Annotated in this window: 105 protein-coding genes (2 of these 105 running past the window's edge); 58 read left to right on the top strand and 47 right to left on the bottom strand. The window is 62.5% G+C overall.

Annotated elements, in window-relative coordinates:
- From ACSSVH_RS14590 to ACSSVH_RS14580, 3 genes are all read right to left on the bottom strand, one after another.
- Positions 1-1,973 carry the 5' portion of a TonB-dependent siderophore receptor gene (locus tag ACSSVH_RS14590; protein WP_169952963.1) on the bottom strand. 439 nt of this gene lie to the left of the window's left edge, so only the first 1,973 of its 2,412 coding nucleotides appear in the window; the start codon lies at positions 1,971-1,973; its stop codon lies beyond the left edge, outside the window.
- Positions 1,974-2,038: 65 nt separating this feature from the next.
- Positions 2,039-2,977 carry a FecR family protein gene (locus tag ACSSVH_RS14585; RefSeq protein WP_172311643.1) on the bottom strand — a complete coding sequence of 313 codons (939 nt, stop codon included), beginning with the start codon at positions 2,975-2,977 and terminating at the stop codon, positions 2,039-2,041.
- Positions 2,974-3,489 carry a sigma-70 family RNA polymerase sigma factor gene (locus ACSSVH_RS14580; RefSeq protein ID WP_492633372.1) on the bottom strand — a complete coding sequence of 172 codons (516 nt, stop codon included), beginning with the start codon at positions 3,487-3,489 and terminating at the stop codon, positions 2,974-2,976. Before ACSSVH_RS14580 ends, ACSSVH_RS14585 begins: the two co-directional genes overlap by 4 nt.
- 591 nt (positions 3,490-4,080) lie before the next feature.
- On the opposite strand from ACSSVH_RS14580, the gene ACSSVH_RS14575 reads away from it, so the two are divergent.
- The 3 genes from ACSSVH_RS14575 to ACSSVH_RS14565 are packed head-to-tail and all read left to right on the top strand — an operon-like array spanning position 4,081 to position 8,156.
- On the top strand, positions 4,081-5,490 hold the full coding sequence (locus tag ACSSVH_RS14575) for an NAD(P)/FAD-dependent oxidoreductase (protein ID WP_170057185.1): 1,410 nt from the start codon (positions 4,081-4,083) through the stop codon (positions 5,488-5,490).
- Positions 5,477-6,715 (top strand): NAD(P)/FAD-dependent oxidoreductase, encoded by a 1,239-nt coding sequence (locus ACSSVH_RS14570; RefSeq protein WP_169952971.1) that lies wholly within the window; start codon positions 5,477-5,479, stop codon positions 6,713-6,715. Before ACSSVH_RS14575 ends, ACSSVH_RS14570 begins: the two co-directional genes overlap by 14 nt.
- A gap of 25 nt (positions 6,716-6,740) precedes the next feature.
- A complete protein-coding gene (locus ACSSVH_RS14565) occupies positions 6,741-8,156 on the top strand; it encodes an FGGY family carbohydrate kinase (RefSeq protein WP_169952974.1) in 1,416 nt (471 codons plus the stop codon).
- A 4-nt stretch (positions 8,157-8,160) separates the two neighbouring features.
- Here the strand turns inward: ACSSVH_RS14565 and ACSSVH_RS14560 are convergent, their stop codons facing one another.
- The gene (locus tag ACSSVH_RS14560; RefSeq protein ID WP_169952976.1) at positions 8,161-8,940 is read right to left on the bottom strand and encodes a DeoR/GlpR family DNA-binding transcription regulator; all 780 of its coding nucleotides are present in this window, start codon (positions 8,938-8,940) and stop codon (positions 8,161-8,163) included.
- Between the two features lie 387 nt (positions 8,941-9,327).
- On the opposite strand from ACSSVH_RS14560, the gene eutH reads away from it, so the two are divergent.
- The 5 genes from eutH to ACSSVH_RS14535 all read left to right on the top strand — a co-directional run bounded on the left by eutH (position 9,328) and on the right by ACSSVH_RS14535 (position 16,234).
- Entirely contained in the window at positions 9,328-10,572 is a 1,245-nt protein-coding gene (gene eutH / locus ACSSVH_RS14555; RefSeq protein ID WP_169952978.1) for an ethanolamine utilization protein EutH, read from the top strand.
- A 57-nt stretch (positions 10,573-10,629) separates the two neighbouring features.
- Positions 10,630-10,986 carry a DUF1937 family protein gene (locus tag ACSSVH_RS14550; protein WP_172311637.1) on the top strand — a complete coding sequence of 119 codons (357 nt, stop codon included), beginning with the start codon at positions 10,630-10,632 and terminating at the stop codon, positions 10,984-10,986.
- 844 nt (positions 10,987-11,830) lie between these two features.
- Positions 11,831-12,337 carry a sigma-70 family RNA polymerase sigma factor gene (locus ACSSVH_RS14545; protein ID WP_169952982.1) on the top strand — a complete coding sequence of 169 codons (507 nt, stop codon included), beginning with the start codon at positions 11,831-11,833 and terminating at the stop codon, positions 12,335-12,337.
- The gene (locus ACSSVH_RS14540) at positions 12,334-13,299 is read left to right on the top strand and encodes a DUF4880 domain-containing protein (protein ID WP_169952983.1); all 966 of its coding nucleotides are present in this window, start codon (positions 12,334-12,336) and stop codon (positions 13,297-13,299) included. Before ACSSVH_RS14545 ends, ACSSVH_RS14540 begins: the two co-directional genes overlap by 4 nt.
- Before the next feature lie 97 nt (positions 13,300-13,396).
- Positions 13,397-16,234 (top strand): TonB-dependent receptor, encoded by a 2,838-nt coding sequence (locus ACSSVH_RS14535; RefSeq protein WP_492633371.1) that lies wholly within the window; start codon positions 13,397-13,399, stop codon positions 16,232-16,234.
- A gap of 10 nt (positions 16,235-16,244) precedes the next feature.
- Here ACSSVH_RS14535 and ACSSVH_RS14530 read toward each other — a convergent pair whose 3' ends face one another.
- Entirely contained in the window at positions 16,245-17,054 is an 810-nt protein-coding gene (locus ACSSVH_RS14530) for a helix-turn-helix domain-containing protein (protein ID WP_492633370.1), read from the bottom strand.
- 113 nt (positions 17,055-17,167) lie between these two features.
- On the opposite strand from ACSSVH_RS14530, the gene ACSSVH_RS14525 reads away from it, so the two are divergent.
- Both ACSSVH_RS14525 and ACSSVH_RS14520 read left to right on the top strand, forming a co-directional pair.
- Positions 17,168-17,479 carry a DUF2834 domain-containing protein gene (locus tag ACSSVH_RS14525; RefSeq protein ID WP_169952989.1) on the top strand — a complete coding sequence of 104 codons (312 nt, stop codon included), beginning with the start codon at positions 17,168-17,170 and terminating at the stop codon, positions 17,477-17,479.
- Positions 17,476-17,907, top strand: a complete 432-nt coding sequence (locus ACSSVH_RS14520; RefSeq protein WP_492633369.1) for an MAPEG family protein — start codon at positions 17,476-17,478, stop codon at positions 17,905-17,907. The genes ACSSVH_RS14525 and ACSSVH_RS14520 overlap by 4 nt, the downstream gene beginning before the upstream one ends.
- Positions 17,908-17,957: 50 nt before the next feature.
- Here the strand turns inward: ACSSVH_RS14520 and ACSSVH_RS14515 are convergent, their stop codons facing one another.
- A complete protein-coding gene (locus tag ACSSVH_RS14515) occupies positions 17,958-18,242 on the bottom strand; it encodes a hypothetical protein (protein WP_170057188.1) in 285 nt (94 codons plus the stop codon).
- 295 nt (positions 18,243-18,537) lie between these two features.
- Between ACSSVH_RS14515 and ACSSVH_RS14510 the strand changes: the two genes are divergently transcribed.
- A complete protein-coding gene (locus tag ACSSVH_RS14510) occupies positions 18,538-19,272 on the top strand; it encodes a tellurite resistance TerB family protein (protein WP_492633368.1) in 735 nt (244 codons plus the stop codon).
- A gap of 47 nt (positions 19,273-19,319) precedes the next feature.
- Here the strand turns inward: ACSSVH_RS14510 and ACSSVH_RS14505 are convergent, their stop codons facing one another.
- Positions 19,320-21,350: a PhoX family protein gene (locus ACSSVH_RS14505; protein ID WP_169952994.1), complete on the bottom strand. Its 2,031-nt coding sequence runs from the start codon at positions 21,348-21,350 to the stop codon at positions 19,320-19,322.
- 232 nt (positions 21,351-21,582) lie between these two features.
- Here ACSSVH_RS14505 and ACSSVH_RS14500 point away from each other — a divergent pair, with 232 nt between their 5' ends.
- Genes ACSSVH_RS14500 through gspN form a run of 12 tightly spaced genes read left to right on the top strand, consistent with a single transcriptional unit; the run spans position 21,583 to position 32,373 of the window.
- Entirely contained in the window at positions 21,583-23,235 is a 1,653-nt protein-coding gene (locus ACSSVH_RS14500) for a bifunctional UDP-sugar hydrolase/5'-nucleotidase (RefSeq protein WP_432754252.1), read from the top strand.
- Positions 23,208-23,651, top strand: coding sequence for a pilus assembly protein PilZ (locus ACSSVH_RS14495; RefSeq protein WP_169952996.1), 444 nt, complete (start codon positions 23,208-23,210; stop codon positions 23,649-23,651). The genes ACSSVH_RS14500 and ACSSVH_RS14495 overlap by 28 nt, the downstream gene beginning before the upstream one ends.
- 7 nt (positions 23,652-23,658) lie before the next feature.
- Positions 23,659-25,608 carry a type II secretion system secretin GspD gene (gene gspD / locus ACSSVH_RS14490; RefSeq protein WP_492633367.1) on the top strand — a complete coding sequence of 650 codons (1,950 nt, stop codon included), beginning with the start codon at positions 23,659-23,661 and terminating at the stop codon, positions 25,606-25,608.
- Positions 25,609-25,613: 5 nt separating this feature from the next.
- Positions 25,614-27,062: a GspE/PulE family protein gene (locus ACSSVH_RS14485; protein WP_169953306.1), complete on the top strand. Its 1,449-nt coding sequence runs from the start codon at positions 25,614-25,616 to the stop codon at positions 27,060-27,062.
- Complete coding sequence (gene gspF / locus ACSSVH_RS14480; RefSeq protein ID WP_169952997.1) at positions 27,062-28,264, top strand: type II secretion system inner membrane protein GspF; 1,203 nt, start codon at positions 27,062-27,064, stop codon at positions 28,262-28,264. The genes ACSSVH_RS14485 and gspF overlap by 1 nt, the downstream gene beginning before the upstream one ends.
- Before the next feature lie 29 nt (positions 28,265-28,293).
- Positions 28,294-28,752, top strand: coding sequence for a type II secretion system major pseudopilin GspG (gene gspG, locus ACSSVH_RS14475; RefSeq protein WP_371128903.1), 459 nt, complete (start codon positions 28,294-28,296; stop codon positions 28,750-28,752).
- 2 nt (positions 28,753-28,754) lie between these two features.
- A complete protein-coding gene (gene gspH / locus ACSSVH_RS14470) occupies positions 28,755-29,204 on the top strand; it encodes a type II secretion system minor pseudopilin GspH (protein WP_169952998.1) in 450 nt (149 codons plus the stop codon).
- On the top strand, positions 29,201-29,566 hold the full coding sequence (locus ACSSVH_RS14465) for a type II secretion system protein (protein WP_169953000.1): 366 nt from the start codon (positions 29,201-29,203) through the stop codon (positions 29,564-29,566). The genes gspH and ACSSVH_RS14465 overlap by 4 nt, the downstream gene beginning before the upstream one ends.
- Positions 29,563-30,153 carry a prepilin-type N-terminal cleavage/methylation domain-containing protein gene (locus ACSSVH_RS14460; protein ID WP_169953002.1) on the top strand — a complete coding sequence of 197 codons (591 nt, stop codon included), beginning with the start codon at positions 29,563-29,565 and terminating at the stop codon, positions 30,151-30,153. Before ACSSVH_RS14465 ends, ACSSVH_RS14460 begins: the two co-directional genes overlap by 4 nt.
- A gap of 14 nt (positions 30,154-30,167) precedes the next feature.
- Entirely contained in the window at positions 30,168-31,277 is a 1,110-nt protein-coding gene (locus tag ACSSVH_RS14455) for a type II secretion system protein GspL (protein ID WP_492633366.1), read from the top strand.
- Positions 31,274-31,705 carry a type II secretion system protein GspM gene (gene gspM, locus ACSSVH_RS14450; RefSeq protein ID WP_172311623.1) on the top strand — a complete coding sequence of 144 codons (432 nt, stop codon included), beginning with the start codon at positions 31,274-31,276 and terminating at the stop codon, positions 31,703-31,705. Before ACSSVH_RS14455 ends, gspM begins: the two co-directional genes overlap by 4 nt.
- Positions 31,702-32,373 (top strand): type II secretion system protein N, encoded by a 672-nt coding sequence (gspN, locus tag ACSSVH_RS14445; RefSeq protein WP_492633365.1) that lies wholly within the window; start codon positions 31,702-31,704, stop codon positions 32,371-32,373. The genes gspM and gspN overlap by 4 nt, the downstream gene beginning before the upstream one ends.
- Before the next feature lie 34 nt (positions 32,374-32,407).
- Here the strand turns inward: gspN and ACSSVH_RS14440 are convergent, their stop codons facing one another.
- A complete protein-coding gene (locus tag ACSSVH_RS14440; protein ID WP_492633364.1) occupies positions 32,408-32,644 on the bottom strand; it encodes a hypothetical protein in 237 nt (78 codons plus the stop codon).
- On the opposite strand from ACSSVH_RS14440, the gene ACSSVH_RS14435 reads away from it, so the two are divergent.
- From ACSSVH_RS14435 to ACSSVH_RS14415, 5 genes are all read left to right on the top strand, one after another.
- Positions 32,643-34,544 carry an acyl-CoA synthetase gene (locus ACSSVH_RS14435; protein WP_492633363.1) on the top strand — a complete coding sequence of 634 codons (1,902 nt, stop codon included), beginning with the start codon at positions 32,643-32,645 and terminating at the stop codon, positions 34,542-34,544. The two genes, ACSSVH_RS14440 and ACSSVH_RS14435, sit on opposite strands and share 2 nt — an antisense overlap.
- A 126-nt stretch (positions 34,545-34,670) precedes the next feature.
- Complete coding sequence (locus ACSSVH_RS14430) at positions 34,671-37,235, top strand: bifunctional diguanylate cyclase/phosphodiesterase (protein WP_492633362.1); 2,565 nt, start codon at positions 34,671-34,673, stop codon at positions 37,233-37,235.
- A gap of 80 nt (positions 37,236-37,315) precedes the next feature.
- Positions 37,316-38,257: a transcriptional regulator FeaR gene (gene feaR, locus ACSSVH_RS14425; protein ID WP_169953010.1), complete on the top strand. Its 942-nt coding sequence runs from the start codon at positions 37,316-37,318 to the stop codon at positions 38,255-38,257.
- A gap of 113 nt (positions 38,258-38,370) precedes the next feature.
- Positions 38,371-40,470, top strand: a complete 2,100-nt coding sequence (locus tag ACSSVH_RS14420) for a PQQ-dependent dehydrogenase, methanol/ethanol family (protein ID WP_492633361.1) — start codon at positions 38,371-38,373, stop codon at positions 40,468-40,470.
- A gap of 73 nt (positions 40,471-40,543) precedes the next feature.
- Positions 40,544-41,389 (top strand): transporter, encoded by an 846-nt coding sequence (locus ACSSVH_RS14415; RefSeq protein WP_492633360.1) that lies wholly within the window; start codon positions 40,544-40,546, stop codon positions 41,387-41,389.
- A gap of 10 nt (positions 41,390-41,399) precedes the next feature.
- Here ACSSVH_RS14415 and ACSSVH_RS14410 read toward each other — a convergent pair whose 3' ends face one another.
- The gene (locus ACSSVH_RS14410; RefSeq protein WP_169953015.1) at positions 41,400-41,735 is read right to left on the bottom strand and encodes an ArsR/SmtB family transcription factor; all 336 of its coding nucleotides are present in this window, start codon (positions 41,733-41,735) and stop codon (positions 41,400-41,402) included.
- A 57-nt stretch (positions 41,736-41,792) separates the two neighbouring features.
- Between ACSSVH_RS14410 and ACSSVH_RS14405 the strand changes: the two genes are divergently transcribed.
- The gene (locus ACSSVH_RS14405) at positions 41,793-42,884 is read left to right on the top strand and encodes an NADH:flavin oxidoreductase/NADH oxidase (protein WP_492633359.1); all 1,092 of its coding nucleotides are present in this window, start codon (positions 41,793-41,795) and stop codon (positions 42,882-42,884) included.
- 105 nt (positions 42,885-42,989) lie between these two features.
- Here ACSSVH_RS14405 and ACSSVH_RS14400 read toward each other — a convergent pair whose 3' ends face one another.
- Positions 42,990-43,535 (bottom strand): hypothetical protein, encoded by a 546-nt coding sequence (locus tag ACSSVH_RS14400; protein ID WP_492633358.1) that lies wholly within the window; start codon positions 43,533-43,535, stop codon positions 42,990-42,992.
- 281 nt (positions 43,536-43,816) lie between these two features.
- Between ACSSVH_RS14400 and ACSSVH_RS14395 the strand changes: the two genes are divergently transcribed.
- Complete coding sequence (locus ACSSVH_RS14395; RefSeq protein WP_492633357.1) at positions 43,817-44,986, top strand: p-hydroxyphenylacetate 3-hydroxylase oxygenase component; 1,170 nt, start codon at positions 43,817-43,819, stop codon at positions 44,984-44,986.
- A gap of 63 nt (positions 44,987-45,049) precedes the next feature.
- A complete protein-coding gene (locus ACSSVH_RS14390; protein WP_492633356.1) occupies positions 45,050-45,991 on the top strand; it encodes a p-hydroxyphenylacetate 3-hydroxylase reductase component in 942 nt (313 codons plus the stop codon).
- Between the two features lie 4 nt (positions 45,992-45,995).
- Here ACSSVH_RS14390 and ACSSVH_RS14385 read toward each other — a convergent pair whose 3' ends face one another.
- On the bottom strand, positions 45,996-46,889 hold the full coding sequence (locus ACSSVH_RS14385; protein ID WP_169953029.1) for a LysR family transcriptional regulator: 894 nt from the start codon (positions 46,887-46,889) through the stop codon (positions 45,996-45,998).
- Positions 46,890-47,020: 131 nt separating this feature from the next.
- Between ACSSVH_RS14385 and ACSSVH_RS14380 the strand changes: the two genes are divergently transcribed.
- A complete protein-coding gene (locus ACSSVH_RS14380; RefSeq protein WP_169953031.1) occupies positions 47,021-47,446 on the top strand; it encodes an ester cyclase in 426 nt (141 codons plus the stop codon).
- A gap of 53 nt (positions 47,447-47,499) precedes the next feature.
- On the opposite strand, the gene nfsB is transcribed toward ACSSVH_RS14380, so the two are convergent.
- The 4 genes from nfsB to ACSSVH_RS14360 form a co-directional block, all read right to left on the bottom strand.
- Positions 47,500-48,153 carry an oxygen-insensitive NAD(P)H nitroreductase gene (gene nfsB / locus ACSSVH_RS14375; RefSeq protein ID WP_492633355.1) on the bottom strand — a complete coding sequence of 218 codons (654 nt, stop codon included), beginning with the start codon at positions 48,151-48,153 and terminating at the stop codon, positions 47,500-47,502.
- An 86-nt stretch (positions 48,154-48,239) separates the two neighbouring features.
- Positions 48,240-48,551 carry a putative quinol monooxygenase gene (locus ACSSVH_RS14370; protein WP_169953036.1) on the bottom strand — a complete coding sequence of 104 codons (312 nt, stop codon included), beginning with the start codon at positions 48,549-48,551 and terminating at the stop codon, positions 48,240-48,242.
- A gap of 127 nt (positions 48,552-48,678) precedes the next feature.
- Positions 48,679-49,572 carry a glycine betaine ABC transporter substrate-binding protein gene (locus ACSSVH_RS14365; protein WP_492633354.1) on the bottom strand — a complete coding sequence of 298 codons (894 nt, stop codon included), beginning with the start codon at positions 49,570-49,572 and terminating at the stop codon, positions 48,679-48,681.
- A gap of 47 nt (positions 49,573-49,619) precedes the next feature.
- Positions 49,620-50,783 (bottom strand): L-dopachrome tautomerase-related protein, encoded by a 1,164-nt coding sequence (locus ACSSVH_RS14360; protein WP_492633353.1) that lies wholly within the window; start codon positions 50,781-50,783, stop codon positions 49,620-49,622.
- A gap of 316 nt (positions 50,784-51,099) precedes the next feature.
- Between ACSSVH_RS14360 and ACSSVH_RS14355 the strand changes: the two genes are divergently transcribed.
- Positions 51,100-52,059: an AMP-binding protein gene (locus ACSSVH_RS14355; protein WP_170057203.1), complete on the top strand. Its 960-nt coding sequence runs from the start codon at positions 51,100-51,102 to the stop codon at positions 52,057-52,059.
- A 92-nt stretch (positions 52,060-52,151) separates the two neighbouring features.
- Complete coding sequence (locus ACSSVH_RS14350; protein WP_492633352.1) at positions 52,152-53,585, top strand: FAD/NAD(P)-binding protein; 1,434 nt, start codon at positions 52,152-52,154, stop codon at positions 53,583-53,585.
- Here ACSSVH_RS14350 and ACSSVH_RS14345 read toward each other — a convergent pair.
- The 9 genes from ACSSVH_RS14345 to ACSSVH_RS14305 all read right to left on the bottom strand — a co-directional run bounded on the left by ACSSVH_RS14345 (position 53,559) and on the right by ACSSVH_RS14305 (position 63,061).
- Positions 53,559-54,491 (bottom strand): ornithine cyclodeaminase family protein, encoded by a 933-nt coding sequence (locus ACSSVH_RS14345; protein ID WP_432754239.1) that lies wholly within the window; start codon positions 54,489-54,491, stop codon positions 53,559-53,561. The two genes, ACSSVH_RS14350 and ACSSVH_RS14345, sit on opposite strands and share 27 nt — an antisense overlap.
- A 7-nt stretch (positions 54,492-54,498) precedes the next feature.
- Positions 54,499-55,035 (bottom strand): MaoC family dehydratase, encoded by a 537-nt coding sequence (locus ACSSVH_RS14340; protein ID WP_492633351.1) that lies wholly within the window; start codon positions 55,033-55,035, stop codon positions 54,499-54,501.
- Complete coding sequence (locus ACSSVH_RS14335) at positions 55,032-55,895, bottom strand: HpcH/HpaI aldolase/citrate lyase family protein (protein WP_492633350.1); 864 nt, start codon at positions 55,893-55,895, stop codon at positions 55,032-55,034. Before ACSSVH_RS14335 ends, ACSSVH_RS14340 begins: the two co-directional genes overlap by 4 nt.
- A gap of 1 nt (position 55,896) precedes the next feature.
- Positions 55,897-57,063, bottom strand: coding sequence for an MFS transporter (locus ACSSVH_RS14330; RefSeq protein ID WP_492633349.1), 1,167 nt, complete (start codon positions 57,061-57,063; stop codon positions 55,897-55,899).
- A gap of 43 nt (positions 57,064-57,106) precedes the next feature.
- Entirely contained in the window at positions 57,107-58,291 is a 1,185-nt protein-coding gene (locus ACSSVH_RS14325; protein ID WP_492633348.1) for an aminotransferase class I/II-fold pyridoxal phosphate-dependent enzyme, read from the bottom strand.
- A gap of 143 nt (positions 58,292-58,434) precedes the next feature.
- Complete coding sequence (locus ACSSVH_RS14320; RefSeq protein ID WP_492633347.1) at positions 58,435-59,694, bottom strand: efflux RND transporter periplasmic adaptor subunit; 1,260 nt, start codon at positions 59,692-59,694, stop codon at positions 58,435-58,437.
- Positions 59,684-61,165, bottom strand: coding sequence for a TolC family protein (locus tag ACSSVH_RS14315; protein WP_169953059.1), 1,482 nt, complete (start codon positions 61,163-61,165; stop codon positions 59,684-59,686). Before ACSSVH_RS14315 ends, ACSSVH_RS14320 begins: the two co-directional genes overlap by 11 nt.
- Entirely contained in the window at positions 61,158-62,357 is a 1,200-nt protein-coding gene (locus ACSSVH_RS14310; protein WP_169953309.1) for an ABC transporter permease, read from the bottom strand. The genes ACSSVH_RS14315 and ACSSVH_RS14310 overlap by 8 nt, the downstream gene beginning before the upstream one ends.
- Positions 62,354-63,061, bottom strand: coding sequence for an ABC transporter ATP-binding protein (locus ACSSVH_RS14305; protein WP_169953061.1), 708 nt, complete (start codon positions 63,059-63,061; stop codon positions 62,354-62,356). The genes ACSSVH_RS14310 and ACSSVH_RS14305 overlap by 4 nt, the downstream gene beginning before the upstream one ends.
- A gap of 354 nt (positions 63,062-63,415) precedes the next feature.
- Between ACSSVH_RS14305 and ACSSVH_RS14300 the strand changes: the two genes are divergently transcribed.
- Positions 63,416-64,171 carry a TetR/AcrR family transcriptional regulator gene (locus ACSSVH_RS14300; RefSeq protein ID WP_057445041.1) on the top strand — a complete coding sequence of 252 codons (756 nt, stop codon included), beginning with the start codon at positions 63,416-63,418 and terminating at the stop codon, positions 64,169-64,171.
- A gap of 142 nt (positions 64,172-64,313) precedes the next feature.
- On the opposite strand, the gene ACSSVH_RS14295 is transcribed toward ACSSVH_RS14300, so the two are convergent.
- Together ACSSVH_RS14295 and ACSSVH_RS14290 are read right to left on the bottom strand one after the other, a co-directional pair.
- Positions 64,314-65,378 (bottom strand): FUSC family protein, encoded by a 1,065-nt coding sequence (locus ACSSVH_RS14295; protein ID WP_492633346.1) that lies wholly within the window; start codon positions 65,376-65,378, stop codon positions 64,314-64,316.
- 139 nt (positions 65,379-65,517) lie between these two features.
- Positions 65,518-67,143, bottom strand: a complete 1,626-nt coding sequence (locus tag ACSSVH_RS14290) for an NADP-dependent glyceraldehyde-3-phosphate dehydrogenase (RefSeq protein WP_492633345.1) — start codon at positions 67,141-67,143, stop codon at positions 65,518-65,520.
- A gap of 140 nt (positions 67,144-67,283) precedes the next feature.
- On the opposite strand from ACSSVH_RS14290, the gene ACSSVH_RS14285 reads away from it, so the two are divergent.
- Positions 67,284-68,147, top strand: coding sequence for a Dyp-type peroxidase (locus ACSSVH_RS14285; protein ID WP_169953067.1), 864 nt, complete (start codon positions 67,284-67,286; stop codon positions 68,145-68,147).
- Positions 68,148-68,175: 28 nt separating this feature from the next.
- On the opposite strand, the gene ACSSVH_RS14280 is transcribed toward ACSSVH_RS14285, so the two are convergent.
- Complete coding sequence (locus tag ACSSVH_RS14280) at positions 68,176-68,697, bottom strand: DUF3087 family protein (RefSeq protein ID WP_170041256.1); 522 nt, start codon at positions 68,695-68,697, stop codon at positions 68,176-68,178.
- A 150-nt stretch (positions 68,698-68,847) separates the two neighbouring features.
- Between ACSSVH_RS14280 and ACSSVH_RS14275 the strand changes: the two genes are divergently transcribed.
- The gene (locus ACSSVH_RS14275) at positions 68,848-69,054 is read left to right on the top strand and encodes a DUF6021 family protein (protein ID WP_492633344.1); all 207 of its coding nucleotides are present in this window, start codon (positions 68,848-68,850) and stop codon (positions 69,052-69,054) included.
- 74 nt (positions 69,055-69,128) lie between these two features.
- Here the strand turns inward: ACSSVH_RS14275 and ACSSVH_RS14270 are convergent, their stop codons facing one another.
- Entirely contained in the window at positions 69,129-69,371 is a 243-nt protein-coding gene (locus ACSSVH_RS14270; protein ID WP_169953073.1) for a DUF6555 family protein, read from the bottom strand.
- A gap of 160 nt (positions 69,372-69,531) precedes the next feature.
- Between ACSSVH_RS14270 and ACSSVH_RS14265 the strand changes: the two genes are divergently transcribed.
- The 5 genes from ACSSVH_RS14265 to ACSSVH_RS14245 all read left to right on the top strand — a co-directional run bounded on the left by ACSSVH_RS14265 (position 69,532) and on the right by ACSSVH_RS14245 (position 74,469).
- Positions 69,532-70,365 (top strand): arylamine N-acetyltransferase family protein, encoded by an 834-nt coding sequence (locus tag ACSSVH_RS14265; RefSeq protein ID WP_169953075.1) that lies wholly within the window; start codon positions 69,532-69,534, stop codon positions 70,363-70,365.
- A 148-nt stretch (positions 70,366-70,513) separates the two neighbouring features.
- Entirely contained in the window at positions 70,514-71,266 is a 753-nt protein-coding gene (locus tag ACSSVH_RS14260; RefSeq protein WP_492633343.1) for an outer membrane beta-barrel protein, read from the top strand.
- Between the two features lie 154 nt (positions 71,267-71,420).
- Positions 71,421-71,786: a c-type cytochrome gene (locus ACSSVH_RS14255; protein ID WP_432754235.1), complete on the top strand. Its 366-nt coding sequence runs from the start codon at positions 71,421-71,423 to the stop codon at positions 71,784-71,786.
- A 74-nt stretch (positions 71,787-71,860) separates the two neighbouring features.
- Positions 71,861-73,189 (top strand): D-arabinono-1,4-lactone oxidase, encoded by a 1,329-nt coding sequence (locus ACSSVH_RS14250; protein ID WP_492634716.1) that lies wholly within the window; start codon positions 71,861-71,863, stop codon positions 73,187-73,189.
- A 68-nt stretch (positions 73,190-73,257) separates the two neighbouring features.
- The gene (locus ACSSVH_RS14245; protein WP_492634715.1) at positions 73,258-74,469 is read left to right on the top strand and encodes a DSD1 family PLP-dependent enzyme; all 1,212 of its coding nucleotides are present in this window, start codon (positions 73,258-73,260) and stop codon (positions 74,467-74,469) included.
- A gap of 56 nt (positions 74,470-74,525) precedes the next feature.
- Here the strand turns inward: ACSSVH_RS14245 and ACSSVH_RS14240 are convergent, their stop codons facing one another.
- Entirely contained in the window at positions 74,526-75,464 is a 939-nt protein-coding gene (locus ACSSVH_RS14240) for a SphA family protein (RefSeq protein ID WP_492633342.1), read from the bottom strand.
- Positions 75,465-75,689: 225 nt separating this feature from the next.
- On the opposite strand from ACSSVH_RS14240, the gene ACSSVH_RS14235 reads away from it, so the two are divergent.
- Both ACSSVH_RS14235 and ACSSVH_RS14230 read left to right on the top strand, forming a co-directional pair.
- Positions 75,690-76,727 carry an AraC family transcriptional regulator gene (locus tag ACSSVH_RS14235; protein ID WP_432754233.1) on the top strand — a complete coding sequence of 346 codons (1,038 nt, stop codon included), beginning with the start codon at positions 75,690-75,692 and terminating at the stop codon, positions 76,725-76,727.
- Positions 76,728-76,784: 57 nt separating this feature from the next.
- On the top strand, positions 76,785-77,606 hold the full coding sequence (locus ACSSVH_RS14230) for an aldo/keto reductase (RefSeq protein ID WP_169953085.1): 822 nt from the start codon (positions 76,785-76,787) through the stop codon (positions 77,604-77,606).
- Positions 77,607-77,643: 37 nt separating this feature from the next.
- Here the strand turns inward: ACSSVH_RS14230 and ACSSVH_RS14225 are convergent, their stop codons facing one another.
- Both ACSSVH_RS14225 and ACSSVH_RS14220 read right to left on the bottom strand, forming a co-directional pair.
- Entirely contained in the window at positions 77,644-77,982 is a 339-nt protein-coding gene (locus tag ACSSVH_RS14225; RefSeq protein WP_169953087.1) for a DUF6388 family protein, read from the bottom strand.
- Between the two features lie 32 nt (positions 77,983-78,014).
- Complete coding sequence (locus ACSSVH_RS14220; protein WP_346266482.1) at positions 78,015-78,227, bottom strand: hypothetical protein; 213 nt, start codon at positions 78,225-78,227, stop codon at positions 78,015-78,017.
- A gap of 432 nt (positions 78,228-78,659) precedes the next feature.
- Here ACSSVH_RS14220 and ACSSVH_RS14215 point away from each other — a divergent pair, with 432 nt between their 5' ends.
- The 3 genes from ACSSVH_RS14215 (at position 78,660) to ACSSVH_RS14205 (ending at position 83,291) form a co-directional block, all read left to right on the top strand.
- On the top strand, positions 78,660-80,762 hold the full coding sequence (locus ACSSVH_RS14215) for an EAL domain-containing protein (RefSeq protein WP_432754232.1): 2,103 nt from the start codon (positions 78,660-78,662) through the stop codon (positions 80,760-80,762).
- 478 nt (positions 80,763-81,240) lie between these two features.
- A complete protein-coding gene (gene praB / locus ACSSVH_RS14210; protein ID WP_169953093.1) occupies positions 81,241-81,750 on the top strand; it encodes an alkane oxidation protein activator PraB in 510 nt (169 codons plus the stop codon).
- Between the two features lie 98 nt (positions 81,751-81,848).
- Positions 81,849-83,291, top strand: a complete 1,443-nt coding sequence (locus ACSSVH_RS14205) for an outer membrane protein transport protein (RefSeq protein ID WP_170057215.1) — start codon at positions 81,849-81,851, stop codon at positions 83,289-83,291.
- Positions 83,292-83,465: 174 nt separating this feature from the next.
- Here the strand turns inward: ACSSVH_RS14205 and ACSSVH_RS14200 are convergent, their stop codons facing one another.
- The 11 genes from ACSSVH_RS14200 to ACSSVH_RS14150 form a co-directional block, all read right to left on the bottom strand.
- On the bottom strand, positions 83,466-84,926 hold the full coding sequence (locus ACSSVH_RS14200; RefSeq protein ID WP_492633341.1) for a cytochrome D1 domain-containing protein: 1,461 nt from the start codon (positions 84,924-84,926) through the stop codon (positions 83,466-83,468).
- The gene (gene cobA / locus ACSSVH_RS14195; protein ID WP_432754229.1) at positions 84,923-85,756 is read right to left on the bottom strand and encodes a uroporphyrinogen-III C-methyltransferase; all 834 of its coding nucleotides are present in this window, start codon (positions 85,754-85,756) and stop codon (positions 84,923-84,925) included. Before cobA ends, ACSSVH_RS14200 begins: the two co-directional genes overlap by 4 nt.
- A 67-nt stretch (positions 85,757-85,823) precedes the next feature.
- Entirely contained in the window at positions 85,824-87,002 is a 1,179-nt protein-coding gene (gene nirJ, locus ACSSVH_RS14190) for a heme d1 biosynthesis radical SAM protein NirJ (protein WP_169953103.1), read from the bottom strand.
- Between the two features lie 14 nt (positions 87,003-87,016).
- A complete protein-coding gene (gene ahbB, locus ACSSVH_RS14185; protein ID WP_492633340.1) occupies positions 87,017-87,535 on the bottom strand; it encodes a siroheme decarboxylase subunit beta in 519 nt (172 codons plus the stop codon).
- Complete coding sequence (locus ACSSVH_RS14180) at positions 87,510-87,953, bottom strand: Lrp/AsnC family transcriptional regulator (protein WP_169953107.1); 444 nt, start codon at positions 87,951-87,953, stop codon at positions 87,510-87,512. The genes ahbB (ACSSVH_RS14185) and ACSSVH_RS14180 overlap by 26 nt, the downstream gene beginning before the upstream one ends.
- Positions 87,946-88,461: a siroheme decarboxylase subunit beta gene (gene ahbB, locus ACSSVH_RS14175; RefSeq protein WP_169953109.1), complete on the bottom strand. Its 516-nt coding sequence runs from the start codon at positions 88,459-88,461 to the stop codon at positions 87,946-87,948. Before ahbB (ACSSVH_RS14175) ends, ACSSVH_RS14180 begins: the two co-directional genes overlap by 8 nt.
- The gene (locus ACSSVH_RS14170; RefSeq protein ID WP_169864180.1) at positions 88,458-88,916 is read right to left on the bottom strand and encodes an Lrp/AsnC family transcriptional regulator; all 459 of its coding nucleotides are present in this window, start codon (positions 88,914-88,916) and stop codon (positions 88,458-88,460) included. Before ACSSVH_RS14170 ends, ahbB (ACSSVH_RS14175) begins: the two co-directional genes overlap by 4 nt.
- 1 nt (position 88,917) lies before the next feature.
- Positions 88,918-90,090 carry a cytochrome D1 domain-containing protein gene (locus tag ACSSVH_RS14165; RefSeq protein ID WP_170041266.1) on the bottom strand — a complete coding sequence of 391 codons (1,173 nt, stop codon included), beginning with the start codon at positions 90,088-90,090 and terminating at the stop codon, positions 88,918-88,920.
- Positions 90,087-90,413 (bottom strand): c-type cytochrome, encoded by a 327-nt coding sequence (locus ACSSVH_RS14160; RefSeq protein WP_432754228.1) that lies wholly within the window; start codon positions 90,411-90,413, stop codon positions 90,087-90,089. The genes ACSSVH_RS14165 and ACSSVH_RS14160 overlap by 4 nt, the downstream gene beginning before the upstream one ends.
- A 16-nt stretch (positions 90,414-90,429) precedes the next feature.
- Positions 90,430-90,744 carry a c-type cytochrome gene (locus ACSSVH_RS14155; RefSeq protein WP_169953116.1) on the bottom strand — a complete coding sequence of 105 codons (315 nt, stop codon included), beginning with the start codon at positions 90,742-90,744 and terminating at the stop codon, positions 90,430-90,432.
- 24 nt (positions 90,745-90,768) lie between these two features.
- Positions 90,769-92,451 (bottom strand): cytochrome D1 domain-containing protein, encoded by a 1,683-nt coding sequence (locus ACSSVH_RS14150; RefSeq protein WP_169953118.1) that lies wholly within the window; start codon positions 92,449-92,451, stop codon positions 90,769-90,771.
- A gap of 188 nt (positions 92,452-92,639) precedes the next feature.
- Here ACSSVH_RS14150 and ACSSVH_RS14145 point away from each other — a divergent pair, with 188 nt between their 5' ends.
- From ACSSVH_RS14145 to ACSSVH_RS14135, 3 genes are read left to right on the top strand one after another with little or no spacing between them, the layout of a single operon-like run.
- Complete coding sequence (locus tag ACSSVH_RS14145) at positions 92,640-93,416, top strand: CbbQ/NirQ/NorQ/GpvN family protein (RefSeq protein WP_169953120.1); 777 nt, start codon at positions 92,640-92,642, stop codon at positions 93,414-93,416.
- Complete coding sequence (locus ACSSVH_RS14140; protein WP_492633339.1) at positions 93,400-93,966, top strand: cytochrome c oxidase subunit 3; 567 nt, start codon at positions 93,400-93,402, stop codon at positions 93,964-93,966. The genes ACSSVH_RS14145 and ACSSVH_RS14140 overlap by 17 nt, the downstream gene beginning before the upstream one ends.
- Positions 93,963-94,184, top strand: coding sequence for a cytochrome C oxidase subunit IV family protein (locus tag ACSSVH_RS14135; RefSeq protein WP_407073414.1), 222 nt, complete (start codon positions 93,963-93,965; stop codon positions 94,182-94,184). Before ACSSVH_RS14140 ends, ACSSVH_RS14135 begins: the two co-directional genes overlap by 4 nt.
- 325 nt (positions 94,185-94,509) lie before the next feature.
- On the opposite strand, the gene ACSSVH_RS14130 is transcribed toward ACSSVH_RS14135, so the two are convergent.
- The 3 genes from ACSSVH_RS14130 to ACSSVH_RS14120 all read right to left on the bottom strand — a co-directional run bounded on the left by ACSSVH_RS14130 (position 94,510) and on the right by ACSSVH_RS14120 (position 99,472).
- Complete coding sequence (locus ACSSVH_RS14130) at positions 94,510-96,366, bottom strand: ABC transporter ATP-binding protein (RefSeq protein WP_492633338.1); 1,857 nt, start codon at positions 96,364-96,366, stop codon at positions 94,510-94,512.
- The gene (locus ACSSVH_RS14125) at positions 96,359-98,125 is read right to left on the bottom strand and encodes an ABC transporter ATP-binding protein (RefSeq protein WP_432754225.1); all 1,767 of its coding nucleotides are present in this window, start codon (positions 98,123-98,125) and stop codon (positions 96,359-96,361) included. The genes ACSSVH_RS14130 and ACSSVH_RS14125 overlap by 8 nt, the downstream gene beginning before the upstream one ends.
- A 114-nt stretch (positions 98,126-98,239) precedes the next feature.
- Entirely contained in the window at positions 98,240-99,472 is a 1,233-nt protein-coding gene (locus ACSSVH_RS14120; protein WP_169953132.1) for an acyl-CoA dehydrogenase family protein, read from the bottom strand.
- A 351-nt stretch (positions 99,473-99,823) separates the two neighbouring features.
- Between ACSSVH_RS14120 and ACSSVH_RS14115 the strand changes: the two genes are divergently transcribed.
- From ACSSVH_RS14115 to ACSSVH_RS14080, 8 genes are all read left to right on the top strand, one after another.
- The gene (locus ACSSVH_RS14115) at positions 99,824-100,867 is read left to right on the top strand and encodes an ABC transporter substrate-binding protein (RefSeq protein WP_169953135.1); all 1,044 of its coding nucleotides are present in this window, start codon (positions 99,824-99,826) and stop codon (positions 100,865-100,867) included.
- A gap of 15 nt (positions 100,868-100,882) precedes the next feature.
- Entirely contained in the window at positions 100,883-101,614 is a 732-nt protein-coding gene (locus ACSSVH_RS14110) for a class II aldolase/adducin family protein (protein WP_492633337.1), read from the top strand.
- A gap of 160 nt (positions 101,615-101,774) precedes the next feature.
- The gene (locus tag ACSSVH_RS14105) at positions 101,775-102,962 is read left to right on the top strand and encodes an LLM class flavin-dependent oxidoreductase (protein ID WP_169953139.1); all 1,188 of its coding nucleotides are present in this window, start codon (positions 101,775-101,777) and stop codon (positions 102,960-102,962) included.
- A 2-nt stretch (positions 102,963-102,964) separates the two neighbouring features.
- On the top strand, positions 102,965-104,521 hold the full coding sequence (locus tag ACSSVH_RS14100; RefSeq protein WP_432754222.1) for an ABC transporter substrate-binding protein: 1,557 nt from the start codon (positions 102,965-102,967) through the stop codon (positions 104,519-104,521).
- Entirely contained in the window at positions 104,514-105,584 is a 1,071-nt protein-coding gene (locus ACSSVH_RS14095) for an ABC transporter permease (RefSeq protein ID WP_432754221.1), read from the top strand. Before ACSSVH_RS14100 ends, ACSSVH_RS14095 begins: the two co-directional genes overlap by 8 nt.
- Entirely contained in the window at positions 105,581-106,417 is an 837-nt protein-coding gene (locus ACSSVH_RS14090) for an ABC transporter permease (RefSeq protein WP_169953145.1), read from the top strand. Before ACSSVH_RS14095 ends, ACSSVH_RS14090 begins: the two co-directional genes overlap by 4 nt.
- The gene (locus ACSSVH_RS14085; RefSeq protein ID WP_170041273.1) at positions 106,414-108,192 is read left to right on the top strand and encodes a dipeptide ABC transporter ATP-binding protein; all 1,779 of its coding nucleotides are present in this window, start codon (positions 106,414-106,416) and stop codon (positions 108,190-108,192) included. Before ACSSVH_RS14090 ends, ACSSVH_RS14085 begins: the two co-directional genes overlap by 4 nt.
- Positions 108,193-108,375: 183 nt before the next feature.
- Positions 108,376-108,834 (top strand): REP-associated tyrosine transposase, encoded by a 459-nt coding sequence (locus tag ACSSVH_RS14080; RefSeq protein WP_172311567.1) that lies wholly within the window; start codon positions 108,376-108,378, stop codon positions 108,832-108,834.
- 32 nt (positions 108,835-108,866) lie between these two features.
- On the opposite strand, the gene ACSSVH_RS14075 is transcribed toward ACSSVH_RS14080, so the two are convergent.
- On the bottom strand, positions 108,867-109,955 hold the full coding sequence (locus ACSSVH_RS14075) for an LLM class flavin-dependent oxidoreductase (protein WP_492633336.1): 1,089 nt from the start codon (positions 109,953-109,955) through the stop codon (positions 108,867-108,869).
- A 12-nt stretch (positions 109,956-109,967) separates the two neighbouring features.
- Positions 109,968-110,731, bottom strand: partial view of a TonB-dependent receptor plug domain-containing protein gene (locus ACSSVH_RS14070; RefSeq protein ID WP_492633335.1) — the final stretch only. The gene runs 1,798 nt beyond the window's last position; only the last 764 of its 2,562 coding nucleotides appear in the window; its start codon lies beyond the right edge, outside the window; its stop codon occupies positions 109,968-109,970.

Here is a 110,731-nt window from a genome sequence, read left to right as displayed (position 1 = left end):
GTCTTGGCTTCGATGCCCTTGGTGGCATAGCCCAATGACGGGTTGGTCGGCGCGGCGTTGTATTCGGCGTCGGCTTCTGCGCGGTTGCTCTGGTGCACTTCAAAGTAGGCCAGGCTGGTGTTGAGCCGGCCGCCGAAGAATTCACCCTTGATGCCGCCTTCGTAGTTCTTGCCTTCGGAGGGTTCCAGCAGCTTGTTGTTGCGGTCGCGGTTGTAGCTTTCCGGCATGAAGATGTCGGTGTAGCTGGCGTAGGCGGTGAAGTTTTCGTTCAGGTCGTAAGTCACGCCGGCGTAGGGCACCAGGCGCCCGGTTTCGGTGGAGTCGTCGGTGCCGCGCAGCTTGTAGTTGGCGACGCGGGCGCCGAGGAACAGGTTCAGCGGGTCGGCCAGATTGAAGCGCGAGGTCATGTAGCCAGCGCTTTGGCGGGTGGTCAGGTCGTTGACGTAGGTGGGGGCGCCCCAGTCGGGTTCGGCAAAGTTGCCATCGAAGTTCCAGAAGTCCACCACATTGCCGTTGGCGTGTTTGGGGCTGCCGTAGTCCTTGCCTTTCCAGTGGGAGTTGGAGGCCGAACCACCCACTACCAGTTCATGCTCGCGCCCCAGCAGGCTGAAGGGGCCGCTGAGGTACACATCGGCGGCATTGGCACGGGTCTGGCCGGTGAATTTATTGGCGTAGACCGTGGACAGGCCGGTGTCGGGATTTGGCGCGCTCTGTATCGAGCCCAGGGGCGCGTGGTAGCCGCTGAGTTGGTGGGTCACTTGCGCCTTGGCTACCCAGCCATTGGCGAAGCTGCGCTCCAGGGTGGCGAAGGCGCCCCGGTTGTATTGCTCCCAGCGGCTCCACTTGGCGCCGTTGTTGTAGGAGCGCTTGACGTCGATGCGATCGCCCTTGGTGTTGAACAGCGGGCGGCTGCCGGACCAGCCGGAGCCCATGGGGTCGTTGTCCTGATAGTCAAAACCCACGGTCAGCAAGGTGTCGTCGTCAAGATCCGCTTCCAGTGAGCCGAAGTAGACGCTGGTCTTGCGCTGGTAGCGCTCCATGAACGAATGCTTGTCCTGATAGGCCGCCACGGCGCGCCCGCGGATATTGCCGCTGTCGGTCAGCGGCCCGCTGACATCGACCTGGGAGCGGTAGTTGTCCCAGCTGCCGGCACCCAGTTCGATGCTGGCCTTGAAGTCACGGGTGGGCTTTTTACGGATCAGGTTCAAGGTCGCCCCCGGCGCGCCTGCACCGGTCAGCAGGCCGGTGGCACCTTTCAGGATCTCCACTCGGTCGTAGATCGCCATGTCGGTCAGGGTCTGGCCGGACGAGTAGGCCGAGTTGCGCAGGGTGGGGATGCCGTCGTACTGGAAGTTTTCGATGGAAAACCCACGGGCGAAGTAGTTGGTGCGCTCGCTGTCGTAGGTCGACACGGTGATGCCGGGGGTGTGGCGCATCACATCGTCAATGGCGTTGAGGCCGAAGTCGTCCATGTGTTGGCGGGTGATCACGGTGATCGACTGCGGGGTCTCCCTGGGCGTCAAGACCAGGCGTGTGGCGGTGGCAATGGTGCCCGGAGTGTAGGAGCCGGTGCCCTCGGTGACGGTGCCCAACTGGTTGGAGGTGACCTGGGTGGCAGCCAGTGCCAGGGTGCCGCTGGCCTCGGTCAAGGCCTGCAACTGGTAGCCATCGGCGCTGGCTTGCGCCGCAAAGCCGGTGCCTTCCAACACCTTGGCAAAGCCATCCACTACGTTGTAACTGCCGCGCACGCCTGCACTGCTCAGGCCGGCCACTTGTTGCGACTGGAAGGCTATCGGCGTGCCTGCGGCCTGGGCATAGCGGCTGAGCACTTCGCCGAGGGGGCCTGGGGCGATATCGAAGGCCTGGACCTGTTGCTGCGCGTAGGCAATGGCCGGTAATGCCAGCGGCAGGCAGCCAAACAGCAGGCGGCTGGCCAGCAGCAGGCTGCCACGGGAGGATGGGTTGGAAGACATGTAATCGGTGCTCCTTTGGATGTTGGCCAAGGAAAGGACGCGGCAAAACCGAAAACACGCAGACTTTATTGAGAATTATTCGCGCTGTTTTTCAAGGACACACGGGTGACCCACGGTGTGTAGTTGCTGACTTCGATCGGCAGCGTGCGCTGGAGCAGGCGCAAGGCCCGCGCCGGGTCGTCGACCGGCAGCATGACCGTGACCCGCAAGCCTTGCAGGGCCTGGCGATCGAACAGCAACAGGCCGCTGCGATGCCGTCCCAGGCGCTCCAGCACATCCGCCAGGGGCTCGTCGTTGGCCAGCAACTGGTGGGTGTTCCAGGCGGCCTCGTGGGCGCGGGCATCGAATTTTTCCACCGGCCCTGGGCCGCTTGCCTCCAGGCGCACCTGCTGGCCGGGGTTGAGGGTCAATTGTTGGGTGCCGCTGTCGATGCGAGTGGACGATTCGAGCATCCTGACCACCGTCGCATCGCCGCTGCGCTCGACGATAAAACGCGTGCCCAGGGCGCGAATGCTGCCTTGCGGGGTGTCGACATAGAACGGGCGCTGGGCATCCTTGGCCACGTCCACCAGCAACTCACCGCGCAGCAGGCGTATGCGCCGTTGGTGGGCGTCGAAGTGCAGGTCCACCGCCGAACCACCATCCAGTTGCAGGGCACTGCCATCGGCCAGGCGTTGTTGCTGCCATTGGCCGCTGGCGCTGCTGAGGTCGGCGAACAGGTAGCCGCGCTGGCTGTACTGATAGGCCGGCAGGGCAAAAAGGCCGATTAACAGGGTGAGGGCCAGGCCCTTGATCGCCTTCGGCTGTTGGCGCGCCCGGCGCAACGCGGCCCGGGCCGGCGCCTGCTTGAGTGGCGACAGGTGGCCTTGCAAGCGCGCAACCGCCAATGGATGTTGCGGGTCGGCGGCCAGCCAGGCGTGGAAAGCCTGTTGGCTGGCGGCGTCGGGCTGATGGTCGAGGCGCACCAGCCACTCGGCAGCCTGGCGCAGGATGGCCGGGGTCATGCCTGGGCGCACGCGTCGCAGGCCAGCAGGGCTTCCACCAGGTCCTGTTGCACGGTGCGCACCGAAACCCCGAGGCGCTCGGCGATCTGGGCCTGATCCAGGCCATCGAGGTGGCGCAGGATAAAGGTCTCGCGGATCCGTGGCTTCATCCGCGCCAGGGCCCGGTCAATCGCTTCGAGCACCTGTACCGCCTGCAGGATCTGCTCGGGCGAGGACGCTTGCTCAAGGTACTGGGCGCAGCGTTCCAGTTCTTCCTGATAGGCCCGCTCCAGGCGGCGCCGGCGATTGCTGTCCATCAACAGGCGGCGGGCCACCGTGGCGAGATAGGCCTGGGGCTCGCGGGGCGCCACGTAGGGGCTGGCCGACAGCAGGCGGATGAACGTGTCATGTGCCACGTCTGCCGCGTGCTGGGAGCAATTCACGCGCCGGCGCAGCCAGCTCAGCAACCAGCCGTGGTAGCCGCGGTACAGGGCTTCAAGCGTCGCGGCTTCGGCGGGCTGGGCTGGTTTCATGCGAAAAATTCGTAAGTGGGAATTAATCTTATTCTAGTTGTTTCTGACTGGCGGCTGCAATGGGCGAGGGGGCCTCGGTCTCAGAACCGGCCCGTTCAACGTCTTTTATAGAAGGACTCGAGAAAAGACGGCCTTACGTCGTCGGTCGGCGAATTTAATGTGGTCAATTTTGTATATCGGTCAATATTTGTTGGTTTTTTTGACTGAGTATCGCGCTCTGAGCGCGATATGGCCGTGGAATAGCGGTCGGGGTCATGCCTAAAAAGTGTTGAAAAGTAACTTCGCTCCAAGTGGTTGTGTATTTATGTAGCGTTTTTCGCGTATTGAGCGAATCGACAGTAACGTCTTTTTGACAGAATCAGCTCTGTGTGCACCGAACCGGTCAGCCTTTTCCACGTTGTGTTTAAAGCCCGGGTACCCATAAACATTAGGCGCTGGCATGGCGGCGGCTGCATGCCTTGGCGCGCAGTCCTTGGGCAGTGAGGGAACCGTGATGGCCAATCGGTCATTCCAACCCCGTTTCGGTCAGTGGCATATGCCCTGCACCCAGTCACGGCAACCTCTGCGCTTACTTCACCCATAGGCTTGATAATGACGAAACCCTTCCCGAACCAGAGCGGCATCTACGACGTCATCGTTGTCGGCGGTGGCGTTGTGGGATGCGCGATGGTCCGGCGCTTTACCCTGGAGGGCGCGCGGGTGCTGTTGCTGGAAAAAAGCCCGGACATCCTCTCTGGTGCGAGCAAAGGCAACAGCGCGATCCTGCACACCGGCTTCGATGCGCCAACCGGCAGCCTGGAGCTGCAATGCATGCAGGACGGCTACCAGGAATACCTGGACATCCACCAGAACATGTCGCTGCCGCTGCTCAAGACCGGCGCGCTGGTGGTGGCCTGGAACGAGGATGACCTGGACAAGCTGCACGGCATCGTCGAACAGGCACACGCCAATGGGATTGCCGATGTCAGCCTGATCGGCCGCGAGCGGGTGCGCAGCCTTGAACCGCACCTGGCCCAAAGCGCCCTAGGGGCGGTCCAGGTGCCTGGTGAATTTCTTATCGATCCGTGGTCGGCGCCGCTTGGGTATCTGCTCCAGGCCATGACGCATGGGGCACAGGTGCGCTTCAATACCGAGGTCAACGGCGGTTATTTCGATGGCGAACTGTGGGCCCTGGAGACCACCAACGGGTTTATCCGGGGACGCACGATCATCAACTGCGCCGGCTTGTTCGGCGATGTACTGGAGCAGCAGTTGCTGGGCGCGTCGAGCTTCTCCATCCACCCGCGCAAAGGCCAGTTCGTGGTGTTCGACAAGGCGGCCACGCGCTACCTGGGCAACATCATCCTGCCGGTGCCCAACGAGCGCACCAAGGGCATCGTCCTGACCCGCACCGTCTACGGCAATTTGTTGGTGGGGCCTACCGCCGAAGAACAGGAAGACCGCCTGCACGCAGGCCTGGACAGCGACGTGCTGCGCCAGTTGGTGGACGCGGCCGTCGAGCGGATTCCTGCGCTCGACGGCATGCCGGTCACCGCCACCTATGCCGCGCTGCGCCCGGCCACGGAAAAGAAAGAGTATCGGGTGCAGCGGGTCGAAGGTAAGAACTGGATCAGCGTCGGCGGCATCCGCTCCACCGGCCTGACGGCGGCGCTGGGCATTGCCCGGCACGTGTTCAGCCTGTATCAGCGCGAGCACACGCCAGTCCCCGCCTCAATCCTGCAATGGCCGGTGCTGCCCAATCTCGCCGAACATTTGCCCCGCGATTACCACCGGCCGGGCTACGGCGAAATCGTCTGCCACTGTGAAATGGTGACCCAGCGGGAAATCCAGAATGCCTTGGCCAGCGCGCTGCCGCCCGGTGACCTGGGCGGCCTGAAACGCCGCACGCGGGCCTGCATGGGGCGCTGCCAGGGCTTTTATTGTGGGGCGCGGGTGGCCGAGCTGAGCGCTGGCCACCTGGCCATTCCCCTTGCCACAGGTGTTTGTCATGAAGCCCATTGAAGTCGAAAACATTGATGTCGCGATTATCGGTGGCGGGCCGTCGGGGCTGTCGGCGGCGATGACCCTGCGCAAGCTGGGCGTTGGCACGGTGGTGGTGTTTGAGCGTGAGCCCGAGGCGGGTGGTATCCCACGTCATTGTGGGCACCCGCCCTTTGGTTTGCGCGAATACGGCCGCGTCTATACAGGGCCTGGCTATGCGCGCAAAAACGTCGCGCAGGCGTTGAAGGCCGGGGTGCAGATTCGCGTCAAGCACTCGGTGACGCAGATGGGCCTGGGCGGGCGGCTGGAACTGGTGAGCCCGGAGGGCGCCAGGGTGATCCAGGCGCGACGCGTGCTGATTGCCACCGGGGCCCGGGAAACACCACGCTCGGCGCGCCTGCTGGGCGGCGATCGCCCGCTGGGGGTGATCAATACCGGCGCGTTCCAGTCCTACCTGTACCTGGAGCATCTCAAGCCCTTTGAGCGTCCGCTGATCGTCGGCACCGAGCTGGTCAGCCTGTCGGCGGTCATGAGTTGCCGGCGTGCCGGAATCCAACCGGTGGCGATGATCGAGGCCAACCTGCGGGCCACGGCGCGCTGGCCGCTGTCGCTGTTTCCGCGGTTGTGCGGGGTGCCGATGCATTTCGGTGCACAACTTCTGGCAATCCACGGCACCGGGCGGGTAGAGGGCGCAACGGTGCGCCTGGCCGATGGGCAGACCCAGACCTTCGATTGTGACGGCGTGCTGCTTACCGGCCAGTTCACTCCCGAGTCGAGCCTGGTGCGCCTGAGCGAGCTGCGGCTGGACCCGAAAAGCGGCGGCCCGCATGTCGATCAATACGGGCGCTGTTCCGATCCGGCCTACTTTGCCGCGGGGAATCTGCTGCGCCCCGTCGAGACGGCAGGTTGGTCGTTTCGCGAAGGCCATAAGATCGCTACGATGATCGCCCGCGATCTGCAGGGGCAACTGCCGCCTGCTGCGCCGAGCATCGAGATCGCCTGCAAGGGCGCCTTGAAGCTCTGCGTGCCGCAACGCCTGAGCCCGTCCACAGTGGCCGGTATGCAGCACCTGCAACTGCGGGTCAACCGTGGGGTGAAAGGGCGCCTGGTGGTACGGGCCGATGGCCAGGAAATCTGGGCCCGCGCCGGCAGTTCGCTGCCCGAGCGGCGGATATTGATACCCATCGCCAGCCTCAAGCTGCCCCAGGGCGTACAGCAACTCGAAGTCGACTTTGTCGGCCAATAACAAGACCTGCCGAGGAGTCTTAAACATGCGGATTGCCGCGCTCGATCAAGGCACCACCAGCACCCGCGTGTTGGTGGTGAGTGACAATGGGTCAGCTGATATCCAGCTCTCGTTGCGCCATCAGCAACACCATCCCCATCCTGGTTGGGTGGAGCACGATCCACTGGAGCTGCTCAGTAACCTGCAGCGTTGCCTGGAGGCCACCGGCCAGGTGGACGCCATCGGCCTTGCCAACCAGGGCGAGAGTTGCCTGGCGTGGGACGCCCAGACCGGCGAGCCGTTATCCCCGGTGATCGTCTGGCAAGACAATCGCACCTGGGCCGAAATCGCCCAGTTGCGCGGCGACGGCGGCGAGGCCCTGACCCTGGAGCGTGCGGGTTTGCCCCTGGACCCGTATTTCTCGGCGAGCAAGCTGGCCTGGATCGTGCGCAACCTGCCAGCCGCGCAGAGCGCATTGCGCGCCGGGCGGCTGCGCCTGGGCACCACCGATGCGTACTTTCTCGACCGCCTGACCGGGGTCTTCGCCACGGACGTCACCACCGCTTCGCGCACCTCGCTGATGAACCTGGCGACCGGGCAGTGGGACAGCCAGCTCTGCGAGCTGTTTGGCGTGCCCATGGAAACCCTGCCGCAGATCCGCGACACCGTCGGGCACTTTGGCGAGATCGGCGCCACGCCGGTCACCGCCTCGATTGTCGACCAGCAAGCCTCGCTCTACGGCCATGGTTGCCGCAATGAGGGCGACGCCAAGATCACCTATGGGACCGGGGCGTTTGCCCTGACCGTGACCGGCGAGCAGATCATCCGCGCCCCGGAAAAAGGCCTGCTGGCGACCATCGCCTGGCAGATCGACGGCAAGCCCACTTACGCCATGGACGGTGGTGTCTACGATGCCAGCGCAGCCGTGGAATGGGCCGGGCGGCTTGGCTTGTTCAGCGATTTTTCGGAGCTGGCGGCATTCGACGAAGCACCGGCCATTGGCCGCCAACTGGCGTTTGTGCCGGCGTTGTCCGGCCTCGCTTGCCCGCACTGGGACCGCAGCGCGGCAGCCCTGTGGGTCGGCATGAATGGCAGCACCACGCGCCAGGATATGTGCCAGGCGGTGCTTGAGGGCGTGGCATTGCGCAGTGTGGAAGTGATCAGCGCAATGGACGGGTTTCTCAGCGTCACCGATCACCTGTCCATCGATGGCGGCCTGGCGCGCAGCCCCTATTTTGCGCAGTTTCTCGCCGATGCCTTGCAGCGCTGCATCGTCACCCAGCGCTTCGATGAGCTGACCGCATTCGGCTGCGCAGCGCTGGCAGCCAAAGGCCTCGGCGTGGCGCTCAAGCCGCCGCGCAATACCAGCACCAGCTATCACCCCAAAGTCAGTGCCGCCCAGGCCCAGCAGTGGCGGGCCACGTTCAGCGATGCGGTGACGCGCTGCCGCGACTGGCGCTGAGCGTTTACCACTCCGGCCGGGTCAGGGCAGGGGCTTCCAGGACTTCAACCTGGGCTTCGGCCAGGGCCTTGGCCAGTTCGCCCAAGGGTTTGCGGTCGATGATCAGGCGGTCGATGCGCTCCAGGGGGAATACCTGGAACAGCGCACGCTTGCCCATTTTCGAGGAGTCGGCAATCACCGTGAGGTAGCGCGTGCGGGCGATCATGGCGCGGGTGATCTCCGCTTCCTCGATGGAAAAGTCAAAGGCGCCGTCGGTGTTCAAGGCGCCAATGGTGACCACCGCATGCTCAGCGTTGAACCGGGCGATCTGCTCCATGGCTAGGGCGCCGATGTTCTGTTCCGATTCGGGGCGGTATTCGCCGCCGATCATGAACACGCGATTACCGCTGGCGCCAATGGCGGCGGCGATCAACAAGGAGTTGGTGATCACGGTGATGCGGTTGAGCCTTGCCAGTTCACGGGCAAAGAACAGGGTGGTGGTACCGGTATCGATCAGCAGGCTGTCGCCCGGCGCATAGAGCCCGGCGGCGAAGCGCGCCACTGCACGTTTCTCCTGGGAGAATTCATTCATCCGGGTCTGGAAGGCGTTCTCGTGCTCGCCGCTGGGCGGCAGCGAGGCGCCGCCATGGAACTTGGTGACCTGGCCATCTTCGGCCAGGGCCGTGAGGTCGCGGCGAATGGTCTCTTGCGAAGTGCCGAGGGTGCGCGCCAACTCGTCGACCGAGATGCGTTCACGCTGGCGTAGCAGTTCAAGGATATGTTGGCGTCTTTCATTGGGGCGCATGGGCAACCATCCTCTTGATGCTACGTGAATGCGCCACGGCGGCGCAGTGCTGTTACCGAGGCACTCAAATGATGCCCCGCCAGTAAGCGGCGGGGCGCGTGGGCGCCAGTGGAGGTGGTGTGAACTTGGTATTGGCGTTTGCCGTTCACGGCCGTAGAGTCCGCTGCCTTGAAAGGTGTGATCAGAGATTACGCAATAGAGTTGACCGATTCCAGTGTGTTTAACCCGCAAAACCACAAAAAACACACGATTGGCATGGGAAGTGGTTAGTAATAGGGTGTGAAAGCGCCACAAATGGGGCTGTAAAACGCGTTTGGCCAATGGAGCGACCGAACTGGGGCGTACTCCTACAACAACAATTGATTCAGTACAGATGGAGCGAAAGCAATGGCGGAATTCGGCAATTACGTTATTTACCTGATCATGATCGGCGCGGTGGTTGGCGCGTTTGCATCTGTGATCAAGCCGGACAGCGGCCTGGGCAAGGAGTTTGTCAACGGCATCCACTCCATTGGCCCGGTGTTCCTGGCGCAGGCGGGCATCATGGTGGCGATCCCGTACCTGTCCAAATTCATCGAGGTCGCACTGGGGCCGTACTTCGGCGCGATGGGTTCCGACGTGTCGATTGCGGCGCTGTCGATCATCGCCGTGGACATGGGCGGCTACCAGTTGGCCGATGCCCTGGCAGCGAACCGCGACATGTGGATCACCGCCATGATCGTTGGCTATACCTCCGGCGCGACCATCGTCTACCTGATCCCGGTCGGCCTGATGATGCTCGAACGCAAGGACCACAAGTACCTGGCGCTGGGGGCCATGGCCGGTTTGATCAGCATCCCGTTTGCGGTGCTTGCGTCGTTGATGATGATCACCGCCTTCAACCTGCCGGTGCGGGATATCGTTTCCACCACCTCGCCGGCCCTGCATTACCTGAGCCTGGGGTTTGTCGACTGCGTGCGCTTGCTCGCGCCATTGTTTGTGTTCTGCTTCCTGCTGGCCGCCGGCCTGCGCTACCGGGCGGCGTGGATGGTGGCCGGGTTCCTGGTGTTCGGTAAGTTGATGGATGCCTTTATCAAGATCGTCCTGGCGCTGGCCATCGTCGAGCACTTCACCGGGTTCTTCATGAAGAACTTCGGTGTGTGGGGCTTCGACCCGATGTTCGCCGACGAGAAGGAGCTGTTCCGTGCCATCGAGATTGCCGGCTACATCGGCATCATGCTCGCCGGTACGTTCCCGATCTGCTACCTGTTCAACCGCTACTGCAAGAAACCCATGGAAGTGCTGGGCAAGCACATCGGGTTGTCAGCCGATGGCGCAGCGGCGTTTGTCATGGTGTTTGCCAACATCATCGCGGTCTACCACCTGTTCAAGAAGATGAATGCCCGGGACAAGGTCTTGTGTGTGGCCCTGGGTGTCTGTGCGCAGGCCACCATTGGCGACCACCTGGCCTTTACCGCGAACTTCCAGCCGACGCTGATCATGCCGATCCTGCTGGCCAAGTTGTTTGGCGGCCTGCTCGCAGTGGCGATCGCGATCAAGATCTCGGTGCCCGCCGCCCAGCGTTACGAAGCGCAGGAACGCGAGCGCGAAGAGGCCGATGAGGCCGGCGTGCCGGCTGCGCAGGCGGTGTGACCCTGACTCTTTAATCCACGGCAAGGGCGCGTGCCCTTGCATTGCCTTGAGGTAACAATGAGAAAGATTTTTCTGGCCTGCCCCTACAGCCATGCCGATGCGTCAGTGACCCACGAGCGTTTTATCCAGTGCAACAAGGTGGCGGCCATCATCATCGAGTCGGGTCATGGGGTGTTCAGCCAGGTGTCCATGTCGCACCCGATCAACCTCGCGTTCGAAGGCAAGGACAGCGCCACCATCGGCAAGCTGTGGGCGCCGGTGGATGCGCTGTTCATGGACATGATGGAAGAACTGATCATCCTTGACCTGCCGGGCTGGGACCTGAGTTCCGGGATCAAGCGCGAGATCGAATTCTTCAAGAGCCGTGGGCAGAAGGTCAGCTTGTGGTCCGAGGTCCACGCCGAGTTCAACTAATTCCCCCGGCAACGCAAAACCCTTGTGGGAGCGGGCTTGCCCGCGATAGCGGTGTGTCAGTCAAGTATTTCTAACCTGATCCACCACCATCGCGGGCAAGCCCGCTCCTACATTTGATCTGCGATGTAGCGCAAATGTTGTGCCCAGCCGAGATCCCCTTGTGGGAGCGGGCTTGCCCGCGATAGCGGTGTGTCAGTCAAATATTTCTAACCTGACCCACCGCCATCGCGGGCAAGCCCGCTCCTACATTTGATTTGCGATGTAGCGCAAATGTTGTGCCCAGCCGAGATCCCCTTGTGGGAGCGGGCTTGCCCGCGATAGCGGTGTGTCAGTCAAGTATTTCTAACCTGACCCACCGCCATCGCGAGCAAGCCCGCTCCTACATTTGATTTGCGATGTAGCGCAAATGTTGTGCCCAGCCGAGAGCCCCCTGTGGGAGCGGGCTTGCCCGCGATAGCGGTGTGTCAGTCAAGTATTTCTAACCTGACCCACCACCATCGCGGGCAAGCCCGTTCCTACATTTGATTTGCGATGTAGCGCAAATGTTGTGCCCAGCCGAGATCCCCCTGTGGGAGCGGGCTTGCCCGCGATAGCGGTGTGTCAGTCAAGTATTTCTAACCTGACCCACCGCCATCGCGGGCAAGCCCGCTCCTACATTTGATTTGCGATTTAGCGCAAATGTTGTGCCCAGCCGAGCCCCCCCTGTGGGAGCGGGCTTGCCCGCGATGGCGGTGGTTCAGGAATGGCTCCCACAGATAACAGTGTTAGCAGTCGAGACTGTACAAGCGTCAGGTCAGGATATTAAAATGAGAAGTATTATCATTAACTGCTCATTGGACCTGACATGTACGACGACAGTCTCGTCTCGCCCGTCGAACAACTCTACACCCGTCACCATCTCTGGCTGCGCGGCTGGTTGCGGCGTCGCCTGGGGCACAGTGCCGATGCCGAGGACCTGGCGCACGACACGTTCATCCGGGTGTTGCGCACGCAGCAGGACGTGCGGGAGCTGCGCCAGCCCATGGCATTTCTGGCCGCGATCGCCAATGGCTTGCTGATTAACCGCTGGCGGCGCCAGGCGATTGAGCGGGCTTACCTGGAGGCGCTCGCCGCCCGTCCGGAAGGTGAGGAGCCGTCGCCCGAAACCCGTTACTTGATGATCGAGACCTTGCTACAGCTGGACTCGCTGCTGGTGGGGCTGTCGATGCAGGTGCGCAAGATCTTCTTTTTGTCCCAGCTCGACGGCCTGACGTACCCGCAGATCGCCACGCAGTTGAACTTGAGCGTGGCCCAGGTGCAGCGGGCGATGGGCAAGGCTTTCAGTGTGTGCTACGCGAGCCGTTTCGAATGAATGGCAAGCCGGTTGCACCGAAAGTCCGCGAGACGGCCATCGACTGGATCGTCCGGTTGCAGTCCGGGATGATGAGCCCGGACGAGCAACAGGCGTTGCAGCATTGGCGCCAGGCAAGTGCCGAGCACGAATACGCTTGGCAACGCGTCGCCAGCTTGCCGCTGATGCTTCAGCCGGGGGCCAGCCTGTTGGCGGATGTCACCGCACGACGCGCGCTGGAGGCAGCCGGGGCTGATCCGGCGCGGCGCCGGCAGGTGCTCAAGTGCTTGCTGGGGTTGGGCTTGCTCGGTGGTTTGTCCTGGCAGGGCGCGGAATCGACCCTGCTGCGCGCAGCCTTTGCCACCTACCGCACGGCTACCGGCGAGCGCCGCCGCTGGACCCTGGCCGATGGCAGTTCTCTGTGGTTGAACACTGCCAGCGCTGTCAGCCTGGACTTTAGCGCGCAGCTGCGCCGCGTGCAGTTGATCGAGGGCGAGGTGGCGCTGGATGCGCGCGTTGAGTCGCGCCCACTGCAACTGCTCACAGCGGATGCGCTGCTGCGCAGCCACGATGCCAATCTGCTGGTGCGCCATGATCAGCAGGGCACGTGGATTACCGTATTGCGCGGGCTGGTGGAGGTGAGTTCGCCGCGCCACCCGGCACCGGTATCAGTAGCGGCAGGCTGGCAGACCCAGGTCGATCGCCAGGGTGTGGGTACGCCACGGCAAACCGATGGATTTCTGGCCCAGGCCTGGCTGCGCGGGATTCTGCCTGCCGAGCGCATGCGCCTGGATGTGCTGCTGGCCGAGTTGTCCCGTTACCGGCCGGGCGTCTTGCGATGCAGCGAGCAGGTCGCGGGGTTGCGCGTGACTGGCAGCTTCCAGCTCGACGACACCGATGCCGCGCTGGCGTTGGTGGCCCATGCACTGCCGGTGCGTATCGAGCGGCGTACCCGCTATTGGGTGACTGTGGTGCCGGCCTGAACATTTATTTACGTTCTCTGCGCAGTTTTTCACAACTCGCTTGGCCTAGAGGGATAACCCACCGAAACAGGTGGGCCTTCACCTCTAGGAGCCCTGCATGATTTCTCCCGCAAGTGTCTTGCGCACCCGCACATTGGGTCTGCTGTTACTCAGCCTGCAACCGCTGTACAGCACGGCAGTTTTCGCCCAGGCCGAGCGCCAACCCTACAGCATCGAAGCCGGCCCGCTGGACCAGGCACTCTCGCGTTTCGGCGTGCAGGCGGGTATCAGCATGGCGGGCAGTTCGACGCTGACGGCGGGCAAACGCAGCAACGGCCTGCACGGAGATTTCAGCACCGAGGCCGGCCTGGCGCAGTTGCTGGCCGGCACCGGCTTGAGTTTTCAGCGCCAGGCCGATGGCAGCTTCGAACTGCATCCAGCGACCAGTGCGTTGGTGCTGCCGTCGCAGAAAGTCACTGGCGATGACCTCGAGAAAAAAGCGGTGTACACCGCCCCACGTTCGTCGGTGTATATCTCCAACGAAGAAGTGCGCCGCTTTGGCGTGATCTCCGTCGGCGACCTGCTCAAGGGCCAACCGGGGGTGCAGGTGGGTGACAGCCGCAATGGCGGTGGCCTGGATGTGAATATCCGCGGGATCCAGGGGCAAAGCCGGGTGGCGGTCACGGTCGACGGTTCGCAACAGGCGCTGGATGTCTATCGCGGCTATGCGGGCACGCAACAGCGCAGCTACATCGACCCCGACCTGATCAGCGATGTCGCCATCGACAAAGGCCCCAGCCTGACGTCCAGCGCCATCGGCGGCACGGTGGCGATCCGCACCCTGGGGGTCGATGACATCCTGCGTGACGGCAAGAACGTGGGCCTGCGCCTGAAGGGCGATCTGTGGAACAACGGCGTCGAGCCGGCCTCGCGCAACGGCCATTCGACCACCGAGAACCTGTACTCCGAGCCGCACCAGAACCGTGGCGGCCTGTTCGGTTCCGACTCGGAATCGGGCAGCGCGGCGTTTGCCTATACCCACGATCTGTTCGATGTGGTGGCCGCCTACGCCCATCGCAACCAGGGCAACTATTTCTCCGGCAAGCATGGCCAGGACCGCTACCGCACCTTTGACCGCTATGGCCGCGAAAACATGACGGTGGCCACCACCTACAACGCCGGCGAAGAGGTGCTCAACTCCTCGGCAGAGACCGAGTCGATCCTGCTCAAGACCACCCTGCGCCCGGCCGACGACCACACTTTCGACTTCGGCTACAGTCGTTACGATGGACGCATAGGCGAGATCATGCCCTCGGACATCTTCCGTTTCGGCACCGGCGGTATCTACCAGTACCCGCGCGGCAGCACCAAGATCGACACCTACACCGCCCGCTATCACTACCTGCCCACGGGCAATATGCTGGTGGACCTGACGACCGGCCTGTGGATGACCGATGCCAAGACCAGCCAGTTGACCTCGGTGCTGGCGCCCAAATCCCAGGCCTATCGTTCGGACCGCAACTGGACGCGCCAGCACGACCGGCGCATCGGTGGCGAGCTGGCCAATACCTCGCGTTTTGACACGCACTATGGCGATTTCAAACTGGACCTGGGCGGCTCGTTCCAGCTCGAGGAGCTGCAGCCGCAAAAGAGCGTGGTCACCACACAGAACGATATCAACGCCAACCGCAGCCTGCGTGATGGTTCGCGCAAGGAGTTCAGCCTCAACGGCAAGCTGGAGTACAAGCCGGTTGACGAGCTGACGGTGTGGGGTGGCGGGCGCTACACCTACTACCGCACCAAGGATCATGTGCCGCACGCCACCGCCCAGCGCGAGGAACGGGAGTTGCGCTACGTGAACGTGATCAAGCCGGGCAGCTACGGCAATATGCTGTGGTTCCCCGACGCCAACGGCCAATACACCGATGCCACCGACCCGCGCCTGAACAACGGGATTGTGTTCAGCGATACCAACAACCCGTTCGATGGCCCGCGCTACAACGACTACGGGGGCGTTGGCACACGGGTCTATCCGTCGCAGGTGGGCGAAGTGGTCACCGGCTACACCTATTCGGGCAAGCAGCGCGACAGCAAGGGCGCCTTTTCGCCGGCCATCGGCATCAACTACGAGATCGCGCCCGATACCTTCATCTACGCCTCGTACACCCAGGGCCTGCGCATGCCCTCGTTGTTCGAAACCAGCCAGGGCACCTTGCAGACCATGCCTGGCAAGGGCCTGAAACCGGAGCGTTCGAGCAACTGGGAAATCGGCGCAAGCACCCTGCAAAAAGGCCTGCTGGCGGACAACGACACGGCGGCGATCAAGCTGGCGTACTTCAACAACACCATCAAGAACTACGTGACCCGTTACTACGACCCAAGCCCCGGCCTGATGGGCCTGATGAACTTCAGCAATACCGACAGCTTCAAGACCAGCGGCCTGGAACTGCAATCGAAATACGATGCCGGCTGGGTCTTTGCCGACCTGTCGTCGACCTATTACCTCAAGACCGAAACCTGCGACTCGGCCTTCGCCGCGCGCCTGCGGGCCAGTTCCACTCGCTGGCAGAAGCTTGACAACACCCCCAACTGCACCCCAGGCAGCTTCATGGGCTCGTACACCAATACCCAGAACCCGCCGCGGGTCGCCGGCAACCTGACCACGGGCCTGCGCTTCTTTGACCAGGCCCTGACCGTGGGCGGGCGCCTGACCTACACCTCGGGCCCGACCGTCACCGCCGACAAATCCTGGCAGACCGGCGCCACCACGCCGCAACTGGTCTACCGCGAAGTGGCGCTGGTGGACCTGTTCCTCGACTACAAATGGCAAGACCACACCCAGTTCAACGTGTCGCTGGATAACCTGACCAATCGTTACTACCTGGACCCGCTGGCCCAGAGCTTCATGCCGGCACCGGGGCGTACGTTGCGCATGGGGGTGGTGACCAAGTTCTGATCAGCGGCGCCTAGCGGCTCAGGGAGTGTTCGTAGGCCGCGGTCATCACCTGCCAAGTGTGGGGATTGGCCGGGATCAGGTGCTCGATGCGCAATGAGGTGACGGTGATGTCCTGGGGCATGCCGAAGGTGGTGAAGGTGGACATGAAGTCCAGCTCGCCATGGCGCGAATTGACGCGGGTCAGCACCAGTGGCGGCAGTTCATTGGCCAGGGGGGTCGAGCCTTGCGGCACCGGCAGGCTTTCCAGCAGCGTGGCCAGGGTCGGGTTGCCCAATGCTTCACGGGCAGCCCGTTGCCAGGCAAGGTTGCGGATTTCATCCGCATTGAGCAGGTAGTCGCCCAGGCCACCCGGTTGCAGCAGGGTGGTCAGCAGGTTCAGGCCTTGTGCCGCGTCTGGCGCCAAACCCACCAGGTCGAACAGCACCTGGGTGCTGGCGTTGGCGGCGAGCACTTGCCAGTGGCTCCCGAGCACGATGGCCGGCGCCGGGTTGTTGGCCTTCAGCACATGGCTGATGGCACCCCGAATGGCATCCATTGCCGGCGAGGCGAGCGGCGTGGCTTCGTAGCGCGGGGCGTAGCCGGCTGCGAGGAACAGGCTGTTGCACTTCTCCAGGGGCACCTCGAGGGCGCTGAGCAGGTTATGCAAGGTGCCAGGGCTGGCCTTGGCGCGGCCGGTTTCGATGCAACTCAGGTGGCGCTGGGAAATACCGCTGATCAGCGCCAGCTGCAATTGGCTCAACTTCGCCTGGCGGCGCAACAGCCGCAGTTGCGTGCCGGCGTCGGTCTCGGGGTTGGCGCGGGGGAACGGTGGGCGGTTCATGGATGGACTCTGGCAGGGCGGGGCGGGGGGGCGTCCATGACCTCGCAGGTCATTGAGATGGCGGCGACGTTATCACTAATCTGCGGCTTGCCCAATCCTACGTGGTGGACCCTATGCACAGACCCTACATCGCCCTTGCCAGCCTGTTGGCGTTTTCCCTGTACACCCTGGGCACCTTGCTCTGGGCCGAGCAGTCGCTGTTGGCGTTTGGCCTTGAGCTGCTATCCAGGCCCGACACCGCCCAGGTGGTGATCGACCTGTACCTGATGGCGGCCCTGGCGTGTGTGTGGATGTACCGCGACGCCCGCGCCAAGGGCCGGTCGCTGGCCAGTGTGCTGCCGTATTGGCTGCTGACGGCGATCTTTGTCTCGGTGGGGCCGCTGCTGTATATCGTGGTCCACGGCTTTGCCAGGGACCGGCGATGACCAGCCTCGTGCATCTGTTTGCCCTGTGTGTGCTGGTGTTGTTCATCAAGATGTTGGCGATCTCCTGTTACCAGGGTTTTTTCCGCCTCCGGCACCGTGCGTTCAGCAATCCTGAGGATGCCGGTTTCTTCCAGCGCCCGGCCATTGCGCAGGAGCTTGCGCCGGTCAGCCGGGCGGCGAAAGCCTGTGCCAATGACCTGGAAAACATTCCGCTGTTTTTCGTCCTCGGTGGGTTATGCCTGGCGCTGGATACCAACGCCGCCGCGACGGCCTGGCTGTTCGGCCTGTTCACCGTGGCGCGGGTACTGCATACCTTGCTGTACCTGGGCCGCCGCCAACCCTGGCGCACCCTGGCCTATGGCGTTGGCCTGGCGTGCCTCTTAGGGTTGGCGGGGTTGATCGGTGCGGCGCTGTTGCCTATTCGATAGGGTATCGACCGGATACGCCGCGATCGCCGGCAAGCCGGCTCCTATAGGGGCTAGACGAAGGCCTGGCGGCTGAAACCGCGTGGCAGGCGTTGCAGGCCGGGCAGGGCGGTCAGGCGTTGGGTCCAGGCGCTGCGCCAATCATTGCTGGTGGTGTTGGACTTGGCTTTGCGCGATGCACGGCGGGACGCGTTGCGCTGGTTGCGGCGGGCTTCCTTATAGGCATCGGTGTTGCGGCAGGTGCGGCATTTGACCCGGTTCAGTTCCACCGTGGACGTGAGGTTATTGCCGTGATGGCCGCAAGCGAGGTGCCCTGCGACCTTGAAGTGAGTGACCATGTCAGCGTCTCCTTCTGTGAGGGTTCGCGGCACCGCAAATCTGTGGATGCTCGCGCTCAAGGCCAGGCCGATTGAGGCCGTGCCCTTATATTTCCGACCCCACGGGCGGGCTGACGTTCACCGCAAGCCGTGGTGCGCTGAATCTGAACAATTCTCACAGTTGTGATAGGCCTGCGCCGGGTTTGCGGGGGGGCAGTCAGCTCGGCAAACCAGCGCCTGCTGGGCGGTCTTGGCGTTATAGGCGCCAGGGACTATTGTTGGTTGTCTGGCGCACAGCCCATAGGAGGGCGATACCATGAACACCAGTGCTCTACTGGAACAACTGCTACGTGCAGGTCAAGCCTCGATGTCCCAGCAAGGCGGTTCGGCGGCACCCCAGGGCGGCGCGGGAGGGCTCGGTGGGTTGGGCGGCCTGCTCGGTGGTTTGCTCCGGGGCGGCGGCTCCGCTCCTTCTGCGTCGGGCGGTGGCGGCCTGGGCGATCTGCTCGGTGGCCTGGGCGGTATGTTGGGCGGGACCCAGGCGGGCGGTTCGACCCAGACCCGTAGCGGCGGCACCAACTATGCGGCCCTGGCGTCGTTGGGGATGATGGCGTTCCAGGCGTATCAAGCCTGGCAACGCCAGCAGGCCTCTGCGCCGCAGCAGGCCTTGCAGACGGTTGATCAACTCTCTGGCGCCGAGGTCGAGGCCCATAGCCATGCGGTACTGCGCGCATTGATCGCGGCGGCCAAGGCGGATGGGCGGATTGATGAGAAGGAAAACGCGTTGATCTCCCAGGAGATCGGGCGCCACACCGACGATCCGGACTTGCAACAATGGCTCGACGATCAAGTCGCCAAGCCCTTGGATGCAACCGACTTTGCCGAATATGCCAATGACCCGGCGGTGGCCGCCGAGGTCTACCTGGCCAGTGTGATGCTGGTGGATGACCAGCAGGTCACCGAGCGCAACTACCTCAATGAATTGGCCGATGCCCTGGGTATCAAGCCTGAATTGCAACTGCACCTTGAACAGCAAGCCAAACAGGCCTGATCCACAAAGACAGCGAAGCAGGAGCCTGGCCGGCTCCTGCATGTTGGTCAGATCGCCAATTCCCCCCCATCTGCCCGCTGGATCACCACCGTGGACGCCCGCGCCCGTACCTTGCCGACGGTGACGTCGGTTGCCACGTTAGTGGATGGCCAGTTGCTTGGATGCTGGATGTTGATAAACACCGTCTTGTTGTCCGGCGTGAAGGTCACCCCGGTCACTTCCGAACCATTGGGCCCAACGAAGAAGCGCCGCAGGTCTGCCTGGTTCTGTGCGTTGACCGGCACTTGCTTGCCCTGGGCGTCGACCATATTGGTGGGAATCACCACCAGCATCTGGTCGTTGGTGTAGTCGGTCAGGGTTTTTTCGCCGTTGTCGGTCTGGATCCACATCACGCCACGGCTGTCGAAGGTCATGCCGTCGGGGCTGGCGAACTGGTTCAGTGCGGTCAGGCCCGAGCGGTTGAGGTCCGGAGTGCCGGCAGCGTTGGCGCCAAATACAAAGATGTCCCAGGTGAAGGCCACTTGGTTGTCGGCGTCATGCCAGCGGATGATGTGCCCGTGCTTGTTGTTCACCCGCGGGTTGGCGGCGTTGGCCACAGTACGGCTGGTGTTGTTGGTGAGCGTCAGGTACACGTCGCCATTGAGCGGGTTGACCGAGGTCCATTCCGGACGGTCCATCGGCGTGGCGCCCAGGGCGTCGGCCGCGCCACGGGTGTTGAGGATGATCCCCGGCAGGTCGGTGAACTTCGCGCCCAGGGTACTGCCATCGAGCGTCGGGCTGGCCACGTCGAGCAGCAACCAGTTGCCGCTGCCGTCGGCATTGAAGCGCGCCACGTAGAGTTTGCCGCTGTCCATGTACTTGGCGCCGGTGGCCAGGCGGTCGCTGGGGTTGGCGTCTGCCGGGTCCCACAATGCGGTGGAGACGAATTTGTACAGGTATTCGTTCTGCGAGTCATCGCCGCTATAGAACACCACTGGTTTGCCGGCGGTGGTCAGGCCCGGCCAGCAACCTTCATGGCGGAAACGGCCGAGCGCGGTGCGTTTCACCGCACGGGTTGCGGCGTTGTACGGGTCGATCTCGACGATGTAGCCATAGGTGCTGGCTTCGTTGCGGTAGTCGTCGGTGGCCGTGGCGCCGCTTGGGGTGACGTTGAAACGGCTGAACTCGCCGTTCACTTCGCTCGGGTCACCCGCGACACTTTCCCAGCGATAGTTGCCGTTGCTGGTGCCCACGCCGATGCGCACCTGGTCGGCCGGGCGGTTGCCGCTGCGGTTGACGAAAATCCCTGGCCAGTTTTCTTCGCAAGTCAGGTAGGTGCCCCACGGCGTGTAGCCATTGCCGCAGTTGTTGTTGGTGCCGCGGGTCTGGGTGCCGGTCGGCGAGAACTTGGTCTTGACGTGCTCGGTGCCTTTCATCGGGCCCGCCAGGTCCATCAGCGTGGCCGAGGTGAAGCGACGGTTCAGCGGGTCGTTTTCCATCACCTGCCAGCGGCCGTTGACTTTAGTCACGCGCATCACGCCCGCGCCGTGGGCGTTGATTTCCTTGCGCACTTCTTCCACCGGGCGTACGCCGCCGATCAGGGTCGCGCCGTTGGGGTGCAGTTCGGACTGTTCGATGTATTCGTGGTTGATCGCGATCAGGCCGTCAGTGGAGCTGCCATTGATCGGGAAGAAACGCATGCCATCGTGGTTCATGCCGACCGAGTTGGCCTGGTCGGTCGAGGTATTGGTGCCATCGCTTTTCCACGGTGCCGCATTGCTGTTGAGCGGCGTGCCCCATGGCGCGAGGATGTGCGCGGTGTAGCCGGCGGCCACGGTGCAGCCGTCGGTGCGCGAGCCGGGGATCGAGTTGAAACCCAGCTTCAGCGCAGGTTTGGTGGGCTCGGTCGGGGTGTCGTGGTCAGAGCCACCGCCGCTGTCAAAGCAGCCCGTCAGGCCGGTGCCGGCAATCATGGCGATCGCGGCGCCGAGTCCGCCCCGTACCACACTGCGGCGGCTCAGGTAGGCAGTGAGTACCGATTCCATCGGCTCATTGAGGCTCAGGTTGCGATTCTGGTTGTCGCCAGTCTCTCGACTCATTTCATCAGGTCCTTTGTAGATCACGATTTTTGAAAGGAGCCCGAACTCTAAGAGTCGAATGTGATGATTCGCGGTCGGTTTTGTTAAAAATGTATTTAAGTGTATTTCTTTTATTTCCTTTTGTTACAAGGGTGCATATTTCACTCCTGTTAAAAAACTGACATTAAACCGTCATTAATTGACCCCCACTATGCCGCCCTTAAAGCAGAGTTAGCCCTAGGGTGAGAGAACAATGGCTTCAATGGTGCGGCGCGATGTATTGGGATGGATGACGCTGGGGGCCTGTGCGCCGTGGCTGGCCGGCTGCTCTAGCCGGGGGGCTGCGGCGGGGCCTGCGGACAGCCAGCCGGTCGACCTGCTGTATATCGCCGACACCCTCGATGCACGCCTGCCGGGTCGCCCGGTGGTGCCCGCCACACGCCTGGGGCCGGCAACACGGATCGGCCAGGCGCCGTGGATCACCGGGGCCAATGCGCGTTTTCGCCAGGCTGACGGTAGCCAGTTGGATGGCCTGCTGGATGCCTCCTTAAGTGACGGTGTGCAAACCGGTGGCTACGCGGTACTCGGTGCCGTGTTGCAACGCCTGCGTGATGAGGCAGGGCCTGAGAATAGCCTGACCCTGGAAAACGGCCAGTGCTGGAACGGCAGCGGCCTGGCGTACCTGACCCGTGGCCTGTCCGGGGTCCAGGGTAGCCAATTGCTCGGCAGTGAAGTGCGGGTGAGCAGCGATGAACGCGTGCTGTGGCCCGAACAATGCCAGGGCCTGTACCAGCAATTCGGCCACCCGGTACTCGGCGCCGGGCTGGCCAGCGCCAGTGCGCAACGCCTGGCCACCCCAGGCATGCAGGTGTTCCGCCGGGGCGGCGTGCGTATCGCCGTAGTCGGCATCACCGACCCTTATGCGCGGGACCAGCAAGCCTCCTTGAAACAGTGGTTGCACAGCCTGCAACCGGTGCTTGCCCAGGCCCGTGAAGAAGCCGACCTGGTGGTGGCCCTGGCCGATGTCGGCACCGGGCCGGGGTTCTGGCTGGCCGAGCGCCTGGGCCAGGTGGACTTGATGTTGTGCGCCCGTGGCCAGGACCTGTGGCCGCAGCCGGTAGAAATCCTGCAAAGCTCCGGCAAGCGCGTACCGGTGGTGCTGGGCGGGACCCGGGCCAGCGGCGCCTTCCGCATCCGCTGCCAGGCGCAGGCGGGGCAATGGCGCTTCGATGCGCGCTTCTTTCCCGCCCAGGCCAGCGCGTTGGACGCTACCGCCCAGGCCCACGCCCAGCGCCTGCAACCACGCTTGCAACAACAGCGCGCCGCCCACGCCGCCTGGCTCGACCAACCCCTGGCCAAGGCCCCGGAAAACCTCTGGCGCCGCGATGTGCGCGCCGGCAGTTGGGATCGCCTGTTGCACCAGGCCCTGGCCCGCGAGCCCAAGAGCGCGGTGCTGCTGCCAGGCCTGCGCTACGACAGCCCCCTGGCCCGCGGCCAGATGATTACCCGCGAACACCTGATCAGCCTGAGTGCCAGTTATCCAGCGCCGGTCGTAGATGTCCCGGCGCAGCAGGTGCGCCAGGTCCTGGAAAACGGCGCCGAGCAACTGTTTGGCGAGCCACTGCTGCTGGATAACAGCCAGGACCTGCCGCGCTGGCTCGGCCAGCCCTGGCAGGTCACCTATAGCCCTGGCGGCAAGCGGGTCAGTGAGTTTGCCGAACCGCTCGGCACCTGCCGCACCTTTGGCCTGGGCTTTGCCGCCGATGCCGGGCAACCGCTGTGGCAACACCTCGAAGGCTGGTTGCGCGAGCAGCCGGCGGACTGGCAACTGGCGCCGTTGCAACTGCCAGATGTGCGCTACGTGCAGGGGCATCCGGGATGGCATCCACGGAGCCTGGTCAGTTGAGCCGTGGGGGCAACCTGTTGCTGGCAACACTGCTGGCCTGGCTCGCAGCGCAATGTGTGTTGCAACTGTGGCACGGCATCGCCCAGCCGGTCGTGTCTTACGCGCCAGCGGCGCCGGTTGCCGACTTGTTGAGCAGCCACTGGACACCGCGCCAGGCACCCAGCGACGACCTGCCGTTGACCACGCTCAAGGTCGATTACCTGGGCAGCCTCAAGGCCACGCCGTTGCGCGCCACGGTCCTGGTGCTGCGCTATCAGCAACAAGAACGCACGCTGACCCTGGGTCAGCGCCTGGCCCCGGGCATCGTCTTGCAGGACATCGATGAACGCGGGCTGATTTTCGACAATCAAGGGCAGCGCGAGCGCTTGCCATGGCCGACTGAGCGACCGGTGATCGGCCTCAAGCGCAAGGAATGAACCGACGATGCACATGATCAATAAATGCCTGGGCCTGAGCGCACTGTGCCTGGCCTTGAGCGTGACCCCGGCCCACGCCGAAGAAGCGCCGGCCTTGTATGAAGTGAACTTCATCGACACCGAACTCACCGACTTCATCGACAGCGTATCGCGCATCACCAACACCACCTTCATCATCGACCCACGGGTCAAGGGCAAGGTCACGGTGCGCAGCCTGGATATGCTCGGCAGCGAGGCCATCTACGACATCTTCCTCGCCCAGTTGCGCGCCCAGGGTTTTGCTGCGGTCAACCTGCCCAATGGCAGCGTGAAGATCGTGCCGGACCAGGCCGCGCGCCTGGAGCCGGTACCGGTGGAGTCTGCGCGCCAGGCCGTGCAAGCCAACGATGGCATGGCCACCCGGGTATTCAGCGTGCGCAACGCCGCCAGTGAACAGATGCTCAATATCCTCAAGCCGCTGATTGACCCTCGGGTGGGAGTGATCAGCCCGTACCCGTCGGCCAACTTGTTGGTGATCACCGACTGGCGCAGCAACCTTGACCGTATCGACGCCCTGTTGCAGCAACTCGACCAGGTCAGCCAGGAACCCCTGGAAGTGCTGCCCCTGGTCAACGCCAGCGCCAACGACACCGCGCAATTGATGACCCGCCTGCTGGCCCGCGAGCAGGGCGCCGATGGCGCGCAGGTGGTTGCCGACCCGCGCAGCAATGCGTTGCTGGTGCGCGGCAGTGCCGACAGCCGCCAACGGGTGCGTGCGCTGCTCAAGCAATTGGATCAGCCGCAGACTGCCTTGCGTCCATCGAACACCGTGGTGATGTACCTGCGTCATGCCAATGCCGCCGAAGTGGTCAAGGTGTTGCGCGGCTTGAGCCAGGACACCCCTGGTGCCGGAGGCGAGGGGGTGCCCACGGAAGGCGCGCCCAAGCAGATGGCGGTCAGCGCCTCGGGGATTCGCATGGAGTCTGAGGAGGGCACCAACGCCGTGGTGATGGTCGGCCCGGACAGCGAAATCGCCGCCTACCGCACCATCGTCGAACAACTGGATATCCGCCGCGCCCAAGTGGTGGTGGAAGCAATCATCGCCGAAGTCTCCGACACCCGCGCCCAGGAGCTGGGCGTGCAATGGCTGTTTTTGGGCGACTCCTTTGGCGGCGGCGCGGTGAACTTCACCAACGGCGGGACGAGCATCGCCGGCCTGGCGGGCGCCGCTGCCAGCGGCGACACCGCAGGCCTGGGCAAGCTGTTGGCCAATGTGCCCGGCGCCACCGCAGGCTTTGGCAAGCTCAACGGCGGCGGGCTGAACTTCCTCGCACTGCTCAATGCGCTGAAGAGCGAAAGTGGCTTCAACCTGCTCTCGACCCCGACCCTGCTGACTCTGGACAACGCCGAAGCATCGATCCTGGTCGGCCAGGAAGTACCGTTTGTGACGGGCTCGGTAACGCAGAACAACACCAACCCCTACCAGACCATCGAGCGCAAGGAAGTGGGGATCAAGCTGCGGATCAAGCCGCAGATCAATATCGACAACACCGTGCGCCTGGACATTGTGCAAGAGGTCTCGTCGATTGCCGACAGCACCGGCGCCAGCGATGTGATCACCAACAAGCGCGAGATCAAGACCAAGGTCATGGTCGAAGACAACGGCCTGGTGGTGCTCGGCGGGCTGATCGGCGACGAAGCCAAGAACAGTGACCAGCGTGTGCCGTGGCTCGGCGATATCCCTGGGGTCGGGCGGCTGTTTCGCTCCAACGCCAGCCAGCGCACCAAGCAGAACCTGATGGTGTTCATCCGCCCGCGGATCATGCGCGACGGCGAGACCCTGGCCCAATTGAGCAGCGAGAAATACCGCAACCTCAAGGTCAACTCGAACCTGGCATTGCCCGCGATCTCCGATAACAACGCCTTGCTGCGCCTGTTCCCGGCCAGCCGCGAGCGCCTCGACGAGGGCGTGTGGTGAGTACGTTGTTGCCCTATCGACTGGCGCGCCAGGCGGGCCTGGCACGGGCACCGGGCGCGCAGGGTTGGACCCTGTGCCTGCGCGAGGATGTCGACACCGACGCCTTGCAGGAAGTATTGCGCGTGCATGGCCTGCCGACGCTGGTCGAGCACCTCGACCCGGCGCAATACGAACTGCGCCTGGGGGCCTTGTACCAGGCCGGCGAGTCGGCCACGGCGGCGTTGATCGAGGGCATCGGCGAGCAGGTCGATCTCGACAGCCTGATCAACGAACTGCCACGGATCGAAGACCTGTTGGAGAGTGACAACGAAGCGCCGGTGATCCGCCTGATCAACGGCCTGTTCGCCGAAGGCCTGCGCTTGCGCGCCTCGGATATCCATATCGAGACCTTCGAGCAGAGCCTGGTGGTGCGCCTGCGGGTGGACGGCCATCTGCGCGAAATCCTGCGCCCGCCACGGGCCTTGTCGGCCATGTTGGTGTCGCGGATCAAGGTCATGGCGCGCCTGGATATCGCTGAGAAGCGCCAGCCCCAGGACGGGCGCATCACCTTGCGCTCCGGCGGGCGCGAGGTGGATATCCGGGTCTCGACCTTGCCCGGCATCCACGGCGAGCGCGTGGTAATGCGCGTACTGGACAAACAGGCCAACCTGCTGGACCTGAACAACCTGGGCATGCCCGCTGCCGTCGAGCAGGCCCTGCGCGCTTGCCTGTCGCGGCCCAACGGGATCTTGCTGAGCACCGGGCCCACCGGCTCGGGCAAGACCACCACGCTGTATGCCAGCCTCAATGCGCTGAACGACGGCTCGTGCAACATCCTCACCGTCGAAGACCCGGTGGAATACGCGATTACCGGCATCGGCCAGACCGCGATCAACCCGCGCGCCGGCATGACCTTCGCCAGCGGCCTGCGGGCGATCCTGCGCCAGGACCCGGACGTGATCATGCTCGGCGAAATCCGTGACCAGGAGACCGCACAGATCGCCGTGCAGGCCAGCCTTACCGGGCACCTGGTGCTGTCGACGCTGCACACCAACAGCGCGGTGGGCGCCGTCACGCGGTTGCGCGACATGGGCATCGAGCCCTTTTTGATCGCCTCCAGCCTCAAGGGCGTGATGGCCCAGCGTCTGGTGCGGCGCCTGTGCCATTGCGCAACGCCGGCGCCGTTGCAGGCCGCCGAGCGCCAGTTGTGGCCGGAGCTGGCGACGCTGGATCAGAGCTTTCACCCCCAGGGCTGCGACGACTGCCAGGGCAGTGGCTACCACGGGCGGATCGGCCTCTATGAATTCATCACCCTGGATGCCGGCTTGATCAGCCTGCTGTACGACGGCGCCAGCGAAGCGGCCATGCACGAATACCTCGCCGACAAGCGCCAGAGCCTGACCGCCATGGCCACCGAATGCCTGCGCCGTGGCGAAACCAGCCTGGAGCAGGTCCTGCGTGCGGTGCGCGACTGATGCCGACCTACCGCTACCAGGCGCTGGACCTGCGCGGCAATCGCCGCAAAGCCAGCATCCAGGCAGAAAGCGAGCGCCATGCCCGGCAACTGCTGCGCGAGCAGGGCCTGTTTGCCCGTGAGTTGCAGGTGCAGGGCGCAAGCCTGTCGAGCCCGCGCGGGCAACGCTTGAACCATGGACAGCTGTGCGAGTTGACCCGCCAGTTGGCCACGCTGTTGAGCGCCGGCATCCCCTTGGTGGATGCCTTGGCCACCCTGGAACGCCAGTTGGCGGAACCGGCGATTCGCAACCTGCTGGTGGCGGTGCGCGGCGCCCTGGGCGAAGGCTTGAGCCTGGCCCAGAGCCTGCGCCGCCAGGGTGGGCAGTTCAATACGCTGTATTGCGCACTGGTCGAGGCCGGCGAGCGCTCGGGCAAATTGGCGCCGGTGCTGGAGCGGTTGGCCGAGCACCTGGAACAGGTGCAGAAACAACGGCACAAGGCGCGCACGGCGTTGATCTACCCGGCGGTGTTGATCCTGGTGTCGCTGGCGGTGGTGATCGGCCTGATGACTTTTGTGGTGCCCAAGCTCACCGAGCAGTTCAGCCACACAGGGCAAAGCCTGCCGCTGATTACCCGGGTGCTGATCGGCGCCAGCGAGGGCCTGGTGATGCTCGGCCCGTGGTTGCTGGGGCTGGGCTTGCTGCTGGCGCTGGGCGCGCGGGTGTTGCTGCGCCAGGCGGTATGGCGTTTGCGTCGCGACAGCCTGGCGTTGCGCTTGCCACGCATTGGCGTGCTGCTGTCGGTACTGGAAAGCGCGCGGGTCTCGCGCAGCCTGGCGATTCTGCTCGGCAGTGGCGTGCCGTTGCTCGAGTCCCTGGAGGTGGCCACCGCTACGGTCGGCAACCGGCAGATCCACCAGTCCCTGGTAGCGGTGCGTGAACAGGTCGAAGGCGGCGTGACCCTGTACCGCGCCCTCAGTGCCAGTGGGCATTTCCCGCCGATGCTGCTGAACATGGTCGCCAGCGGCGAGGCCAGCGGCACTTTGCCCGACATGCTGGAGCGGGTCGCCGACAACCAGGAGCGTGGGTTTGCGCGCCAGGTCGACCTGCTGCTGGCGTTATTCGAACCCCTGATGATTTTGCTGATGGGCGCGGTGGTGCTGTTCATCGTGCTGGCGGTGCTGTTGCCGATCATGCAGCTCAATCAGGGCCTGAGCCTTTGAACAGACAACCTGAAAACGGAGAACATGAAATGGAAAAGCACGCCATGCCTGGCAATCGTGCGGTCAAGCGTCGCGAACGCGGCTTCACCCTGATGGAAATCATGGTGGTGATTTTTATCATCGGCCTGCTGATCGCGGTGGTCGCCCCCAGCGTGCTTGGCAGCCAGGACAAAGCCATGCGCCAGAAGGCCCTGGCCGACCTGGCGACCCTGGAGCAGGCACTGGACATGTACCGCCTCGACAACCTGCGGTTCCCCACCTCCGAGCAGGGTTTGCAGGCGCTGGTCAGCAAGCCGAGCCTGGAGCCCTTGCCGCGCAGTTGGCGTGCCGACGGCTACATCCGCCGCCTGCCCGAGGACCCATGGGGCAATGCCTATGGCTACCGCACGCCTGGGCAGCATGGGCGGGTGGATCTGTTCTCACTGGGAGCCGACGGCCAGCAAGGCGGCGAAGGCACCGATGCCGATATCGGTAACTGGGACCTCTAGGCATGCAGCGCAGTCGCGGGTTTTCGCTCCTGGAAATGTTGGTGGTGTTGTTGATCGTCGGCTTGTTCAGTGCCCTGGGGGTGGCCTATCTGGATGCCGGCCAGGCGCCGATGCGCCAGGCCCTGGCTCAACTGGCCAGCGAAGCGCGCAGCCAGGCCGCCCAGGCCCGGCATGCCGGGCAGTTGCTGGGCTTGCGCTGGAACGGTCGCAGCCCGGAGTTCGTGCGCTGGCAGGCCGGGCGCGCAGCGCCTGGGTGGCAGGTCCAAGCGTCGCGCGGCGCACCCTGGCCAGCCGGCTTGCAACCTGACTGGCCGGTGAGCCGCGAGCCCCAGGTGATGTTCACCCCGTCGGGGCTGGCCCGCCCGGTGTCACTGACCTGGCGCTGGGCCGAGGGCCGCGAGCGCTGGCAATGGCAAGCAGACAACACCTTGCATATCGCGACCCTGCCATGAAGCGCCAGCGTGGTTTTACCTTGCTTGAAGTCATGGTCGCCCTGGGGATTGCCGCGTTGATGGCGGTGATGGTCAGCCAGCTGTTGCGCCAGCGCATCGCTACCCACCAGGCCGTGGCGCAACATCGCCTCGGCAGTTTGTGCGCACGGGAGCTGGAAACGCGGTTTGGCGTGGAGCAGTACTGGCCGCAGATCAATGCAGTGAGCGGCGAGTTGCGCCAGGGGAATGCCACCTGTCATTGGCAACTGACCCTGGGCAATACCGGGGTCAATCGCTTGCGCCGGGGTGAGTTGAGCTTATTTGCCGATCCCCAGCAGCGTCAGCCCCTGGGTCAGTTCAGCCTGTTCCTGGTGCGTCCATGAAGGCGGCGCAACGCGGCTTGACCCTCATCGAGCTATTGGTGGCGATGGCCCTCACGGCGGTGGTCGGGGTGTTGCTGGCGGCCTTGGTCAATGGCTGGGTCAAAGTGCGTGAGCGTCTGGAGGAGCCGGGCAGCGAACCTCAGGTATTGGAGTTCTGCATGGCCCTGGAGCGCCGCTTCGACGCCTTGGTGTTGCGCCAGTTGTACGAGCAGCGCTTGCCCCTGGACCTGGCCTGGCTGGAGTGGCAGCCGAGCCTTGGGCAATTGCAGTGGGTGGCCCTGGGCGCCTGGCCGCCAGCCGAGGGCGCGTCGCGCGTGCAACGCCAGCGCCTGCTGTTCGATGCGCGCCAGCAGCGTTTGAACCTGCTGGTCTCGGCCGACCTGTACGCCGCCGACAAGCCGCGCTGGGAACTCAAGGCATCATTGGCGCCGGTCGAGCGCGCCACATTCAGTTTTTACCAGGGCACGCGCTGGCTGGCCTTTCCTTCTACTGTTGCCGCCCAGCCCAATCGCGGCGTGCGGATCGAGTTCGAGCACCATGGAGCCCCTTATGTCTGTACTTTCGCCTTGCCCGATACCCAGCCATGAGCCGGAGCGCAGGCATGTTTGAGCGTCTGCGGGCCAAGCCACGGGAATGGTTGCTGGTGCGCCCGCCGGCCACCGCCGAGGGCCGCTGGCAGTGGTTGCACTACAGCGCGCAACAGGCTTGCGCAAGCGGCACCTGGCCGCCACCGTCCGCGCTGTTGCAACTGCCGGGCGCCTTGATTATTCCAGCGCTCGATTGCAGCCATTTCTGCCTGCCGGCGCCGCCGGGGCTCAAGCGTCACGAATGGCCGCAATTGTTTGAAGAATATGCGCAGCAGCCCGCCGAAGCGTTGCTGGTCAGTTGCCTGTCCCGCGAGGCCGGGCAGTTGGAGTTGTTGGTGATGCATCGCGAGCAGGTCCAGCAATGGCTGGCCGAGTGTGCTGCGCTGGGGCTGCACATCACCCATGGCTGGGCGGATTTGCAGTTGTTGCCGCCAGCAGAGCCAGGGCAGGTAGTGGAGTGGCGGCGCGAATCGGTGCGCTACCTCAAGGCGCATTCCCGGCAATGGTTGGTGTGGCCGCCGGTATTGGGTGAGCGCCTGCCCCAGGCCTGGCGCGACCTGCCTGGCGAGACCCAAGAGGGCGACTGGCCGTCACGCCTGGCGCGCCTGGAGCAGTTGCCCAGTGTGCTGGAAGGCACGCGGGGGCCGCGCACACGGGTGACTCGAGCGCCACTGATGAGCGGCGTACAGCGCCGCTTGCTGCTGGCTTGCGTGGCGTTGGCGGCGTGTTGGGGCGCGGTGTATCTGGTGCAGAGCCTGCGTCAGGTTGATGTTTGGAAAGCCCAGGTCCGGGCGCTGGCCGGGCCTGCCAACAACCCGCAACAGGCGCGCGTGGCGCTGGCGCGAGTGCAGGGCGAGGCGAGCGACTGGCAGGTGCGCCAGCAACAGATCGTCGCCCTGGAGCAGGCGCTCTCCGGCTGGCTGCAACAGCAGCCAGGCTGGTCGGTGTCGCGCATCGAGTTTGACGGCAGCCGTTGGCGCCTGGCCTTGCGCGGCAATGGCCCCCGGCCGCTGCCCGGCGAATGGCAGGCCATGGCCCAGGCTGCCGGCGCGCAATGGACTGACGAGGCGCAACGTGTCGCCGGTCAATTGCACCTGAGTTTTGATCTGGGAGAACAACCATGAAAGCCCGGATGCTGGAGTACCTGGCCCACTTCAACCAACTGCCGCCCAAGCGCCGCTATGGCCTGTTGGCTGGCTGGTCGACCGTCGTGCTGTTGCTGCTGGTGCTGTTGACCCGGCCGCTGCTGGCGGCCTGGCAGGATGCACGCCAGTGGCAGGCGTTGGCGCAACAGGCCGGCGCACTGGTACCGCCGGCGGCGTTTTCCAACGAACAGTGGCAGGCCCTGGCGGTGTCGCGCCAATGGGTGCTGACCCGCGTTGAACAGCAAGGCGATCGCTGGCAATTGCAAGGCGAGCTGCCGGGGCCCCAGGCCCTGCAACTGCTGCTGCGGACGGTGCAGGAGCAGGGTGGGCGACCCGTGCAGTGGAGCCTGGAGCAGGGTGGCGGCCAGGGTTATGCCTTCAGCCTGGAAGTGGCGGCGCGGCCATGAGTCGTGCGGTGATCCTATGGGCGATTGTGGTGTTCAGCCTGACCGTGCTGCTGGAGCTGCCGGCCGCCTTCGTTGCCCGCCAGCTGCCCTGGCCGACCGGCTGGCAGCCCAGCGGCGTGGTGGGCAGCGTGTGGACTGGCCGCGCAGCGCGCGTCGGTGCCCTGGCGCCGGTGGACTGGAAGATCCGTCCGTGGGCGGCGCAGGTGAACCTGGGCTTTGCGCAACGCATCTGGGAGCTGTCGATCCATGGCTGGCCGTGGAGCTGGCAGGCGCAACTGGCCCCGCGTGCGGTCAGCGCCTTGCCGGCACCGATGTTCGTGCTGGACGGGCGTTGGGACGGGCGATTGCAGGTCAATGGCGCCGGAGCGGGTTGCCGTAACACCGACGGTGAGTTGCTGGGGCACGACCTGGCGCTGTTGAGCCCGTGGCTGGTCAAGCTGGGCAATACCCGGATCGAGTTGCAGTGCAGGGATGGCCTGCGGTTGCTGGCGGACCTGCAACTGGCGGCCGAGCACCATTTCAAGATCCAAGTCGACTCACAGCGCGTGCAGGTGGACGGGCAGATTGAACCGGGGGCCGCTGTGACCCCGTTGCTGGTGCAGGCGCGGTGGCTGCAACCGGCTGCGCAAAGCTTCAGCAAGGTGCTGGGTAAACCGTTAGTCCAGTAGGCGCCGTTTTGCCGGGACTCAAGCCGACCTTTGGCTACATCCCCACGTAGCCCAGGCGGTAGAGCGCCTGGTGCAGTTGGGCGTGCATGTCGAGGCCGACCCACTGGAGTTGTGCAAAACCGTGGTCTACGCTGGGGCCTTGGATTTGGCAGCGCAACTTTGCAGTGAGCAGAAGGGGTTGCTGGATCCGGGTCTGCTGCGTTTCACCGAGCAGTGCCAGCACACGACCCTGGCGCCCTTTGTAAAAAACACGGAAGAACATTAAACCCATGAACAGTCCTGTTTCCCTTGCCCGGTTGAGCGACATCCAAGCCTTCGAGCAACAATACCCGTTGGCCGAGCGCGACTTGCCTGGCAGTACCTATGAGTTGTTGCAGCGTGCCGCCGAACGCTTTGCCGATCTGCCAGCCTTGTGTTTTCTACCGACGGGCAGCATCGAGGATCAGCCCTGGCGCATCAGCTATGCCGAGCTTTTTGCCAAGGTCACACAAACCGCCAACGCCTTGCATCGTCTGGGCTTGCGCCCGGGCCAGGCGGTATCTTTCCTGCTGCCTAACCTGCCCCAGACGCACTTTGTGATTTGGGGTGCAGAGGCGGCGGGGATCGTCAATGCGATCAACCCGTTGCTTGAGCCTGAGCACATTGCAGAGCTGATCCGTGCTTCCAATACCTCGGTGCTGGTCACACTGGCACCGTTCCCCGGTACCGACCTATGGCAGAAAGTGGCGGCCCTGGCAGACTTTTTGCCACAGATGCCCACGATTGTGACGGTCGACCTCGCCAACCTGTTGCCGGAGCCGCAACGCAGCGCTGTAAGAGCCCAGCGGCCACCGATGCCCGCAGGCGTCCTGGACTTCGATGAACTGCTAGCCGCCGCCCCGGCCGATCACCTGGAAAGCGGGCGGGTTATCCAGCCGGACGACATCGCCTCCTACTTTCACACAGGCGGCACCACTGGCACCCCGAAACTGGCCCCCCACAGCCACTTCAACGAAGTGGCGATGGCCAAGATCATTGGCTTGCATGGGCGCTATGTACCGGGCGACGTGCTGCTATGCGGGTTACCGCTGTTTCACGTCAATGGGGTGATGGTCACCGGTCTCGCCGCGTTCCATTACGGAGCCCAGGTGTTGCTGGCCGGGCCCCAGGGTTACCGTAACCCGGCCTTGATCAAGGACTTCTGGAAGCTGGTGGAGCGCTACCGGGTCAGCAGTTTCAGTGGGGTGCCCACCATTTATGCGGCACTGCTGCAGATCCCAAATGACGGTATCGATGTTTCCAGCCTGCGCTTTGCGCTCTGCGGTGCAGCGCCAATGCCGGTGGAACTGATCCGCCAGTTCGAAGCCCGCACGGGGCTGCGCATCATCGAAGGTTATGGCTTGACCGAAGGCACCTGCGCCACAGCCTGCAACCCTTATGAGGGCGAGCGCCGGCCCGGTTCCATTGGCCTGCGCCTGCCGTATTGCCAGGTCAAGATCGTGGTGCTCGACAGCGCCGGCAATTATTGGCGTGACGCCGCGACCGATGAGCCGGGGACCCTGTGCCTGCGCGGCCCGACGGTGTTCAAGGGCTATCTGCAAGCGGACAAGAACACAGGTATCTGGCTGGATGGTGACTGGTTCAATACCGGCGACCTGGGGCGCATCGATGCCGATGGCTATATCTGGCTGACCGGTCGCAGCAAGGATTTGATTATTCGCGGTGGCCATAATATCGACCCGCAGATGATCGAAGAGGCGCTGCATCGCCATCCGTGCGTAGCGCTGGCCGCCGCAGTCGGCAAGCCGGATATCAGGGCCGGGGAACTGCCGGTGGTGTACGTGCAGCTCAAGGCCGGCGAGCACGCTAGCGAGGCCCAGTTACTGGAGCACGCCACACAGCACATTCATGAACGTGCGGCGGTACCCAAGAACATCTGGTTGGTGGAGCAGATTCCGCTGACCGCCGTGGGCAAGACCTTCAAGCCCGCTTTGCGCCTGGATGCGATCCGGCGGGTGTTCGAAGATGAGGTGTGGCAGGTCGCGGCGGCAAGCCGGGTGGAAGCCCACAGTGACGAGCGCCACGGGCAGCGCGTGGATATTCATGTACCAAACCTTAGCGCGATCCAGCGCGAGCAATTGGATCAGCGTCTGGGCGGGTTTGCCGTGCGTTATGTGGTGCATTGCGCATAGGGCGGTTTTCGGGCTGTTCGAAGCGCAAAAGTTGTCTATCGTCTATGGGCAGGCAGTCGCGCACCTGCGTGTGCGTCGTGTGGTTTTCGGTGCGGGTTGTTAGGGCGCCCTGGCGCCTGGAGCGCTATGGAAAAGCTCAACGTTGGCCCCAAGTCGTCGCTGGAAGGCAAGGTTTCCAATCTCTCTACCGCACGGGCTTATCTGCTCGCCTGTTCACTGCTGCTACTGGCCATGTTTTTGTTGGTCGGGGTGCTGCTGGTGTCCATTGCCGATCATCTGAATCAGGATGCCAGCGAGCACAGCCGGATCGATATCGAAAACGCCTTGCTGTCGGTTGAGCGCATCGCCGCCTCTACGGTCAAGGACTACGCGTTTTGGGGGGACGCCTACACACACCTGCATCAGCAGGTGGATGTGGATTGGGCGTTTGGGCGGCAAAACCTGGGTTCGACGCTGTTTGCCGACCTGGGTTTCGAGGGGGTGTTTGTTGTCGATCCAGCCGGGCGCACGGTGTACTCGGTGGTTGACGGCCAGTTGCAGACCGTTGCCGTGCAGGATTGGCTGCACATACCCATCGAGCCCCTGCTGGCCCAGGCCCGGCAGGCTGCCGCCAACAGCCAGTCGGTGACCCGGCTGGTACAGGCCGACGGGACACCTGCGGTGTTGGCCGCCGCAGCGCTGACGCCGGGCACTGATCCGAGCGTGAAGGCCGATAGCGGCCCGGCCTCTGTGTTGATCTTCATTGCCAAGCTCGCGCCGCAACGCTTGGCCGCATTGGGCCAGGACTTTGGTGTGCAAGGTCTGCAGGTTGCCCCGGCTGGCAGGGTAGCGGCGGGCGCACCGAGCCTGAGCCTGCGGGACAACGCCGGCGTTGTGCAATGGACCTCGGACGACCCGGGGCACCAGTTGCTGGTGCTGGTCGTGCCGCTGGTCACGGTCGCCGGCCTGATCTTCGCCCTGATGGCCTGGGTTATCCAGCGCCGCAGCACCGCCGCCGCGCGGATCATGGACAGTAACTACGCCACCCTGCAAGCCAGTCGCGCGGCGCTGGTGGTCAGCGAGGAGCGCTTTCGCGATGTGGCCGAAGCGGCCTCCGACTGGATCTGGGAAGTGGATACCCACTTGCGGTTTACCTACCTGTCGGAGCGTTTCGACGTGATCACCGGCCTCAAAGGGGCCAACTGCCTGGGGACGGCGGCGGATGAGCTGCTGACCTCGGATCAGGGCCTGTTGTCCAGCTGGTTCAAGGACCACGCCCATCGCCCGAATGCTATCGTGCAGTGCAACTACCTGTCGGGTGAAGGCGAGCCGCGTATCTGCCGGTTGTCGGTGCGCGAGATCCCCGGCCAGGGCTATCGGGGCACCGCCAGTGACATCACCGAAGAGGTCGAGGCCCGGCGGCGTATCGAGTACCTGTCGCAACACGATGCCTTGACGGGCCTGGCCAACCGTACGCGCATGCAGGAATTTCTCGAGGGCAAGCTCAAGGCGGTGCCGACCCTGGAAAGGCCGTTGGTGATGCTCAGTATCGACCTTGACCGCTTCAAGCCGGTCAATGACCTGCTGGGCCACGCCGCTGGCGATGAGGTGCTTAACCAGGTGTCCCGGCGCTTGCAGGGCTGCCTGCGCGGTGACGACCTGGTGGCGCGCATTGGGGGCGATGAATTTATGTTGGTGGTGGCGGGCATGAGTTCGCAGTTGGAGGTGGAAGGCCTCTGCCGGCGCCTGATCGACTGTATCGAGCTACCGTTTCATATCACCGAGCATGAAGTGTTTATCAGCGCCAGCATCGGCATTGCCATGGCGCCGGCGGATGCGACCCTGGCCGAAGAGCTGCTGCGCTACGCCGATATCGCGCTCTACGAAGCCAAGGAAAGCGGGCGCAATACCTGGCGTTTTTATGCGGGCGACATGAACGCACGCATTATCGAGCGGCGCCAGCTGGAAGCCGATCTGCGCCATGCGATCAAGAACGGCGAACTGCGCCTGGATTTCCAGCCGCGCTACCGTATCGAAGGCAAGCGCCTGGCCGGCGCCGAGGCCTTGGTGCGCTGGCAGCATCCGCGGCGCGGGCTGCTGGGCCCTGATGTGTTTATTCCTATCGCCGAAGAAACCGGGCTGATCCTGCCATTGAGCAACTGGGTGCTGCACGCGGCCTGCCAGGCGGCCGCTAGCTGGCCTGACGATGTGATGATCTCGGTCAACCTGTCCTCCACCGAGTTCCAGCGCGGGCACTTGGTGGCGCGGGTCAAGGCGGTGCTGGTGGAGACGGGCTTGAACCCGGCGCGACTGGAGTTGGAGTTGACCGAAAGTGTGATGCTCAACGACGAAAAGGTCGCCTTGAGCACCATGCAAGGCCTCAAGGCCCTGGGTGTGCGCCTACTGATGGACGACTTTGGCACCGGCTATTCGTCGTTGAGTTATCTGCGTTCATTCCCCTTCGACGGGCTGAAGATCGACCGCAGCTTTGTTGGTGGCCTGACCGCCAGCGGTGGCGATCAATCGATCATCCAGGCGATTGTCGGCCTGGGCCGCGCGCTCTCGCTGACGGTGACCGCCGAAGGCGTGGAAACCATCGACCAGCTCAAGGCACTGAAGGATGTGCAGTGCGATGAGGCGCAGGGTTTTTACCTCAGCGTGCCGGTGAACGCCCAGGCAATCAGTGCGTTGATCACCGGCCGCACTGACTAGCAGCCCCTTGCCCTGCTTGCACTGACCGCATATAGATAATATGTTAACAATATAACTATAAACGGTCTGTGGGAGGGGGTATGCCTGCCTTGTTGAACCCTTGCGTTGAGTTCGCCAACTGGAATCGTGACTTGCGTGCGGTATGCGGCAATTTCAGCACCGCACGTTCAGATCGACACAGTCTGTTCATTGGCAGCGTCCACGGCCAGGACGTGTGTGGCCTGGAGTTGGCACATATCCGCACCAATGCCGGGCTGATCAGCCGCCAGCACACCCACGGCGATGGGGACGATGACCGCCACTGTTTTCTGATCCTGCAGGGCAGCGGCCATCAGCGCATCCGCCAGCAGCACCGGGTAATCGATCTGGGGCCGGACGATATCGCCCTGGTGGACTCGGCCCAGGCCTTCGAGATCGAGCCCCAGGGGCTGGTGCAAAATACCTCGGTGCATCTGTCGCGCGCCGAGGTCGCCCGGCAATTCGGCCAGCAGCGGCTGTTTGGCAAGCTGGCGCGAAATAGCGTCGCCACCCATACGATTCGTGCACTGGTGCGCTCCCTGGAGGACGCGCAACTGAGTGAAGGTTATGGCGGCGAGAACGATGGCTCGGCCGTAGAGCAGGCCTTGATCGGCCTGGCGGCTGCCGGCCTGGACGAGCGCGCCGAGGGCCAGCCGGGCTTTGCCTGTGTGGGCCATAACGATATTTATGGCCTGGCCACGCGCCTGGTGGAAGCCTCCCTGCAAGAGACCGACCTTGGCCCCGAATACCTGGCGCGGCACCTGAATGTCTCGGTGCGCCAGCTTTACCGGTTGTTCGAGCAGCGCCATGAAAGTATTGCGCGCTACATCCAGCAACGCCGCCTGGAGCGGGTGGCACAGGACCTGCGCGCCCGCGATTTGCGGCATGAGTCGATCACCCAGATCGCCTTCAAGTGGGGGTTTGTCGACGCCGCGCATTTCAGTCGGGCGTTCAAGCGGCATTTCCAACATGCGCCCCGGGACTTTCGGCAGCAGCCGGCATAGGCAGCGCCTTGGCAGGGAATGCCAAGGGCTTTGGCAGCCTCAGTCAAGTGGGCGGGCGTGGCAGGCCCTCTAATAGAGTGGCCAGATCCGATTAATGTTGGAGAACAATAACAATGAAAATACGCAGCCTGCGCCTAGGCATGCCTTTGCTGGCGACCGCGTTCGCCACCCTGGCCCTGGCCGGCCCGGCCCAGGTAGATGGGCCGCGCATCATCGCCGCCGACCGTGAGCCTGGTAACTGGATGAGCCACGGCCGCACCTACGATGAGCAACGCTACAGCCCGTTGGACCGCGTGAATGCCGGTAATGTCGGGCAGTTGGGCATGGCCTGGACCACCAAGCTGGATATCGACAGCGGCACCGAGGCCACGCCGCTGGTGGTCGACGGGGTGATGTACACCACTGGGGCCTTCAGCATCGTTTATGCAATCAATGCCGCCACCGGCGAGTTGCTGTGGAAATACGATCCGAAAGTACCCGCCGAAAACCTCAGCCAAGGCTGCTGCGGCCCGGTCAATCGCGGCGTGGCAGTGTGGCAGGGCAAGGTCTATGTGGGCAGTTTCGATGGGCGCCTGATTGCGCTGGATGCGGGCACTGGCCAGCCGGTGTGGAGCGTCGACACCATCATCGATCGCAGCAAAAGCTACTCCATCACCGGCGCGCCGCGCATCGTCAAGGGCAAGGTGTTGATCGGCAACGGCGGCGCCGAATTCGGTGTGCGCGGCTACGTCACCGCCTACGACGCCGATACCGGCAAGCAAGTGTGGCGCTTCTACACTGTGCCGGGCGACCCCAAGCTGCCAGCGGAAAATGCGGCGATGGCCAAGGCCATGAGCACCTGGGATGGCGACGGTTGGGTCAAGTGGGGCGGTGGTGGCACAGTCTGGGACTCGATGGCCTACGACCCGCAACTGGACCTGCTCTACGTGGGGACTGGCAATGGCTCGCCGTGGAACTATCGGTTTCGCAGCAATGGCAAGGGCGACAACCTGTATGTGTCGTCGATCCTGGCGCTGCGCCCGGATACCGGCGAGTACGTCTGGCACTATCAGGTCACCCCGCAGGACCAGTGGGACTTTACCGCGACCCAGCACATGATCCTCGCCGATATCCAGATTGAGGGCAGCGTGCGCAAGGTGATCATGCAGGCGCCGAAAAACGGCTTCTTCTATGTCCTGGATCGCACCAACGGCAAACTGCTGTCGGCGAAGAACTTCGTGCCCGTGAATTGGGCCAGTGGCATCGACCTGCAAACCGGGCGGCCGATCCTTACCGGCGCAGCGGACTATTCCAAGGAGCCGAAGGTGGTGCAGCCGAGTTTCCTCGGCGGGCACAATTGGCACCCCATGTCCTACAGCCCGAAGACCGGCTACGTGTACATTCCGGCGCAGTACACCCTGGCCGAATTGAAGGCGGCCAAGGCCCCGCAGTTCTTGCCGAATAAATCGGTGGTCAACTTTGGCCTGGATGTGCCGGACCTGCCGGAAGACCCGAAAGCCCTCAACCAGATCCGTGATGCCTGGAGCGGTGAGCTGATTGCCTGGGATCCGGTCAAGCAAGAAGCTGCCTGGAAGCAACCCTACGTCAGCGCCGGCAACGGCGGCACCCTCGCCACGGCTGGCAACCTGGTGTTCCAGGGCACGGCCGATGGGCGGGTGGTGGCCTACCGCGCCGATACCGGCAAGCCACTGTGGGAGCACCGGGCCAACTCCGGCGTGATGGCGGGGCCGGTTACCTATACGGTCAACGGCGAGCAGTACGTGGCGTTTTCCGTGGGTTGGGGCGGGATCCTGCCGCTGCTGACCGGCCCGCTGACCAACAAGGGCAAGGTGCGGGCCGAGTCGCGGGTGATTGCCTTCAAACTGGGTGCCACAGGCCAGCTGCCACCGCCCAAGGCCGCGCCAGTACTGCCGACTACCCGCCAGGTACTCACGGCGACACCGGCGCAACTGGCCCAGGCCCGTGACATGTTCAACGGCCTGTGCGCCGGCTGCCATGGCCTGAACGTGATCAGCGGCGGGGTGGTGCCAGACCTGCGCTACCTGGATGACAACAAGCATGCGGCATTTCCAGCCTTTGTCAGCGGCGCGTTGATCAATAAAGGCATGCCGAACTTCTCCGACATTTTGCAGCGCGAAGACATGGAGTTGCTGCGCCAATACCTGGTCAAGCGTACCCAGGATCTGCAGGCCGATCTCAGCGCCGCTCACTGATCCCGTTTATCTCATGTGTGCCAGGCGACGCCATGGCCGAGTGTTGCCTCCAATAACAATAACGGTACTTGCCATGAAAACACTTAGCATCCTGACCCTGCTCTTGAGCCTGGTTCCCTTGGCCCACGCCGACGTCAAGCCGGACCCCGGCGACTACACGGCCTTGCCCCAAGGCACCGATGTGGTGGTGCTGTACCAGCAGAACCCGCGGGGTGACAAGGTTTACTCCGGCGGCAAGAAAGTCGCCGACAACCTTGACCTGGACATGACCGTGGGCGTGTTGCGCATGATCCACTTCACCGAGTTCTTCAACACCGGCCTGACCTGGGACCCGCAGATCGTCATCCCCTTCGGCTACCAGAAGATCGGCGCCAGCGACAGCAAGAACTCGGGGTTGGGCGACATCACGTTTGGCGGCACGGTGTGGACCATCGCGGACCTGGCCAATAACGAACACCTGGGTTGGTCGGCGTTTGTCACCGCGCCCACGGGCAGCGACAAGAACCAGGGATTTGCCCTGAGCAGCAACCGTTGGGCCCTGGATTTCCAGGTGGGCTACATCAAGGGGCTGACCGACAAAATCACCTGGGATGTGATTGCCGAGACCGAGTTCTACGGCGAGCAGCGCGCCACCGATGCCAAGAAGGACCCGCTGCTGCAACTGCACAACCACCTGCGCTACAACTTCACCCCCGAGACATATGCGGCTGTGTCCTATCGCCACAATTGGGGCGCACGCGAGACGCTGGACCATCAAACCCTGGCCACCAGCCGCAGCAATGGCACGCTGGGCTTTACCGTGGCCACGATGTTGGGCAAGCAAGTACAGGTATTAGGGCAATTGATGCATGACACATCGGTGCGCGAAGGGGTGAAGATCGACAATTCGCTGCAGTTTCGCCTGGCGTATTTCTACTGACACCGGGGCTTTATTGTTGGGAGAGGATGCTCTCAAGCAACCCTGGAAATCGCTCAGCCAACACATCGGCCCGCAACGAGTTCATATGGGTGGTGCCCACGCTGCGCGTATGCACCAGACCGGCGTCACGCAAAACCCGGAAGTGGTGAGACATGCTGGACTTCGGCCGCCCGCCGTCCAGCTCGCCGCAACTGGCTTCTTCCACCCCGGCCAGGCAGCGCACGATGTCCAGGCGCACAGGGTCACTCAACGCGTAGAGCAGGCGTTCAAGGGTCAGGTCTTCGGGGGAGGGGTGTTTAAAGGCTCGCATGAAGCGAATGATAACAGGGCTGGCATTGATTACCATAGTTCGATTAAGATCGAACTATCGAATCAAACGTTACTTTAGTTTCAGGAGTTTTTCATGGCTGCATTATTCGAACCCTTCACGCTCAAAGACGTTACGTTGCGCAATCGCATCGCCATTCCGCCAATGTGCCAATACATGGCCGAAGACGGCCTGGTCAACGACTGGCATCACGTCCACCTTGCCGGTTTGGCCCGGGGCGGCGCTGGCCTGGTGGTGGTCGAGGCGACCGCCGTGGCCCCTGAAGGTCGGATCACTCCAGGTTGCGCGGGGATCTGGAGCGATGCCCATGCCCAAGCCTTTGTGCCCATGGTGCAAGCGATCAAGGCGGCAGGCTCGGTGCCCGGCATCCAGATCGCCCACGCCGGGCGCAAGGCCAGCGCCAACCGCCCATGGGAAGGTGACGACCATATCCCCGCAGACGACGCCCGTGGCTGGCAAACCCTGGCACCTTCGGCCATCGCGTTTGGTGCCAACCTGCCGAAAGTCCCCCAGGCCATGACCCTGGAAGACATCGCCCGGGTACAGCAAGACTTCGTCGATGCCGCACGCCGTGCCCGTGACGCTGGCTTTGAGTGGATCGAACTGCATTTCGCCCACGGTTACCTGGGCCAGAGCTTCTTCTCCGAGCACTCCAACCAGCGCACCGATGCCTACGGCGGCAGCCTCGACAACCGCAGCCGCTTCATGCTGGAAACCCTGGAGGCCGTGCGCGCAGTCTGGCCGGAAAACCTGCCGTTGACCGCGCGTTTCGGGGTTATCGAATATGACGGGCGCGACGAACAGACCCTGGAAGAATCCATTCAATTGGCCCGTCGTTTCAAAGATGGCGGCCTGGATCTGTTGAGCGTCAGCGTTGGCTTCACCATCCCCGACACCAATATCCCCTGGGGCCCGGCGTTCATGGGCCCAATCGCCGAGCGCGTGCGCCGCGAAGCCGGTCTGCCGGTCACCTCGGCGTGGGGTTTTGGTACGCCGCAGTTGGCCGAAGGAGCGCTACAGGCTGGTCATCTGGACCTGGTCTCCGTGGGCCGTGCACACCTGGCCGACCCACACTGGGCGTACTTTGCCGCCAAGGAACTGGGGGTGGACAAGGCCTCCTGGACCCTGCCGGCGCCGTACGCGCATTGGCTTGAGCGCTATCGCTAAGCTGTAGGAGCTGGCTTGCCGGCGATGGTCGTCAACGATATCACTGGGCACCAGGATGAATGCGGTGCCTGGTTTTTTTCGCCGGCAAGCCAGCTCCTACAATAACTACGGTTTCAAATTTCGCATTGACGCGAAGGATGTCGCTAGCCGGCGGTAAATCAGATCATCGTCCAGATCGATATCTCCATCGCCGTCGGCATCTTTTCGACTTTTGGCGATAATGCTGCGGTAATTCCAATATTGATCTGGATTTGCCGCGGTCACGGTAAAGTCAGGCCGGGTAAGGTCTCGGTTGCCTTTATTAAAGTGCATGATGTTGACATCTTTTACGTTACTGGCATCAAAGGCAATCAAGATACGGTCAAACAGTCGCTTGCCCTCATGGAATGGGCTCAATGTGACCATCTGCGTTACAAAGTTGGCGGCATTTATGTAATAGCTTCTATCCTCGTCGTCATGTTTTCCGTCGCCATCTGCATCATTGGTCCCGCCAACCGCGTCGTACTTCCAGTTGTCATTACTCGAATAGATCACTACGCGGGCATTGGGGGCATCCAAGTTATAATTGCCTTCGTCATAGCGAGACATTACAACTTCAGGGTTGCCAGCGCCGTCCATATCTCTGAATTCATAAAGTTGTTTGTGGTTCATCTCAGCACCCAATCTTTTAAGTAACTGTCGATGCCAAGCTAAGGCTGGTGTGCCTTAAACGTCTACTGTCATATTTCACAGGTGTCTGCTTATCCAGTGACCTTTCATGACGGCCATGAAAAGTACAATCTTCCATCCGGAACGTGCATTTTGCGCTGCGACCAAGCGCCACATACTGGTCGCGTCGTTACGAACGTTCCCGGTTGTTTTAAGCCTCCTGTCCCGTGAGCGGGGTGCAGGCTGGCCAGGAATGGGGATATCCAATAATAAAGAGAGCACCCATGAAAAAGCCAAATCCTCTGCTGGAAGACCTCAAGTCGGTCTTGCCCACCATTGCTGCCAATGCCTTCACCGCCGAGCATGATCGGAGCGTGCCTGTTGAGAACATCGCGTTGCTCAAGGGGATCGGCATGCATCGCGCGTTTTTGCCAAAAAAATACGGTGGCATGGAAATTTCACTGCCGCAGTTTGCCCAGTGCATCGCCCTGTTGGCCGGCGCTTGCGCGAGCACCGCGTGGGCGATGAGCCTGCTGTGTACTCACAGCCATCAGATGGCAATGTTTGCGGCAAAGTTGCAGGACGAGGTCTGGGGCACAGACCCCGACGCAACCGCCAGCAGCAGTATCGCGCCGTTCGGTCGTACCGAAGAAGTGCAAGGTGGCGTGACCTTCAGCGGCGAGATGGGCTGGAGTTCGGGGTGTGACCATGCCGAGTGGGCGATCATGGGCTTTCGTCGCAAAAATGCCCAAGGCACCCAGGATTATTGCTTCGCCGTGCTGCCGCGCAGTGACTACACGATTCGTGACGACTGGTTTGCCGTGGGCATGCGTGGCAGCGGCAGCAAGACCTTGATCGTCGACCAGGCCTTCGTCCCCGAGCACCGTATCCAGAAGGCCAGGGACATGATGGAAGGCCAGTCGGCCGGCTTTGGCCTGTACCCCGACAGCAGGATTTTCTTCGCCCCGTACCGTCCGTATTTTGCCAGCGGCTTCTCTACCGTCAGCCTGGGGATCGCCGAGCGCATGCTCGAGGTGTTCCGCGAAAAAACCAAAAACCGTGTGCGTGCCTACACGGGTGCGGCGGTCGGCGCAGCGACCCCTGCACTGATGCGCCTGGCCGAGTCTACCCACCAGGTGGCCGCTGCCCGGGCGTTGCTGGAAAAGAGCTGGGAGGAGATCGCCGAGCACAGCGAACGCCACGAGTACCCCAGTCGCGGCACCCTGGCGTTCTGGCGGACCAACCAGGGCTACGCCACCAAAATGTGCATCCAGGCGGTGGACCGGTTGATGGAGGCGGCAGGCGGTGGCGCCTGGTTTGAATCCAACGAGTTGCAACGGCTGTTCCGCGACGCTCATCTCACCGGGGCGCATGCCTATACCGACTACGACGTTTGCGCACAGATCCTGGGGCGTGAACTGATGGGCCTGGAGCCGGACCCGGCAATGGTCTGACCGACCACTCTTTACCTATAAGAACAATCAGGGCAGGGCCATCGGCCTGCCCGGGAGTCTTGCATGTCTATTGAAAATCCAAGCAGCGCATTCGATACCCGCGCGTTTCGCCGCGCCCTGGGCAATTTCGCCACCGGTGTCACGGTGGTTACGGCGGCTGATGCCAGCGGGCGCAAAGTCGGTGTGACCGCCAACAGCTTCAACTCGGTGTCCCTGGACCCGCCGCTGATCCTGTGGAGCATCGATAAACGCTCGACCAGCCACGAAGTGTTCGAGACGGCCAGCCACTTTGCGGTGAACGTGCTGGCCGCCGATCAGATCGACTTGTCCAACAACTTCGCCCGGCCCAAGGAGGATCGCTTTGCCGAAGTCGAGTACCAGGCCGGCGAGGGCGGGGCGCCGATTCTGGCTGACTGCTCGGCACGCTTTGAGTGTGAGAAGTTCCAGCAGGTAGACGGGGGTGACCACTGGATCATGATTGGCAAAGTGGTCGCGTTCGACGACTGTGGTCGCTCGCCACTGCTGTATCACCAGGGCGCCTACTCCATGGTGCTGCCGCACACCCGCATGACCAAGCGCGAGGAAGGCCAGGCACCGAGCAGTCATTTCCAGGGCCGCCTGAGCCATAACCTTTACTACCTGATGACCCAGGCGCTGCGGGCCTATCAGGCCAGCTACCAACCGCGCCAACTGAGCACCGGCCTGCGCACCAGTGAGGCGCGGATGCTGATGGTGCTGGAGAACGACGCTGGCCTGAGCCTGGCCCAGTTGCAGCGCGAAGTGGCAATGCCGGCACGCGAGATCGAAGAGGCGGTGAACAACCTCAAGCGCAAGGCGTTGGTACGCGACGATCAGGAGCGGGTCAAACTCACCCCCAAGGGCATCGACGAAACCGAGTCGCTGTGGACCATCGCCCGCGAGCAGCAGGACCAGGTCTTCAGCCAATTCAGCGATGAGCAGTTGGAGACCTTCAAGACGGTGCTCAAGGCGGTGATCCAGCACTGATTGCTCAGTCCAGGTGCTGGAAATGCTTGACGATAAAGTCGATAAACACGCGGGTCTTGGCCGGCAGGTGGCGTCGTGAGGGATAGACCAGGTTGATTTCCAGGCGGGGCAGGTGCCAGTCGCACAAGACCGGCACCAGGCGCCCGGCGACGATATCGTCGTGTATCACGTAGGTAGGCTGTGCGAGGATGCCCAGGCCCTGCAGCGCCAAGGAGCGCAACAGATAACCGTCGTTGGACTCCAGCGCAGGAGTGACGGGTACGGTGATGGTCTGGTCGTTGCGCTGGAAAGTCAGCTCGTAGGGATCGCTGGCATAGGTGTAGAGCAACAGTGGGTGGTCAGCCAGGGCCTGTGGGTGTTCCGGGTGGCCGCAGCGCTCGAGGTAGTCTGGCGCTGCGGCCAGCAGGCGACGGGTGTCGGTCAGGCGGCGGATCACCAGGCTGGAGTCGGGCTCGCTGTCACGGGTGCGCAGGGCGACGTCGATGTTGTCGTCGATGATGTCGTGGTAGCGGTTCTCGGCCACGATATCCAGGCGCACATCCGGATATTGCGCCTTGAACCTGGGCACCAGCGGCAGGATGTGTTGCAGGCACAGGGACAAGGAAGCGGTCACGCGCAACACCCCGGCCGGATGGTTTTTGCTTGCGCTGACCGCTTCGGTCGCACCTTGCATCGCCGTGAGGGCCGCCTTGGACTGGGTATAGAACGCCTGGCCGACTTCGGTGACGAACAAGCGCCGGGTACTGCGTTCTATCAGCCGCACGCCCAGGCGATTCTCCAAGGCCGCCAGGTGCCGGCTGGCGGCGGCACTGGACAGGTCCAGGGCATCGGCGGCCTTGGTCACGCTGCCCAGTTCCACGACCTTTACAAACAACTCATATTCGGTCCAGCGATCCATCAGCATTGCTCCGCTGCGCGCAAGTGTGTTTTCCATCTACAGAGTTTTTCGGGTGTGTGGTGCCGGTTAACCTTTTTTCGCCCCAGGCAGTCTAGCCGTTGGGTGCAGGGAAAAACTTGATCGGAGTCGAAATGAGCAAGAATCTGGACACAGTGAAGAAGTACTTCAAGTATTGCGTCGATGGGAAGGATGTTGAGCGTGTCGCGCAGTTTTTTGCCGATGATGTGGTGGTTCATCGCCCCGATTGCCCGGCGCCTATCATCGGTGTCGAACCTTTCAAACAGGCCTTGCGCCTGAACGTCACCGAGCGCTACGACTCGATCGTGACCACCTTCCAGAAAGAGGTCGTGGCCGGCGATGTGGTGGTGGTAGCGCTGATGCATCACGCCAAGGGCTCGAACACCTGGCATGGCTTTGATGTGAGCGGCAAGGACTTGGCCTGGAGCGCGCTGACCTATTTTCGCTTCAATGCCCAAGGCAAGGTGGTCGAGGAAATCGTCGAGCGCAATGAGCTGTTCATGGCCAGGCAGCTCGGCATTTTTACCAACGGCGCCTAGCACTTTGCGCGGGGCTGCCGGGCCCCGCGCAAGCGCGCTGATTGTCACGGCGATCAGATAAAATCGAACAGAACCTGGGCAGGCAACCGGGACTTTGACAGGCGCGCGTTGAAGTCTTCGTTGCTGCGATAACCCAGGCTCACCACGACTGTGCTGGTAAACCCGCGTTCGCGCAGGCCCAGTTCGGTATCCAGCACCTTGCTGTCGAAACCTTCCATGGGTGTTGCATCAAGGTCCAGTGCCGCAGCCCCCAGTAACAGGGTACCCAGGGCCAGATACGTTTGTTTTTCCATCCAGTGCTGGACGTCCTTGAGGTCGTAGCGATGCAGGTTGACAAAGTTGCGTCGTCCTCGGTCCTGGCCTGCCTTGGCTTGCGCGTCGTGAAAGCGTCCATCGCTGGCCTCTTGACTGAGCAAGGCCTGCAGGTACTCCTCGGACATCTGGGTACGGGTACACAGCACCAGCACATGGGAGGCGTCGAGGATTTTTGCCTGGTTGAAGCCAAAGGCACCTTCCACACTGTGGGTAATGCGCGCCTTAGCGTGCTCACTTTCAGCGATCACAAAGTGCCAGGGTTGCGAGTTGACCGACGAGGGACTGTTGCGCAGTTGTTCCAGCAAGGGCTCCAGGGTGGTTTTGGGAATCTTGCGTGAAGCATCGAAGAGTTTGGCGGTGTATCGGCGTTTGGAAAGCGTGAGCATGTCCATCATTAGATCCCCTCTGTTAGCTGAAGGTTTTGAATTGAGTTGCTGTGGTGTCCACCCCCTTGAAGCGGGGGTGGACCGGGCTGCTTTCAGGCAATGGCCTGGTAGAAATTCACTTGTGCCTCATCCAGGTAGGCGAGGATCTTCGCCGGCAGGCGCTCGGTAGGCTTGGCCGGGCCGAAGGCCTTGTAGAGGGTTTCAAAATGCGCGTGCAGGTCCTCGACGCTTTGCCATTGTTCATTGAGGAAAAACTTGTTGGGGTTCTCTTCGTCCTGGTGCCACTGATAAACCACGGCCTTGTCATGCTGGTGCGTGAGCTTTTGCGAAACGGCGGCTACATCACGGAAAAACTCGGCCTGTTTACCGGCTTTGATGGTGCCGCTGAACACTAGATAGAGCATGGTGGATTCCTCATTGGTAGGGCATTGCAGAAAGCCTGCAACGCCAAGTTATTCCCCGTGGACAAAGGCTTGTAGCCCGCCCGTGGCGAATTCAGAATGCGTGAAGTGCATCGAAAGACGCGCCTGTTCAGGCCAGCGGCGCCAACCAGCCACGCAAGGTTTGAGGGTGCCTTGCCAGCCAGTCGCTCGCGGCTTCGTCAGCCGACTGTTCGCCACGATTGAAGGCATCGTCGAGCTCGGCAACGATGGTGTTCGACAGGCGAATATTGTCCAGCACCTGGATCTCGGCGGTCGTCAGCAGCGCCAGGCGATCCTCGCGCGCCAGCAGCACGGCGCGGTCGACGCTGCCGAGCAAACCCTTGGGGTCCTTGAGGTCGCGGATGTGATAGCGATGATGCAGGAACAGTGGATGCCACAGCGGGACGATGCCCCATCGCCGCTGGCGATACAGGGCCTCAAAGGCGTCAATGCAATCATCCTGGGTGCCTGTACGGAACAGGTACCCGGCGCGGCCCAAGCCGTACTCGTCCATGATTTTCAGCGAGAACCGGGTAATCCCGGCGCCTGGCCCGATGCCCTGGATCAGTGGGTTCATCCGGGCGCGGACTTGAGGTTTGAGCAGGTCCTCGATGGAGGCCACTTCGTGCTCGTTCACGTAGTCAGGCACCCCCCACAATGCATAGGGCTCGTAATGCAGGCCCAGTTCACGGGTAGGCGTCACCGCGTCGATCGTCTGCTTGTAGATCCCGTGGCTGAAAGGAATCCAGGCTGAGGCAATCATGTCGATCGTGCCTTCGCGCAGTCGCTTGAAGTTGTCTTCGTGCAGGGCATATTGGCGCTCCACGGTCAGCCCCATGTGTTGCATGACCTGCGCGACTACCGCTGCAGTAGCGCGGTGGAACGACAGGTCGGTGACGCCCAGCCGTATACGCCGTGAGCCGTTGGCGATGTTGGCCCGGGCGAAGTCTTGATGGGTCACGGGCAGTTTTTTACCCGGACGCCTTGGTGTGGTTTTACCCATGGTTGTGCCTTCACGATGATGAGCGGTGAGGGGGGCTGGTCCGTTGCCTAGTGCGTGGGTGCCGGCGCCGCGTCAATCTTCACCCGCAGCAGGCTGTAGGGTTTCTGGCGCAGATCCTTGCCTGCGTGAAAAATGCCCTGGCGATGCAACTGGTTGGCCATGAAATACAGATAGCCGTCGGGGCCAATCGACAGGGTGTCGGGCCAGAGCACACGCGGGTCGTGGACGATGGTCTGCCACTGCCCATTCGCCAGGCGTTTGCGCACGCTGTTGTGTTCATAGTCGCCGGCATAGAGGGCTCCGGAAGCGTCTGCCTCAAGCCCATCGGAGGCGCCTTTTTCGCCAAGGTCCTGGACTGCCATGTCGAGCCGCGTTTCGCTGACCGAAGGATCACGCAGGAGCGCGGTCGGTACCGAGTACAGATGGCGGCTGGACAGCGGGCAGAAGTACAAGGTCTGGCCGTCAGCCGACAGGGCGATGCCATCGGACGCTACTGCAAAGGGCCGGGTGCTGCCGTCGGCGTTGCGAACCTGCAAGACCTGGCCTTCGACCTTGGGTACGAAGGTCGGGTCTACGGAGGTCGAGGTGGCGCCACTGAGGCGGCGGATGGCGGTACCGCTGGCAATGTCCATGACGATGATCGCCCCGGGACCGCTGAGCGAGGAGTCGGTGATATAGATCACGCCTTCGTCCCCCACCCGAAAGTCAAAGCGCATGTCGTTGACGTAGGTGCTGGGCAGCATCACGTTTTTCGGGAAGACCAGGGTCTTGACCACTTTATTGCTGGCCAGGTCGACGGCCACCAGCTTGGCGCCGCCTGGTGTTGGCGATGCGAAGCCGGGGGCGGCAGTATCCAGGATCCAGATACGCCCGCGACCATCGGCCACCACACTTTGCACGCTGATAAAACCCTTGGCCGGGTCGTTCGGGTTGGCCTGGTTCATGGCCAGGTCAGGATAAGGCACGACCTTGCCATCGCGCAGCTCCGCGACGGTAAACGGCACGGCATCGCCCCATCGTGGAAAATTGACAAAAATCCGCCCGTTTTCGGCAACGCTGACGCCAGTGGGCATGGCGTCGTGGAAAGCGAACACCTGCTCGATGACGCCAACGGTTTGTTCACTGGGCAACGACGAGCGCTGGGCCGCATGGCTGTCGAGGGCAATCGTCAGGGCCAGGGCCGACCAGATAAAGGGGTGCTTGAGGTGCATGAAGAGCTCCAGGATCAGCAGGTAAGGGCGCGTTGTGGCCCATGGTGTGCGTTCCCGGCATGTGGAAAAAGCCACTAATGGCGCTAACAGTTTCATCGCAATCGAGAAAGTGCAGGCGTTGTTCGCCAGCCAACAGTCAATCAACAGTTTGCTGGTTTACGGGGCAGTGGAGTGTTCACGGGGCCATTGCGATGCAGGGATTCAAGGGGTTTTCAATCTTGGCGTGACTCCTGCAACGGCGCTTGCCTGGCTGTTTAACGCAAGACCGCGGAGCACGGACCACCGCACGCGCCTTCCAACGATAGGAGCAGTCCCTATGAGCGTGCATAAACTACGACCAGCGCAGGCTGTGAAATGGCCCGCCGAGTGGGTAGCGGGCCTGCCCGAGGCCCTGGAGCAATTGCAGCGCTGGGCCCAGGTCCGCCCGTTGCACTGCGCGTTGCGCCACAAGCGGCATGGCCGGTGGTATGCCTGGCGCTGGATCGATGCCCTGCGTGATGTGGAGCGCCTGGCCGATGGGCTGCGCCAGCACGGGTTTGGCGAGTATTCGCGGTTGGTGGTGAGCGGGCCCTTCGAGCCCAATCTGTTGCTGCTGGCCCTGGCGGCCCAGGCCATTGGCGGGCAGGTGTTGACGCTGTCTGACACCCTGCAACCCAGTGCGCTACACGGGCAAATCTGGCGGGTGCGCCCCAGCCATGCCTATGTCCCGGACCGTCAGCAGTTGCAGCATTGGCTCATGGTCGTCGGTAGCAGCGCCGCCCCGCAGGTGTTGATCAGCGATCAGCAAGTGCCTGGAAGCGAGGTAGTTGGCTTCGCCCGGCTGCTCGGCCCGGTGGAGGCGCTGCAACGCCTGAATCGTTGGTGGCAGCCCAGCGGCGAAACCGCGTTATGGAGCGAGGAGGGCACGCACTGGCAAGGTGGCCTTGCGGTGCTGTTCGAACAATGGCTCAACAGCGGCCAGGGCCTGGCTTTTGCGCAAAGTCCCGGCTCTGCCCGGCGTGACCGCAGCGAGGTGGCGCCCACCGGTTTGCTGTTGTCGCCGGCCAGGTTGCAGCACCTGGCTGACGAGATCCAAGGCAGCCTTGAGCCCCGCAGTACCTGGCGCCGGCGCTTGCACGACTGGGCCCTAGCCCACCCGCAGAGCGGCCTGCACCAGTTGATCAGAAACCAGCTGCGACGGCGCCTGGGTTTGCAGCGGTTGCAGTTTATCTGGCAGGCCTCCAGTGTGCGCCAAGGTGGTCAATGGCTGGATGAACTCAAACGCGATAGTGCATGATCGGGCAATGCGTCACACGGCGGCGTCCCAGGTGTTGGGCGCCAGGCAATTGGCATGAAATTTATCCGGGCATACGGTAAGGGCGCATTTACATGAGTGAAACCGAACGCGGACAGGCGACAAAGGCCATCCGCAACGCCGATGTGCTGATCATCGGTGGGGGGCTGAGCGGCACGATGCTGGCCGTGCAGTTGCTGCGTTTGCCTGGCACCCGGCAGATTCTGGTGATCGAGCCGCGCCCGGAGCTTGGGCGCGGTGAAGCCTATAGCGCGGTGGAGCTGGGACACACCCTCAATGGCAACGCGGCGCGCATGAGCGTGGACCCTGACAACGCCGATGACTTGACCCAGTGGTTGACCGAGTACATCGCCGCCGGCGGCTGGCCAGAGTCGGACCAGCAACATGTGCCTGTGAGCGAGCTGTTCCCACCCCGGGGGATTTTTGGCCTGTACGCGCAGCAGCGCCTGGCGCAGGCCCGGGCGGGGTCGGCGTCGACGGTGGAGCATGTTCGCGCCGAGGTCGTCGACGTGCAGGTGGAGCCGGTGGGTGTGCGCCTGACCCTGGATGACGGCCAGCAATTCCGCGGCGCCCAGGCGGTACTGGCCACGGGGATGTTCCCCGCGGCGCGCACGCCACAAACCCAATCCAGCGGCTTGAATGCGGCGGCGGTTGACCCGTGGGATGTGCAGGCGATGACGCAACTGGCCCCCCAGTCGACGGTGCTGATCATCGGCTCCGGCCTGACCATGGTCGATGCCGTGGTGTCCCTGGAGCAGGCCGGCCATCGCGGGCCGATCGAGATCTTTTCGCGCCATGGCCTGTTGCCCCATGTGCGCCGACAACCACCGGCCTGGGCGGATTTTCTCGCTGAAGATCACCGCCTGCGCAGCCCGCTGCAATTACTGCGGGCAGTGCGCCGTCAATGCCACAGCGCCCAGGCCCAGGGCATCGACTGGCAAGCGCCACTGGATACCGTGCGTGCCCATATCGGCCGTTTGTGGAGCCAGGCCAGCGAACGCCAGAAACGCCAGTTCGTGCGCCATGTGCGGCCCTGGTGGGAGAGCCATCACCATCGCTCGCCACCCCTGAGTGCGGAGTTGGTGGCGCGGTTGCACGAGCAAGGGCGCCTGCGGATCCACGCGGCGTCGTTCCTGGGCCTGGAGCCCACAGTAAACGGCGTGGTGACCCTGCGCCTGCGCCGTCGGGGCGAACAGCACATCACCCACGTCAGTGGCGCGGCGTTGATCAACTCCAGCGGGATCGAATATGACTGGCGCCGCGTGGCCCGGCCTTTGCCCCGGCAACTGCTGGCACGCGGCTTGATCAAACCCGGGCCATTGGCGTTGGGGATTGCAGCGGATGCCTCGGGGGCGGTGCTGGACGCGCAGGGAGTGGCCAGTGAGCGACTCTTCGCCATGGGCCCACCGCTGCGTGGGATGTGGTGGGAGAGCACGGCGGTGACGGATGTGGCAATCCAGGCCAAGGCACTGGCATGTCGTTTAGGAGCCTCCGCTTACCACCTTTAGCTTCTTCAGGATTGCGATGCAGATGCACGCGTCCTGAAAAGCCGTCCCGACCGAAGAAAAAATCGTGGTCTCGCGTTGGTGAACGGCATACTGGCTGTTCAGCATTTGAGCAATGGATATTGAGTTTTGGTGATAATCCCCAGCCTCTTCAATCGCGGCTTTTCGATCCTCCACCATTAAGATCGCCCGGTGCAGAAGCTCCAACGGGAACTCACGCGACACCAGTGTGTGCTTGCCTATCGCGTTTATATGGGCGCCCTTTGCTACGTCGCAGGCAGAGAACAAGGGGGCTGCGCAAGTGGTCGCCGTGCAGATGATGTCGGCGCCTGAGACTGCCTGGCGCACGCTATGGTGGCTGATGTATTCAATCTCACGGACGAACCGGTTTTTTGCGTCAGCTATAAAACGCTCTGTACTTGCCTGGCTTGTAGAGCAGACGGCCACCTGCTTTACCTTTCTGACGCTCAACACAGCCTCAAATACCGCCATTGCCTGAGCACCTGCGCCGATGACGGCAACTTTTTTGGAGTGGGCCATTGCCAGCAAATCAGTCGCCAATCCTGCAGTGGCACCGGTGCGTAGAGCGGTTATGGCTGCTGCATCCATTTGGGCTTTTATCTGCCCTGTAGCGCCATCTTGTATAACAATCACTCCACCTATAGATGGTCGTCCATAGGCTTTGTTGAGCAAGTGATGAGATACAATCTTCACCATAAATAGATTGTGAGCGTGAGAGTAGTAGGGCATTACTCCAAATGTTGCATGTTTTTCCTGGACTCTCACGATAGTTCGCGCAGGGTTGTTGTCGCTTGAACTGCTGTATGACCGATAGTTTTCACGGAGTACGTCAATCGCCTCTTCCATACTGATGGTGTTTTTTATCAAAGACTCATCGAGGATTTTCATAGGCCACTCACCCCAAGGGTACTTGGTCGAGAGCAATCAGAAAGCTGCGCTCGTAGGATAAACATATTTGCCCGTTGGCCTTGAGCCCTTTTGTCCGGACCGTAACTATGCCTTGCCCGGGGCGACTGGCGGAGGGGCGTTTATGGATGACTTCGCTTTCTGCATACAAAGTATCGCCAACAAAAACCGGGGCTATCAGACGGACATTATCCCAGCCCAAATTGGCAATTGCTTTTGCGCTCGTGCTCGCCAGGCTCATCCCGCCAACAATTGAAAAGGTCACTAGGCTCGATACCAGTATTTGCCCAAATTCGGTTTGCTTTGCATATTCTGCATTGATGTGGGCGGGGTGGTTATTCATACAGATTAACGACATCCAGACGTTATCCGCTTCTGTTACCGTGCGGCCTGGCCGGTGTTCAAATATGTCGCCAATGATAAAGTCTTCGAAGCCAAGCCCATGATCCTCACGATAGCGTCCGGGACCGACTTTGGTTAGTTTACTTAGTGCCTTGCTGCCGGGGAGCGATTGATTGATGTTCATGCTGGCTTCCTATTGGTTCTTGAGAGCGATTCGTTAATTGCCAAAAGCCTGCGGGCCATGATTTCGAAAGGGGGACCGAGCATTTCCCCATCTAAGGTGGATATTGCTGTTGTTGGTTCGGCTGCTTCGAGGCATTTGATAATGGCTCGTGCTTTTTTCAGTTCGATTGCTGTCGGGGTAAATAATCTATTTATCAGTTCTACCTGAGTTGGGTGAATGGCAATTTTCCCCGAATAGCCAAATTCTTTGGCCAGTTCGATTTCTGCTCTCAGCGCTTTTTCGTTGTTAAGTTTGAAACAGGGCGAGTCAATGACCATTAGCCCCATGCTGAGGGCAGCGATGGCTATATCGCACTTGATTTGGGTAAGTGCGCGCTCTGCAATTTTGAAATTGATCTCTGATGAGAGGTCAGCGCTACCTAAAATCAAGCCGCGCAGGCTTGTTCTTTCATTGATAATAGCGTCGATGCAACGCAATCCTTTTAACGTTTCAATGATTGCAAAGGTTTTTACTCGTTGGCCAGTAGCGCATGTCAATTCATTAAGGACTTTCAGTTCGCCGGCTGACTCTACTTTGGGGATGATTAAATATTCGGGGGTGATGTTGTGGTCCAACAAGAAAATCAGGTCTCTGATGCCTTCGGATTTGGTGAGTGTGTTAACTCTTATCGCTAGATTGCGTCGGTTGCGAATAGAGTGGTCCAATGCCAGCAGTTGCTCGCGTGCAAATTGCTTTTTGCACATGGGGACTGAGTCTTCCAAGTCCAGTAATACGATGTCGGCTTTAGATTCAATGATTTTCCGTTCTATATGCTTTTGGCTCGCGGGCATGCATAGCCAACTTCTAGTCAATGTGTCCATATCAAGCCTCTCTTTTCAGAATGAGAAGTGCCGTGACTACACCAAGTCCACCGAGGCATGCCGTGAGCAGTGCCACAGTTTGAATACCGTAAGGGATAAAAAAAGTCGCAAGAGCGCCAAATGTTAATGCTACCAATTGTTGTAGGAAGCTAAATAGCATCATTGGGTTGGCGCCGGGTAACCCGTTTACTGCCATGGCTGCTGTACATGGGTAGAGCGTCGCCTGGGCGTACCAAATAACCAAGTAGCCGCCAATAACCAAGTGGATTGACATGTTTTGCCAGGCGGCCAAAAACAACACGCTGCTTGAGGCGACTAATAGGCAGGCGCCAAAAATTGATAATTGGCAAACACTGACAGCACTCAAGGCTCGCCTTACCGTGAATGCACCTAAGTAATAAGCCAGCCCCAGCCACAAGCCGAAGGTGCCATAGTCGGCGCTATTCCAGCGGAAGTTGGAATGAAATACGTACGCTCCGATACCTTGATAGACAATAAAAATCCCATAGCCGCAGCCTCCTAAAATGACAGGTAGATAGAAGCTGGGCTGGGTTACAATGGCATAGTATTTCGGCGTTAATGCGGATTCTTTTGCCAGTGTGTCCAGTTTGTAGAGGTGGCTGCGTATGTTAAGCGCTAGTGCGCTGATAAGTATCACTGCGATGATCATTAGGCATGGCAGCGCAATCCAGTTAAGGCTTGACACCAGAAAGCCGCCCACTACTTGCCCGCCGATAAGTGCAAGAATAAATGAATAGGATAATACAGACAGGTTTTTCGCAAGGGCCGCCCCTGATGAGATGTCCGTTAACAGTGCCCTACCGATCAGAGCACCTCCACCAGCACCTAAACCTTGCGTGAATCGGGAGAAAAAGAATGCCTCGGGGCCAAAACTGAATAAAGACAGCGCGCTACCTACGAGTAAGATTGCGCAGCAAACGAGAACTGCAGTGTAGCGCCCGAAACTGCGAATGAGGCGTGATATAAAAGCTATCGGTAGTACAGCGCCACCTAAATAAAATAGTAGGATTTTATAACCCTTTGCTTCTTCTATATTTAGTTGCGGGGCGAGTTGGGTTGTTGCAGGTATATACAGTGTTACACCAAGCTGGGCGATTATGGTCGTGCAACATGCGAGAAGGAGTACCCGCTGGGTGGATGATGACATGTAAATTCCCTTTATTACGACGTCCTAAGGTACGGGGTTGCATCTACAGCATTGAGTTTACCGCTGTGCAAAACTGTTTTAAGTCGTCTGAGGCCAGGTTTGCCCTGAGCATGACGCGCAGGCCTGGAGTTGATCTGGGAACGACAGGATAAAATAACGGTGAGGTATAAAATCCAAGCTTCATGAGTTTTGTCGCAGTGGTGATTGCATGTTGCTCATCACTCATGGGAATCAACCTGATAGGTAATCCATCTCCTGCCAAGGTGGTCTTGATGTGGGTGTCGAACAGTTGGATATTGGTCGTCAATTTGTTTTGCAGGCGTTGCAGTTCTGTGGATTTATGTATTTTTGCGGACGCGATGATTGCACCCAAACCAGCTGTGTTGATTCGTTGGGACCAAGAGAGAGGGCCGCCAAATCGCAATAAGGCAGATTTGCTAATCGACGCATCAAAGAAGATCGCCCCGCCAGATGCACCAAAGCCCTTGTTCAATGATGCAATTATCATGGTATTGCTGTTGAGTGCGCCCATTGTATTGAGAGCTAATCCGCAGCCATTTACGCCCTGTGCCGACAGGCCATGAGCTTCGTCATACAGAACAAATAAGCCGTACTTGTCTTGCAGGGTCATTAGTTCCGATATATTGGCGCATCCTCCCGTGCTATAGACGCCATCCGCGATGTAAGCAACCCGTTGCTTTTGCTTGCAGCAGTCTTCCAGGAAGTTCAAGTCATTGTGCGGTGCTGTCATGACTTCGGATTCATCTGCACAAACGGCTTTCATCAAGCTCAAGCAGAAGTGTGCGGATTGGTCAAAGACCATTAGCGGCGGGATATTTTGTGTAAATACACCTGCAGCAAGTAAAGGAAGCATTGCTGCGGCGGCCGAAGCGCATGAAACCGTCGTCAGCACCTCGACGCAGAACAGATCTGACAGTGCAAGTTCTGCCTCTTCCAATAGAGGTAAACAAATTCGAACGCGGGAAGTGGAGGAGTTTAAGGTTTGCGACGAGTCTAGTGCAGCTATTGCGCCCTTCAAGATTTCGATATTGGAGTCCAGGCCAAGGTAGGAGTAAGAGCACATGTTTATGAATTTGTGGTCATCGACTTGCATGAAACCGTCCCCGAGGTTATCGGCGACAATTGCGCTCATTCGGGCTTCTTGTGTTCGACTCCAAAATAAATCACCGCCGGCCAGCATTTTTTTGATGTTTGAATAACGATTCATATTGCGCACCTGTCGCCCAAGGCAAAACGGATGACCATACTTTTCTAAGGAGTATTTTTTTACAATATGTTATGAGGCGGTAATTTTCCTGTATTTGCGTAGGCAAATTCCTCAAATGTTTTTCCGGCACCGTGCACAGGGCTTCACAAGCCCGTTTTGATAAACCCAGGCTTGAGCCCGAACACTTCCACCCCTTGGGCTGTCGATTGTCCCGTGGTGATTTTCACCCGCTCCACCGGCTGGTTCATGGCAGCCCGATATTGCACCGAAAGTCCGTCGTCCCCCTGGCTGATCGCCTGGGCCGGCACGATGATCGCCTGGGCATTGTTGTAGGTCACGATGGTCAGGCGTGCGCTCATGCCCAGGCGGACCCTTTGCAGCTTTTTCTCAGTCAGTTTGGGTATGGACAAGGTCACCGGGAATTGCGCACTGCCCTGGCTGTCATTGGCGATCGCCAGGCCGCTGACCACGCTGACTGAGCCGCTCAGGCGCTCGCCATCAAACCCGTCGCCCATGACTTCCACCGGCTGGCCCTGATGCAGCTGGTTGATATCCAGTTCCGAGACTTTGGCAACGATTTTCAGGCGTTCGATATTGGCCAACCCGAACAGCACCTGGCCCTGGCTCACCTTGCTCCCCGCCTGTACCGGCGCGTTGTTGCTGGCGCCGCCTTGGGGGGTGGAGCTGCCCGGTGGGGGCACGACGATCCCGGAAAACGGCGCCTTGAGCTCCTGGCCGTCGAGCAGTTTGCGCAGGGCTTCGTACTTGACCGTGGCATTGGTCAGCTCCATATCCGCAATCTGGCGGTACTCGCCCTTGCCCTGTTCGAGGGCCGTTTGCAGTTCACTGCGCGCGGCGATCAGATCCAACTGTTGCTGTTGGGCCTGTTGCTTGAGGTCGTCCAGTTCGTTGCGCGGGATGATGCCGCGCTTGAACAGGCTGTCGCTTTCAACCAGTTTGCGCTGGGTGTTGTCGGCACTCATTTGCGAGGTGCGCAGGCTGCGCCGGGCGCGGCTGACGGTGGGGCCGCTGTCCCAGTCCTGCATTTCCTGCACGGTACGCCGGGCCTTGAGCTGCGCGGAGAGCGCTTCGCGCAGTTGTACTTCCAGGGTGGCCGGGTCCATGCGCAACAGGACCTGGCCGGTTTCGACCCGCTGACCCTCTTGCACCAGGTTGGCTTGCACGTTGCCATCAAAGGGCGCGGTCAGGATGACGGTGGCTTCCGGTTCGATCTTGCCGACCAGGCCGATCTGATGCACCAGGACGTCGCTCTTGACCTCCTGCCATTGCTCGGCCGTAGCGGTCTGGTTGGCGGCGGGCGTTGTGCGACTCAGCAGTACGAATCCGCCCGCGCCCAGCAGTATCAACAGTCCAGCGCCCAGCAGGGCTTTTCTAGTAGTCATTAAGGGCAATTTCCCAACTTTCCAAGGTCATGCCCAGCGTCAGGTCGAGCTGGGTCTGCGCATTGAGGTAAGCAATCAGGGCGTTGAGACGGGCGTTCTCGGCGTTGCGCAAGTCCGCTTCGAAGCTCAGCACCTGGAAGTTGGTGGAGCGCCCGGCGGCGAGTTTGTCGCGCTCGATCTCGATCTTGCGCCGGGACAGGTCCACGGCCCGCTGGGCAATTTCATACTGGCGCCAGCGGGTGCCAAGGTCGCGTACCACGTTATTGACGCTGCGCTCCAGTTCCTGGCGCGCGTCGGTGATCAGGATCGCCTGGTTTTCCACATCGACCCGTGCGCGGACTTCGGCCTGGCGGGTACTGATATCGCCGATGGGAATGCGCACCTGGACCCCGGCGTAACTGTCCCAGCGGCGGTTGCTGGTGCTGCCGGCGTCGTTGTCCGTGTTGGCCCGGATCTGATTGGCGCCGCCCACCAGGTCGACCTGCCAGCGCCCGGAATCCTTGGCCAGTACCAGGTTGAGGTCGGCCTGTTGGCTGCCCAGCAACGCCTGGAGATATTCGGGCTGCTGGTTTTGCGCGAGGTTGAAGGCCTCGCGCTTGTCGATGTCCATGCGTGTGGCTTCCAGGGCTTCGGTGGCACGGATCGGGGTCGCCAGGTCCAGGGCCAGCAGGCGCAGTAACGCCAGGCGGCTCATGTCCAGCTGGTTCTGGGCTTCCTCGACCCCCAGTTGCTGGGAGGCGATGTCGGCCTCGGTCTGCACGATTTCGAACTCGGCCATGCGCCCGGCATTGATCAGTGCCTTGTTTACGTCCAGCAGGGTGTTGGAGCGCTTGAGCGCTTCCTGGGTGATGCTCAGTTGCTCCTGGGCACGCAGCAAGTCGCGGTAGGTGGCGATGATCTGGCTGATGGTCTGTGCGACGTTGGCCTTGAGGTTCAGGCGGTTGGCCTGCTCGGACAGGCGTGACAGGCGCAGCGGGGCGGTGGTGGCGTCCCAGCCGGCGCCGCGCATCAGCGGCTGGATGATGGCCAGGTCCAGGCCATCGCTGCGGTAGCGCCCGGCGCGGTTGGCGTTGTTCAGTTGCTGGGTCCAGCCCATGCTCAGGCGGGTGCCGTACTCGCCGAGCAAGCTGGTGGTAGGTGACAGGTTGGCATTGCGGGCGCGGTCGTCGCTGCCTTGGGTGGTGCGGTAGGTACTGTTGAGCACCAGCTTGGGGTTGAAGGCATCTTCGGCCACCCGCAGGTCGAACTTCTGCGCCACCCGTTGCAGGTACGCGCTGCGAATCGCCGGGTTGTTGCGCAGGCCCAGGTACACCGCGTCGCCCAGGGTCAGGGTAGTGAGCTGGGCATTGAGCGAGACACTGCGCTCATAGCCGCTGCGCGTGGTGGTCGGCGCTGAAGGGCGGATCACGATATCGGCGGCCACGCAGGGCAGGCTCAGCAGGGCCATCAGCCACAACAAGGGCTTATTCATCGCGCAGGGCCTCCACCGGCTGCAAGCGTGACGCCGAAACGGCCGGGTAGATCCCAAAAAACAACCCCACCAGCAACGTACTGCCCACTCCCAGGGGCAGCGCCAACACGGCCAGGGAAAACTGCCAGCCCGACAGCCAGGCGTATAGATAGGCTGCCCCCATGCCCAGTACCGCGCCACACAGTGCGCCGACGGCGGTGAGGGTGACGGCTTCGAGCAGGAACAGGTTGCGGATGTCGCGCTGGCGAGCGCCAAGGGCCATGCGGATGCCGATTTCCCGGCGGCGTTCCGAGACATTCATCAGCATCACATTCATCACGCCGACCCCGCCGCCCACCAGGGAGATGGCGCCCAAGGCCAGCAGCAGATAGGCGAATGTGCGGCTTTGCCGGGTCATGCCGTCGATCATTTGCTGGGGGATCTGGATCTCGACGGTGTGCTCCGTGAGTTGCGCGCCCAAGGCCTTGGTGGCGCCTGCCGCGATGCGCTCCATGTCCTGGCCGGCTGCAGCGCGCAGGACCACGCTGCCGACCTGGGGTGAGGAATAGATGCGCAGCATGCCTGGGGCAGGGATGAACAGTGACTCGTTGGTTTGCACCGGGATCAGCATCGACCGTGGCTGGTTCTGCAGGATGCCGATGATGAGGAACAGATAGTCGTTGACCCGCACCCGGTCGCCCAGGCGCAACGGGTCACCGGGCGCGCTTAACGCCTGGGCGATCTGGTCGCCGATCACCGCGAAGGTTTCGCCGCTGTCGAATTCGGACAGGAAGCGCCCTTCACGCAGCACCAGGCGCATGGCGTCCTTGAGACCTGGGGTGCTACCAACCAAGCCGGCGTTGGTGGTGCGGCCATGAAAGACGACCGGCCCGCTGAACGAGGAAATCGCGCCGATGTGGGCGATGCCCGGCACCGCCTCGCGTACGGCTTGCAGATTGAGGCGGGTGGGCATATGCGCGGTGCTGTTGCCCTTGGGTGGGAACTGCGCCACCAGGGTGTCGGTGCCCATGTCCTTGAAAATCATCGCCGCATCTTCGGCGGCGTTATGCCCGATATTGATCAGCGCGACCACCGATGAACTGCCGATGACGATCCCCAGCAAGGCCAGGATCGAGCGCTTGCCCAGGGTTCGCAGGCTGACAAATGCTTCATGCAACAACTGGCTCAGGCTCTGTTCGACCCGCAGGCTCATACGCATTCAGCCTCATGGACCACGCCGTTGCGCACCAGGATCTGGCGCCTCAGGCGTGCGGCGATATGCGCGTCGTGGGTGACGATGATCAAGGTGACACCCTGCTCGCGGTTCAGGGCCAGCAGCAGGTCCATGATGTCCTGGGCGGTGTGGCTGTCGAGGTTGCCGGTGGGTTCGTCAGCCAGAATCACCGCCGGTGCGCCCACCAGCGCCCGGGCAATGGCCACCCGCTGGCGCTGGCCGCCGGACAGGTCGGCGGGGCGGTGGTGGGCCCGTTCGGCCAGGCCTACCTGCTCAAGCATATGCAGGGCCCGCGCCACCGATTCCTGGCGCGACACGCCGCGATAGGCCAGGGGCAGGGCGACGTTGTCCAGGGCGCTGAGGCGCGGCAGCAGGTTGAAGCTCTGGAACACAAAACCGATCTGTTGGTTGCGGATCGCGGCCAGTTGATCTGGCGTTGCGTGGAAAATGTCATGGTCGGCGAAGCGATAGGCGCCGCAGTCGGGCAGATCCAGCAGGCCGAGGATATTGAGCAGGGTGCTTTTGCCGGAGCCCGAAGCGCCGAGGATGCCGCAGCTGTCTCCACGGGCGATGGACAGGCTGACATCATTGAGAATGGCCAGGTGCTGTCCGGCCAATTGATAGCTTTTACCGATGCCTTGCAGGGAAATAAAGCCTGGGAGCGTTGGGGTATCTGTCATCATGACTACGCCTTGCGCTGCGGCAATCCGACCTGCTCCTGAAAATTTTTGTAACATCTTCAGGGCCTGCGTGGCGGCTGCCGACAGCTGGTTTTTATTCTTGTTTTAAAAATATTGTTTGAATAGTAACCGTGATCCAGCGGCTTCGCCAGCCACAGAGATAGAGCGGTTTTTCTGTTGGTAGAGCCGATACCGGTGGCTTGAAAACGACCGGGCCAACCCTTGGCAAACCGTTGCGAGGGTAACCATCAGTGCGTTTGGATAGTATGGTGCAGTGTCACTACTTGCTTTCGAGCACCCGCCCCGGTATAAAAAATCAAATTTTTTTTTAAAACATATTTCCCCCGTGGAACTTATATGGTCGCGAAGAAACTCAGCGCTCCAAATGTAACCAAGACTCGACTGCTGGATGCGACAGAGGCTCTCTTCATCAAATACGGCTACGACGCCGTGTTATTGCGGCAAATCACTGAGAAGGCTCAGGTCAACCTCGCCGCGGTAAATTATCATTTCGGGGACAAGGACTCCCTGATGAAAACATTACTCATGCAACGCCTGGAGCCGCTCAACGAGCAGCGCCTGGAATTGCTTGCCCGCTGCGAGGCAGAGTCTGACGGCCCGCTCGATTGCGATACCTTGCTCGGCGTGCTGTTCGCCCCGGCCATGGGCCTTGAGCGCAGTGATCCGGCCAGCGGCGAAGGGCGCTCTTTCATCCGCTTCCTTGGCCGGGTCTATAGCGATACGTCGCCGTTTATCCAGGAATACCTCAAGGTCCACTACCAGCCGGTGTTCCAGCGCTTCTTTGAAGCCTTCGCCCTGGCACTGCCCGACCTGCCGCGCAATGAGCTGGGGGTGCGCCTGCAATTTGCCTTGAAGGCGATTTCCGGGGTGATGGCCGGCACCGAACTGCGCCTGCTGATGAACTCCATGAGCCTGGGGCGCCCGGCTACGGATGCGGAGGTGATGGCCAAGCTGATCACGCTGGTCTCGGCGGCCATTCGTGTACCGCAGCAAAGCCCGGAAGCCGAAACGGCGCTGGCGCGGGTGCTTGACACCCAGCGGGCGATTCGTGGCCAGTCCGCGCTGCCGGCAACGGGCAAAGTCGCGCGCTGATCAAATGGCGCGCAAAAAAAAGCCCGCTGGGGCGGCGGGCTTGATATGCAACGTTTGTAACGGATGAGGCTTCACAGTACGTCTGCGGATGTGAATAAAACGTGAAAAAAATGTGGATCCAATATTAATTCACAACGTTTTTTCAGATCTTCCACGCCTTGGCGCTTTTCGCCAACCGGGCGTGCATCGCGTCGACATTTGCCGCCAGTTGCGCGGTCAATAGCCGATAGCCATCCAACGCGCTGTGCACTGGAACCTCCAGGGGGGCTTGAGGATCAGGCGCAGCAAGGCTGGTTCGTTCCAAGCGTTGCGTGGCTCCCGATTGCAGGGCCCGCGCCATCCCGATCAACTGCACGCGAATCTGCCGATGCTCGGCCTTGAGTGCCAGCTGCAAGCGCGCCATCGCCTGTTCATCCCGTGGATCGGGGCGCGTATTGCCAAGGATTTCCAGGGTGCTGATGCACATCCGCAGGTGGCGTTGGATCGCATCCAGCTCGGTCATGGAAATCCGCACCTCCTTGGACACCGAGGGCATCAGCGAACGCAGTTGCAACATTGCCGCATTCAAACGATTGAGCAGCTTGAGATGCTCATCATCGGTAACCGATTGGCCACTGATGATCCGGCTGTAGATCGCGGCGCAATCGCGCAGGGCGCTGGCCAGGTTGTAGCGCCAGGAATACACCGCATACAGCGGCAGGGCGAAGGAAAACGCCAGGGCCAGGGCAATGCCGATCAAAATGTCGACCGTACGCCACAGGCCATCTGACAGCGGGTTATCCCCGTGGCCGGCGACGATAAATACCGTGATCCCCGATAGCAACGCGGTGTACCCACCCTTGCCGATGGCGTGATAGGAAAAGAAGCCACACACCACCGACATCAACAGGTACGTCAACAATGGCTGGCCGAAGTACGCCTGTTGCGCTACCAGCAACAGGCCCACACTGGCACCGATCAGCGTGCCGTAGGCCCGTTCCACGGCTTTCTTGCCGATATTGCCGTGGTGCTGCAAGCCGCCAATCACCACCAGCATGGTCACCGAGGCCCATTCACCATGGGGCAGGTTGATACCGGTGGTCAGCAGGATGGTCGCAAGCAGGCCGATGGAAACCCGTACGGCGTGGATCAGTTTGGCATGGCGATAGCGGCGATACGGGTCGAGCAGGGGCCGCAACAGGCGGCGGGCGAAGGGCGGCAGATTCATCGGGCTTAAGCAGGCCTCATCTTTAGATGTTATGCGGTCCAATGTGGGAGCTGGCTTGCCTGCGATAGCATCACCCCGGAGCAACTGATACACCGAGGCGCCTGCATCGCGGGCAAGCCCGCTCCGACATGGGAGCAGTTTAGAAAATATAGTCGGTGGTCAAGAAGCTCGACGCCCGGTCGCGAATGATATCGCTGATCAGTGCTTTGTTGTTGTCCTGGAACTTGGTTGCCACCAGGGTGCGAATCGAGAACACCCGCAGGGCGTCATGCACCGACAGCGTGCCCTCGGCCGAGTTCTTGCGGCCATTGAACGGGAACGTGTCGGGGCCGCGCTGGCATTGGGCGTTGATATTGATCCGGCCCACCTGGTTGGCGAAGGTGTCCACCAGGCGCCCGACGTGTGCCGGGTCGGTGCCGAAGATACTCAGCTGTTGGCCGAAATCCGATTCCAGGACGTAGTCGATCACCGTGTCCAGATCGCGGTAGGGCACGATCGGTACCACCGGGCCGAACTGCTCCTCGTGATACACGCGCATCTGCGGGTTCACCGGGTACAGCACCGCCGGGTAGAAGAACGAGCCACGGCTGGCACCGCCGTTGGCGTTCACCACCCTGGCCCCGTGTTGCACGGCATCGGCCACCAGGCCGTTGAGGTATTCCACCTTGCCCACTTCCGGCAGCGGCGTCAGTGAGACGCCGTCCTCCCATGGCATGCCCGGCTTGAGGGTGGCGAGTTTCTGGTTGAATTTCTCGATGAAGCGCTCGACCACTGACTCATGCACAAACAGGATTTTCAACGCGGTGCAGCGCTGGCCGTTGAAAGACAGCGAACCGGTGAGCGCTTCGTTGACTGCGTTATCCAGGTCGACCTCTGGCAGCACGATGCCGGGGTTTTTCGCATCCAACCCCAGGGCTGCACGCAGGCGATGGGGGCGCGGGTGCAGCTTCTTCAAATCACTGGCCGCCTTGTTGGTGCCGATAAACGCAAAGATATCCACCTTGCCGCTGGCCATCAGCGCACTGACGGTTTCCCGCCCGCTGCCATAGATCACATTGATGACCCCGGCCGGGAAGCTGTCGCGGAACGCTTCCAGTAACGGGCGGATCAACAGCACGCCGAGCTTGGCCGGCTTGAACACCACGGTGTTGCCCATGATCAGCGCCGGGATCAGCGTGGTGAAGGTTTCATTGAGCGGGTAGTTGTAAGGGCCCATGCACAGCGCCACGCCCATGGGCACGCGGCGGATCTGCCCCAGGGTGTCCTGTTCCAGCTCGAAGCGGCTGGAACGGCGGTCCAGCTCCTTGAGGGCGTTGATGGTGTCGGTGATGTAGTCACAGGTGCGGTCGAACTCTTTCTGTGAATCCTTGAGGTTCTTGCCGATTTCCCACATCAGCAGTTTCACCACGGCATCGCGCTGTTCGCGCATGCGCCGCAAAAACGCCTCGACATGCTGGATACGCTCGACCACCCGCATCGTAGGCCATTGACCCTGGCCACGATCATAGGCCCGCACTGCGGCGTCGAGGGCGAGCAGGGCGGTTTCGGCGTCCAGCAAGGGCGTGCTGCCGATAATCACTGGCGTGTCGCCGTCAGCGCCTGCCAACTGGACCGGGCTGCGCACCTGGGCCAAGGGACCGTTCCAGATGCGCAACTGGCCGTCGACCAGGTAGTCGCGCTGTTCGATGGGGGCGGCGAGGCGAAATTGCTCGGGGATGTCATTGGCGGTGGGAAACAGATTGGCAAGCAGGTGATTGGTGGTCATGTCGCTACCCCTGGAGTGGTTGCACAGCTTGAGTCAGAGATTCCTCCATCCGAGGGCTCTGTTGCAAGGCTTACACGTATTTCCCTACGCACAGTGGGGCTGTGCCGGGTAAACTACGCGGCTTTCTTGAAGGAGTTCATATGAGTCAGTACCAGCCGGGCATTCTTGCCGCACCGGTGCCGTTGCAGGCACGCCATCTGTTTTTTGCCATCGAGTCCATCGACGCGGTGCCGGCTGCGCTCGACGCGTTGGTACAGTTGGCCGACTCGGCAGTGGTGGTGGGGTTGGGTGAGCCGCTGGTCAATGCACTCGGCGCTCGCATCGAAGGGCTGCGCAGCTTCCCACACGTTTCGGCGCCCGGTGCCAACAACCCGTCCACCCAACAGGCGCTGTGGTGCTGGCTGCATGGTGAAGACCGTGGTGAATTGCTGTTGCGCAGCCGGGCCTTTGAAAAGGCCCTGGCGCCGGCGTTTCGCCTGGTGCAGATGACTGAAGGTTTCCGCTACAAGACCGGTTTTGACCTGACCGACTACGAAGACGGCACCGAAAACCCCCACGACGACGCGGCAATCGAAGCCGCCGTCGCCGGCAGCGGCGCCAGCTTTGCCGCGATCCAGCAGTGGCAACATGACCTGGACGGGTTCGCCGCCTTACCGGCCGAGGAGCGTGACCACATCATCGGGCGTCGCCATGGCGATAACGAAGAGCTGGACGACGCCCCCGAGTCGGCCCACGTCAAGCGCACCGCCCAGGAGAGCTTTACCCCCGAGGCCTTTGTGGTGCGCCGCTCCATGCCCTGGGCCGAAAACGGCCAGGCGGGGTTGATGTTCCTCGCGTTCGGCCATTCCTTCGATGCCTTTGAAGCCCAGTTGCGCCGCATGAGCGGCCTGGAAGACGGGATTGTCGACGGCCTGTACCGCATCAGCACGCCGTTGACCGGTGGTTACTACTGGTGCCCGCCACTCAAGGACGGTCACCTGGACCTCAGCGCGATCTGCGCCTGACCCGCTTGCCGCCGAGAGCGGCTAGCGATCAGTTGTCTTTCAAGGCCTTCAACCACGCTGGATCCAGGCGTGTTTGCTCGGCCTTGATCCCCAGCGCCTTCATCTGCGCCTTATGTTTCTCGACCTCGGCGACCAGTTGTGCCTGGGCGCTGGTATTGGCGTCCAGCTCGTGCATTTGCGTCAGCCCCAGGTGATAGAACCGCAGCAGCTTCATCGCCGTCGGATCGTTGGCCTGTACCCGCTCGGTCACCTTGTGCATCACATTGGTAACCCGCATCAGGCTGCGCTTGAGCTGCCAGCCATAGATCGCCGGCGCGAGCCAAGCCTGTGACCAGAGCGGGCCACGTACCAGGGCGATGGTCAGCACCACACCCGCCACCACACCGCCGACATTGAAGCGAAAGTTGTCGCCGCCAGGCTCGCCAAACAACATCACCGCCAGGCTCGACAACAGCATGGCCAGGGCGATGAAGATCACCGCGACGATCAACGTGCTGCGGCGGGTCTGCTGGCGATAGGTTTGCGGATCGACAGGTTTGATCTCAAACATGCGGGGGGCAGTCTCCATGAGCTAAGTAGGGGTATTGCGCGGCGCGGCATCTTCTCACGGTTTGTCGGCGGGCGTGAGAAAGTTGAACGATGGCGGTCGGGGTTTTCTCTAAGAAATGTGTGCATCGTGAGCAAAGCGAAGGAGATGGCTGTGACTGAACAATCGAAAAAGCCCGCTGGCCCGCATTCCTCGGAACACGCCAGTGACCAGCACGACCTGGGTTTCGATCCAGACTCCCCGGACGTGGCCGACCCGCAGGTTGACCCCGTCGGCCCGGCCATTGCCCCGCTGGACAAGCAGCACAACGCCGGCAAGCAGCCGGCTTATGACCCCCTGGGCAACCTGAAACCCAAATAGCTCCCACAACTGTAGGCGCCGGCTTGTCGGCGATGAGGCCCTTTGGCTATTGCCCGTCGCCGACAAACCATCCCCTACAAATGCTTGGGCGCGAGCCAAGTAACCTCGGTGATGCCGTATTTCTCCGCCCATGGCCGGGTAGTCTTCTTGGTGCGCTCATGGCCAGGACGGCCAATACGCCCGACATGGGCCACTCCCGCATCACAGCTGGCCCAATGCCATGCCTCGGCGTTGTTCATCACCTCCGCCCGCACCACAAAGGACTTGGGTTCGCCGTGCAGCCTGTAGTGGATGGTGTAGATCGTTGCCGTGCCCATATTGCCTCCCTGTTTTGATATGGAGTTGATGCAATTAGGTTCAGAAAGGTTCAGAAAGTTTGTGCCACATCCCTACGACCCGTTGCCACAGATCAGTATTGGCAGCAGCAACGGTTACGGGTATTAGTGGAACCTTCGCCCCGCGCCCAAGGATCGCGCCATGTCCCAGGATTCACCGAGCCTGACCCACAGCCGCCTGTACCTGCAACGCCTGGGGTATGACACCCCGCCCGCGCCCACATTGGCGACCCTGGCGCAGTTGCAGTTGCGCCATGTCAGTACCTTCGCCTTCGAGAACCTCTCGGTCCTGTCACACCTGCCGGTGCCCCTTGACCTGGCCAGCATCGAGCAAAAAGTCCTGTTCGACGGGCGGGGGGGTTATTGCTATGAACTGAACCAGATGTTCCTGGCCTTGTTGCAAGAGCTGGGCTTCGAGGCGCGAGGAATCACCGGTCGGGTGGTGATCGGCGGGCCGCCTGATGCGCATACCGCGCGCACCCATCGCCTGAGCCTGGTGACCCTTGAGGGTGTGCGCTACATCAGCGATGTCGGGTTTGGTGGCATGGTGCCAAGCAGCCCCTTGCAACTGGACAACCTGGCGCCACAGGCCACCGCCCATGAGCCCTATCGCCTGACCTTGAATGCCGGAAGCTACACCCTGTGGGCCCAGGTAGGCGAGGAGTGGCGTGGGCTGTACGTGTTCGACCTGCAGTCGCAGTCGCACTACGACTATGAAGTGGGCAACTGGTATGTCTCCACTCACCCCGACTCGCCATTTCGCAGGCAGTTGAAAGTGGCGTTGATCGCACCGGGGCTGCGCCGCACCTTGAACAATGGCAACTACGCGGTTCATCACCTGGGCCGCGACAGCGAGAAACGCACGATCAGCGATGTCGACGAACTGTTGGCGCTGCTGCAGCAGGCGTTTGGTTTGCGCGTACCCGAACACCCGCAACTACGCCTGCGACTGGCGCAAATATTGGCCCAGACTTGATGCGGATTTGTATAGAGGCTTGATCTAGAGCCTTCGCTGAAGCGTTTTACCTCCGAATCCAAGGCAAATTAAATCGAACCTTTTGCAAAACAGGGGGTTCGAACCGATTCCTGAATAATTTGCCCACCTCAAAAGGAGATGTAAAACGATGTCCAGACTATTCGGAAAAATCCTCAAGAATTCTTCGGTCCTGGCCCTGGTTGCCGCGCCGGCCGTGGTTTTTGCTGCACCGTCCACCGACCCGATTTCCACCTTCGGTATCCTGGGCAGCTACAACGACTTCAAGCTCGAAGGCGGTAGCGAAAGCGAAAAGGACCATATGCCGCAAGCCGGGGTGTTCTATAACTTCGGCAACAAGCTGACTGCCGAATCCGGCTTCATCTACCAGGCCGGTGTAGACGCCAAGTTCGGCAAGAAAAGTGACAACAAGCTCAAGGACGGCCAGGCCGATCTCGATCTGGGCTGGCGCGCCGCCCTGGATGCGCGCAACTTCGTCGATGTGCTGGTCGGTGGTGGCTACAGCTGGACCCGTTATGAGCCGGACTCTGGCGACTACGACATGAAACTCACCAGCAAGTCGCCGTTTGCCAAGGCGGCGGTGGGTTACAACCATCAGTTCGACAGCATGACCATGCGCGTCGAACTGGGTGCGCGCCACACCCTCGACGGCCGCACCAAGCTCAAGGTCGACGGCATCGGCAGCGACACCGTGGACCTCAAGGACCGCACCAATCCCTACGCCGAAGTCAGCCTGCTGATGAACCAGAACGGCGACCTGCCAGTGATGGCCGGCCTGTATTACACCCGCACCGAGTACAAGCTCGATGAGGATTCCGAAGTAGCCGATAACACCAAGCTCAAGCGCGATGAGTACGGCTTCAAGGTCGGCCTGGCGTTCTAAGCCAGTTGTCGCGGGCGCCGGCGGTCTGTCATGGAGCGCCGGTCGCCCGACCCTGTCCGCCCAAGCCCCCCTTTGTGTCCCCCAATACCCTCAACACCGCGCCGCCACTGACTTAGTGTGAACCCTGCTGTTCACACAACAAGAGAGGGTGGCTATGTGGTCTACAACCCCCCGTCGCATGGGGTTGCTGCTGGCCTTGCTGGGCCTGCTGTCAGCCTGTAACGACAAACCGCAACATCCCCCGCCCGCCACGGCGAGCAACGCCGTGCCCACCGACCTGGCGCTGGCCCGGCTCTACGACACCAGTTGCAAACTCTGTCACGCCAACCCTGCATCCGGCGCGCCACTGACCGGCGACAGCCAGGCCTGGGCCCCACGTGTTGCCCAGGGCGCAGACACGCTGCTGGACCATACCCTCAACGGCTACCAGGGCATGCCGCCGATGGGTCTGTGCATGCAGTGTTCCGAGGAGCAGTTCCTGGGGCTGATCAGCTTCATGGCCGGTGTTCACATTCAATAATAATGGGGTAGGTGATGGTGCTTTCACGCAGGCAACTGTTGCAGCGTTCGGCCGCAGTCGGCGCGTTCCTGGCAATCAGCAGCAAACCGGCGCTGGCCCAGTTGGCCCGGGCGCCGCGCTTGATCCCGTGGCGCAACTGGTCGGGTGCACAAGCCTGCCTGCCCCTGGAGCGCCTGGCGCCCAAGGACCTGGATGAGTTGGTGCAGGTCATCCGCCACGCCCCGGGCAAGGTCCGCCCGGTGGGTTCGGGCCATTCATTCAGCGCCTTGGTACCGACAGATGGCACGTTACTGTCGCTGAGTTTTTTCAATGGTTTGCTCGATCACGACCCCGGCAGCCTGCAAGCCACCTTTGCCGCCGGTACGCCCATGTCCCGTATGGGGCCTGCGCTCAAGGCGGTCGGCCAGGCGCTGCCGAACATGGCAGATATCGACTACCAGACCCTGGCCGGCGCCATTTCCACCTCGACCCATGGCACCGGGGTCGGTTTTACCTCGTATTCCGCCGGTGTCACCGGCCTGCAACTGGTGACGGCCCAGGGCGAGGTGCTGGAGTGCGACGCTGGGCGTGAGCACGAGGTGTTCAACGTCGCCCGTGTGTCCCTGGGCGCGCTTGGCGTGGCCACCCGCGTGCGCATGCAAAACCGCACGCCTTATCGCCTGCGGGAGCGCCAATGGATCGCCCGCACCGAGGAGCTGTTGGAGGACGTGGCAAACAACACCCGGGAGAACCAGCACTGGGAGATGCTGGTGGTGACCCATTCCGACTACGCGTTGTCCATCGCCCTCAACGAAACCAGCGAAGCCCCGACCCCGCCAATCGACCCGTCAGAGGCGGGCGGCAATGAGTTCGTGTCGATTATCGAAAACCTCGACAAATATGCCAGCGACTTCCCCGCAACCCGCCGCACACTGCTCAACAGCCTGCGCTATTTCGCCAGCTTCCAGGACCGGGTGGCCGAATCGTTCGAGGTCTACGCCAACGTGCGCAATGTGCGTTTCAACGAGATGGAGTATTCGGTGCCCGCCGAACATGGCCCGGCCTGCCTGCGGGAAATCCTCAAGTTGATCCGCGACAAGGACCTGCGTACCTGGTTTCCCATCGAGTACCGCTACGTCAAGGCCGACGATATTCCCCTGAGCATGTTTGAAGGCCGCGACAGTTGTTCGATCTCGGTGCACCAGCACTACACCATGGACCATCACAACTTCTTCGCTGCGGTCGAGCCGATCTTCTGGAAATACGCCGGCCGGCCGCACTGGGGCAAATTGCATAGCCTCAATGCCCGCACCTTGCAGGACCTGTATCCGCGCTGGAATGAGTTCGCGCGGGTGCGCCAGGCCCTCGATCCCGGCGGCAAGTTCCTCAACGCGCACCTGTCATCCATCCTGGGAGTTGCCTGATGAACCGCAGAAACTTCATGGCCGGCACCCTCGGCGCCGGAGCCTTGCTGGTGGCGGGCGCCGCGCTGCTGCGTCCGGCTGACCGGGGCGCGCCGTACAGCGCGTATTTTCGCCAGTTGAACCAGCAGCTCAAGGCCCATGGGCCGATGCGTCCGGTGTTGCTGATTGACCTGGATCGTCTGGATCACAACATCGACATCGTGATGCAATCAGTGCGGCGCGGCGGCAAGCACCTGCGGCTGGTGGAAAAATCCCTGCCTGCGCCGGGCCTGTTGGCCTACATTGCCCAGCGCGCCGGCACACAGCGCCTGATGTCGTTTCACCAACCCTTTCTGAACCATGATGCCCAGGTGTTCCCCGACGCCGATATCCTGCTGGGCAAGCCGTTGCCGGTGCGTTCTGCCGAGCTGTTTTATCAAGGGCACCAGGGGCCTTTCGACCCCGCCCGGCAATTGCAGTGGCTGCTGGATACGCCACAGCGCCTGCAGCAATACCTGGCGCTGGCCCAGGGCCTGGGCACACGGCTGCGGATCAATATCGAGCTGGATGTGGGCCTGCATCGCGGCGGTATCAGCGATAACGCAGTGTTGGGGCAGATGCTCGGACTGATCAGTGCGCATCCCCAGCATCTGGAGTTTGCAGGGTTCATGGGCTATGACCCGTTTGTCGGCATGGGCGTGCCGGGCATCCTGGGCTCGCCCCAGGCGTTGTTCGACAAGGTCATGCAGCGTTACCACGGTTTTGTCGACTTTACCCGCCAGCAGTTTGCCGCGTTGTGGCGTGATGGCCTGACGCTCAATACCGCTGGCAGCCCCAGCTATGGGATGCATGAGCAGGAGCAGTTGAGCAGCGAAGTCTCTGTGGGCACCGCCATGCTCAAACCCACGCATTATGATTTGCCCTCCCTCAGCGAGCACGTCCCGGCGGCCTACATCGCCACGCCGGTGCTCAAAAGCACCGGCGCGGTCAACATCCCGGCGCTGGACGACAAGTCCCGGTTGTTGTCTTGGTGGGATCGCAACCAGCGCGAGACGTTCTTTATCTATGGCGGTAACTGGATGGCTGAGTTCGAGTCGCCCCTGGGGCTGCAAAGTAATGGCTTATATGGCCGCAGCTCCAATCAGGAGATGGTCAATGGTTCGCCGGGGGTTGGCTTAAACATCGACGATCAGGTGTTCTTGCGCCCGACTCAGACTGAGTCGGTGCTGTTGCAGTTTGGCGATCTGCTGGCGGTGCGCGGCGGCAAAATTGTCGACAGCTGGCCGGTCTACACGGGTTGAAACTGCGCACGCCTGTGTAGGAACCGGCCTGTGGCAAAGGCCTTGTTGCAGGGCGGCTACAACGCAAACGGGATCGTTAGCTTGGCCCACAACATGTCGCCTTGCGGCCGGTTCTCTACATCAAATTCCTTGGCCCAGCGGATCTCCGCACTGGCGTACTTGAGAAAGGTGAAGTACACCGCCGGCCCCACCGCAAACACCTGGCCCCGCACCCCATCGTCGACGTCTTCGCCGTAGAAAGTGGTGACAGTGCGCCCGTACTGCTTATCGTCAGTCGTCTGCTTGAGATAGTAGCCATTGATGCCCAGGCTGACGTTGTCGCTCACTTTGTAGCTGGCCGAGTAGTCGAAGTGGAAAATCTGCCCGGAGCGGTAGTCGGTGTCGTGGTTTTCCTGGTTGAAGCTGTAGGTGGTCTTGATCGACAGTTCAGTGCGCTCGTTGGGTAGCCATGTCACCGACACCAGCGGCTTGTAGGTGTAGAAGTTGTTGCTGGTGTTGGCCAGGCGCGAGGCATCGTACTCACCGGTAGGCACAGTGATTTCCACGGCGGCGCCCAGGGTCAGGTTTGTGCCCAGGTCCCACAGGATGATCGGCGCGATGGTGGTGTCGCCCATGCTTTCGCGTTGGTCCGACATGCCGAACAGCGCCACTTGTTGCTTGAGGTATGGCTGGGCAATGTAGCCGCCCAGCCGCCCGCCAAACACCCGCAGCGGGCTCAGGTAGTCCAGGCGCGGGATGATCGCGTCCGAGCGGATCTTTACCTGCGCTACTTTGCCCCCCAGGGAGCTGATGTCCAGTTTCGTCGCTTCATAGTGGTTGTAGTAAAGGTTGAAGGCGAACATGTGGTCCGGCAGGTGATCGACATCCAGGGGCAGGATGTAAAAGCCATCGGTACCGGGACCGATATTGTCCACGCCGCCCTCCGTGGCCAGGGTCGGCAGGCTGATAAGGGCCAGGGCAAGGGGCAGGGGGGCAAGCGCGCGGGTTGGGTTCATGGCTGGGCTCATTATTATTGTTGGATGAATGCACCGGCGGCCCTCATCGCAGCCGCGCCCATAGAAATAAGCCCTTGGCGCCCCAGTGGGCAGGGTATTGGCGGCCACATAAGGGGGCTTTGCCGGACACCGTTCATTCAGAGTGCGGCGAGCCTTGCAAGCACCTATGATTGTCAGGATGTTTCTAAAACAATAACCGGGCATAGAGTCGGGAATCGCAGATCCATGCACAGCAAAACCGTTGATCCACACTACGAATTGGCGCTGGTGTCGCCTTTTCTCCTGCAGACCCTGGGGCAGGTCGTGGCGCAGAAGGGCGCCAATGCCGAGCATCTGTGCCGTGGCCTGGGGTTTACCCTGGCCGACCTGGAAGACCCGGCGCTACGCATTTCCTATCGCCAGGCGGTGGCGATGATCCAGCGTGCCCTCAAGATCCTGCCCGAGCAGGGCCTGGGCCTGTGTGTCGGCAATCAGAACGTGCTGGGCACCCTGGGCCTGCTGGGGCATGTCATCTCGTTGTGCAAGACCTTGCGCGATGCCTTTGCCGTGGGCGAGCGCCACCAGCACACCTCCGGCGGTATCGCCACCTCACGCACCCATGAAGGCACGCAGGAGGTCATGGTGGATGTCGAATGCCTGTTGCCTTATGCCGAGGTCCAGGTGTTTGCCGCCGAGGAGTTCTTCGCCAGCCTCATGATCTACGGTCGCACCCTGGTGGGCAGCGAGTTCAAGCCATTGCGCATGGAGTTCATGCATGCGCCGCCGGTGTATGCCGGCGAGTACCAGCGTTTGTTCGGTGACGATGTGCGCTTTGGCTGCCTGCATAACCGCATGGTCCTGGAGACCCGGTGGCTTGATGTGCCGTTGCCCAACCACCATGCCCTGGCATTGCGTCAGGCCATTGGCCTGCTGGAACTGGAAAGTGCCGAACTGCACCGCAAAATGGACCTGATCCAGGCGGTGGAGCGCGCCATTTCCCGCGACTTGCAGGGCAGCCAGCTAGAAAAAGTTGCCCGTGACCTGAACATGAGCGGGCGCACCCTGCGCCGGCGCCTGACCGACCATGGGCTGACGTTCGAAGCCTTGCTCGAACAGGTACGTCGCTCTCGCACCATGGGGCTGCTGGGCAACCCCGGGTTGTCCATCGAGCGTATTACCCAAGAGGTCGGCTACAGTGACGTACGCAGTTTTCGCCGGGCGTTCAAGCGCTGGACGGGGCTCAGCCCCAGTGCGTTTCGGGGCATGCCCACGGATTTGCATTGAACCCCGCAGCCCGCTCAGTGCCACATTAGGGCAACGCACACTTATCTGGAGGTTGGCATGCGCACCATCGATCTGGCGGGTACCCCGGTTCCGGTCATCGGCCAAGGCACTTGGCGTATGGGTGAAGACCCTGGACAGCGAACGGCACAAGTCGCTGCGCTGCAACTGGGCATCGACGAAGGCATGACCCTGATCGACACCGCCGAGATGTACGGCGAGGGCGGTGCTGAAGAAGTGGTCGGGCAGGCGATCCAGGGGCGCCGCGAGCAGGTGTTCCTGGTCAGCAAGGTCTACCCCCACAACGCCAGCAAAGCCGGGATTCCCCGCGCCTGCGAAGCCAGCCTCAAGCGCCTGGGTACCGACCACATCGACTTGTATCTCCTGCACTGGCGCGGGCAATACCCCCTTGCAGAAACGGTTGAAGCCTTTGAACGGCTGCGTGACGCCGGCAAAATCGGGCGCTGGGGTGTGTCCAACTTCGACGTCTCGGACCTTCAAGAGTTGGCATCACCTGCCTGCGCCACCAATCAGGTGCTCTACAACATCGAACAACGCGGCATCGAGTTCGATCTGTTGCCCTGGTGGCAACAACACAACCTGCCGTTGATGGCGTACTGCCCAATCGCCCAGGGTGGACAGCTGCTGGCCAGCCCCACCCTCAAGCAGATTGCCCGTCGCCATGGGGTGACACCGGCCCAGGTTGCCCTGGCGTGGGTATTGCGCCAGGACGGCGTTATCGCCATCCCCAAGGCCGTGACCCCCGAGCACGTGCGTCTCAACGCGGCGGCGGCCAGGCTGGTGCTCGACGAGCATGACCTGGACGCCATCGACCGGGTATTCGGTGCGCCGATACGCAAGCATCCGCTGGCAATGGTGTGATGTCGCGACGCGATGCCGTTTTCGCTGCCCGCAAAGGTTACCCGCTACGGTCAGCCAGGCCATGTAACTGACAGTACTCAGCCCACTCCAGGCCTGCCATCTGGGCCACTTCCTTATGCACTTCCAGGCGCTTGGTCTCGAACTCCTGCGGCGACTGGCTGATCAGCTGCAGCGTCAGCTCCCAGGCGAACAGGTTCTGCGCCTCGGCCTCGGCCTCAAAGGCTTCGTGCAGGCGTTCGGCACGGTATTGGGCCATGGTTTCGCGCTTGGCCTGGGCGGCCAAGGGGTTCAGCGTGTCCAGTTCGGCGCGCAGCTCGGGGCGCTGCTCCAGGAAAATATCCAGGGCAAGCCGAAGGTTTTCGCCAGGTTCAGACAAGGGGTTACTCCAGCAGTACAGGTTGCCCGACCTCAGGACGAGGCTTGTTCGTAGCGGCTCTTGCGGCGGGCGCGTTTACGCAGGCGATTGGCCGTCCACTGTTGCAGCGGATCGAGCATAAAGAAAAACAGGTACGCAGCGAGCACCAGGGTCAAGTCGACCCAGGTTTTGCTGATAGGCCCTTCGACGGCTTCGACCGCGGCCTTGATCAAAAACAGTACGGCGACCCCACACAACCAGAGCACTACAGTGAAAACCAGAGGTCGTGCGCGATTTGAAATCCTGCGTTGCATGTTCAATACATCTCCCTGAGATCCCTGGGTCAGTCGGCGTAGCGACCCCTTGGGTGTAAAAGTGGTCCGTGGCTCGAGTCGTTCGATACCGGCCTGGGGGTCGACAGACCCACGAAGCTGATGACCTGTGCGGGCTGCAGTTGGTTCCGAAAACCTGCTCCAGACGCGTGGGCGCAAGGCCCGTAAGCGCACTATTGTTTCAAAAAGCGTAGGAAATTACACCCTTGTCTGCACGCCAACTGGCCCCGCAAGACGGCGCATCGCCGCCAGACGCGGCAAAGTCCTTTCATTTTCGCGGCCTGCACGTGTAGCGTTAAGCCATCGTTGAAGACTCTGGTCGAGGGGCTGGCCCCGCTGGGATGGCCCCAGGGCAAGGAGATAATCATGGCGCAAACGCTGTTCAAACTCTTCTTCACCCGGCGCCTGGCGGCTTTGGCGAGCACAGAGTCGTTGCGGGCCATCCGCGAAGGCTTGCTATGGATCTTGCCGTGCCTGCTGGTTTCGGCAGGGTTCCTGCTGTTGTCTGAATGTGCGCGTATCCTCGATTTTCCCCCGCCGCTGGTGGCCTTCCTGGCGGGCCTGCACGCCAAGATCAGTTCAGTGATCCCGCTGCTGGTGGCGGCTTCCATCGGCTATATGCTGGCGATCCAGCACCGCTTGCCACAGTTGCCGGTGGCCTTCCTGTGCCTGGCGCATGTGGTCATTGCGACCTTTGTCCTGCGCGATTATCCACGGGCGTCGGCAACCTTCGTTCTGTTTATTGCTATTGCTTCGCCACTGATCAATGTCCCGGCGATTGCCTGGCTGCATCGGTGGCGCTGGACCCGCCTGGTCAACGAAGACCTGGTGGGGCACAACCTCAAGGGCACCGTCAACATGGTGGTGCCAGGGGCAATCACCGCATTGCTGCTGGTGGTGATCTTGTCGTTGCTGTTGCAGGTACCCCATGTGGTGCAGTTCCAGGGCCCGGTAATGCTTGATGCGTTGCAGTCGCCTTATGGCAGCGGGATGTTTGTCACGGCGATCAACTCGCTGCTGTGGTTTTTTGGCATCCATGGTGTGTATGCGATGCAACCGCTGTTTGACGCACTGGACCAGGCCGTGGTGCTCAACAACACGGCGCTGGCGGCGGGGGAGCCGATCCGGTACCTGTTGAACGGCGGCCTGCTGGGCTGCTTTGCCTTTATTGGTGGCGCTGGCGGTTCCCTGTGCCTGTTGCTGGCGATCCTGCTGTTTTCCAAGACCCAATCCATGCGCCTGCTGGCAGTGGCCAGCCTGCCGCTGTCACTGTTCAACGTCAGCGAAGTGTTGCTGTTCGGCTTGCCGATCATCCTCAACCCGCGCCTGTTCATACCCTTTTTAGCCGTGCCGGTGATCAACACGGTATTGGCGTTACTGGTGGTGCAGGCCGGCTGGGTTTCGCCTGCGGTGGCCAGCGTGCCATTTACCGCGCCGGTGCTGCTCAATGCCTACCTGAGCACCCAGGGCGACCTGGCTGCGGTGGCGTTGCAACTGGTGCTGCTGGGCTTGGGCACGCTCGTCTATGCGCCCTACGTGCGCGCGATCCATCGCCAGGCGCAAGAGGGCGGTACGGTTTACCTCAAGTCATTTGACATGACCTTTCACGGGCTCGAAGAAAAAGGCCGCCTACTGGAACTGGACCCGGTGCTGGCGTCGCACAAGGCGCTGGCACGCCAGGCCATTGAATTGAGCAGGATCCAGCAGATCAGCGACTACGAGTTCTACCTGGAGTACCAACCCCAGGTGTCCTCCCTGACGGGCCTGTGCACTGGCTGCGAAGCACTGATGCGGGCCCGCGATGGCCAAGGCAAGGTGCATTCGCCCTGGGAGTTCCTCCAGTGGCTGGCCCAGGCCCGGTTGATGCCGGACGTGGACTTGTGGGTCGCCTCCCAGGCCGTACGCCAATACCTGAAGTGGCAGAAAATCGGCTTTGCGCTGCCGATCACCATCAATGTCTCCAGTGCCACCCTGACCGCCCCGGCGTATGGCCGGCAACTGGTGCAAATCCTGTCCCAGGCCAACGGCCAGGTGTCGGTGGAGATTACCGAGGATGCGCTGGTGGGCGACATTCAGATGACCCGGCAGATGATCGAAAAACTGCAGGGCATTGGGGCCAAGGTCTATATCGACGACTTTGGCACCGGGTTTTCCGCGCTGAGTTATCTGCACCAGTTCCCGGTGGACTACATCAAGATCGACCGCAGCTTTGTCGTGGCCCAGCAGGACCCCAAGGGCGCCCAGGTATTGATCGGCATGTTGCGCTTTTGCGAAGCGCTGAACCTGGGAGTGGTGGTTGAAGGGGTGGAAACGGCCGAGCAATTGGCCTTCGTGCAGTCGGGCAGGGGCCACGCCGGGGCAGAGCTGATTATCCAGGGCTGGTATTTCAGCAAAGCATTGCCCTGTGACGGGGTACAAGACTTTGTGCGCAAATGTGCGGCCAATGGTAATGCGCAGGCCGGCGTATAAATCCTTCTACATATAACCCGCGTATTGAAGTGTCCGCTTTAATGGGTCTTCCTACTGCATACACAGCTAATTCGTAGGACTAGTCGCAAATGGAAAATGCCCTCTGGTGTGCGGCGTTTTTTCAGGTAGATTATTTAATACGAATTTTGAAAAAGAATTTTAAATTGAAACTTACTTAATGGCTGTGTCCTTGCTCAGTGTCTATGCCTTGGCTTTTAGTGCGGCAGGCATGGCATTTGAGGCGCGCAAGGATTTTAAGTTACACCTGCGCAAAGTTTGGCTTTTAGTGATCTGCCGATTAATCATTACGGCGGACTCAATGCGGCTTTGACTCGGGAAGTTGTTGCTTAAACAAGTGTAAGTATATCGTTAGTTGAATTTGAATTTGGCTGGAAAGAGCGTCTTGCGGTTTACCGTGGGCGCTTGATCATGGCCATTATCCCGGCGACTTAGTTCGCTATTTATGTGAGGAAAAATAATGAAAAGCTTGAAGACCCTCGTTTGTATAAGTTCCTTTGCTCTGTTGTTTGGCGCAGCTTCCATGGCCAGCGCTGTGTCGATCACCCCGGAAGGCCCGTTTACCACTGATCCAGGCACCATTGTTGTAACGTCGCCATCTTCCCTGGGAGCTCCCATTTCGTGCGGCATCGTGTTCGGCGGCAATGTCAGCGGTGGTGTCGCCACCGTGACGTCGGCCACATTGACCGGCGGTGGCCTGTGCAATCTGCCGAAGCTGAAAAACATTCCGTCTCCTGGCTGGGTGTTGACCGCCACCAGCTATAACGCGAGCACCGGCACCGGCACTGGCACCGTGTCAAACGTGGGCTGGACCGTGGCATTCCCGGCATCCAACTGCGGCGCGGGTACGTTGAATGGTGAATGGGACCAGGCGACCCGCACCCTGACCGGTAAAAACCAACCGCTGTCCGGCAACTGCGCCGTCCAATCCTTGAGCGTCAGGGTGCCGACGCTCAGCGTAGGGCCGTGAGCAACTCACTCTCTGGTGCAAAGGGCTGATCACCCGTGAAAGGCAGGCGCCTCGATAGAGGCGCCTGTTGTACGGCGGATAACAAAAAGGAGTCGAGCATGAGTGACAAGAAGCAGCAGGCCCGGGTATGCCTCGGCCTGGCAATGTGGGCTGGGCTGATGGCCGGGGGCAGTCAGGTCCAGGCGGGCGCATTCATGACGCCGACGGCCAGTACTGCCGGCTGGGGGCGGGCGTTCGGTGGAGGGGCGATGTTCCAGAACGATCCCTCGGCGGCCTACAACAACCCGGCGGCGATGGCATTTATTGACCAGAGCATCTCGCAGTTCACCCTCAACTACGCCGACATCGACATCAAATACAAAGGCTCGGCACATGACTACATGGGCAATCCGGCGTCCAGCACGGTGTTCGACCCGGACACTGGCCTCACGACGTCCACCCCCCGTACTGGCAACGGTGGCCAAGGCGGCTTCGACGCCTGGGTGCCGAGCGGCTTTGTGGTGATACCGCTCAACGAGCGCTTTGCCTTCGGCCTGAGCCAAGTGGTGCCCATGGGCGCACGCACGACGTGGGACGAAGATTGGAAAGGCCGCGACTTTGCGGTGGACACCAAGATCGAAACCGTGGGCCTGACCGGTTCGTTATCGTTCAAGGTCAATGAGCAGTTTGCCGTGGGCGGCGGTGCGATTGTGCAGCACACCAAAGGCTTCGTGAGCCAGAACGTCGACCTGTATGCCGCCGCCGCGCAGTCGCCGGACCTGGGCAACATTCCCTTTCCGGCGGGCCAGGGCAGCGCCTTGATGCGGGTCAAGGTCGACAACACCTCCCTGGGCTGGTTTGCCGGCATGGCCTGGAAGCCGACGTTGCACGACACCTTCGGCCTGAACTACCACGCCAAGATCAGTAACAAGCTGGAGGGTAAATACAATATCCATGCCGATGCACTTTCCAGGGACCTGATGACCACCCCGGTACTCGATGGCAAGACCCTGGTCGAACTGGCCTATCCGGGCCTGCATCTGTATCCCGGTGGTGCCAATGCCTCGGCACAGTTGGACATCCCGGCCAATGCGTCCCTGGACTGGGTCCACCGGTTTTCTGAGCGCTTGACCCTGGGCCTGAGTGCCACCTGGACCCAATGGTCATCGTTCAAGGCGCTGACCTTGAAGTCGGATGGCAGCACCCTGGTATCGATTCCGTACAACTACAAAAACACCTGGACGTACGCCATCGGTGGCGACTACGCCCTCACCGACGAGTTCACCCTGCGCAGCGGCGTGGCATTTGACCAGACCCCAACCCCCAACTCCACCCGCGACCCACGGATCCCGGATGGTGATCGGGTATTTGCGTCCCTGGGTTTTGGCTACCACATCCGGGCGATTCCGGGCTTGAGCATCGACGGCGCTTATTCGCGGCAGTTTGTGCAAAGTGTCAAGCTCAAGACCAAGAACATTGACCGTCTTGGCGCCGCGTCGCTAGAGGGAAAAGCCCAGATCAAAGGCGAAGTGCTTAGCCTGGGCGCTACCTACGCCTTCTGAGCGAGATCCCCTGCGAGCACGGGCTAGCCAGCTCCTACAGTGGGTCGGTGGTGTGGCCAAACTTCTGTGCCCGGCACAGATCCCCTGTGGGAGCGGGCTTGCCCGCGATAGCTGCAGCCCACTCACCATCCCTCTTGGCGGGTACACCGCTATCGCCAGTCACCCACCCCCATATCAATGTGAAGTCCCCTCAGCAAACTCGATCTTGTTCCCCACGTTGTACTTGCCCGAAGGCTTGTTCATGGGAATCCGCTTGACCTCCTGCAGCGTCTGGCTGTCATACACGATCAACGCACCCTCGCGATCCCAGATGCTCAACAGCAGGTAACGCCCATCCCGGGTGAACTCCACGTGCGCCGCCGTCTTGCCCGGCATGGGCCGCAAGGTGTGGGCGATTTCCAGGGTCTGCTTGTCGATCAAGTGGATCGAATCATTGCCGGGCGCAAAAAACACATCACTCCACACATAGCGCGAGTTGCTGTGGCTGCGCATAAAGAACCCCGGCCCGAGGGTGGGGATCTGTTTGATCAGCTTCCAGGTCTTGAGGTCCAGCACCGAGATCTGCCCCTTGCTGATATTCGGCGTGGCAAACACCCACTGCCCGTTGCGCTGCCAGTAAGTCCCCGAGCCTAGGTGCGGCATGCCGGCCAGCGCAATGTCGGTGACCACCTGCCCGGAATCGAGGTCGATCACTTGCCCGCCGCCGGCCTTGCGCGAGGTGGCGAGCAGTTGGCGATAGTCAGGTGAAAAGGAAAAATCATCGAGCACATCCTGGGCCTGGATGCGCCGGGGTTCGAAGCTCGGGCTGGGCGCCGCATAGGACAACTCCCAAACCTCATTCACATCCTTGAGGGCGACGATAAAGCTGTTGCGCGGAGGAGCGGTGTACACCGCGCTGACCCGCGAGTTTGTCGGTAAGGTCTTGACCAGCGACAGATCGCGCGCATCCAGCACCACCAGGTTGCCCGGCAGGTAATTGCCCACCAGCACCCAGCGCCCGTCCTTGCTCACCGCGAGGTTGCGGGTATTGAGCCCGGCGCGGATCTCGGCGATCAGCTTGAGGTTGTGCAGGTCATACAGGCTGATCCAGCCGTCGCGCGAAGCAAAGTACACAAAACGCCCGTCCGGAGAAAACTTTGGCCCGCCATGTACGGCAAAGTGCGAGGCAAAGCGGTCGAGCACTTCAAAGCGATCACCGTCGAGAATATCGATGTGATGGTCGCCGGACTCCACCACCACAAACAGGTTCAGCGGGTCGGCGTGGTGTTGCGGGGTGCTCGGCAGTTGGCTGAGGTCGGCCAATTGGCGATGGCTGCTACGGATATCCTGCTCGTTCCAGGTCGCGGGGGTGGCCGGCGGCTGTTGCAGAAAACTCACCAGGGCGTCGATCTGTTGCGCCGTCAGCAGCGGCGCGAATGCCGCCATCTGGCTGGCCGGGCGGCCGTGTTCGATCACCTGGCGCATCTCGGCCGGCTTGATTCGCCCCAGGCTCTCGGGCAACAACGCCGGGCCGCTGCTGCCGACCCGGTTGAGGCCATGGCAGCTTTGGCAATGCTGCTGGTAATCGGCGGCGGCATCCGGTGCGCCGTGGGCGGCGCTGGCCCAGAGCAGCGGCACCAGCCACAGGCGTTTCATACCGCCACCCTGGACGCCGCGAAGTGGCCGGGCACAAGGCTGGCGGGGTAGTGCAGGGCGGCGTCGGCAAACAGGTCGACCACCTGCCCGATCACCGTCAAGGTCGGCACGCCGGGCTCGCACATCAGCGCCAGGGCCGGGAGCAGGCGCAGGGTGCCGCGATGCACCTGCTGGTCGGCGCGGGCGCCGTTGCAGATCAGCGCCGCTGGCGTGTCGGCGGGCAGGCCGGCACCGATCAGGCGCTCGGCGATCATCGCCAGGTTCGACAGGCCCATGTAGAACACCAGGGTCTGGCTGCCGTCGGCGAGGCTGTCCCAGGGCAACTTCAATTCGCCGTCGCGCTGCAAATGCCCGGTGACAAAGCGGCACGAGTTGACCAGGTCACGATGGGTCAGCGGGATGCCCGCATAGGCGCTGCAACCGGATGCCGCCGTGATGCCGGGCACCACCTGGCACGACACACCTTGCGCCAGCAGGTACTCCAGCTCTTCGGCACCGCGGCCAAACACGAACGGGTCGCCGCCCTTGAGCCGCACCACCCGCTGCCCCTGCTGGGCCAGTTCGGCCAGCAGTTCGTTGATCTGCGCCTGGGGCAGGCTGTGATAACCGCTGGCCTTGCCCACGTAATGCCGGGCGCAGGTCAGTGGGATCAGGGTCAGCAGATCGGCACTGATCAGGCGATCGAACACCACCGCATCGGCCTGCATCAGCAGGCTCCAGGCGCGCAGGGTGAGCAGGCGCGGGTCACCGGGGCCGGCGCCGACCAGGGCGACTTCGCCGGGGTGGAAGGGGCTGTGCAGCACGGAGGGTAATGCGTGGGATGAGTGCATGAGACTTCCTTGGTTCATCATCAGGTTGGCGGCCCCCGGTTGTGTCACCAGGTGGCCGGCCGGGGGTTCAGCGTGCCGAGCAAGGAATCAAGGTGGGCGGTGTACGGGCGATCTCTGCATCGCTGAGGTAGCAACCGGGGTCCGGGCCCCAGAGGTCGCCGTCGGCCCAGGCGCGGGTGCGCGTGTTGCCGTTGCAGATCCCCAGCCAGCGGCACTCGGTACAACGGCCACCGATCTGGCGTGGGTATTGGCGCAGGCGCAGCAGCAACGGGTCGGGGCGCTCCAGCCAGATCTCGCGGAACGAGGTGTGGCGCACATTGCCCACCGAGTATTGCCACCAGTAAGTGTCCGGGTGCACTTCGCCGGTGTTGTCGATATTGGCAATGCCGCTGCCCGAGGCATTGCCGCCCCAGGCATGCAGCAGGTGTTCAAGTTGCGGGTAGTGTTCCGGCAGGTGCTGGTGCACCCATTGCAGCAGCAACACGGCGTCGGCGTCGTTGTTGCCGCTGACAAAATCACTGGCCACGCCATTCTGGATGTCGTCCCAGGCCTGCTGGAAAATCATCAGCATGGCCTCGCGGCTCATCTGCTGGTGCGCGTCCAGTTGCCGGCTGCGTTTGCCGCGCCCACTGTAGTTGAGGTGCGAGAGGTAAAACTTCTGCACATCGTATTCACGCATCAAGGCCAGCAATTGCGGGAGCTGCGCGTGGTTTTCCTGGGTCAGGGTCGTGCGCAGGCCGACGCGGATACCCGCCTGGCGGCACAGGTTGATGGCGTGCATCGAGCGCTCGAAACTACCTTCGCATTGGCGGAATGCATCGTGGGTGGCCTTCAAGCCATCGATGCTGATGCCCACATAGTCAAAGCGTGCGGCGGCGATCTGCTGGATGTTGCCTTCATCGATCAGCGTGCCATTGCTCGACAGCGCAACAAAAAAGCCCTTGGCACGGGCATAGGCGCTGAGTTGGAACAGGTCCTCGCGCAGTAGGGGTTCGCCGCCCGAGAGGATCAACACCTTGACCCCGGCCTCGTGCAGGTCATCGATCACCTTCAGTGCGGCCTCGGTGTCCAGTTCATCGCGGAACACGCTGTCGGCGCTGGTGGCATAGCAGTGCTTGCAGGTCAGGTTGCAACGGCGCAGCAGGTTCCAGATCACCACCGGCGCGCGCTGGCTGCCCGGTTTGGCGCTGCGCGGTGGTGGGCATTGGCCGGCCAGGGTGCGCAGGTAATGACTGATCCTAAGCATAAGATGTTCCTTCTTCAGCGCGCACGTGCAGGAGCGAGGGGAGAGCTCAGGCGCAAGCCGGTTTTTTTCAGGATGCGACTGCTCACCAGCATCTCGTCCGCCCGGCCGGCATCGCCCAGCAGGAAGCGCAGGTGTTCGCGGTAACTGTCGATTTCTTCACGGCTACGTCCATGCACCATGGCGAACAGGTTGTACGGCCAGTCCGCGCGCCGGGGGCGGCGGTAGCAATGGCTGACAAAGGGCTGGGCGCCGATCAGTTCGCCCAGGCGCGGCATCTGTTCGTCGCACACATCCCACACGGTCATGCCGTTGTGGCGGTAGCCCAGGCGATAGTGGTTCGGCACGGCGGCGATCCGGCGGATGGCGCCTTCCCCTTGCAGGCGCTTGAGCAGGTCCAGGGTCGATTCGACGCTGATGCCCAGTTGCTCGGCGAGCCAGGTCCAGGGGTCTTCCACCAGCGGCAGGCCGGCTTCGGTCAAATGGACCAGGCGCTGGGCCAGGTTCTCGTCAAACCGGGAAATACAGGCCGACATGGTAGGTTTGCTCCTTGGGCAGGTTAAGCACCTCAAGCCCGGTCAGGGTGTGGATATGCGCCAGGGTCTGGTCGAGGTCGTCGCAGGTTGCGCAGGCCAGCACAAACCACATGTTCCAGGGATGCTCGCGCCGGTAGTTGTGGGCCACTTGCGGCAGGTCGTTGAGTTGCGCCGCGACCTCTTCAAAACGTGATTCGGGCACCGCAAGGGCGGCCAGGGTGAACGCGCCCCCCAGGCGCTCGATGTCGAACATCGGCCCGAAGCGCGTCAGCACGCCGTCTTCGAGCAGCAGGTGCAGGCGGTCGAGCAACGCGTCGGGCGTGCTGCGTAGCTCATCAGCCACTGCCTGCCATGGATCACGCACCAGCGGCAGGCCCCGTTGCAGGCGATTGATCAGTTGCCGGTCGAGTTCATCCATGGGCCCATACCTGTGACGGCGGCGGCGCAAAACGCCCGCCGCATTGCTTGAACATGCGCGTGCTGAACAGCAGGTGGTGGGGCAGGTCGCTGAGCAGATGCTGTTGCAGCAGCGCCTCGATCTGCGCCTGTACCGCTGCGCGTTCACGCCCGTGCACCATGCAGAACAGGTTGTAGCGCCAGTGCGGCAAGCGCCGTGGCCGCTGGTAGCACAGGGTGATGCCCGGCGCGCGGCCCAGGCGCTGGCCGACTTCATCGATCAGTGCATCGGGCACATCCAGCACCAGCATCGCATTGGCCACATAGCCCAGGGCGCGGTGGTTGAGCACCAGGCCGACGCGGCGGAACAGACCCTGTTCCTGCCATTGCTGCATCTGCTTGAGCACTTGCAGGTGATGGGCTCCGATCTGCTCGGCGAGGTCTTCATAGGGCCGCGACACGCGCGGCAGCCCGCGCTCCAGGCACTGGCGCAGGTCAAGCAATTGTTCATGGTTCAGCGGCGCGATCACGGGTGGACTCCCAGGGCGAAACCCAGGTCGATGCGGTAGGAGGTGAGCATGGGCAGGTCCAGGGGGATCAGGCCGGTGTCCTTTTCCAGCTCTTCCAGGATCTGTTCCAGATGGCGGCGATTAGGCCCGGTCAGCACAAACCACAGGTTGTAGTGATGTTCGCGGGCGTAGTTGTGATTGACCTCGGGGTAGCGGCTGATGCGCGCCGCCACTTGCTCCAGGCGCTCGGCGGGCACAGCCAGGGCGGCGAGGGTACTGGCGCCGGCACGGCTGTGATCGAACACCGGCCCGACCCGCGACAGCGCGCCCGCCAGTTCCAGGCGCTGCAGGCAGGCCATCAGCTCGCGCTCGCTGCAACCCAGGGTTTGCGCCATTTCCAGGTAAGGCTCGGCACACAGCGGCATGCCGTGTTGATAGCGGTCGATCAGGCGTGCGGTCAGTTCATCCAGTTCCATCTCAGTACCCCATTTTTTGCGCGCGGCTGCTGAAGAAGATGCCGCTGGGGCTGTCGGCCGGCAGGGTCTTGAGCAAGGTCAAACGATAAGGATCCCAGACCTGCACCTGCTGGCCGTCGCGAACCGACAACCACAGCTGCTCACCGCGCCCGGTGAATTCCATGTGCAGCACACCGGGGCCGGGGCGCAGGTCCGCGACCACCTGGTGGGTTTCACTGTCGAGTACCTGCACCCGATCGTTGTCGGGGTAGGCGAAGTTGACCCACAACTGGCGCCCATCGGGCCGTGCGGTGACAAAAATCGGCTGGCCGGCCACGGCGATGGCAGCGGTCTGTTGCCAGGTACGTGCGTCCATCACCAGCACCTGGTGCCGGCCCACGGCGGGCACGAACGCCTGGTTGTCGGCCACGGCCCAGCCTTCCAGATGCGGCATCTTGTACACCGGCAGTTTTTCCTGGCCGCGACCGTAATCGGCCAGCACGCGCTTGACCCCCAGTTCGGGGTGCCACAGGTCGAGCTGGGCCATGCCGTCCTCGCCAAACAAACCGGCCATGTAGTAACGGCCATCGGCAGTGATCAGCGCGTCATAGGGCTGGCGGCCAATACCGCTGAAGCGGGTGATGGCCGGGGTGTTGCCCTGGCTGAAATCGGCGCTCCAGATCTCGTCGGTATCAAACAGGCTGAACACAAAGCGCTGCCCTGGCGCATCCACCAGGCCCACCACCCGCGAGCGTTTGCCGTCGGCCACGGGCGTGGCCGGGATATCGGCCACCTGTTGCAGGGTCACCGCGTCGAACACCTTGACCCCGCCCGGTTGGTAGTTGGAGACCGCAATCAGGCGCCCATCCTGGCTGATCGCGCCGCCGATGCTGTTGCCGCCCTGGATCAGGCGTTGGTCGATGCGCTGGGTCAGCAGGTCGACCTTGGTCAACCCGCCGTCCCGGCCAAAGAGGTAGGCGTAGCGCTGGTCCCGGGAGAACACCGCCGAGGCGTGGGACAAATCCCCCAGCCCCTCGACCCGGGCCAGGCGCGCCTGGTGGCTGCTGTCGATAATCAGCAGGCTGCCGCTGGCACGCTCTACCACCAGGCCCAGGTCGCCGGTGCCGCGTAGCGGTGGCTGGACACAGGCCGTGAGCAACAGGCCGGCAATGCACACAAACAGGGGACGGATCATGGCGCAGGGGTTCCTTGCAGGAGGCGATCCACCAGCCAGGCAATTTCGCCGGCATTGAGCAACGGCGCCCAGCCAGGCATCGCCAGGGCAGGGCGGCCATAGGTCACGGTGGCAATCAGGGCATCGCGGGTCTGCCCGGCCAGGGCTTGGGGCGTCAGGGCCGGGCCCAGGCCACCGGTCAGGTGCAGACCGTGACAGGCCCCGCAGTCCTGGGTCAGCAGGTGTTCCAGCTGGACCTGGCGCGCAGGCACCGGTGCTCCGTGCACCGGCGCGGGAATGAGGAAAAGCAACGCCATGGCCGAACCGATCATCGAGACTTGCATGGCGTGCTCCTTGTGCTTATTTCAGGCTCAACACCCATTGGGCGAGGGTCAGGGCTTCGGCATCGGTGACGGGGTTGGCCGGCATCGGAATCGGTCCCCAGTTACCCTGGGTACCGTTCTTGATGTGGCTGGCCAAGGTTTTGTCAGCGTCCTTGACGCCGGCATTTTTTGCCGCGACTTCCTTGAGCGCCGGCCCCACCATCTTGCTGTCGATGGTGTGGCAGGCAGCGCAGGGTTTGCTCTTGAACAGCGCCGCACCATCCTCGGCAACGGCCGTGGACAGGCTCAACGCCGCGCCCAGGGCCGCGAGTGCAAGCAGGATATTTTTCATTGGGTTGCCTCTTGTTGATGAAGCTCAATAAATGTCGAATTGGGTGTTGTAGACATTGAACTTGCCGGTCGGGGTAATCAGGCGCTTGTCCTTGATCACGTTCTTGAGCTTGAGGGTCTTGTCATCGACCACCACCAGCGCCGACTCCTCTTCCTGGCCGTTCCACACCGAGAACCACACTTCATCGCCCGCCTTGTTGTATTCCGGCTGCACCACGCGCAGGGCGCCTTGCTTGATGCCCGACCATTGGGCAATCGGCAGCACGGTGTAGCCGGCGTCGAGCTTGTCGATATTGAACACGGCCACCGACTGGCTGAGCTTGGTGTCGGGGTTGAGGGTGGTGTCGACGTACAGGTGCCGCGAGTTGGGGTGGGTCTTGATAAACAGCGAGCCACCGCCCTGGCCATTGAGCGAGGTCACCTGCTTCCAGGCGTACTGCGGATGCTTGACCGGGTCGGTGCCGATCACCGAGACCCCACCGTCACCCAAGTGGCTGGTGGCCCATACCGGACCATATTGCGGGTGCACAAAGTTGGCGCCACGACCGGGGTGCGGGGTCTTGCCCACATCCACCAGGGCGGTGAGCTTGCGCTCCTTGGAGTCGATCACCGCGACCTTGTTGGAGTTGTTCGCGGCCGTCATGAAGTAGCGGTGGGTGCTGTCCCAACCGCCGTCATGCAAGAAAGGCGCGGCGTCGATGGTGGTGATGGTGAGGTTCTTGATGTCCTGGTAGTTGACCAGCATCACCTTGCCGGTTTCCTTGACGTTGACGATGAACTCCGGCCATTCGTGGGAGGCGATGATCGCCGCCACACGCGGTTCCGGGTGGTACTCCTGTTTGTCCACGGTCATGCCACGGGTCGAGACGATCTGCTTGGGCTCCAGGGTCTCGCCGTCCATGATGGTGAACTGCGGCGGCCAGTAGGAACCGGCAATCGCGTACTTGTCTTCATAGCCCTTGAACTTGGAGGTCTCCACCGAGCGGGCCTCGATGCCCACCTTGATCTCGGCGACCTTGGTCGGCTCGGCGGGCCACAGGTCGATCATGTCGATCTTGGCGTCACGGCCGATCACCAGCAGGTAGCGGCCCGAAGCAGAGATCCGCGAGATATGCACGGCGTAGCCGGTGTCGATGAGTTTGACGATTTTTTTGCTGTCGCCGTCGATCAGGGCGATTTTGCCGTCGTCACGCAGGGTGACGGAGAACAGGTTTTCCAGGTTCAGCGTGTTGAGCTGCTTCTTCGGGCGGTCTTGGGGCTTGACCAGTACCTTCCAGGTCTTGAGGGTTTCGGCCATGCCCCATTCCGGCGGCGTCGGCGCGGTGTGCTGGATGAAGGTTGCCATGCTGGTGATCTGCGCCTTGGTCAGCGCATTGGAGGTGCCCCAGTTCGGCATGCCGGCGGGGGAGCCGTAGGTGATCAAGGCTTCCAGATACGCCTGGCCCCGGGCCTGGGTGATGTCCGGGGTCAGCGGCTTGCCGGTGGCGCCCTTGCGCAACACACCGTGGCAGCCGGCGCAGCGCTCGAAGTAGATCTGCTTCGAAGCATCGAACTCGGCTTGGCTCAAGTCGGGTGCGCCGGGGCTCTTGACCATGGCCGTCGCCGGTGCAGGTGCAGCCGCGAAGGCCTGCGTTGAGAGGGCCAGGGCCAGCGCGCAGCTGAGCCTGGCCAGCGTCAGTACGAAGGGTGTTTTGTTGCGAGTCAGCATTCCATCTCTCCTCAGGCAAGACCTTTGCGATCCGGGTAGAACGCAGGTTCTTAGTGCCAGCAGAGACTATGTCGCGGCGGGTGAATGACCGCTTGACGGCGATCAAGTTTGCCTTGAGTACGGCTTGCCAGGTTGTCGCAGGGCCCCGTAGCGTGGCCGTCAAACCCGTTGCCCATGCAAGGTGCACCATGACCGAACCCTTCTACCAAGCCGTCAACAACGAGCATGAGTTGTTCGAACACGCCTGGCGCCACCGCATGCCAGTGTTGATCAAGGGCCCCACCGGCTGCGGCAAGACCCGCTTCGTCCAGCATATGGCCCATCGCCTGCAACTGCCGCTGTACACCGTGGCCTGCCACGACGACCTCAGCGCCGCCGACCTGATCGGCCGTCACCTGATCGGCGCCCAGGGCACCTGGTGGCAGGATGGCCCGCTGACCCGCGCGGTGCGTGAAGGGGGCATCTGCTACCTGGACGAAGTGGTCGAGGCGCGCCAGGACACCGCCGTGGTCCTGCACCCGGTGGCCGATGACCGTCGCGAGCTGTTCCTGGAACGCACGGGCGAAGTCCTCAAGGCGCCGCCGTCGTTCATGCTGGTGGTGTCTTACAACCCCGGTTACCAGAACCTGCTCAAGGGCATGAAACCCAGCACCCGCCAGCGCTTCGTGGCGATGCGTTTTGGCTATCCGTCGCCCCTGGAAGAAGAACGCATCGTCGCCCGCGAAGCCCAGGTAGACAGCGCCCTGGCGGCCCAGGTGGTACGCCTGGGGCAGGCCTTGCGCCGGCTGGACCAGCATGATCTGGAAGAGGTGGCGTCGACGCGCCTGCTGATCTTCACCGCGCGCCTGATCGCCGCGGGCATGCACCCGCGTGAAGCGTGCATGGCGTGCCTGGCTGAAGCGCTGAGCGATGATCCGCAAACCGTTGCGGCCCTGATGGACGTGGTTGATGTTCACTTCAGTTGAACGGCGCCTGCCGGGCGACCTGGCGATGTGGTTCTTCATCCTCGCCGAACTCTCGGTGTTTGCGCTGCTGATCCTCGCCTTTGCGGCGGCCCAGATGCTCCAGCCCCAAGCCTTTGCCGAAGGCCGCGCACAGCTGGATACCTCCACCGGCCTGGCTATGACCCTGAGCCTGCTGACAGCCGGCCTGCTGGCGGCGTTGGCGCAGCAACAGCTGCTTGCCGGCCAGCCTCGGCGGGTAAGTGGGTTATTGCTGTTGGGGCTGTCGGTGGCGGTGGTGTATGTGTGGATCAAGCTTGGCGAGTACGGGCACCTGGCCGCTGCCGGACTGGGGCTGGAGCACAGCACGTTCTTTACCCTGTACTGGATTCTGACCGGGTTTCACTTCCTGCATGTCCTGTTGGGGATGGTGATCCTGGCATGGCTGGCGTGGCACTGCTGGCGTGGGGCTTATGGACCGGGGCGCCAGTCGGGGTTCGAGTCAGGGGTGCTCTATTGGCACATGGTGGATCTGGTATGGGTGGTGTTGTTTCCCCTGGTGTACGTGTTGTGAGGCTGCTGGCCTGCTGGGGCGCGTTGGTGCTGCTGAGCGTAGGCACGGTCATGTCGGGCGCTGCGGGGCTGTGGTGGATAGTGGTGTTGGCAGCAGTGGCCAAGGCCTGGATGATTACCGATGGGTTTATGGAACTGCGGCATGCGCCCCCGGGGTGGCGGGCCGCGATGTTGGCCTGGCCGGTGGTGTTGGTGATGGGGATTGTGGTGATGCATTAAGGGCGCACATTTATCGAAACTGCCGCGCCGCTTACCTGTGGGCTTGCCCGCGATAGCAATACATCAGCCGAAGAACATACTGCCTGACCCACCGCCATCGCCGGCAAGCCAGCTCCCACATGTGATTTGTGGTGTGGCCAAATTCTCTACCCAAGCCAGCGTCCCCTGTAGGAGCGGGCTTGCCCGCGATAGCGGCACATCAGCCGAAGAACATACTGCCTGACCCGCCGCCATCACCGGCAAGCCAGCTCCCACATGTGATTTGTGCTGTGGCCAAATTCTCTGCCCAAGCCAGCGTCCCCTGTGGGAGCGGGCTTGCCCGCGCCTATATCACCGTTTCCGCCACGGGCACCACCCCTTGCGCGCCTCGCAGATACGACTGGTACAACGCCGCATACGCCCCCCCCTGTTCAATCAGCTGCCGATGCGGCCCGAGCTCCACCACCTGTCCATGCCGTACCACCGCAATGCGATCCGCATCCCGAATCGTCGCCAGGCGGTGGGCGATGATGATTGCCGTGCGCCCCTCGCACAACCGTCGCAAGGCCCGCTGGATGCGCCGCTCGGTATGGATATCCACCGCCGACGTCGCCTCGTCCAGCACCAGCACCGCAGGATCCGCCAGGTACGCGCGTACCAGGCACACCAGTTGCCGCTGGCCGTGACTCAGGTGTGCACCCAGTGGGCCGACTTCGGTGTGATATTGATGGGGCAGTCGCTCCAGCACTTCGTCGGCGCCCAGTTCGCGGGCTGCGGCGATCAGTCGGCTGTCATCGGCGTCCGGTGCCGCCAGGCGCAGGTTGTCGAGGATGCTGCCGCTGAACAACACGTTGTCCTGCAGCACCACCCCGACGTTGCGCCGCAGGGTGTGTTGCGCCAGTTCGCGCACATCGATGCCGTCAAGCAGCACCGCCCCCGTCTGTACCTCGTAGAAGCGCGTCAGCAGTTGCACCAAGGTACTTTTGCCATGCCCGGAAGGGCCGACAATCGCCAGCACTTGGCCGGCGGGGATGTGCAGGTCGAGATTGTTGATCACCGGTGCCTGCGCCCCCGGCGTATAGCTGAACCCCACCCCCTGGAAGTGCACTTCACCCCGCGCCCGCGCCAAGGTGGCAGGCGCGGCGCAGTCGGTGATCTGCGCCCGGGTATCGAGCAGCAGGAAAATCCGCTGGGCACTGGCCGACCCCGTGGCGTAGCGCTCGAACAGGTCGGACAGCTCCTGCAACGGCCCGAGGAACAAAAACACATAAAACAGGCTCTCCGCGACCTGGCCCACGGTCACATCACCCGCCGCCAGGCCGTAGGCGCCCACCAGCAACAGCACGGCAATCCCCGCCGAGCTGAGCAGCGCGGTAAACGGCGCAAACCAGCTGGAGCGCAAGCTGCCGCGAATCAAGGCGTGGTTGAAGTCATCCAGCAGGCCACGATAGCGCCGCAGGTTCGGCCCTTGCTGGGCGCACTGTTGCAACAGGCGTGCGCCGCTGACGCTTTCCACCAGGTGTGCGGTAAAGCGGCTGCGGTTTTCCGCGACCCTGGCCCAGTTGCGCTGGGATATCCGCTTGAAGCTCCAGGTCGCCAACACCAGCAGCGGTACCGTCGCCACCAGGCTGAGGAAGAAGCGCGGGTCGATGCGCCACAGCATCACCGAGGCCAGCCCACACCGCAGCAGGGCCCCGAGCAGTTCCGGCGGGCCCTGGATCAGCAGCGGTTCGAGGGCATCCACATCGCGATCGACCCGGGAAATGATGCGCCCGGCCCGGGTCTGGTCGAAGTAGCTGACACTCAAGCCCTGGACATGGGCAAACACCCGCACGCGCAGGGCGTTGAGCACCCCAATCGCCGCGCCCCCGGCGATGAACTGCGACACTCCGGCCAACAGGAAACGCAGCAGCCAACTGGCGGCCAACCCGAGGCCCAGCCATAGCACCAGGCGCTCATCCAGCAACCAGTGCTCGGCTTGTTGTACCAGGCCGCGGTCCAGCAGTTCACGCACAAACCAGGGGCGCAGGAACACGGTGAACACCAGCAGCACTTCAATGCCGATCACTGCCAGGATCTGCCGGCGGATCGGCTGCAGCAACGGCAGCAGGCGCTTGAACATGCTGCGGTCCAGGGCCTTTTTGGCAAGCATTTCTTCGATTTCGATATCGCTCAAGGCTTTGCCGGCGATTGGATTAGCCATGGTCGATCCCTAGCAGGTCGCGGTAGTGCGCGTTGGTGTGTTGCAGCTGGGCATGGGGTCCCTCGGCGGCGATCTTGCCGCCTTCGAGCATCAGCACCCGGTCGGCCAGGAGGATGGTCGAGAGCTTGCTGGAGATCACCAGCACCGTGGTGCCGCGCAGTTGCCGCAGGTTGTGCAGCACCAGGCGCTCGCTGATTGCATCGAGGGCGCTGGTGGCGTCGTCCAGGCACAGAATGTCTGGCGCACCGAGCAGCGCCCGCGCCAGGCACAGGCGTTGACGCTGACCGCCCGACAAGGTGACGCCGCGATCGCCCAGGGGTGTTTCCAGGCCCTGGGGCAAGCGCTGCAAGATGTCGTCGGCTGCTGCCATGCGCAGCGCCGCGTGCAGTTGTTCATCGGTGGCGCTGGGTGCGCTCAGGCGCAGGTTGGCCGCCAGGCTGCCGGCAAACAGGAAACTCTCCTGGGGCACGACATGCACGCGGCGACGCAACTGTGCGAGGTTCAGGCTGCGGATATCCTGCCAACCGTCCTGCGCCGAACCCAGCAGCACGCGCCCGGCACTGACGTCGGTCAGGCGCGGCAACAGGCTGGCCAGCAGGCTCTTGCCGGTACCGGTGGCGCCCACTAGGGCGACGATCTCCCCAGGCTGCAAGGTCAGCGAGCAATCCTGCAAAATGTCGCGGCCACCCCCCGGAGCGCTGACGCTGACGTGCTCCAGGCGCAAGCCCAGGGGGCTGGCGGGCAGGCTCGCGCTGCCGTCGCCAATCGCCAGCGGCGCGTCGAGCAACTGCCAGATGCGTTCGGCACTGGCCCGGGCGTCGGCGAAGGTCTGCATCACCCGGCCAATGCCCTCGATACGAAATACCAGGGTGGTGGCGATCAGCAGTGAGGTCACCAGTTCACCGATGTTCAACTGCCCGGCCGCCACCAGATGGGCGCCGTACACCAGGATCCACACATGGCCGAACGCGACCACCGCCTGGGGCAGGGGGATGCGCGAGCTGGAATAGGCCAGGGCCTGGCGTGCGAGGCTGGCAAACACCGCCACCTGGCTGGAGAAGCCGTTGATGCGCTGCTGCTCCAGGGCAAATGACTTGATCACCCGCACCCCACCGATGCCTTCGCTCAGGTCCTGGTTGACCCGGTCGTAGGCCGCGCCCACGGCGCGATCCAGGCTCACCAGGCGCTCGGTCTGGCGCACGAAAATCCACAGGCCGGTGACGGTCAACAGCAACGGCACCAGGCCCAGCAGCGGGTGATACCAGCTCAACAAGCCCACCGTGGCCAGCACCACCAGCGGTGTTTCTACCACCTGGCGCCAAAAGCTGATCAGCGCATCGCGCACCTTGTCGGCATCGCGGGTGGTACGGGTGATCATCTCGCCCATGCCGTGTTGCCAGTGATAGCCCAGGTGCAGGTTCTGCACCTGGTCGAGAATGCGCTCACGCAGGCGCGTCAGCAGCTCCTGGCTGAGCACCAGGGACAGCACGCTGGCCGCGTATTGCAACACCCCGCGCCCCAGCGCCACGGCCAGCATCAACCCCAGCCAGTACCAGCCAAGGCTGGCGTCGAGGCTGCCATCCGCCTGGCGTACCACCGCGTGCCCGGCGCTGACATCGTTGACCGCATGGCCGATCAGCCACTGCTGCCAGACCAGCCCGAGGTTGATCGCCACATACAGCGCGGCCACCAGGCAGAAGCGCCAGGGCATCTCCCGGTAGATCGCCAGGCTGCGTAAAAGAGGATGTTTTTCGCTCATGAAAAGCTCAATCAAAACCCTGTAGGAGCTGGCTTGCCAGCGATCGGGCCCGCAAGCCATGCGCCGGTTTTAAGGGCGCCATCGCCGGCAAGCCGGCTCCTGCCAGGGAGGGGGTTAGCGGGTGGTAGCGCCCTGGGTCTGCTTGGCATTGAGGATCGCGGTGTATTCGCCCGGGTCCACGCCGTTGAGGTAGTAGTTGCCCACGTGGTGCAAGCGCCAGCGGATCGGGTCATGGGTGGTGTGCACCCGGGCATTGCGCCAGAAGCGGTCCAGGTTCCATTTGCTCAGGGACGAGCTGGCGCCCAGCAGCGAGAAAATATCACTGGAGATCTTCAGCGAAGCAGCGTCCGAATGCGCCCGCGCAGTGGCCACCGACAGGATCAACTCGTCTTGCAGCTCCTTGTTTTCCGGGTCCAGTTCATGCTGGTCGAACACCCGCGCGGCGTCGCGCAACAGTGACTCGGCCGCGCGCAAGGCCACGGCGTACTCGCCGACCTGCTTGATGATGTGCGGTTCTTCATTGGCGTGGTCCACGCCGCTTTCCACCCATGGCCGGGCGTTGTGCTTGAGGTAATCGACGGCGGCGCCCAGCGCGCCGGCTGCAATCCCGGTGTCGATGGCGGCGTGGAGGATCTGCGGGAAGGTCAGCCCGGTGCGTTTCATCGGGCCCTTGCGTTGCGAGACGAAGGCTTCGTCCAGTTCGATAGCGTCAAAGCGCACGGTACCACTGACCGAATTTTTCTGGCCGAAGGCCTCCCAGTCATCGAGCAGGGTCAGGCCCGGGGTATTGCGGTTGAGCAGCACGCTGGCGCCGCCATCGTCACTGGCTGCGGTCAGCGAGATCCACTCGGCGAGGTAGGAACCGGTGGAGTAGAACTTGCTGCCATTGAGCACCAGCTTGCCGTCGGCGCGGCGTTCGACGCGGGTCTTGAGGGCGAACTTGTTTTTCCCGCCGACTTCCGCCAGGGCGTTGCCGAAACGTTTGCCGGCCAGTACATCGGCAATCAGTCGATCGCGCACGGCGTCGCTGTAGCCGCTGAAAATCCCGCGCAGCATCACGTTATGGATTTGCAGCAACTGGCCGACGCCGCCATCGGCCACCGAGACCAGGCGTACGGTTTCGACGATGGTCTGCACCGAGGCACCCAGCCCGCCAAAGGCCTTGGGCACGCCGATGGCGGTCAGGCCGCTTTCGGACAACAGCTGGGCCTGGCGCCAAGGCAGTTGGCCGTTTTGCTGGGGGTCGGCGGCGATCCGGGCGATCTCCAGGGCGATCTCCCGGGCGACGGCGATGGCCTCAGCCTCGCTGTGCAGTTGGCGTGTGGGTGCCTGTTCGAACGTGGTCATTGCTACTCATCCTTATGCTAGATCCCGCTCCCTGTAGGAGCCGGCTTGCCGGCGATGGCGTTATCAAGGACGCCATCGCCGGCAAGCCGGCTCCTACAGGGGAGTGCGGTGTTGAAGGGGCTTGAGCAAGTTCTGCGCCAACGCCTAAATGCGGGCTTGCGGCGGGCGGGGTGTTGCTGGAGCAGCAACCGCGTCACGCCGGCTGCTGGGTCAGCAGCAGTGCTGTTGGCAGGCCAGCAGCCCTCTGCCTGACGTTTGCGCCAAGCCCTTGCGCAGCGGGGCTTTGGCCATTTGGCACGGCCTCTGCAATAGCTCCCGGCAACTGCCTTGCCCAATTCAATGGAGCTGCCTATGACCCTTTGCGCTGTCTTGCCCACGCCCACCCTGGAGCAGATCTGGTTCACCCGTTGCCCGGTGCCGACCGCTTCCGGGATCGCCTACAAGCTGGGTTGGTTGAGCGAGGAATTCGCTGCCGACGGCCTGCCGGTCGCCACATTGCAGGAGGCTCGTCAACTGGGCCGTCACCATTACGATCACGACCTGCCGGGACTGTTTCGCGAAGGCGGCAACGTCCCGGCATTGGCCGCCCGCGCGGGTGGTGCACCAAGCCGCCTGATCGGCCTGACCTGGATTGAAGAGTGGCAAACCATCCTGGTCCGCCCGGACTCCGGCATCAGTCGTCCCGCAGACCTCAAAGGCAAGCGCCTGGCGCTGCCGGCCTGGGGCGACAACCGTCCCGGCAGCATCGCCCGGGCCATGAGCCTGCATGGCTACAAAGGCGCGCTGAGCCTGGCCGGCCTGGGCTTTGACGATGTACAGCTGGTGGAAGTGGCGTTGCAGGACCAACAACAGGCGCCTGACCCGCAGCAGGGTTTGCAGCGCCTGTGGTCCGGCCTGGATTACCTGGTGCGTGGCGAGGTGGATGCGGTGTACGTCAAGGGCGCATCGGCCGCCGATGCCGCGCGCCGCCTGGGGCTGGTGGTGGGCATTGACCTGGACCTGATCGCCGAGCCGCGCTACCGCATCAACAACGGCACGCCACGCCCGATCACGGTCCACCAGGACCTGCTGGACAACCATTTCGACCTGGTGGTGCGCTTCCTCGCGCAAACCCTTGGCGCCGCCGACTGGGCGGCGAATAACCGTGAGGCCCTGAACGCCATCCTCGAAGAAGAAACCCGCGCCGGCAGTGCCGGTGTGGCCGAGGCCTATCGCGGCGACTTCCACACCACATTGGCGCCGGATTTGTCGGCCCAGCGCCTGGAATTTCTCGGTGTCCAGAAAGATTTCCTCTACCTGCACGGCTTCCTGGAGCGCGATTTCGCCATCGCCGACTGGGTCGACCCGCGCCCCCTGCAAGCTGCCCATGAACTGTTGGCCAAGCGCCGCGCCTGAACCTGGAGAAACCCCATGACTGCGATTGTCCTCGCTCAACCCATCAGCCAGCCCCTGCAAGACTTCATCGACAAGGTGCTGCTGGAAGCCGAAGAGGCCTTCACCGTGTTCCGCGAAACCAACACCATCACCGCCAATGGCACGGTCGGCTTTGTCGAGCGCGTGCCCGGCGAAGAGCTGCTGGTGTCCGTCAACTACGGTGGGCCCTGGAACTACCGCAAGCCGCTACAGGCCACGGTCAGCGACTTTGCCGGCAACCTGATCTACGGCAAAGGCAAGGGCGGGGCAGGGCGCTACACCAAGCTGTTCGAGCAGCACCCGGACGTGACCACCGTGTCCCACGTGCACTCGCCGTACCTCGGCGCCTGGGCCCAGACCCACCGCACCTTGCCGTTCCACTACGTGCCGGTGCAGCGTTACCAACTGGCCCGCGAGCTGCCGGTGTACATCGACCGACGCCAGCAGGAAGTGGACTTCATCCTCGACAAAATCGCCGAGAACCCTTTCAACCTGGCGATCCTCGAAGCCAACGGCGGCGCCACGGTGTGGGGCAAGCAGGGCCTGCGCGCCACCGCAGAATTCATTGTGTTGCTGGAGGAGGGCGCGCAACTGCAATTGCTCGCCGACGCCCTAGGCGGCTCCCGCGCCTACGGCCCTGGGGTGCTGACCCAGCAATGGAAAATGAGCGGCCTGTATGAGCAAGCCACGGCCCTCGGCCTGGTCCCGGCCATCGACCGCCGCCCCTGACCCTTGTGGGAGCTGGTTTACCGCTATCGCCGGCAAGCCGGCTCCTACAGTGGGCCGGCGTCGCATCACCTTTGTAGGAGCTGGCTTGCCAGCGATGAAGCCGGTATGCCGAACGCCGATTGCCTGGCGTTTTATAGAATTTTTTCAAGGATGCTTTGCCATGGCTGTAAAAATCCTCTGGTACCTCACCACCCCCGATGGGCCATACCCTTGGGAGCCCGAAGGCCGCTGGAAAACCGACTTCGAACACCTCAAGCAGTTGGCCATCGCCAGTGACCGCCTGGGCTTCTACGGTTCGCTGCTCGGCTCCAGCCCCAACGAAAGCCTGGTGGTCGCCGCCTCGCTGATCGACGCGACCCAGCGCCTGCGTTTCCTGGTGGCGCAACACCCCGGCGAGCTGTCGCCGGCGGTCCTGGCCAAGTGGGCGTTGACCTTCGATCAGTTCTCCAACGGCCGCCTGCTGTTCAACGTGGTCAACGGCAACGACGCCGGCCTGGCCACCCTCGGCGTGCATTACCCCCACGACGAACGTTATGCCTTCAGCCTCGAATACTGGCGGGCGTTCCAGGGTTTCTACGCCGGCGATACCAGCGGTTTCGACGGCCAGTACGTCAAGCTCGCCCCCCGTGCCCCCGGCGCCGCCAATCATCCTTTGGGTGGCTGGCATCCGCCGCGCCAGAAACCCGGGATCCCCTTGTGGGGCGCCGGTACTTCCGGGCCCGGCGTGGCCCATTCGGTGCAGTTGCTCGACGTCTACCTGAGTTTTGCCAATACCCCGCCCAAGCTGGGCGACAAGTTTCGCAAGGTGGCCGCCGAAGCTGCAAAAATCGGCCGCGAACTGACCTTTGGCACGCGCCTGCAAATCATCGTGCGCGAGACCGAAGAAGAGGCGTGGGCCCACGCCGAGAAACTGCTGCAACGCACCTCGCTGCAAACCGCACGCAACGCCATCGAACGCCAGTTGCCGGCCGGCGTCAGCTTCGATGAGTTCCACAGCGACGATCCACAGACCCAGCGCAACCTCGAGACCATTCGTGCGGGCCGCCTACCCACCGCCCGCGACCTGGAGATCTACCCCAACGTATGGCTCGGCCCAAGCCTGTTTGGCTTCAATATCCTCGGCCCTGCGGCGGGCACCTACCTGGTGGGCAGCGCCGAGCAGGTTGCCGAGCGTATCCGCGAGTACGAGGCCCAGGGTACCTCGGCCTTTATCCTTTCCGGTTTTCCGCTGATTGACGAAGCGCACCGCGTGGCGGACCTGTTGTTCCCGCTGCTGGAGCTGGACCACGGCTTTGACGTGCCGCGTCTGGGCGTCACCCACAAGCTCGTGCAGCTGGATGAGGCCTGAGTATGGGTGATGGATTTTCCCGCCGAGCCTTCCTCGGCAGCAGCCTGACGCTGGGCGGCGGTTTGCTGCTCGGTGGCTGCGACGCAGGCCCGGCCAGCCAGGGCGCGGTGCTGCTGTCGAGCAAGCCGGTGAGTGGCGGACGCCTGCGTATCGGCATTATCGACGGCGACCAGTCCGGCAACCTCGATGCCCACAAGCCGGTGGGTGGCGGGATCATCCGGGGCTGGGCGCTGTACAGCAAGTTCTGGGAGTGGAACACCGACGTCAGCACCCGCCTGGCCCTGGCCGAATTCGCCGAGCCCAATGCCGATGCCAGCGCCTGGACCATCCGCATCAAGCCGGGCCTGGAGTTTCATCACGGCAAGACCATTGGCGCCGATGACATGCTGTTCTCGCTGCTGCGCCTGACCGATCCCAAGCTGGCGTCACCGTTTGCCGGGCTGGTGGGGGCGATTGACCGCAATGCCTTGCGCAAGCTCGATGAGCGCACCATCGAAATCCGCTTCAAGCAGGGGCAGAGCTTTTTCCCCCTGGATGAAACCCTGATCAGCTTTGGCGGCATTGTCCCCACCGACTACGACCCGGTGACCAACCCGGTCGGCGCCGGGCCCTACAAGCTCAAGCGTTTTGTTCCTGGCCAGCGCTCGCTCTACAGCCGCTTTGAAAACTACTACAAGCCCGGCCAGCCATACGCCGACGAGCTGGAAATCATTGAATTCAAGGATCAGGTGTCGCGCGTCGCAGCCCTGCGCGCCGGGCAAATTGACGTGGCCAGTGGGGTGCAGGCTGAACACAGCGCCTTGCTCAAGGCCGATGCGCGGTTGAGCCTGTGTGTCTCGCCAAGTACCTCGTTTACCGGCTTGAACCTCAACCTGGCCAAGCCACCGTTTGACGATGTGCGGGTGCGCCAGGCCTTCCGCTTGTTGGCCGATCGCCAGGAACTGGTGGACCGTGGCCTCAACGGCTTTGGGCGAATCGCCAACGACCTGTATTCGCCCCACGACCCGACCTACAACCACACGCTGGCCCAGCGCCCGTATGACCTGGAGCAAGCGCGTTCACTGCTGCGCCAGGCCGGGCAAAGCGATCTGCGCGTGGAACTGACCAGCACCCCGGGCCCCGGCGTCAATGCGGCACTGGTGTTCGCCCAGCAGGCAAAAAAGGCCGGGGTCGAGGTGCGCGTGACCCAGGTTGACGGCGCGGTATTCAACGGCCCGCAGCGGGAACAATGGCAAGTGTCGCCCGGCTCGACCCCGGCCCGGGGTTTCCTGGCGTCGGCGTTGCACAACGACGCGCCCCTGGCGATCTACAACCGCAGCAACTTCCATGACCCCCGTTTCGCCGACCTGTACCGCCAGGCCCTGGCCCAACCCGACCTGGCGCTGCGCAAAGGCCTGGTGCACGAGGCCCAGCAGATCCAGCACGAGCGCGGTGGCCTGCTGATCTGGGGCTTCAACGATGTGCTGGATGCCGCCTCGGTACGGGTTGGCGGGCTGGGCCCGGAACAGACTACCTTTGCCTCCTGGCGCTTTGATGAGTTGTGGTTGAACCATGTCTGAGTCGTCCTGCGTCAGCCCACACCGCGCCCCACGTACACCGGCCTGGCTGTCCTGGTTTATCGGGCGCCTGGGCTACGGCCTGCTTACCGCCTGGGTCATCAGCCTGGTGGTGTTTATCGCCACCCAGGCACTGCCATCCGACCCGGCGCGAGTGATCCTCGGCCCGGATGCGCCGCTGGAAAGTATCCTTACCCTGCAACGCCAACTGGGCCTGGACCAGCCGATCCTCTGGCAATACGTGCGCTGGCTGGGCGCCGCCTTGAGCGGTGAACTGGGGGTGTCGCTGGACTCCAACGCGCCGGTGGCCAGCATCCTCTGGGGGCGGTTTGGCTACACCCTGGCGTTGCTTGCCGGGGTGATCGCGCTGGTGGTGCCGGCAGCCCTGGTGCTTGGCGTGTCCCTGGCTTTGCGCCGGGACAGCACCCTGGACCGCTGGAGCCTGTCGCTGTTGATTTTCCTCAAGGCCACGCCGGGGTTTCTCCTGGCCATCGGCCTGGTGCTGCTGTTTTCCATGCCCCATATGGGCTGGCTGCCGGCCGTGTCGATCCTCGATCCGGACCTGTCGCTATGGCGCCAACTTAAGTTCCTGATCCTGCCGGTGTTGGCCCTGAGCCTGTCGGCGCTGCCTTATCTGACGCGCATGGTGCGCGCGGCGCTGATTGACGCGCTGGAATCCGACTACGTGATCGCCGCGCGCCTGCGCGGCATTCCCAGGTGGCGCATTGTCTGGTGCCACACCTTGCCCAATGCCCTGGTGCCGGCGATCCAGGGTGTGGCCCTGACCCTGCGCACGCTGATCGGCGGCGCGGTGCTGGCCGAGGTGATCTTCAGCTACCCCGGCATCGGCACTGCCCTCAATGCGGCGATCCAGATGCGCGACCTGCCGATGATCCAGGCCATTGTGCTGGTGATCACCCTGGCGGTGGTGCTGATCAATCTGCTGGCCGACCTGTTGACGGTGCTGCTGACCCCCAAACTGCGCACGGCCCGCCGTGTGACCATGATCCAGCGCAACCGCCGGGGCATTACCCCGTGGTGGCGGCGCTCCCGAGGTGATGCATGACGACCCCTGGCACTTGGCGCTGGCTGGCTGAACCCCAGGCCCGCAAAGGTTTGGTGATTACCCTGCTGGTGGTGGCCGTGGCCCTGGTCGGCCCCCTGTTGGCACCGCACGGCCCGACGGACATGGTCGGCCCGGTGTACGGTGCGCCGGCCGGTGGGGCCTGGCTGGGCTACGACTTTCTTGGTCACGATGTGCTGTCGCGCTTGCTCAGTGGCGGCCTGTCGGTGTTGTGGATGTCAGTGGCCGCGGCGGTCATCGCCCTGGCCATCGGTACCACCCTGGGCTTGCTCGCGGGCCTGTCGCGGCGGCGCCTGGATCAGTTGATTACCTGGTCGGCAGACGTCTGCCTGGCGTTTCCCGACCTGATCCTGGTGCTGTTGATCGTGTCGATGCTCGGGCGTGCGCCCTGGCTGATTGTGCTCACGGTGTCGATCGCGTTCATCCCTGGGGTGATCCGCCTGGCGCGGGCCAGCGCGGTGGCCGTGGCGGGGCAGGAGTTTGTCGAGGCGGCGCAGATGATGGGCTATTCCCGACGGCGCATTCTGTTCCAGGAGATCCTGCCGAACATCCTCACGCCGTTGTTGGTGCACTTGGGCAACATGCTGACCTGGGGTGTAGGCATGCTCTCGGGCCTGAGCTTCCTCGGCTATGGCGTGGCCCCGCCGACGGCGGACTGGGGCCTGATGATCAACGAAAACCAGGCCGGGCTGCTGGTCCAGCCCTGGGCCGTGCTCGCGCCGGCGCTGCTGATCGGCGTATTCGCCTACGGCACCAATATCCTCGCCGAAGGCATCGGCCGCAGCAGTGCGCGGATGGGAGAAAAACAGCCATGAACGCCATTACCGAAATCGACACCCGGGTGTTGCAGGTCCAGGACTTGCGGGTGGAACTGCCGGGCCAGGTGGATGTGGTGTCCGGGGTGTCCTTCACCCTGCAGGCCGGTGAAATTCTGGGCCTGGTGGGGGAGTCCGGCTCGGGCAAGACCACGCTGGCCACGGCCTTGCTGGCCCATGCCCGGCGCGGCGCACGCATCGTTGGCGGGCAGGTGCAGGTGGCCGGCCAGGCCTTGTTGGAGCTGCACGGCGAAGCCTTGCGCCAGGCCCGTGGCAGCCTGATCGGCTACGTTGCCCAGGACCCTGCCACCGCGCTGAACCCGGCGTTGCGCATTGGCACATTGTTGGCCGAAACCCTGGCCGCCCATCAACGCCCTCTCGATCGCGCCACACAACAGCAGCGCATTGCCCAGACCCTGGTCGACGTGGGCTTGCCTGGCGACCATGAGTTCCTGCGGCGCTTTCCCCATCAATTGTCCGGTGGTCAGCAACAGCGGGTGATGCTGGCGCTGGCCTTCGTCCTGCGCCCGCGCCTGATTGTGCTGGATGAGCCGACCACGGCCCTGGACGTCAGCACCCAGGCGCACATCCTCGCCACGTTGCGCCGGCTGTGCAAAAGCCAGGGCGTGGCGGCGGTGTATGTGTCCCACGACCTGGCGGTGATCAAGGATCTGGTGGACCGGGTGATGGTCATGTATGCCGGGCGTATCGTCGAATCCGCCAGCCGCGCCGCACTGTTCAGCCTGCCGTCCCATCCGTATACCCGAGGCTTGTTGGCGGCGATCCCCGATGTGGCCGGGCGCCGCGAATTACAGGCCATCGCCGGCCACGCCCCAGCGCCTGGGCAACGCCCCCAGGGCTGTGGTTTCGGCCCGCGCTGCGCGCGTTTTGGCCCACGTTGCGCGCTGGCCGAGCCTGCGTTGCAGGCGTTTGCGCAGGGCCACACGGTGGCCTGTTTCGACCCCCATGACCAACCGCCGCAGGTCATTGCCCTGACACCGATTGCCGACAGTCATGGGCAAACCGCTGCGCCGTTGCTGGAGATATCCGGCCTGAACGTCGCCTATGACCGCCAGGTGTTGTTCGAGGTGTCGTTGCAACTGCGCCCGGGCGAATGCCTGGCGCTGGTGGGTGAGTCGGGCTCCGGCAAGACCAGCCTGGCCCGGGCCGTCGCCGGTCTTGGCGAGAACGCCGAGGGCGAGCTGCATTATGCCGGGCGCCCCTTGCCCCTCCAGGCGAGGCAACGGGACGCGGGGCTGCGCCACCAGATCCAATACATCTTCCAGAACCCGTACCGCGCCTTGAATCCCCGGCAAACCGTGTACCAGACCCTCAGCGCACCGCTGCAGCACTTTTTCGCGATCAACGGCCAAGCTGCCCGCGAACGAGTGCATGGCGTACTCAAGCGTGTCTCGCTGGCAGCCTCGGTGGCCGACCTGTATCCCCACAGCCTGTCGGGCGGCGAACGCCAGCGCGTGGCCATTGCCCGGGCCCTGCTGTGTGAGCCGACCCTGCTGATCTGCGATGAAATCACCTCGGCGCTGGATGTCTCGGTACAAGCCTCGATCCTCGACCTGCTGCGCCAACTACAGCGTGACGGCTTGACGTTGCTGTTCGTGACCCACGACCTGGGCGTGGTACGGGCGATTGCCGACCGGGTGCTGGTGCTGAAAACGGGGCGGGTAGTGGAGCAGGGCGCGGTGGACCAGGTGCTGGACCAGCCCCAGGCGGCGTATACCCGCACGTTGCTTGAGCATTCGCCGACATTGGGCTGATGGGCACCGCTGCGCGGTGATCGCCGGCAAGCCGGCTCCTACAATGCAAATGCATACTCCTGTAGGAGCCGGCTTGCCGGCGATCGCGCCCTCACGGACACATCCTGCGTCAATGCCACACCTCACTCTTGCATTCCCCGCACTAGCCTTTCCCTTCTGTATTTCCAACAGGAGGACAAAGGATTGTCCACACTTCCTCACGCTAAAAATCTGCGCAATGGCCGCTATTCTCAATCTGGTCAGATCTACCTACTTACCGCCGTCACTCAACATCGCGCACCGGTCTTTGCCGACTGGTGTGTTGGCCGATTGGTTGTGCATGAATTTCGCCACGCACAGATCGAAGGCCTCGCCGACTCCCTGGCCTGGGTGGTGATGCCTGATCATTTTCATTGGCTGATCGAACTCAAGCAAAGCACTCTCCCTGCGCTGATGCTTGCCACCAAATCCCGCAGCGCTCGCGCGGTGAACGCGCGTATGGGCCGGTCAGGTCGGTTCTGGCAGAAGGGTTTCCATGATCGAGCGATTCGCCGTGAGGAGGACCTTGCGACAGTCGCCCGCTACATCGTCGCCAACCCGTTGAGGGCCGGGTTGGTAACGCGGGTGCATGATTATCCGTTGTGGGACGCGATATGGGTTTGAATCTACCGACGCAATCGCCGGCAAGCCGGCTCCTACAATGCATATGCGGCTTGCCGCCGCCGTACCTCTTCATGCACCGCCGGAATGATCCAGCGTCCGTAATCCACTGTGTCGTACAACGGGTCGTATCCCCGGTTGAGAAAGGTCGTCACTCCCAGGTCCACATAGTCGAGCAACGCCTGGGCCACGGTTTCCGGGGTGCCGACCAGGGCGGTGGTGTCGCCGTAGGCACCGACAGCGGTGGCGGTGGGCATCCATAGGGCGCGGTCGTGGCGGTCGCCCTGGGCGGCGGCGGCCAGCAGGCGTTCGGAGCCGGTGCCCTTGATTCGTTTCTGCCACGGGCTGCCTGCGGCAAACTGCGGGTTGGCCTTGATCTGCGCGAGGATCTGCTCGGCCCGTTGCCATGCCAGTTCCTCGGTCGCGCCCAGGATCAGGCGCACCGACAAACTCACCCGTAGCGCCTGCACCCCCGCCGCGCTGGCGGCGGCCTTGAGCTTGCCGATCTGTTCGGCGACGCCGCTCAACGGTTCGCCCCACAGCGCGTAGAGGTCCGCATGCTTGACCGCAATCTGATAGGCAATGTCCGACGAGCCGCCAAACGAGATTGGGATATGGGGCTGCTGCAAGGGCTTGACCGGCGAGAACGCGCCCTTGATGTTGAAGTACTCGCCCTCGAAGTCGAACGGCTCTTCGGCGGTCCAGGTGCGCCGCACAATCTCCAAGTACTCATCGGTGCGTTTGTAGCGCGCGGTCTTGTCCAGCAGGAAGTCACCTTCCTGGGGTTCGGCGGTGATCCCGGTAATCGCGTGCAGGCGGATTCGCCCGCCACCGGTGGTGTGATCCAGGGTGGCGAATGAGCGGGCGGCGACCGTCGGCGGGGTCAGGCCCGGCCGGTGGGCGATCATGAAACCCAGGCGCTCGGTGTGGGCCGCCGCATACGCGGCGATCTGCAAGCTGTCGGCGCTGCCGGGGCCGCTGGCGATCAGCACGCGGTCAAAGCCCGCATGCTCATGGGCGCGCGCATGGTGGCGGATAAAATCGAGGTCAAAGTCGGGGCTGCGAACGCCACGGGTCTCGGACCACTGGCGAGGGAAAATCATGCCGACAAATTCAATGGACATGGGGTGCTCCGGTCAGAACTGATAGTCGACCTGGGCCAGCAGCGTGCGGCCAGGCATGGGTTGCAAAAAGGTATTGGTGGAACCGGCCAGGCCGCTGACGAAGTTCAGCTCGTTGGTCAGGTTCAGCACGCGCAAGGTGGTGCTCCACTGCGGCTGGCGGTAGTACACGGCAAGGTCGAGGTTGTATTCGTTGGGGATCTTCACGGTCTTGCTCAGGTTCAAGTACCAACTGCTGGTCCACCAGCCGGACAGTTCGGCACCCAAGCCCGAGTCGAAGCGATAATCCACATAGCCACTGGCGGTGTATTCGGGGATCTGCACCGCATCAAAGCGCCCGGACGCGCGCTGGTTGAGGCTGTTGTTATCGCCAAATACGGTGCCGTTGTCGGGGATGAACCCGGCGGAGGCAAAGCCGGCCTGGGAGGTGAATTCGTTGTAGGCATTGAGCTTGGACAGGTTCAGGCCGCTGCGCAGATGCTCGTCGGGCTGGTAGCGCACGGTGGCCTCGACGCCTTTGATGATCAGCCTGGCAATGTTGTTATTGCTGTCGGGCGCCTGGTCCCGGGCCTGCTTGAAGGCGGCCAGGGTCATGAACAGCTCGTTGGGCACGGCCTCGACCTTGACCCCCACTTCGTGCAACACGCTCAGGCTCTGGAACGCCAGCGGGTTGAGCTGGTTGGCGCCAGTGCCGCTGCCCCAGCCCAGGCCGTTGGAAAAGAACCCGGTGTTGACGGCCAGCGAACGGTCGAAGGTGTAGTAGAGCGTGGTGTTGTCCG

Source organism: Pseudomonas sp. HC1(2025) (assembly GCF_058742075.1).
Note: the sequence above shows the minus strand (reverse complement) of the source record. Positions and strands in the feature narration are given on the sequence as shown.

Excerpts from the sequence above, each read along its gene's own strand:
- ACSSVH_RS14585 (WP_172311643.1), bottom strand. The coding sequence starts at position 2,977 with ATGACCCCGGCCATCCTGCGCCAGGCTGCCGAGTGGCTGGTGCGCCTC.
- ACSSVH_RS14580 (WP_492633372.1), bottom strand. The coding sequence starts at position 3,489 with ATGAAACCAGCCCAGCCCGCCGAAGCCGCGACGCTTGAAGCCCTGTAC.
- ACSSVH_RS14575 (WP_170057185.1), top strand. The coding sequence starts at position 4,081 with ATGACGAAACCCTTCCCGAACCAGAGCGGCATCTACGACGTCATCGTT.
- ACSSVH_RS14570 (WP_169952971.1), top strand. The coding sequence starts at position 5,477 with ATGAAGCCCATTGAAGTCGAAAACATTGATGTCGCGATTATCGGTGGC.
- ACSSVH_RS14565 (WP_169952974.1), top strand. The coding sequence starts at position 6,741 with ATGCGGATTGCCGCGCTCGATCAAGGCACCACCAGCACCCGCGTGTTG.
- ACSSVH_RS14560 (WP_169952976.1), bottom strand. The coding sequence starts at position 8,940 with ATGCGCCCCAATGAAAGACGCCAACATATCCTTGAACTGCTACGCCAG.
- eutH (WP_169952978.1), top strand. The coding sequence starts at position 9,328 with ATGGCGGAATTCGGCAATTACGTTATTTACCTGATCATGATCGGCGCG.
- ACSSVH_RS14550 (WP_172311637.1), top strand. The coding sequence starts at position 10,630 with ATGAGAAAGATTTTTCTGGCCTGCCCCTACAGCCATGCCGATGCGTCA.
- ACSSVH_RS14545 (WP_169952982.1), top strand. The coding sequence starts at position 11,831 with ATGTACGACGACAGTCTCGTCTCGCCCGTCGAACAACTCTACACCCGT.
- ACSSVH_RS14540 (WP_169952983.1), top strand. The coding sequence starts at position 12,334 with ATGAATGGCAAGCCGGTTGCACCGAAAGTCCGCGAGACGGCCATCGAC.
- ACSSVH_RS14535 (WP_492633371.1), top strand. The coding sequence starts at position 13,397 with ATGATTTCTCCCGCAAGTGTCTTGCGCACCCGCACATTGGGTCTGCTG.
- ACSSVH_RS14530 (WP_492633370.1), bottom strand. The coding sequence starts at position 17,054 with ATGAACCGCCCACCGTTCCCCCGCGCCAACCCCGAGACCGACGCCGGC.
- ACSSVH_RS14525 (WP_169952989.1), top strand. The coding sequence starts at position 17,168 with ATGCACAGACCCTACATCGCCCTTGCCAGCCTGTTGGCGTTTTCCCTG.
- ACSSVH_RS14520 (WP_492633369.1), top strand. The coding sequence starts at position 17,476 with ATGACCAGCCTCGTGCATCTGTTTGCCCTGTGTGTGCTGGTGTTGTTC.
- ACSSVH_RS14515 (WP_170057188.1), bottom strand. The coding sequence starts at position 18,242 with ATGGTCACTCACTTCAAGGTCGCAGGGCACCTCGCTTGCGGCCATCAC.
- ACSSVH_RS14510 (WP_492633368.1), top strand. The coding sequence starts at position 18,538 with ATGAACACCAGTGCTCTACTGGAACAACTGCTACGTGCAGGTCAAGCC.
- ACSSVH_RS14505 (WP_169952994.1), bottom strand. The coding sequence starts at position 21,350 with ATGAGTCGAGAGACTGGCGACAACCAGAATCGCAACCTGAGCCTCAAT.
- ACSSVH_RS14500 (WP_432754252.1), top strand. The coding sequence starts at position 21,583 with ATGGCTTCAATGGTGCGGCGCGATGTATTGGGATGGATGACGCTGGGG.
- ACSSVH_RS14495 (WP_169952996.1), top strand. The coding sequence starts at position 23,208 with ATGGCATCCACGGAGCCTGGTCAGTTGAGCCGTGGGGGCAACCTGTTG.
- gspD (WP_492633367.1), top strand. The coding sequence starts at position 23,659 with ATGCACATGATCAATAAATGCCTGGGCCTGAGCGCACTGTGCCTGGCC.
- gspF (WP_169952997.1), top strand. The coding sequence starts at position 27,062 with ATGCCGACCTACCGCTACCAGGCGCTGGACCTGCGCGGCAATCGCCGC.
- gspG (WP_371128903.1), top strand. The coding sequence starts at position 28,294 with ATGGAAAAGCACGCCATGCCTGGCAATCGTGCGGTCAAGCGTCGCGAA.
- gspH (WP_169952998.1), top strand. The coding sequence starts at position 28,755 with ATGCAGCGCAGTCGCGGGTTTTCGCTCCTGGAAATGTTGGTGGTGTTG.
- ACSSVH_RS14465 (WP_169953000.1), top strand. The coding sequence starts at position 29,201 with ATGAAGCGCCAGCGTGGTTTTACCTTGCTTGAAGTCATGGTCGCCCTG.
- ACSSVH_RS14460 (WP_169953002.1), top strand. The coding sequence starts at position 29,563 with ATGAAGGCGGCGCAACGCGGCTTGACCCTCATCGAGCTATTGGTGGCG.
- ACSSVH_RS14455 (WP_492633366.1), top strand. The coding sequence starts at position 30,168 with ATGTTTGAGCGTCTGCGGGCCAAGCCACGGGAATGGTTGCTGGTGCGC.
- gspM (WP_172311623.1), top strand. The coding sequence starts at position 31,274 with ATGAAAGCCCGGATGCTGGAGTACCTGGCCCACTTCAACCAACTGCCG.
- gspN (WP_492633365.1), top strand. The coding sequence starts at position 31,702 with ATGAGTCGTGCGGTGATCCTATGGGCGATTGTGGTGTTCAGCCTGACC.
- ACSSVH_RS14435 (WP_492633363.1), top strand. The coding sequence starts at position 32,643 with ATGAACAGTCCTGTTTCCCTTGCCCGGTTGAGCGACATCCAAGCCTTC.
- ACSSVH_RS14440 (WP_492633364.1), bottom strand. The coding sequence starts at position 32,644 with ATGGGTTTAATGTTCTTCCGTGTTTTTTACAAAGGGCGCCAGGGTCGT.
- ACSSVH_RS14430 (WP_492633362.1), top strand. The coding sequence starts at position 34,671 with ATGGAAAAGCTCAACGTTGGCCCCAAGTCGTCGCTGGAAGGCAAGGTT.
- feaR (WP_169953010.1), top strand. The coding sequence starts at position 37,316 with ATGCCTGCCTTGTTGAACCCTTGCGTTGAGTTCGCCAACTGGAATCGT.
- ACSSVH_RS14420 (WP_492633361.1), top strand. The coding sequence starts at position 38,371 with ATGAAAATACGCAGCCTGCGCCTAGGCATGCCTTTGCTGGCGACCGCG.
- ACSSVH_RS14415 (WP_492633360.1), top strand. The coding sequence starts at position 40,544 with ATGAAAACACTTAGCATCCTGACCCTGCTCTTGAGCCTGGTTCCCTTG.
- ACSSVH_RS14410 (WP_169953015.1), bottom strand. The coding sequence starts at position 41,735 with ATGGTAATCAATGCCAGCCCTGTTATCATTCGCTTCATGCGAGCCTTT.
- ACSSVH_RS14405 (WP_492633359.1), top strand. The coding sequence starts at position 41,793 with ATGGCTGCATTATTCGAACCCTTCACGCTCAAAGACGTTACGTTGCGC.
- ACSSVH_RS14400 (WP_492633358.1), bottom strand. The coding sequence starts at position 43,535 with ATGAACCACAAACAACTTTATGAATTCAGAGATATGGACGGCGCTGGC.
- ACSSVH_RS14395 (WP_492633357.1), top strand. The coding sequence starts at position 43,817 with ATGAAAAAGCCAAATCCTCTGCTGGAAGACCTCAAGTCGGTCTTGCCC.
- ACSSVH_RS14390 (WP_492633356.1), top strand. The coding sequence starts at position 45,050 with ATGTCTATTGAAAATCCAAGCAGCGCATTCGATACCCGCGCGTTTCGC.
- ACSSVH_RS14385 (WP_169953029.1), bottom strand. The coding sequence starts at position 46,889 with ATGGATCGCTGGACCGAATATGAGTTGTTTGTAAAGGTCGTGGAACTG.
- ACSSVH_RS14380 (WP_169953031.1), top strand. The coding sequence starts at position 47,021 with ATGAGCAAGAATCTGGACACAGTGAAGAAGTACTTCAAGTATTGCGTC.
- nfsB (WP_492633355.1), bottom strand. The coding sequence starts at position 48,153 with ATGGACATGCTCACGCTTTCCAAACGCCGATACACCGCCAAACTCTTC.
- ACSSVH_RS14370 (WP_169953036.1), bottom strand. The coding sequence starts at position 48,551 with ATGCTCTATCTAGTGTTCAGCGGCACCATCAAAGCCGGTAAACAGGCC.
- ACSSVH_RS14365 (WP_492633354.1), bottom strand. The coding sequence starts at position 49,572 with ATGGGTAAAACCACACCAAGGCGTCCGGGTAAAAAACTGCCCGTGACC.
- ACSSVH_RS14360 (WP_492633353.1), bottom strand. The coding sequence starts at position 50,783 with ATGCACCTCAAGCACCCCTTTATCTGGTCGGCCCTGGCCCTGACGATT.
- ACSSVH_RS14355 (WP_170057203.1), top strand. The coding sequence starts at position 51,100 with ATGAGCGTGCATAAACTACGACCAGCGCAGGCTGTGAAATGGCCCGCC.
- ACSSVH_RS14350 (WP_492633352.1), top strand. The coding sequence starts at position 52,152 with ATGAGTGAAACCGAACGCGGACAGGCGACAAAGGCCATCCGCAACGCC.
- ACSSVH_RS14345 (WP_432754239.1), bottom strand. The coding sequence starts at position 54,491 with ATGAAAATCCTCGATGAGTCTTTGATAAAAAACACCATCAGTATGGAA.
- ACSSVH_RS14340 (WP_492633351.1), bottom strand. The coding sequence starts at position 55,035 with ATGAACATCAATCAATCGCTCCCCGGCAGCAAGGCACTAAGTAAACTA.
- ACSSVH_RS14335 (WP_492633350.1), bottom strand. The coding sequence starts at position 55,895 with ATGGACACATTGACTAGAAGTTGGCTATGCATGCCCGCGAGCCAAAAG.
- ACSSVH_RS14330 (WP_492633349.1), bottom strand. The coding sequence starts at position 57,063 with ATGTCATCATCCACCCAGCGGGTACTCCTTCTCGCATGTTGCACGACC.
- ACSSVH_RS14325 (WP_492633348.1), bottom strand. The coding sequence starts at position 58,291 with ATGAATCGTTATTCAAACATCAAAAAAATGCTGGCCGGCGGTGATTTA.
- ACSSVH_RS14320 (WP_492633347.1), bottom strand. The coding sequence starts at position 59,694 with ATGACTACTAGAAAAGCCCTGCTGGGCGCTGGACTGTTGATACTGCTG.
- ACSSVH_RS14315 (WP_169953059.1), bottom strand. The coding sequence starts at position 61,165 with ATGAATAAGCCCTTGTTGTGGCTGATGGCCCTGCTGAGCCTGCCCTGC.
- ACSSVH_RS14310 (WP_169953309.1), bottom strand. The coding sequence starts at position 62,357 with ATGAGCCTGCGGGTCGAACAGAGCCTGAGCCAGTTGTTGCATGAAGCA.
- ACSSVH_RS14305 (WP_169953061.1), bottom strand. The coding sequence starts at position 63,061 with ATGATGACAGATACCCCAACGCTCCCAGGCTTTATTTCCCTGCAAGGC.
- ACSSVH_RS14300 (WP_057445041.1), top strand. The coding sequence starts at position 63,416 with ATGGTCGCGAAGAAACTCAGCGCTCCAAATGTAACCAAGACTCGACTG.
- ACSSVH_RS14295 (WP_492633346.1), bottom strand. The coding sequence starts at position 65,378 with ATGAATCTGCCGCCCTTCGCCCGCCGCCTGTTGCGGCCCCTGCTCGAC.
- ACSSVH_RS14290 (WP_492633345.1), bottom strand. The coding sequence starts at position 67,143 with ATGACCACCAATCACCTGCTTGCCAATCTGTTTCCCACCGCCAATGAC.
- ACSSVH_RS14285 (WP_169953067.1), top strand. The coding sequence starts at position 67,284 with ATGAGTCAGTACCAGCCGGGCATTCTTGCCGCACCGGTGCCGTTGCAG.
- ACSSVH_RS14280 (WP_170041256.1), bottom strand. The coding sequence starts at position 68,697 with ATGTTTGAGATCAAACCTGTCGATCCGCAAACCTATCGCCAGCAGACC.
- ACSSVH_RS14270 (WP_169953073.1), bottom strand. The coding sequence starts at position 69,371 with ATGGGCACGGCAACGATCTACACCATCCACTACAGGCTGCACGGCGAA.
- ACSSVH_RS14265 (WP_169953075.1), top strand. The coding sequence starts at position 69,532 with ATGTCCCAGGATTCACCGAGCCTGACCCACAGCCGCCTGTACCTGCAA.
- ACSSVH_RS14260 (WP_492633343.1), top strand. The coding sequence starts at position 70,514 with ATGTCCAGACTATTCGGAAAAATCCTCAAGAATTCTTCGGTCCTGGCC.
- ACSSVH_RS14255 (WP_432754235.1), top strand. The coding sequence starts at position 71,421 with ATGTGGTCTACAACCCCCCGTCGCATGGGGTTGCTGCTGGCCTTGCTG.
- ACSSVH_RS14240 (WP_492633342.1), bottom strand. The coding sequence starts at position 75,464 with ATGAACCCAACCCGCGCGCTTGCCCCCCTGCCCCTTGCCCTGGCCCTT.
- ACSSVH_RS14235 (WP_432754233.1), top strand. The coding sequence starts at position 75,690 with ATGCACAGCAAAACCGTTGATCCACACTACGAATTGGCGCTGGTGTCG.
- ACSSVH_RS14230 (WP_169953085.1), top strand. The coding sequence starts at position 76,785 with ATGCGCACCATCGATCTGGCGGGTACCCCGGTTCCGGTCATCGGCCAA.
- ACSSVH_RS14215 (WP_432754232.1), top strand. The coding sequence starts at position 78,660 with ATGGCGCAAACGCTGTTCAAACTCTTCTTCACCCGGCGCCTGGCGGCT.
- praB (WP_169953093.1), top strand. The coding sequence starts at position 81,241 with ATGAAAAGCTTGAAGACCCTCGTTTGTATAAGTTCCTTTGCTCTGTTG.
- ACSSVH_RS14205 (WP_170057215.1), top strand. The coding sequence starts at position 81,849 with ATGAGTGACAAGAAGCAGCAGGCCCGGGTATGCCTCGGCCTGGCAATG.
- ACSSVH_RS14200 (WP_492633341.1), bottom strand. The coding sequence starts at position 84,926 with ATGAAACGCCTGTGGCTGGTGCCGCTGCTCTGGGCCAGCGCCGCCCAC.
- cobA (WP_432754229.1), bottom strand. The coding sequence starts at position 85,756 with ATGCACTCATCCCACGCATTACCCTCCGTGCTGCACAGCCCCTTCCAC.
- nirJ (WP_169953103.1), bottom strand. The coding sequence starts at position 87,002 with ATGCTTAGGATCAGTCATTACCTGCGCACCCTGGCCGGCCAATGCCCA.
- ahbB (WP_492633340.1), bottom strand. The coding sequence starts at position 87,535 with ATGTCGGCCTGTATTTCCCGGTTTGACGAGAACCTGGCCCAGCGCCTG.
- ACSSVH_RS14180 (WP_169953107.1), bottom strand. The coding sequence starts at position 87,953 with ATGGATGAACTCGACCGGCAACTGATCAATCGCCTGCAACGGGGCCTG.
- ACSSVH_RS14170 (WP_169864180.1), bottom strand. The coding sequence starts at position 88,916 with ATGGAACTGGATGAACTGACCGCACGCCTGATCGACCGCTATCAACAC.
- ACSSVH_RS14165 (WP_170041266.1), bottom strand. The coding sequence starts at position 90,090 with ATGATCCGTCCCCTGTTTGTGTGCATTGCCGGCCTGTTGCTCACGGCC.
- ACSSVH_RS14160 (WP_432754228.1), bottom strand. The coding sequence starts at position 90,413 with ATGCAAGTCTCGATGATCGGTTCGGCCATGGCGTTGCTTTTCCTCATT.
- ACSSVH_RS14155 (WP_169953116.1), bottom strand. The coding sequence starts at position 90,744 with ATGAAAAATATCCTGCTTGCACTCGCGGCCCTGGGCGCGGCGTTGAGC.
- ACSSVH_RS14150 (WP_169953118.1), bottom strand. The coding sequence starts at position 92,451 with ATGCTGACTCGCAACAAAACACCCTTCGTACTGACGCTGGCCAGGCTC.
- ACSSVH_RS14145 (WP_169953120.1), top strand. The coding sequence starts at position 92,640 with ATGACCGAACCCTTCTACCAAGCCGTCAACAACGAGCATGAGTTGTTC.
- ACSSVH_RS14140 (WP_492633339.1), top strand. The coding sequence starts at position 93,400 with ATGTTCACTTCAGTTGAACGGCGCCTGCCGGGCGACCTGGCGATGTGG.
- ACSSVH_RS14130 (WP_492633338.1), bottom strand. The coding sequence starts at position 96,366 with ATGGCTAATCCAATCGCCGGCAAAGCCTTGAGCGATATCGAAATCGAA.
- ACSSVH_RS14125 (WP_432754225.1), bottom strand. The coding sequence starts at position 98,125 with ATGAGCGAAAAACATCCTCTTTTACGCAGCCTGGCGATCTACCGGGAG.
- ACSSVH_RS14120 (WP_169953132.1), bottom strand. The coding sequence starts at position 99,472 with ATGACCACGTTCGAACAGGCACCCACACGCCAACTGCACAGCGAGGCT.
- ACSSVH_RS14115 (WP_169953135.1), top strand. The coding sequence starts at position 99,824 with ATGACCCTTTGCGCTGTCTTGCCCACGCCCACCCTGGAGCAGATCTGG.
- ACSSVH_RS14110 (WP_492633337.1), top strand. The coding sequence starts at position 100,883 with ATGACTGCGATTGTCCTCGCTCAACCCATCAGCCAGCCCCTGCAAGAC.
- ACSSVH_RS14105 (WP_169953139.1), top strand. The coding sequence starts at position 101,775 with ATGGCTGTAAAAATCCTCTGGTACCTCACCACCCCCGATGGGCCATAC.
- ACSSVH_RS14100 (WP_432754222.1), top strand. The coding sequence starts at position 102,965 with ATGGGTGATGGATTTTCCCGCCGAGCCTTCCTCGGCAGCAGCCTGACG.
- ACSSVH_RS14095 (WP_432754221.1), top strand. The coding sequence starts at position 104,514 with ATGTCTGAGTCGTCCTGCGTCAGCCCACACCGCGCCCCACGTACACCG.
- ACSSVH_RS14090 (WP_169953145.1), top strand. The coding sequence starts at position 105,581 with ATGACGACCCCTGGCACTTGGCGCTGGCTGGCTGAACCCCAGGCCCGC.
- ACSSVH_RS14085 (WP_170041273.1), top strand. The coding sequence starts at position 106,414 with ATGAACGCCATTACCGAAATCGACACCCGGGTGTTGCAGGTCCAGGAC.
- ACSSVH_RS14075 (WP_492633336.1), bottom strand. The coding sequence starts at position 109,955 with ATGTCCATTGAATTTGTCGGCATGATTTTCCCTCGCCAGTGGTCCGAG.